The sequence below is a fragment of the Microbacterium sp. str. 'China' genome (genome assembly GCF_002993305.1).
Classification (GTDB): domain Bacteria; phylum Actinomycetota; class Actinomycetes; order Actinomycetales; family Microbacteriaceae; genus Microbacterium; species Microbacterium paraoxydans.
The window spans coordinates 509,339-622,384 of the sequence record NZ_CP027434.1; the positions used below are offsets into that span (position 1 = coordinate 509,339).

The 113,046-nt window shown below is 68.4% G+C and carries 114 protein-coding genes and 1 pseudogene (2 of these 115 only partly in view); 64 read left to right on the plus strand and 51 right to left on the minus strand.

The window, feature by feature from the left end:
• The 4 genes in view from C6C15_RS02320 to C6C15_RS02335 are tightly spaced (at most 20 nt apart) and all read left to right on the plus strand, a layout consistent with a single transcriptional unit that may run on beyond the window.
• Positions 1-214: the end of a hypothetical protein gene (locus C6C15_RS02320; RefSeq protein ID WP_105949199.1), read on the plus strand. 536 nt of this gene lie to the left of the window's left edge; 214 of the gene's 750 nt are visible here — the last part of the coding sequence; its start codon lies beyond the left edge, outside the window; it ends in the stop codon at positions 212-214.
• Position 215: 1 nt separating this feature from the next.
• Complete coding sequence (locus tag C6C15_RS02325; RefSeq protein WP_060923221.1) at positions 216-533, plus strand: hypothetical protein; 318 nt, start codon at positions 216-218, stop codon at positions 531-533.
• A 20-nt stretch (positions 534-553) separates the two neighbouring features.
• Complete coding sequence (locus tag C6C15_RS02330) at positions 554-1,249, plus strand: hypothetical protein (RefSeq protein WP_139833250.1); 696 nt, start codon at positions 554-556, stop codon at positions 1,247-1,249.
• The gene (locus C6C15_RS02335) at positions 1,249-1,662 is read left to right on the plus strand and encodes a hypothetical protein (RefSeq protein ID WP_144881419.1); all 414 of its coding nucleotides are present in this window, start codon (positions 1,249-1,251) and stop codon (positions 1,660-1,662) included. Before C6C15_RS02330 ends, C6C15_RS02335 begins: the two co-directional genes overlap by 1 nt.
• 280 nt (positions 1,663-1,942) lie before the next feature.
• Here the strand turns inward: C6C15_RS02335 and C6C15_RS02340 are convergent, their stop codons facing one another.
• From C6C15_RS02340 to eccD, 3 genes are read right to left on the minus strand one after another with little or no spacing between them, the layout of a single operon-like run.
• On the minus strand, positions 1,943-3,253 hold the full coding sequence (locus C6C15_RS02340; RefSeq protein WP_060923224.1) for a S8 family serine peptidase: 1,311 nt from the start codon (positions 3,251-3,253) through the stop codon (positions 1,943-1,945).
• Positions 3,253-4,608: a type VII secretion protein EccB gene (gene eccB / locus C6C15_RS02345; RefSeq protein WP_060923225.1), complete on the minus strand. Its 1,356-nt coding sequence runs from the start codon at positions 4,606-4,608 to the stop codon at positions 3,253-3,255. Before eccB ends, C6C15_RS02340 begins: the two co-directional genes overlap by 1 nt.
• 3 nt (positions 4,609-4,611) lie before the next feature.
• Positions 4,612-5,946: a type VII secretion integral membrane protein EccD gene (gene eccD / locus C6C15_RS02350; RefSeq protein ID WP_060923226.1), complete on the minus strand. Its 1,335-nt coding sequence runs from the start codon at positions 5,944-5,946 to the stop codon at positions 4,612-4,614.
• Positions 5,947-6,102: 156 nt separating this feature from the next.
• Here eccD and C6C15_RS02355 point away from each other — a divergent pair, with 156 nt between their 5' ends.
• The 19 genes from C6C15_RS02355 (at position 6,103) to C6C15_RS02450 (ending at position 25,366) form a co-directional block, all read left to right on the plus strand.
• Positions 6,103-7,470, plus strand: a complete 1,368-nt coding sequence (locus tag C6C15_RS02355) for a S8 family peptidase (RefSeq protein WP_231919566.1) — start codon at positions 6,103-6,105, stop codon at positions 7,468-7,470.
• Between the two features lie 219 nt (positions 7,471-7,689).
• Positions 7,690-8,004, plus strand: coding sequence for a WXG100 family type VII secretion target (locus tag C6C15_RS02360; RefSeq protein WP_025104644.1), 315 nt, complete (start codon positions 7,690-7,692; stop codon positions 8,002-8,004).
• Between the two features lie 41 nt (positions 8,005-8,045).
• Positions 8,046-8,327 (plus strand): WXG100 family type VII secretion target, encoded by a 282-nt coding sequence (locus C6C15_RS02365; RefSeq protein WP_081811619.1) that lies wholly within the window; start codon positions 8,046-8,048, stop codon positions 8,325-8,327.
• Positions 8,328-8,451: 124 nt separating this feature from the next.
• Positions 8,452-8,799: a hypothetical protein gene (locus tag C6C15_RS02370; protein ID WP_060923659.1), complete on the plus strand. Its 348-nt coding sequence runs from the start codon at positions 8,452-8,454 to the stop codon at positions 8,797-8,799.
• Positions 8,800-8,810: 11 nt separating this feature from the next.
• Positions 8,811-10,142, plus strand: a complete 1,332-nt coding sequence (locus C6C15_RS02375) for a S8 family peptidase (protein ID WP_234024205.1) — start codon at positions 8,811-8,813, stop codon at positions 10,140-10,142.
• The gene (locus C6C15_RS02380) at positions 10,132-11,532 is read left to right on the plus strand and encodes a hypothetical protein (RefSeq protein ID WP_158698508.1); all 1,401 of its coding nucleotides are present in this window, start codon (positions 10,132-10,134) and stop codon (positions 11,530-11,532) included. The genes C6C15_RS02375 and C6C15_RS02380 overlap by 11 nt, the downstream gene beginning before the upstream one ends.
• Positions 11,533-11,735: 203 nt before the next feature.
• Positions 11,736-13,022: a S8 family peptidase gene (locus C6C15_RS02385; protein WP_234024206.1), complete on the plus strand. Its 1,287-nt coding sequence runs from the start codon at positions 11,736-11,738 to the stop codon at positions 13,020-13,022.
• 48 nt (positions 13,023-13,070) lie between these two features.
• Entirely contained in the window at positions 13,071-13,475 is a 405-nt protein-coding gene (locus tag C6C15_RS02390; protein ID WP_060923473.1) for a YbaB/EbfC family nucleoid-associated protein, read from the plus strand.
• A complete protein-coding gene (locus tag C6C15_RS02395; RefSeq protein ID WP_060923472.1) occupies positions 13,475-13,765 on the plus strand; it encodes a WXG100 family type VII secretion target in 291 nt (96 codons plus the stop codon). The genes C6C15_RS02390 and C6C15_RS02395 overlap by 1 nt, the downstream gene beginning before the upstream one ends.
• A 29-nt stretch (positions 13,766-13,794) precedes the next feature.
• The gene (locus C6C15_RS02400; protein ID WP_060923471.1) at positions 13,795-14,127 is read left to right on the plus strand and encodes a hypothetical protein; all 333 of its coding nucleotides are present in this window, start codon (positions 13,795-13,797) and stop codon (positions 14,125-14,127) included.
• On the plus strand, positions 14,124-15,695 hold the full coding sequence (locus C6C15_RS02405; RefSeq protein WP_105949203.1) for a hypothetical protein: 1,572 nt from the start codon (positions 14,124-14,126) through the stop codon (positions 15,693-15,695). The genes C6C15_RS02400 and C6C15_RS02405 overlap by 4 nt, the downstream gene beginning before the upstream one ends.
• A 26-nt stretch (positions 15,696-15,721) precedes the next feature.
• Positions 15,722-16,150 (plus strand): hypothetical protein, encoded by a 429-nt coding sequence (locus tag C6C15_RS02410; RefSeq protein WP_234024207.1) that lies wholly within the window; start codon positions 15,722-15,724, stop codon positions 16,148-16,150.
• A 64-nt stretch (positions 16,151-16,214) separates the two neighbouring features.
• Positions 16,215-17,579, plus strand: a complete 1,365-nt coding sequence (locus C6C15_RS16990) for a hypothetical protein (RefSeq protein WP_158698509.1) — start codon at positions 16,215-16,217, stop codon at positions 17,577-17,579.
• A complete protein-coding gene (locus C6C15_RS02425) occupies positions 17,576-18,811 on the plus strand; it encodes an FHA domain-containing protein (protein ID WP_158698510.1) in 1,236 nt (411 codons plus the stop codon). Before C6C15_RS16990 ends, C6C15_RS02425 begins: the two co-directional genes overlap by 4 nt.
• Entirely contained in the window at positions 18,808-22,782 is a 3,975-nt protein-coding gene (eccCa, locus tag C6C15_RS02430) for a type VII secretion protein EccCa (RefSeq protein WP_105949205.1), read from the plus strand. The genes C6C15_RS02425 and eccCa overlap by 4 nt, the downstream gene beginning before the upstream one ends.
• Before the next feature lie 19 nt (positions 22,783-22,801).
• Positions 22,802-23,104, plus strand: a complete 303-nt coding sequence (locus C6C15_RS02435) for an SAV_915 family protein (RefSeq protein WP_060922239.1) — start codon at positions 22,802-22,804, stop codon at positions 23,102-23,104.
• On the plus strand, positions 23,101-23,397 hold the full coding sequence (locus C6C15_RS02440) for a hypothetical protein (RefSeq protein ID WP_105949206.1): 297 nt from the start codon (positions 23,101-23,103) through the stop codon (positions 23,395-23,397). Before C6C15_RS02435 ends, C6C15_RS02440 begins: the two co-directional genes overlap by 4 nt.
• On the plus strand, positions 23,397-24,608 hold the full coding sequence (locus C6C15_RS02445) for a hypothetical protein (protein ID WP_105949207.1): 1,212 nt from the start codon (positions 23,397-23,399) through the stop codon (positions 24,606-24,608). The genes C6C15_RS02440 and C6C15_RS02445 overlap by 1 nt, the downstream gene beginning before the upstream one ends.
• Positions 24,605-25,366, plus strand: coding sequence for a hypothetical protein (locus C6C15_RS02450; RefSeq protein WP_060922241.1), 762 nt, complete (start codon positions 24,605-24,607; stop codon positions 25,364-25,366). Before C6C15_RS02445 ends, C6C15_RS02450 begins: the two co-directional genes overlap by 4 nt.
• A gap of 62 nt (positions 25,367-25,428) precedes the next feature.
• Here C6C15_RS02450 and C6C15_RS02455 read toward each other — a convergent pair whose 3' ends face one another.
• The 6 genes from C6C15_RS02455 to C6C15_RS02475 all read right to left on the minus strand — a co-directional run bounded on the left by C6C15_RS02455 (position 25,429) and on the right by C6C15_RS02475 (position 28,930).
• Positions 25,429-25,782, minus strand: coding sequence for a hypothetical protein (locus tag C6C15_RS02455; protein WP_105949208.1), 354 nt, complete (start codon positions 25,780-25,782; stop codon positions 25,429-25,431).
• A gap of 69 nt (positions 25,783-25,851) precedes the next feature.
• Positions 25,852-26,085: a hypothetical protein gene (locus C6C15_RS16995; protein WP_158698511.1), complete on the minus strand. Its 234-nt coding sequence runs from the start codon at positions 26,083-26,085 to the stop codon at positions 25,852-25,854.
• Positions 26,066-26,908 carry a WXG100 family type VII secretion target gene (locus tag C6C15_RS17000; RefSeq protein WP_158698512.1) on the minus strand — a complete coding sequence of 281 codons (843 nt, stop codon included), beginning with the start codon at positions 26,906-26,908 and terminating at the stop codon, positions 26,066-26,068. The genes C6C15_RS16995 and C6C15_RS17000 overlap by 20 nt, the downstream gene beginning before the upstream one ends.
• Before the next feature lie 110 nt (positions 26,909-27,018).
• Complete coding sequence (locus C6C15_RS02465) at positions 27,019-27,279, minus strand: hypothetical protein (RefSeq protein WP_144880601.1); 261 nt, start codon at positions 27,277-27,279, stop codon at positions 27,019-27,021.
• A gap of 131 nt (positions 27,280-27,410) precedes the next feature.
• Positions 27,411-27,887, minus strand: a complete 477-nt coding sequence (locus C6C15_RS02470; protein WP_060922246.1) for a dehydrogenase — start codon at positions 27,885-27,887, stop codon at positions 27,411-27,413.
• Between the two features lie 53 nt (positions 27,888-27,940).
• Positions 27,941-28,930 (minus strand): malate dehydrogenase, encoded by a 990-nt coding sequence (locus C6C15_RS02475; protein ID WP_105949210.1) that lies wholly within the window; start codon positions 28,928-28,930, stop codon positions 27,941-27,943.
• Positions 28,931-28,981: 51 nt separating this feature from the next.
• On the opposite strand from C6C15_RS02475, the gene ypfJ reads away from it, so the two are divergent.
• The gene (ypfJ, locus tag C6C15_RS02480) at positions 28,982-29,863 is read left to right on the plus strand and encodes a KPN_02809 family neutral zinc metallopeptidase (RefSeq protein ID WP_105949211.1); all 882 of its coding nucleotides are present in this window, start codon (positions 28,982-28,984) and stop codon (positions 29,861-29,863) included.
• A gap of 70 nt (positions 29,864-29,933) precedes the next feature.
• Complete coding sequence (pip, locus tag C6C15_RS02485) at positions 29,934-30,905, plus strand: prolyl aminopeptidase (protein ID WP_105949212.1); 972 nt, start codon at positions 29,934-29,936, stop codon at positions 30,903-30,905.
• A gap of 10 nt (positions 30,906-30,915) precedes the next feature.
• On the opposite strand, the gene C6C15_RS02490 is transcribed toward pip, so the two are convergent.
• The 5 genes from C6C15_RS02490 to C6C15_RS02510 all read right to left on the minus strand — a co-directional run bounded on the left by C6C15_RS02490 (position 30,916) and on the right by C6C15_RS02510 (position 35,396).
• Positions 30,916-32,679 carry an aldehyde dehydrogenase family protein gene (locus tag C6C15_RS02490; protein ID WP_105949213.1) on the minus strand — a complete coding sequence of 588 codons (1,764 nt, stop codon included), beginning with the start codon at positions 32,677-32,679 and terminating at the stop codon, positions 30,916-30,918.
• Positions 32,680-32,746: 67 nt separating this feature from the next.
• Positions 32,747-33,010, minus strand: a complete 264-nt coding sequence (locus C6C15_RS02495; protein WP_025104627.1) for a glutaredoxin family protein — start codon at positions 33,008-33,010, stop codon at positions 32,747-32,749.
• Positions 33,011-33,019: 9 nt separating this feature from the next.
• Positions 33,020-33,925, minus strand: coding sequence for an alpha/beta fold hydrolase (locus C6C15_RS02500; RefSeq protein WP_105949214.1), 906 nt, complete (start codon positions 33,923-33,925; stop codon positions 33,020-33,022).
• Entirely contained in the window at positions 33,922-34,899 is a 978-nt protein-coding gene (locus C6C15_RS02505; RefSeq protein WP_060922251.1) for a cation transporter, read from the minus strand. The genes C6C15_RS02500 and C6C15_RS02505 overlap by 4 nt, the downstream gene beginning before the upstream one ends.
• Positions 34,896-35,396 carry a hypothetical protein gene (locus C6C15_RS02510; protein ID WP_231919569.1) on the minus strand — a complete coding sequence of 167 codons (501 nt, stop codon included), beginning with the start codon at positions 35,394-35,396 and terminating at the stop codon, positions 34,896-34,898. The genes C6C15_RS02505 and C6C15_RS02510 overlap by 4 nt, the downstream gene beginning before the upstream one ends.
• A 107-nt stretch (positions 35,397-35,503) precedes the next feature.
• Between C6C15_RS02510 and C6C15_RS02515 the strand changes: the two genes are divergently transcribed.
• Complete coding sequence (locus tag C6C15_RS02515) at positions 35,504-35,896, plus strand: SIP domain-containing protein (RefSeq protein ID WP_060922252.1); 393 nt, start codon at positions 35,504-35,506, stop codon at positions 35,894-35,896.
• Between the two features lie 8 nt (positions 35,897-35,904).
• Here C6C15_RS02515 and C6C15_RS02520 read toward each other — a convergent pair whose 3' ends face one another.
• A complete protein-coding gene (locus C6C15_RS02520; protein WP_060922253.1) occupies positions 35,905-36,360 on the minus strand; it encodes an adenylyltransferase/cytidyltransferase family protein in 456 nt (151 codons plus the stop codon).
• Positions 36,361-36,529: 169 nt separating this feature from the next.
• Here C6C15_RS02520 and C6C15_RS02525 point away from each other — a divergent pair, with 169 nt between their 5' ends.
• Positions 36,530-37,708 carry a glycosyltransferase gene (locus C6C15_RS02525; RefSeq protein WP_105949216.1) on the plus strand — a complete coding sequence of 393 codons (1,179 nt, stop codon included), beginning with the start codon at positions 36,530-36,532 and terminating at the stop codon, positions 37,706-37,708.
• On the opposite strand, the gene C6C15_RS02530 is transcribed toward C6C15_RS02525, so the two are convergent.
• From C6C15_RS02530 to rfbA, 3 genes are read right to left on the minus strand one after another with little or no spacing between them, the layout of a single operon-like run.
• The gene (locus C6C15_RS02530) at positions 37,705-39,120 is read right to left on the minus strand and encodes a sugar nucleotide-binding protein (protein ID WP_105949217.1); all 1,416 of its coding nucleotides are present in this window, start codon (positions 39,118-39,120) and stop codon (positions 37,705-37,707) included. The two genes, C6C15_RS02525 and C6C15_RS02530, sit on opposite strands and share 4 nt — an antisense overlap.
• Positions 39,120-40,118: a dTDP-glucose 4,6-dehydratase gene (rfbB, locus tag C6C15_RS02535; RefSeq protein WP_060922256.1), complete on the minus strand. Its 999-nt coding sequence runs from the start codon at positions 40,116-40,118 to the stop codon at positions 39,120-39,122. Before rfbB ends, C6C15_RS02530 begins: the two co-directional genes overlap by 1 nt.
• On the minus strand, positions 40,115-40,987 hold the full coding sequence (gene rfbA, locus C6C15_RS02540; RefSeq protein ID WP_060922257.1) for a glucose-1-phosphate thymidylyltransferase RfbA: 873 nt from the start codon (positions 40,985-40,987) through the stop codon (positions 40,115-40,117). The genes rfbB and rfbA overlap by 4 nt, the downstream gene beginning before the upstream one ends.
• Before the next feature lie 150 nt (positions 40,988-41,137).
• Between rfbA and C6C15_RS02545 the strand changes: the two genes are divergently transcribed.
• Positions 41,138-42,157 carry a glycosyltransferase family 4 protein gene (locus C6C15_RS02545; protein WP_060922261.1) on the plus strand — a complete coding sequence of 340 codons (1,020 nt, stop codon included), beginning with the start codon at positions 41,138-41,140 and terminating at the stop codon, positions 42,155-42,157.
• A 9-nt stretch (positions 42,158-42,166) separates the two neighbouring features.
• Here C6C15_RS02545 and C6C15_RS17290 read toward each other — a convergent pair whose 3' ends face one another.
• Positions 42,167-44,161 carry a glycosyltransferase gene (locus C6C15_RS17290; protein ID WP_234024208.1) on the minus strand — a complete coding sequence of 665 codons (1,995 nt, stop codon included), beginning with the start codon at positions 44,159-44,161 and terminating at the stop codon, positions 42,167-42,169.
• 187 nt (positions 44,162-44,348) lie between these two features.
• On the opposite strand from C6C15_RS17290, the gene C6C15_RS02560 reads away from it, so the two are divergent.
• The 9 genes from C6C15_RS02560 (at position 44,349) to C6C15_RS02600 (ending at position 59,009) form a co-directional block, all read left to right on the plus strand.
• Positions 44,349-45,302: a glycosyltransferase family 2 protein gene (locus tag C6C15_RS02560; RefSeq protein WP_231919571.1), complete on the plus strand. Its 954-nt coding sequence runs from the start codon at positions 44,349-44,351 to the stop codon at positions 45,300-45,302.
• The gene (locus tag C6C15_RS02565) at positions 45,293-46,012 is read left to right on the plus strand and encodes a CDP-alcohol phosphatidyltransferase family protein (RefSeq protein WP_105949218.1); all 720 of its coding nucleotides are present in this window, start codon (positions 45,293-45,295) and stop codon (positions 46,010-46,012) included. The genes C6C15_RS02560 and C6C15_RS02565 overlap by 10 nt, the downstream gene beginning before the upstream one ends.
• Positions 46,009-46,626, plus strand: coding sequence for an arsenate reductase/protein-tyrosine-phosphatase family protein (locus C6C15_RS02570; RefSeq protein WP_105949219.1), 618 nt, complete (start codon positions 46,009-46,011; stop codon positions 46,624-46,626). Before C6C15_RS02565 ends, C6C15_RS02570 begins: the two co-directional genes overlap by 4 nt.
• Positions 46,627-46,826: 200 nt before the next feature.
• The gene (locus tag C6C15_RS02575; RefSeq protein WP_234024209.1) at positions 46,827-47,357 is read left to right on the plus strand and encodes a DUF4352 domain-containing protein; all 531 of its coding nucleotides are present in this window, start codon (positions 46,827-46,829) and stop codon (positions 47,355-47,357) included.
• Between the two features lie 75 nt (positions 47,358-47,432).
• A complete protein-coding gene (locus tag C6C15_RS17425) occupies positions 47,433-52,148 on the plus strand; it encodes a PKD domain-containing protein (protein ID WP_324970201.1) in 4,716 nt (1,571 codons plus the stop codon).
• A gap of 11 nt (positions 52,149-52,159) precedes the next feature.
• Positions 52,160-53,464: a hypothetical protein gene (locus C6C15_RS02585; protein ID WP_105949222.1), complete on the plus strand. Its 1,305-nt coding sequence runs from the start codon at positions 52,160-52,162 to the stop codon at positions 53,462-53,464.
• Between the two features lie 55 nt (positions 53,465-53,519).
• A complete protein-coding gene (locus C6C15_RS02590; RefSeq protein WP_060921567.1) occupies positions 53,520-54,872 on the plus strand; it encodes a polysaccharide biosynthesis tyrosine autokinase in 1,353 nt (450 codons plus the stop codon).
• 254 nt (positions 54,873-55,126) lie between these two features.
• Positions 55,127-57,688 (plus strand): right-handed parallel beta-helix repeat-containing protein, encoded by a 2,562-nt coding sequence (locus tag C6C15_RS02595; protein ID WP_234024210.1) that lies wholly within the window; start codon positions 55,127-55,129, stop codon positions 57,686-57,688.
• 10 nt (positions 57,689-57,698) lie between these two features.
• Entirely contained in the window at positions 57,699-59,009 is a 1,311-nt protein-coding gene (locus tag C6C15_RS02600; RefSeq protein WP_105949223.1) for a hypothetical protein, read from the plus strand.
• 21 nt (positions 59,010-59,030) lie between these two features.
• Here C6C15_RS02600 and C6C15_RS02605 read toward each other — a convergent pair whose 3' ends face one another.
• From C6C15_RS02605 to C6C15_RS02615, 3 genes are read right to left on the minus strand one after another with little or no spacing between them, the layout of a single operon-like run.
• Positions 59,031-60,167, minus strand: a complete 1,137-nt coding sequence (locus C6C15_RS02605; RefSeq protein ID WP_060921565.1) for a glycosyltransferase — start codon at positions 60,165-60,167, stop codon at positions 59,031-59,033.
• Positions 60,164-61,357 (minus strand): DUF1972 domain-containing protein, encoded by a 1,194-nt coding sequence (locus C6C15_RS02610; RefSeq protein WP_105949224.1) that lies wholly within the window; start codon positions 61,355-61,357, stop codon positions 60,164-60,166. The genes C6C15_RS02605 and C6C15_RS02610 overlap by 4 nt, the downstream gene beginning before the upstream one ends.
• 4 nt (positions 61,358-61,361) lie before the next feature.
• A complete protein-coding gene (locus tag C6C15_RS02615; RefSeq protein WP_060921563.1) occupies positions 61,362-62,888 on the minus strand; it encodes a sugar transferase in 1,527 nt (508 codons plus the stop codon).
• A gap of 358 nt (positions 62,889-63,246) precedes the next feature.
• Here C6C15_RS02615 and C6C15_RS02620 point away from each other — a divergent pair, with 358 nt between their 5' ends.
• The gene (locus C6C15_RS02620; RefSeq protein WP_060921562.1) at positions 63,247-64,392 is read left to right on the plus strand and encodes a low temperature requirement protein A; all 1,146 of its coding nucleotides are present in this window, start codon (positions 63,247-63,249) and stop codon (positions 64,390-64,392) included.
• Positions 64,393-64,401: 9 nt separating this feature from the next.
• On the opposite strand, the gene C6C15_RS02625 is transcribed toward C6C15_RS02620, so the two are convergent.
• Entirely contained in the window at positions 64,402-65,016 is a 615-nt protein-coding gene (locus C6C15_RS02625) for a TetR/AcrR family transcriptional regulator (protein ID WP_105949225.1), read from the minus strand.
• Between the two features lie 367 nt (positions 65,017-65,383).
• Between C6C15_RS02625 and C6C15_RS02630 the strand changes: the two genes are divergently transcribed.
• The 3 genes from C6C15_RS02630 to C6C15_RS02640 all read left to right on the plus strand — a co-directional run bounded on the left by C6C15_RS02630 (position 65,384) and on the right by C6C15_RS02640 (position 68,024).
• On the plus strand, positions 65,384-66,334 hold the full coding sequence (locus C6C15_RS02630) for an intradiol ring-cleavage dioxygenase (protein WP_105949226.1): 951 nt from the start codon (positions 65,384-65,386) through the stop codon (positions 66,332-66,334).
• Positions 66,335-66,526: 192 nt separating this feature from the next.
• Positions 66,527-66,805 carry a hypothetical protein gene (locus C6C15_RS02635; RefSeq protein ID WP_157547056.1) on the plus strand — a complete coding sequence of 93 codons (279 nt, stop codon included), beginning with the start codon at positions 66,527-66,529 and terminating at the stop codon, positions 66,803-66,805.
• Positions 66,806-66,911: 106 nt separating this feature from the next.
• On the plus strand, positions 66,912-68,024 hold the full coding sequence (locus tag C6C15_RS02640) for a fatty acid desaturase family protein (protein ID WP_435873137.1): 1,113 nt from the start codon (positions 66,912-66,914) through the stop codon (positions 68,022-68,024).
• A 66-nt stretch (positions 68,025-68,090) separates the two neighbouring features.
• On the opposite strand, the gene C6C15_RS02645 is transcribed toward C6C15_RS02640, so the two are convergent.
• From C6C15_RS02645 to C6C15_RS02655, 3 genes are all read right to left on the minus strand, one after another.
• Positions 68,091-69,494, minus strand: a complete 1,404-nt coding sequence (locus C6C15_RS02645) for a cell division initiation protein (protein WP_105949228.1) — start codon at positions 69,492-69,494, stop codon at positions 68,091-68,093.
• A 197-nt stretch (positions 69,495-69,691) separates the two neighbouring features.
• Positions 69,692-70,165 (minus strand): hypothetical protein, encoded by a 474-nt coding sequence (locus C6C15_RS02650; protein ID WP_105949229.1) that lies wholly within the window; start codon positions 70,163-70,165, stop codon positions 69,692-69,694.
• A gap of 85 nt (positions 70,166-70,250) precedes the next feature.
• On the minus strand, positions 70,251-70,556 hold the full coding sequence (locus C6C15_RS02655) for a DUF7882 family protein (RefSeq protein WP_105949230.1): 306 nt from the start codon (positions 70,554-70,556) through the stop codon (positions 70,251-70,253).
• A 163-nt stretch (positions 70,557-70,719) separates the two neighbouring features.
• Here C6C15_RS02655 and C6C15_RS02660 point away from each other — a divergent pair, with 163 nt between their 5' ends.
• A complete protein-coding gene (locus C6C15_RS02660) occupies positions 70,720-72,045 on the plus strand; it encodes a VCBS repeat domain-containing M23 family metallopeptidase (RefSeq protein WP_105949231.1) in 1,326 nt (441 codons plus the stop codon).
• A 44-nt stretch (positions 72,046-72,089) separates the two neighbouring features.
• The gene (locus tag C6C15_RS02665; protein WP_105949232.1) at positions 72,090-72,935 is read left to right on the plus strand and encodes a transposase; all 846 of its coding nucleotides are present in this window, start codon (positions 72,090-72,092) and stop codon (positions 72,933-72,935) included.
• Positions 72,936-72,941: 6 nt separating this feature from the next.
• Here C6C15_RS02665 and C6C15_RS02670 read toward each other — a convergent pair whose 3' ends face one another.
• A complete protein-coding gene (locus tag C6C15_RS02670) occupies positions 72,942-73,379 on the minus strand; it encodes a hypothetical protein (RefSeq protein ID WP_105949233.1) in 438 nt (145 codons plus the stop codon).
• 107 nt (positions 73,380-73,486) lie between these two features.
• Between C6C15_RS02670 and C6C15_RS02675 the strand changes: the two genes are divergently transcribed.
• Both C6C15_RS02675 and C6C15_RS02680 read left to right on the plus strand, forming a co-directional pair.
• Complete coding sequence (locus C6C15_RS02675; RefSeq protein ID WP_105949234.1) at positions 73,487-74,230, plus strand: phosphotransferase; 744 nt, start codon at positions 73,487-73,489, stop codon at positions 74,228-74,230.
• A gap of 36 nt (positions 74,231-74,266) precedes the next feature.
• Positions 74,267-75,322: an alpha/beta fold hydrolase gene (locus C6C15_RS02680; protein WP_105949235.1), complete on the plus strand. Its 1,056-nt coding sequence runs from the start codon at positions 74,267-74,269 to the stop codon at positions 75,320-75,322.
• Between the two features lie 53 nt (positions 75,323-75,375).
• Here C6C15_RS02680 and C6C15_RS02685 read toward each other — a convergent pair whose 3' ends face one another.
• Together C6C15_RS02685 and C6C15_RS02690 are read right to left on the minus strand one after the other, a co-directional pair.
• Positions 75,376-75,960, minus strand: coding sequence for a hypothetical protein (locus tag C6C15_RS02685; RefSeq protein ID WP_105949236.1), 585 nt, complete (start codon positions 75,958-75,960; stop codon positions 75,376-75,378).
• Positions 75,960-76,535 carry a helix-turn-helix domain-containing protein gene (locus C6C15_RS02690; protein ID WP_158698513.1) on the minus strand — a complete coding sequence of 192 codons (576 nt, stop codon included), beginning with the start codon at positions 76,533-76,535 and terminating at the stop codon, positions 75,960-75,962. The genes C6C15_RS02685 and C6C15_RS02690 overlap by 1 nt, the downstream gene beginning before the upstream one ends.
• Before the next feature lie 561 nt (positions 76,536-77,096).
• Between C6C15_RS02690 and C6C15_RS02695 the strand changes: the two genes are divergently transcribed.
• The gene (locus C6C15_RS02695) at positions 77,097-77,897 is read left to right on the plus strand and encodes an abortive infection family protein (RefSeq protein WP_029266269.1); all 801 of its coding nucleotides are present in this window, start codon (positions 77,097-77,099) and stop codon (positions 77,895-77,897) included.
• Between the two features lie 33 nt (positions 77,898-77,930).
• Here C6C15_RS02695 and C6C15_RS02700 read toward each other — a convergent pair whose 3' ends face one another.
• The gene (locus C6C15_RS02700; RefSeq protein WP_029266267.1) at positions 77,931-78,155 is read right to left on the minus strand and encodes a hypothetical protein; all 225 of its coding nucleotides are present in this window, start codon (positions 78,153-78,155) and stop codon (positions 77,931-77,933) included.
• 200 nt (positions 78,156-78,355) lie between these two features.
• Between C6C15_RS02700 and C6C15_RS02705 the strand changes: the two genes are divergently transcribed.
• The 5 genes from C6C15_RS02705 to C6C15_RS02720 are packed head-to-tail and all read left to right on the plus strand — an operon-like array spanning position 78,356 to position 83,492.
• Complete coding sequence (locus C6C15_RS02705; protein WP_051667923.1) at positions 78,356-79,438, plus strand: adenine-specific methyltransferase EcoRI family protein; 1,083 nt, start codon at positions 78,356-78,358, stop codon at positions 79,436-79,438.
• The gene (locus C6C15_RS02710; protein WP_158698514.1) at positions 79,416-80,438 is read left to right on the plus strand and encodes a DNA adenine methylase; all 1,023 of its coding nucleotides are present in this window, start codon (positions 79,416-79,418) and stop codon (positions 80,436-80,438) included. Before C6C15_RS02705 ends, C6C15_RS02710 begins: the two co-directional genes overlap by 23 nt.
• A gap of 2 nt (positions 80,439-80,440) precedes the next feature.
• Positions 80,441-80,998, plus strand: coding sequence for a hypothetical protein (locus C6C15_RS17005; RefSeq protein WP_029266261.1), 558 nt, complete (start codon positions 80,441-80,443; stop codon positions 80,996-80,998).
• Positions 80,999-81,006: 8 nt separating this feature from the next.
• On the plus strand, positions 81,007-82,188 hold the full coding sequence (locus tag C6C15_RS02715) for an AAA family ATPase (protein WP_158698515.1): 1,182 nt from the start codon (positions 81,007-81,009) through the stop codon (positions 82,186-82,188).
• Positions 82,173-83,492 (plus strand): 5-methylcytosine restriction system specificity protein McrC, encoded by a 1,320-nt coding sequence (locus tag C6C15_RS02720; protein ID WP_158698516.1) that lies wholly within the window; start codon positions 82,173-82,175, stop codon positions 83,490-83,492. Before C6C15_RS02715 ends, C6C15_RS02720 begins: the two co-directional genes overlap by 16 nt.
• Positions 83,493-83,665: 173 nt before the next feature.
• Here C6C15_RS02720 and C6C15_RS17010 read toward each other — a convergent pair whose 3' ends face one another.
• The gene (locus C6C15_RS17010) at positions 83,666-84,343 is read right to left on the minus strand and encodes a hypothetical protein (protein WP_136025420.1); all 678 of its coding nucleotides are present in this window, start codon (positions 84,341-84,343) and stop codon (positions 83,666-83,668) included.
• Between the two features lie 459 nt (positions 84,344-84,802).
• Here C6C15_RS17010 and C6C15_RS02730 point away from each other — a divergent pair, with 459 nt between their 5' ends.
• The 7 genes from C6C15_RS02730 (at position 84,803) to C6C15_RS02760 (ending at position 91,468) form a co-directional block, all read left to right on the plus strand.
• Positions 84,803-85,408, plus strand: a complete 606-nt coding sequence (locus C6C15_RS02730; protein WP_029266251.1) for an HAD domain-containing protein — start codon at positions 84,803-84,805, stop codon at positions 85,406-85,408.
• Positions 85,409-86,409: 1,001 nt separating this feature from the next.
• The gene (locus tag C6C15_RS02735) at positions 86,410-87,060 is read left to right on the plus strand and encodes a TlpA family protein disulfide reductase (protein WP_029266249.1); all 651 of its coding nucleotides are present in this window, start codon (positions 86,410-86,412) and stop codon (positions 87,058-87,060) included.
• Positions 87,061-87,076: 16 nt separating this feature from the next.
• Positions 87,077-87,856 carry a cytochrome c biogenesis CcdA family protein gene (locus C6C15_RS02740; protein ID WP_029266247.1) on the plus strand — a complete coding sequence of 260 codons (780 nt, stop codon included), beginning with the start codon at positions 87,077-87,079 and terminating at the stop codon, positions 87,854-87,856.
• A gap of 267 nt (positions 87,857-88,123) precedes the next feature.
• Positions 88,124-88,483 carry a Cd(II)/Pb(II)-sensing metalloregulatory transcriptional regulator CmtR gene (gene cmtR, locus C6C15_RS02745; protein ID WP_081859720.1) on the plus strand — a complete coding sequence of 120 codons (360 nt, stop codon included), beginning with the start codon at positions 88,124-88,126 and terminating at the stop codon, positions 88,481-88,483.
• A complete protein-coding gene (locus C6C15_RS02750) occupies positions 88,480-90,396 on the plus strand; it encodes a heavy metal translocating P-type ATPase (RefSeq protein WP_062635479.1) in 1,917 nt (638 codons plus the stop codon). Before cmtR (C6C15_RS02745) ends, C6C15_RS02750 begins: the two co-directional genes overlap by 4 nt.
• On the plus strand, positions 90,396-91,004 hold the full coding sequence (locus C6C15_RS02755; protein WP_029266243.1) for a cadmium resistance transporter: 609 nt from the start codon (positions 90,396-90,398) through the stop codon (positions 91,002-91,004). Before C6C15_RS02750 ends, C6C15_RS02755 begins: the two co-directional genes overlap by 1 nt.
• On the plus strand, positions 91,001-91,468 hold the full coding sequence (locus tag C6C15_RS02760; protein WP_231868230.1) for a signal peptidase II: 468 nt from the start codon (positions 91,001-91,003) through the stop codon (positions 91,466-91,468). Before C6C15_RS02755 ends, C6C15_RS02760 begins: the two co-directional genes overlap by 4 nt.
• Before the next feature lie 501 nt (positions 91,469-91,969).
• On the opposite strand, the gene C6C15_RS02765 is transcribed toward C6C15_RS02760, so the two are convergent.
• The 12 genes from C6C15_RS02765 to C6C15_RS17015 all read right to left on the minus strand — a co-directional run bounded on the left by C6C15_RS02765 (position 91,970) and on the right by C6C15_RS17015 (position 102,104).
• Positions 91,970-92,632, minus strand: a complete 663-nt coding sequence (locus C6C15_RS02765) for a copper resistance CopC family protein (RefSeq protein ID WP_051667920.1) — start codon at positions 92,630-92,632, stop codon at positions 91,970-91,972.
• Entirely contained in the window at positions 92,629-94,533 is a 1,905-nt protein-coding gene (locus tag C6C15_RS02770; protein ID WP_062635481.1) for a cytochrome c oxidase assembly protein, read from the minus strand. Before C6C15_RS02770 ends, C6C15_RS02765 begins: the two co-directional genes overlap by 4 nt.
• Complete coding sequence (locus C6C15_RS02775) at positions 94,530-95,033, minus strand: DUF3515 family protein (RefSeq protein WP_036331304.1); 504 nt, start codon at positions 95,031-95,033, stop codon at positions 94,530-94,532. Before C6C15_RS02775 ends, C6C15_RS02770 begins: the two co-directional genes overlap by 4 nt.
• Entirely contained in the window at positions 95,030-96,553 is a 1,524-nt protein-coding gene (gene lnt, locus C6C15_RS02780) for an apolipoprotein N-acyltransferase (RefSeq protein ID WP_051667918.1), read from the minus strand. Before lnt ends, C6C15_RS02775 begins: the two co-directional genes overlap by 4 nt.
• 70 nt (positions 96,554-96,623) lie before the next feature.
• Positions 96,624-97,574: a cytochrome c oxidase assembly protein gene (locus tag C6C15_RS02785; protein WP_029266234.1), complete on the minus strand. Its 951-nt coding sequence runs from the start codon at positions 97,572-97,574 to the stop codon at positions 96,624-96,626.
• A 25-nt stretch (positions 97,575-97,599) separates the two neighbouring features.
• Positions 97,600-97,935, minus strand: coding sequence for a DUF6804 family protein (locus C6C15_RS02790; RefSeq protein WP_029266233.1), 336 nt, complete (start codon positions 97,933-97,935; stop codon positions 97,600-97,602).
• The gene (locus C6C15_RS02795; RefSeq protein ID WP_231868231.1) at positions 97,932-98,441 is read right to left on the minus strand and encodes a signal peptidase II; all 510 of its coding nucleotides are present in this window, start codon (positions 98,439-98,441) and stop codon (positions 97,932-97,934) included. The genes C6C15_RS02790 and C6C15_RS02795 overlap by 4 nt, the downstream gene beginning before the upstream one ends.
• Positions 98,442-98,460: 19 nt before the next feature.
• Entirely contained in the window at positions 98,461-99,153 is a 693-nt protein-coding gene (locus C6C15_RS02800) for a copper resistance CopC family protein (RefSeq protein ID WP_029266231.1), read from the minus strand.
• The gene (locus C6C15_RS02805; RefSeq protein ID WP_029266230.1) at positions 99,146-100,060 is read right to left on the minus strand and encodes a cation diffusion facilitator family transporter; all 915 of its coding nucleotides are present in this window, start codon (positions 100,058-100,060) and stop codon (positions 99,146-99,148) included. Before C6C15_RS02805 ends, C6C15_RS02800 begins: the two co-directional genes overlap by 8 nt.
• A gap of 10 nt (positions 100,061-100,070) precedes the next feature.
• Positions 100,071-101,060, minus strand: coding sequence for a flavin-containing monooxygenase (locus C6C15_RS02810; RefSeq protein WP_029266228.1), 990 nt, complete (start codon positions 101,058-101,060; stop codon positions 100,071-100,073).
• Positions 101,060-101,725 carry a DsbA family protein gene (locus tag C6C15_RS02815; RefSeq protein WP_029266226.1) on the minus strand — a complete coding sequence of 222 codons (666 nt, stop codon included), beginning with the start codon at positions 101,723-101,725 and terminating at the stop codon, positions 101,060-101,062. The genes C6C15_RS02810 and C6C15_RS02815 overlap by 1 nt, the downstream gene beginning before the upstream one ends.
• A 79-nt stretch (positions 101,726-101,804) precedes the next feature.
• The gene (locus tag C6C15_RS17015) at positions 101,805-102,104 is read right to left on the minus strand and encodes a hypothetical protein (protein WP_143049227.1); all 300 of its coding nucleotides are present in this window, start codon (positions 102,102-102,104) and stop codon (positions 101,805-101,807) included.
• Between the two features lie 265 nt (positions 102,105-102,369).
• On the opposite strand from C6C15_RS17015, the pseudogene C6C15_RS02820 reads away from it, so the two are divergent.
• The 6 genes and pseudogenes from C6C15_RS02820 (at position 102,370) to C6C15_RS02845 (ending at position 107,091) form a co-directional block, all read left to right on the plus strand.
• Positions 102,370-102,778, plus strand: a pseudogene (locus C6C15_RS02820) (arsenate reductase/protein-tyrosine-phosphatase family protein).
• Between the two features lie 251 nt (positions 102,779-103,029).
• Complete coding sequence (locus C6C15_RS02825) at positions 103,030-103,467, plus strand: hypothetical protein (protein ID WP_136025417.1); 438 nt, start codon at positions 103,030-103,032, stop codon at positions 103,465-103,467.
• Entirely contained in the window at positions 103,467-103,853 is a 387-nt protein-coding gene (locus C6C15_RS02830; protein WP_029266222.1) for a hypothetical protein, read from the plus strand. The genes C6C15_RS02825 and C6C15_RS02830 overlap by 1 nt, the downstream gene beginning before the upstream one ends.
• A gap of 120 nt (positions 103,854-103,973) precedes the next feature.
• A complete protein-coding gene (gene cmtR / locus C6C15_RS02835; protein WP_029266220.1) occupies positions 103,974-104,309 on the plus strand; it encodes a Cd(II)/Pb(II)-sensing metalloregulatory transcriptional regulator CmtR in 336 nt (111 codons plus the stop codon).
• Positions 104,306-106,390 (plus strand): heavy metal translocating P-type ATPase, encoded by a 2,085-nt coding sequence (locus tag C6C15_RS02840; RefSeq protein WP_231479865.1) that lies wholly within the window; start codon positions 104,306-104,308, stop codon positions 106,388-106,390. Before cmtR (C6C15_RS02835) ends, C6C15_RS02840 begins: the two co-directional genes overlap by 4 nt.
• 44 nt (positions 106,391-106,434) lie before the next feature.
• Positions 106,435-107,091, plus strand: a complete 657-nt coding sequence (locus C6C15_RS02845; protein WP_029266216.1) for a DsbA family protein — start codon at positions 106,435-106,437, stop codon at positions 107,089-107,091.
• Positions 107,092-107,137: 46 nt separating this feature from the next.
• Here C6C15_RS02845 and C6C15_RS02850 read toward each other — a convergent pair whose 3' ends face one another.
• From C6C15_RS02850 to C6C15_RS02885, 8 genes are all read right to left on the minus strand, one after another.
• Positions 107,138-107,542: an arsenate reductase ArsC gene (locus C6C15_RS02850; protein WP_029266214.1), complete on the minus strand. Its 405-nt coding sequence runs from the start codon at positions 107,540-107,542 to the stop codon at positions 107,138-107,140.
• Positions 107,543-107,563: 21 nt separating this feature from the next.
• Entirely contained in the window at positions 107,564-108,562 is a 999-nt protein-coding gene (locus tag C6C15_RS02855; RefSeq protein WP_029266212.1) for a metalloregulator ArsR/SmtB family transcription factor, read from the minus strand.
• Entirely contained in the window at positions 108,559-109,656 is a 1,098-nt protein-coding gene (gene arsB / locus C6C15_RS02860) for an ACR3 family arsenite efflux transporter (RefSeq protein WP_199787685.1), read from the minus strand. Before arsB ends, C6C15_RS02855 begins: the two co-directional genes overlap by 4 nt.
• On the minus strand, positions 109,653-109,979 hold the full coding sequence (gene trxA / locus C6C15_RS02865; protein WP_029266209.1) for a thioredoxin: 327 nt from the start codon (positions 109,977-109,979) through the stop codon (positions 109,653-109,655). Before trxA ends, arsB begins: the two co-directional genes overlap by 4 nt.
• Positions 109,976-110,953, minus strand: a complete 978-nt coding sequence (gene trxB, locus C6C15_RS02870) for a thioredoxin-disulfide reductase (RefSeq protein ID WP_029266208.1) — start codon at positions 110,951-110,953, stop codon at positions 109,976-109,978. The genes trxA and trxB overlap by 4 nt, the downstream gene beginning before the upstream one ends.
• Positions 110,954-111,257: 304 nt before the next feature.
• Entirely contained in the window at positions 111,258-111,446 is a 189-nt protein-coding gene (locus tag C6C15_RS17465; protein ID WP_442789450.1) for a hypothetical protein, read from the minus strand.
• A 531-nt stretch (positions 111,447-111,977) separates the two neighbouring features.
• Entirely contained in the window at positions 111,978-112,322 is a 345-nt protein-coding gene (locus C6C15_RS02880) for a metal-sensitive transcriptional regulator (RefSeq protein ID WP_029266204.1), read from the minus strand.
• A gap of 23 nt (positions 112,323-112,345) precedes the next feature.
• Positions 112,346-113,046, minus strand: partial view of a heavy metal translocating P-type ATPase gene (locus C6C15_RS02885; RefSeq protein ID WP_371511043.1) — the final stretch only. The gene runs 1,543 nt beyond the window's last position; only the last 701 of its 2,244 coding nucleotides appear in the window; its start codon lies off the right edge, out of view — the gene reads right to left on this strand; the stop codon is at positions 112,346-112,348.

Below are 113,046 nucleotides of genomic sequence, written 5' to 3' on the forward strand. Positions count from 1 at the left end.
GCACCTCGTCGCGGTCTCGCTCTCACCGAACTGGGCCGAGCGGTCTTCCGGCGCCCAGATCTCGCGCGAGCTGAACGACACACTCCGCGAGGCTTTCGAGAAGACCCGGGCGACCCGGGACGCGGGGGCGCTCGATGGCAGCCCGCTCGAGAAGTACGGCCGTTTCGTCGATGATCCGGACGCTTTCGTGGCGTTCGTCAGTGGGAAGGAATGAGATGGATCCGGAGATCGCGCTCAGTTTCGAAGCGCTGACGAAAGACGCCACGCTGTGGGACGAGGCGTCCGCCACCCTGCAGTCCAGCGCTGGGGAGATCGCGGGGATCGAGGTGAACCGCGGCGCTTTCTCGTTCGCGGCGATCGACCTGGCCGACCTCTATGCGGAGCTGCATTCCCGCGTGCAGCAACTGCTCACCGACGGTGCGACCAGGACGAGCGAGGGCGCGGCTGCGCTGCGCGCCGTCCGCGATCAGTTCGAGCGCTACGAAGACATCACCCAGTCCGAGCTCTATCGGATCTGGCAGCCGGCAGTCTGACCGAAGGCGAGACGACAACGATGAACCCCGTCATTGACCGAGTGCTCGAACTGCTGGAGAAGGTCAAGCAGAAGCTCGACGAGATCGTGCGCCTGATCAACGCGGCGCTCCGCACCATCCCCGCGTACCTGAGCTGGGTCGCCGACCGGGTCAAGGACGCGTGGGACACCACGCTGACCAAGATCCAGGAGATGTGGGATTGGCTGGCGGACAAGCTGAGCTATCTTGGCAACCCCTTCGTGCTCAACGGCGCGGCCGACGGCTGGAAGCGGGTAGGTGGTCAGGTGTCGCGGATCAATGACACGATCGTCGACGCGAACCTGTCGGTGGACGACCGGTGGACAGGGCGCGCCGCGGACCAGTACCAGCAGTCGCTCGAGCCGCAGCGCCGGGCCAACACATCGATCATGTCCGACTACGCGGAGAACATCGGCAACGCCATGAGCGGGCTGGCGGTGGCGATCGCCGCCTTCTGGGGTGCCATCGCCGTCGCCATCCTCACGCTCCTCGGCGCTCTTGCCGGCGCGGCCGTGGCGACGGGAACCATCATCGGCTTGCCGGCGGCTCCGGTGCTCGTCGGTCTCGGCATCGCGACCTTCCTCGTCGCTGCCGGTGCCGGCGTCACCATCCTGTACGTGTCGGCGGGGCAGGCGCGTTCGACCATGACGTCGACGTCGGCCGGCATCACCACCTGGCCGTCGATCGCGACCGCCTGATGAGCGGGGCAGTCCGGACGGCGCGCCCGCGTGTGCCCGCCATCGTCTCCGTTGTCGTCGGCGCGTTCGCGACAATCGCTGCGCTCCTGGCACTCGCCAACGCCTCGGCGGAAGGGGCTCTGCTCGGCGGTGGCCTGGTCGCAGCCGTGGTGGCCGTCCTCAGCTTTCTGCTCGCCGGATACGGCTTCCAGCTCGGACGATCGGCTGCCGCGAAGCTGCCCGCGGCGGGACCGTTGACCCTTCTCGCCCTCCTCACGGCCGTCGTCGGCGTGATCGGGAGCATGGGAGTCTTCGTGCTCAGCGCGGCGAGCGGAAGCCAGAACGGGATGGCTGTGGCGGTCATCGTCCTGGTGCTCTCGTTCATCGAGACGATCGTCGGCTTCCGACTGGTGCGGGTGTCTCGCCAGGATTAGGTTGCCCCTGCTGCCGTTGGCGGGAGATGTCATGGTCACCGGTGCGGCCCTCGTGGGCGCCGTCGTCCGGGCGCGGCAGGCGGCAGCCTCCGGGCGATGATCCGGCACCCGCGGCGGTCAGCGCCGAGAACACCATGGCGAAGACGACGAGCAGACCGGCGAGAGCGAGGAGCCGATCGGTGGCTGCGCTCCGCTCCGTCTGCCCGCCGCGTCGAGCGAGGCCGAACGAGCGTATGGCGGCCACGGCGAAGCCATGGGGGTCATCTTCTGTCTCCGGTTCTCACGCCTCGGGCTCGGGGCGGTCGAGGAGGCCGCCCTGTCGCTCGACCTCGACCGCCGCGTCGGCGGGGGTCTCCCGGCGTCGCCGGAGGACGATGAGGATGCCGAGGACTCCGAGCAGGCTCGCGCCGGCGATCGCGGCGATCAACGCCACCTCGCGGGTGAGGACGAACGGCGGCACGCCGTGGTCGGGCTCGACGCTCACCGCCGGGGGCCGCACGGCGCTCTCGGCCGTGTCGAAGAAGGGGCTGACGGGTCCGCGGGTGGTGGGGTCGGGGAGGAGCTGAATAGCGGCGGAGGGCCGGATGAAGCCCCAGCCGTTCACGTCATCGCGGTTGTCGGCATCCGCACGGAGCGCCGTGGCCGTCAGCCGATACGCCCACCCCGCCGGGGGATCGTCCGGGTGCGCCTGGGCGACCAGAGCCGCCGCCGCGCTCACATAGCCCGTCGCGTAGCTCGATGCCGGGGCATCGGAGGCGAACAGGCAGTCCCCGCCGCCCGTCGCCGCGGTGAGCACGTTCGCGCCGGGGGCCGTGACCCCGACCTGCGGACCGTGGATCGAGCTGTCGGTCGCGAGCCCCGTCGCGTCGGCCGCGCTGACGCCGAGCGCCTGTTCGTAGGCGGCGGGATACCGGGCTCCGTCCTCCGCCTCGGGGTCGGAGATCCTGTTGCCGCCGCTGGCGACGACGAGCGCTCCGACGGCGGCCGCGTGCTCCACCGCCGCGCGCAGCGCAGGCGAGTCCGTCTCCTGCGACGACGAGACGTTGATGATGTCCGCGCCGTTGTCCGCCGCCCAGTTGATGCCGTCGGCGAGGCGCTGGGCGCTCGGTCCCCACCCCTTGTCGATGTCCTGCGGCGAGTCGCTGCGGAACGCGCGCACCGACAGCAGGCGCGCATCGGGGGCGAGCCCCACCACGCCGGAGCCGGAGACGGGCTGCGCCGCGATCTGCCCGGCGATGGCGGTGCCGTGCCCGGTCAGATCGCTCAGGCCGTCGCCGCGTTCGCCGTCGCCGACGAGGTTCACGCCCCCGACGACGACGCCGGCGAGGTGCGGGTTGCCGGCGTCGATCCCGGAGTCGACGACCGCCACGACCACGCCCTTCCCGGTGGCGAGACGGTTCGCATCCTCCGCCCCGAGGGCCGCGAGTGCCGACGGCGCCTCGGGAGCGAACACCACGGTGCCGGGCTCGCAGGCGCCGGTCGCCATCGACACGATCGTCGTGGGGGCGGTCGGCGCGGCCACCGCGGCGGCCGGCGTCCCCCATACGGCAGCACCCACCACGAGGGTGGCGAGAGCGGCGCGGCGGCGCATCACTCGTCCTCGGAGCCGGGCGACTCTCTCGCGGCCTCTGTGGTCAGCGCCGGCCCGGCGGCGAAGAAGTCGATCCACGCGCTCGGCACCCGCCCGACGTCGCCGGGGGTGTAACCGAGCTGGGCGAGCGGTCCGCTGGCGGCGTCTTCCGCCGACTCGTCCGGCACGGCGCCCGGGATGGCGTACGCGGTACCGGACTCGTCGACGAGCACGGCCATGCCCACCGCCTCGTCCGACGGGCCGCTCGTCTGCACGAGGGCCCCACCGCCGACGGTGACGGCGACACGGTCGCGGTCCTCCGGCAGCTCGGTGCTCGTGGACCCGAGGACGGTGCGGGCGTCGTCGCCCAGGACCGCGCACGGGGTCTCGCCGGAGGCGAGCGGCGTCAGCGGAAGCGTGGGCCAGTCGTCGCCACCGGCGTTCGGAACGGTGGGAACGTCGGCCACCTCCGCCGGAGACACCTCTTCCTCATCCGCGCCGGCCTCCTGCGCGCTGCCGAGCAGGTAGAGCTGGTACGCGAGCGGGCTGAGGCGCGCGAGCTCCCCGGTCGCGAGCGCCACGTAGCGCTCGTCCGCGGGGCTGCCCTGCACGTGCACGATCGTGCCCGCCGTCAGGTCGGTCCCCGGCACCCGGGCGCCGACGGCGTTCAGACGGATCGGCTCGAGGTCGGCGCCGCTCTCGAAGAGGTTGAGCCAGCGTCCGTCGACCTCGATGACGTCGCTGGTGCCGAGGCCGACCGCGCGCAGCACCGCGTTGGCGTCGTCGGCGGGGACGGCGTAGCGGAGGCCGTCGGCGATCACGAAGAGCTCGTCACCGCGCTGCACCACGGCGCCGGTACCCGCCGACGGCTCCGCGATCGGCGCCCCTGACAGCGAGACGGCGGTCCCGGCGGAGTCGTCGATGCACGCGGTCCATGCCGTGTTGATGAGGGCGCTCGGGGTGGGCAGGTCGTCAGGGGCGCCGAGGATGCCGATCGAACCGCCGACCGGGATGCCGTCGAGGGCTGCCTGATCCGTGCGCACGACCTTGAACTCGCCGGCGGGGATGAGCAGGCGGGCGCTCGCGGTGTTGATGACGGGGTACAGCGTCCCCTCGACCGAGACGTAACGGGCGCCCGTGTCGGTGGCGACGATGAGGCGGTTGTTCTGCCAGTCGCCGGGGAGGCCCGGCTGCATGATGCCCCAGAACACGCCGACGAGGATCACGCCGACGGTGAGGGCGATGCCCGCGATGACGGCGCGCAGCGGCTTGGCCGGTTCGAGCTCCTTGCCGCCGGGGGCGCCGCCGGTGAAGGCGGAGAGGAGACGTCGTCGGCTGAAGCCCTGGGCCTCGATCAGGTCCTTCTTGGTCGCCATCGGTCAGACGAGCCCCGCCGTGATGACCCCGAGCGGGAGCAGGAGGGCGAGCGCGACGACCTCGACCGTGTCGCCGAGCCGCGTGAGGCGGAGGCGGGCCTTTGGCGTGAGCAGCGTGAGTCCGATGAGCACCACGGTGGCGACCACGAGGATGAGCAGCATCCAGGTGCGCACGTCGGGGAGGGCGAGCGCGACGGTCACACCGGTCGCGGCGAGGCCGATCGCCCCGATCGCCATCAGCACGAGCACCCCGAGGCGGGCGTGCATCTGCCGCGACTGGAACATCATGCCGACGAAGGCGAGCACGCACAGCACAGCGCCCGTGACGCCGCTGGCGGCGACGAGCGGGGTCGCGATGAGGGCGGCGAGGCCGAGCGCGGCACGGAGCGCGATGAGCGTGCGGGTGCCGGCGGCGGCGCGACGCTTCACCTCCTCGGCGTCGATGGGCTGCGGCGCGGAGAACATGTCCGCGTCGCTCTGCGGCGAGATCACCCGGATGCGGGTGGAGCTCAGAGCCAGCCAGGGGATGCCGTTCGCGAGCAGCGCCGTGGTCGCGAGCATCAGCGCGTAGGAGGCGAGCGGGTCGCCGAAGACCGCGGCCGCCGTGGCCGTGATCCCGATCGAGGCGCCGAGGGCGATGGGCACGAGGTGGATCTCGGGCTTGTCCTGGGTGACGGCCAGGCTGAGGCCCCCGACGACGACGAGTCCGAGCCCGAGAGCCGCGAGCGGCCAGCCCCAGATGCTCTGCGCGGGGACCGCGAGGTAGCCCGCGAGCCCGCCGTACGCTGCGGCGGTGAGTCCGAGCGCATGACCGGCCTCGGGCTGCCGCAGCCGCATCAGCACGGCGGCGGCCACGCTGAGCACGACCGCGCCCGATCCCGCGATGATCGCCGGGAGCAGAGACGTCGGCGGCGTCGCGACGAGGAGCACGGCGCAGAGGGCGAGGAAGGTGAGGCTGACGAAGAGGGCGGTGCGGGAGCTGTCCGCGGGGGTCCAGGAGTTGTGCTGCTCCGCGGTCGCGTCGATCACGGCTTCCACGACGTCGTCGTAGATGCGCGGCTCGCGCATGAGTCCGCCGCGCACCAGGGTCAGCAGCTCGCCGTCGTGCACGCCCTGGGCCGCGGCGCCACGAGCGGGGTCGAGGGGCGTGCCGTCCGCCCGCTGCAGCGCGTATCCGCCGTGCGTGAGGGTCGGGTCCAGCACGCCGAGACTGCGGGCGAAGCCGGGGATGATCTCGACCAGGGGGACCTGCGACGGCACCCCCACGTCGAGCCTGCGGTCGTCGCTGACCACGGAGATCCGCAGCACGGTTCCTGCCACGGTGCCGCTCTGGCTCATATCGGTGGTGTCCCCCCACGTGTGTGATGCTCTCCCGCCGCAGGCATTGCGGGGGTCCGGCCCGGACTCACTCTAGTTGACAGGCCAGATACTATCTGTTGCGCACGCGCGGGCAGGGGCGACGGTCTCGCGCGGCGGAGGGTAACGGAGGGGATCATGCAGGTTGGACGTGTCCGCGGCGTGCGGCGGCTGCTCGTGTGGATGGGAACGCTGGGAACGGTGATGGCATTGGTCGCGCCCGCGGCAGCTCACGCAGCGACGCTGGAGTCAGGTCTGTGGTGGTTCGATCGCGGCAAGGTGCAGGCAGCGCACGATGCGGGCTTCGACGGGACGGGTGTCACCGTCGCGGTCATCGACGGTCAGATCAATCCCGACATCGTCGGTCTCCGCGGCGCGGATCTCGAGGTGAAGGACTCCTACTGTCGCGACGCCGCGGGAGACCCGGTGCCGGCAACGTCGACCGATTATGTGGCGGCATCGCACGGGACGCACGTCGTCTCGATGATCGCGGGGACCGGAGATGCCCCGGCAGGCGGCGTTCCCGTCACCGGGGCCGCGCCTGGTGCGAAGATCCTCTACTACCCGGCGATCGTCACCGATGGGGTGTTCGACACCGCGATGGGGGAGAAGTTCGACGAGCAGTGTCTGCTCGAAGACGGCAGCACGGTCATGGCTGATGGGACGACCGGGGTGTCGCGTGCGATCGAGGATGCGGTGGAGGATGGCGCCGACATCATCTCCATCTCCCTCGGGGGCTTCGATCTGACCGACGCCCTCGCCAAGGCGGAGGCCGCCGGCGTGATCGTGGTGGCGGCTCTTCCGAACAACTCCGGGGTGGCCTCGCAGCCTGCGTCGGGCAACGGCGTCGTCGCAGTGCAGTCGTTCGGTGCCGATGGGAAGATCCAGAGCTCCACCACCATCGAGGGCGTGGGCGAGCCTTCGCCGAATCAGAGCGACGACGTGATCGTCGCTGCGCCGGGGATGGGTGTGCTCGGGCAGGGCAGCGAGAACTCCTGGGACGAGCAGGTCCTCCTCACCGGCACGTCGTATGCGACGCCGATCGCGGCGGGCTTTCTTGCCGTGGTGAAACAGAAGTACCCGGATGCCACCTCGGGTCAGCTGCTGCAGAGTCTCATCCGCAACACGGGCACCAAGGGTGAGCACGAGCCGGAGTGGAACGACAGCGTGGGTTATGGAGCGGTCTCGCTGACGGGGATGCTCGCTGTCGATCCGACGGCGTACCCGGATGTCAACCCGATCTTCGATGCAGACGATCCGGACGCCCGGCCGTCGGCGGCCGACGTCCGCGCTGCTGCCGCTGCTGCTGCTGCGCGGCCGGCGCCGACCGCCGACAGCGACGAGCCTGGCGAGGCCTCGTCCACGCAGGGCGCATTGGTGCCGCTGCTGATCGGGGGCGGGGTCCTGGTCGCTGTCCTTCTTGTGGGCGGCATCATTCTCGCGGTCGTGCTCGCGCGATCTTCACGACGACGGAACAACGAGCACCGAGGCGCGCAAGACCGGTAGGGCGCCGGGCATCAGCGGAAGTGGCGTGCCGATGCTTCAGGCCATTCATCGATCGAACGTAGAAATTTCGATACGGATCTGTCCAGGCCGTTGGAAATGGGCACCGACCTGCTTTAGCCTATGTGCGGAAACAGATTGTCGGGGGTTGTTCCGAAGTCGTCCCGTATCGGGAAGGCGCTCCCCCGCGTGTGTCCTCATGGGGACCGGAGGGAGTGAGTAATGGCTGATGTCATCTCCGCAGAAGAGGGGGCTCTGCGTCGCGGAGCCCAGGCCGTGCGGGAGACGAAGTCCGGGATCGATCAGCAGACCAAGAAGGTCCGCGGTGAGATCGAGCAGCTGCGCGGGTTCTGGACGGGTGCGGCCGCCGCATCGTTCACCACGCTGATGTCGCGGTGGGACGAGCAGGCTCGTCAGCTCAACGAGGTCCTCGTGACGCTCGAGGATGCCCTCGCCGGCACCGAGCGCGACCAGGCCGCGACCGAAGAATCCCACCAGCAGACCATCGCGGGCCTCGGCTCGATGATGGGCGCCTGAGCGCAGTCCGCAGAGATTTCAAGGAGAACATGATGCAGTCGATGTCCGTTCGCCCGGAGCAGGTCAACGCTCTCGCGGCGCAGATCCGCAGCGGGTCGCAGGGTATTCGTTCCGAGCTGGACCGCCTCGAGTCCGAGGTCAGCAAGCTTCGTGCGGCGTGGGATGGTGCCGCGCAGCAGGCCTACGACCAGGCGCAGGCCAAGTGGAACCGCTCGCTGAGCGAGATGCAGCAGCTGCTCACGCAGATCGCCGGGAAGACCGAGGAGATCTCGGGTCAGTACGTGCAGACCGACAAGTCGGCTGCGGGGCGCTTCGGCGCGTGAACCCGGGGCGCGGGTCTGGCGCAGAGATGCGTCGGGCCCGCGCCGTCTGCTGTGCTTTTCGGTGAGCCACCGGACGGTACAGCAGGCGTGACGGGATCGCCGGAGGAAAGAAGAGGGGGCGTCGATGACCATCGGAATCGACTTCGATCAGATCATGGCTGAGCTCAAGCGGCTGGCCCGTGAAGCAGCGGCTTTTCCTGCCGCGAACGAAGTCGCCGTGTCCGAGGGTGGCACGTCGAAGGCGACGGATGAGCTGCGCACCGCGGTGGCCGTCGCGGCCGAGCGCCTGGGCATGGCGACCCAGAACGCCGTCGATTCGTTGAATGCGACGCAGGAGACCATCCGCCAGGCCGTGATGATGATCGCGGAGCAGGATGCAGCCATCGCTGATGAATCGAAGCTAATCCTGTCGCTTCTCGACTCTGCCGTCGCGCAGAGCGATGGAGAAACGAATCCGGAGGCCGACTACTGATGCGACGCGGTGTGCCAGCCAGCGCATCCGGCGCGGTCGCGTCGATCGTCGCGCTGGCGCTTCTCCTCCCTGCTTCCGCTCACGCAGCGACGCTGGAGTCGGGTCTGTGGTGGTTCGATCGCGGCAAGGTGCAGGCAGCGCACGATGCGGGCTTCGACGGGACGGGTGTCACCGTCGCGGTCATCGACGGTCAGATCAATCCCGACATCGTCGGTCTCCGCGGCGCGGATCTCGAGGTGAAGGACTCCTACTGTCGCGACGCCGCGGGAGACCCGGTGCCGGCGACGTCGACCGATTATGTGGCGGCATCGCACGGGACGCACGTCGTCTCGATGATCGCAGGGACCGGAGATGCCCCGGCGGGCGGCGTTCCTGTCGCAGGGGCCGCGCCTGGTGCGAAGATCCTCTACTACCCGGCGATCGTCACTGATGGGGTGTTCGATACCGCGATGGGTGAGAGGTCCGATGAGCAGTGCCTGCTCGAGGACGGCAGCACGGTCATGGCTGATGGGACGACCGGGATGTCACGCGCGATCGAGGACGCGGTAGAGGATGGCGCCGACATCATCTCGATCTCCCTCGGCGGCACGGACGTGACCAAAGCGCTCGCCAAGGCGGAGGCTGCAGGCGTGATCGTCGTGGCGGCGCTCCCGAACGACTCCAGGTTCGCCGTGCAGCCTGCTGGGGGGAACGGCGTCGTCGCGGTGCAGTCGTTCGGGGCCGACGGCAAGATCCAGAGCTCTACGCCCATTGAAGGGGGTGAGCCTTTCCCGAACCAGAGCGACCATGTGATCGTGGCGGCGCCCGGAGTGGGTGTGCTCGGGCAGGGCAGCGAGAACTCCTGGGACGAGCAGGTCCTCCTCACCGGCACGTCGTATGCGACGCCGATCGCGGCGGGCTTTCTTGCCGTGGTGAAACAGAAGTACCCGGATGCCACCTCGGGTCAGCTGCTGCAGAGTCTCATCCGCAACACGGGCACCAAGGGTGAGCACGAGCCGGAGTGGAACGACAGCGTGGGTTATGGAGCGGTCTCGCTGACGGGGATGCTCGCTGTCGATCCGACGGCGTACCCGGATGTCAACCCGATCTTCGATGCAGACGATCCGGACGCCCGGCCGTCGGCGGCCGACGTCCGCGCTGCTGCTTCGGCGACACCGGCGCCGACCGCCGACAGCGACGAGCCTGGCGAGACTTCGTCCACGCAGGACGCCTTGGTGCCGCTGCTGATCGGGGGCGGGATCCTGGTCGCTGTCCTTCTTGTGGGCGGCATCATTCTCGCGGTCGTGCTCACACGATCTTCACGACGACGGAACAACGAGCAAGGGGGAGCCCATGGCCGGTAAGCAGGCTGGTGGCGGTTACGAAGCGGAACTCAATCGCATCCGAGCTGTTGAGGACTGGCGCATCCCGAAGGCTCCTGCGCTTCAGAACGCGCTGCGGTCGTTGGACAGTGCGCTTGCTGCTGTGCTCGCATCGTCCGCCTGGGAGGGGAGCGCTGCCGAGAGCGCCAAGACGTCGCTGAACACCCTCCGCGCGCAATTCCGCAACGTAGAAGCGCACGTTTCACACATCACGCGGGTCATCGACACGGCGAACTCGATCCGCCGGGAGACCGCAGCGGCAGAGCTTCCGAGCGCGCAGGTCGATTCCTTCTGGGCGAACGCTGCGCGCGTCGGTTCGGTGGTCGTCCACCCCGTGTTGGGGCCGCTTGCCGCCGACACCGCACTTGATGCCATCGGGAACTTCCTCGGCAACAAGCGGGAAGAAGAGGCCCGAAAGATCGTCGAGCGAGTCGAGGCGTCGCTCCAGGAGCCGGCCAAGGAACTCCTCGAGTCCTCAGAGCGGGTGGCGTCGTTCAACATGGACGTCACCGTGCCTGGCGGCACGGATGACCAGCCCGGCGGATCCGATCCCGGGGTGACGGCTCCACGGATCTCGTATCCGAGCGGCATCGGAGGCCCGTCCGGCTCCGCACCCGGTGTCGGAGGTGTCACTCCTCCCGGCGGCGGTGTCGGCGAGTATCATCCCCCGGTCCCGACGAACCCTGCGGTGCCCTCGGTCCCCGCCGGGCCGGGCGATGGAGGATGGGTTCCGGAGGGTCCCGGCGATCGTCCGGGCGATGTGGGTATCGATGATCCCTCGATCGACTCTCCCGGCGGTGGTCTCCTTCCGGGCGGGCCCGGTGGCGGTCTTCCTGGCGGTTCCGGTGGTCCCGGCGGCTCGGGCTCCGGCTCGCTTCCCGGCGGCGCCCTCCCGGGCGGCGTCTTCCCCGGCGGTGGCGGGGGTCTCGGCGGCATCGTGGGCGGTGGCGCCGGTGCGGCGGCGATCGCGGCGAGCTCGAAGATCGCCGGCTTCGGCAGCATGGGCGGACTCGGCGGTGCGGGCCTGGGCCCGGGTGCCGGTGCCGGACTCAAGGCCGGTGGCGGTCTGCTCGGTAACTCCGCCGTCGGTGGTGTTGGCGGCGTCGGTGGAGCAGGAGGTCCCGGCGGTATGGCCGGTGCCGGCGGCGTCGGCGGGGCGGGTGCCTCGGGCACCGGGTCCTCCGGAGCGGCAGGTGCCGGTGGCCGCCCGGGCATGGGCATGATGGGCGGCGCCGGTGGCGCCGACGAGGAGGAGAAAGCGAAGCGTTCGGGCCTCGGTGGTCCTATCGCGCCGAAGCTGGAGGACGACGAGGAAGCTGGCCCCCGCGCCAAGGGTGCTCGCGCCGGATCCCGCGACGAGCCTGCCAACTGAATGACGCCGCTCCGGTTCGAAGAGGCCGGGCGCGGCGACCGCGTCGGATGAGTCTGGGGAGTTCGGGGTGCCGCAAAGAAGGGGGACCAATGGGGGGTCGAGGTAGCCGTCGTCATTCGACACAGACCTCGCCGTCCGCCACAGAATCGATGCGGCGAGCGTCTCGCGGTCTAGCCGCGGTCGTCGGCGTGGCCGGCTTTGCGATGGCGGCCCTGGTGCCGTCGGCGGCGGTGGCAAAGACGGCGGAGTCGGGCTTGTGGTGGTTCGATCGTGGCCGGATCCAGGAAGCTCACGATGCGGGCTTCGATGGTTCCGGTGTCAAGGTGGCCGTGATCGACAGTCAGATCAACCCCGATGTGATCGGCCTCCGCGGGGCGGACGTGACGGTCCGGGAGCCGTCGTACTGTCTGGATGCGTCGGGGACGCCATATCCGTCGGTCTCGACAGATTATGTGACCTCGCATCATGCGACGAACGTCGCATCGATGATCGTGGGAACGGGGGAGGCACCCACTGGCGGCGCCCCGGTGAAGGGCGTCGCGCCCGGGGTGGAGATGCTGTTCTACACTGCGCCGGTGGTCGACGGTGTCCTCGACGACGAGGGCGAGGATGCTGAGTGTCTGCAGGAGGGTGGCAGCAAGTTGGCGGCGGACAACCGGACAGGGCTGGACCATGCCGTCTCGGACGCAGTGGCTGACGGGGCGGACATCATCTCCATCTCCTCCGGTGGCATGGACGTATCGAAGGGCATCGCGGAGGCTTACGCCAACGACGTGGTGGTGGTCGCCAGTATGCCGAACGAGGACGGGATCGCCTCCCCGCCGGCCAGTCTGAACGGTGTCGTGGCCGTGCAGGCTTTCGGTGAGGACGGCAAGATTCAGAACGGGCAGTACGGGAAGCCGAACGTGAGTGACGACGTCATCGCCGCCGCCCCGGGAATCGGTCTGTTGCTGCAGGGCGCGTCGGACTCGTGGGAGGCGCAGTCGCTCGGATCGGGGACGTCGTACGCGACGCCGATCGTGGCGGGGATGCTGGCGGTCGTGAAGCAGAAGTATCCGGAGGCTACAGCGGGGCAGCTGATTCAGAGTCTCATCCACAACACGGGCACGAAGGGCGAGCACGAGCCGAAATGGAACTCCGGCACGGGATACGGCGCGGCGTCTCTTGCCGGGATGCTGGCGGTGGATCCAACGAAGTATCCGGATGAGAATCCGATCTTCGACACGGAGGACCCGAACGCCTCACCGTCTCTCGCGATGGTGAATGGGATCAAGTCGGCAAACGAAGACGAGCAGGCCACAGCGACTCCACGTCCCTCTTCCGCACCGGGCGGGGCTCAGCAACCATCGGAGGTATCCGCGATGCCGTGGGTGATCGGCGGCGGGATCGTCGTCGCTGTGCTGGTTGTGGGTGGGATCATCCTCGCGATCGTCTTGACGCGAAACTCACGACGACAGACCGCCGCGCAAGGGGGAAAGCATGAACAGTAAGCACTATCGGTCACTCGACTCGTTGTGACCGAACGGAGGGGGAAGAAGATGCCGGAGGGAAATGACGTTCTCGCGTCGATGGAGGCGTTGAACGCGAAGATCGATGCGCAGATCGCGCGTTCGCGCGTGCTCGCGGAGGAAGCGGCGCGGGTGTCTGCCGAGGCGACGCAGACCACGGCGACGGTCACGTCGTCGGATGGTCGGGTCACGGTGGTGGCGCAGCCGACCGGGGCGATCGCCGAGGTGCGGCTGTCGAGCGCCATCGACGATGCGATCGCGCTCGGCGCGACGATCACCGATACGATCGCCGCGGCTCAGCGCGCGGCGGCCGACGCCGTGGTCGAGTCCCTGGCGCAGACGCTCGGCGCGGATTCCGGGCTGGTCGACGCGGTCCGGCGCGACGTCCAGGCCGCGTTTCCGGCCCCGGGCGACGACACCCTCGGGTACCGCTGATGGCCACGATCGAGGTCAACCCGTCCCGCCTGGCCGCGGCTGCGCGCTCCATCGGCGATGCGTCGGCGAACATCGATGCCGCCCTGGAGCAGCTCGTCGGGATCGCCGGCGTGCTGCGGGATTCGTGGTCGGGGGAGGCCCAGTCCGCGTTCGACTCCGCGCACGGGCGCTTCGACCTGTCGATGCGGGAGCGCAGCGCCCTCGTCGACGCCATCGCGACCACCCTGGACGATCTCGCGACGTCGTACTCCGAGACGGACCTGGCCGGCCAGCGCGCACTCGGGGGGTAGCTGAACATGACGATGTCGGGAGGATGGAAATGACCACGGGAGCGGCGAACCAGCAGATCGTCGTCGACGCGGATCTGCTGCAGGCTCATGTGCGGGCGCTCTCTGATGCCGCGGATATCCTGCGCGGCGCCGCGGCGAACGCGGCCGGCGGCGTGGGCGGAGAGGCGTTCGGGGCCCTGTGCGCCCCCCTGCTCGGCCCGGCGGTGTCGGCACTCGCAGAGGCATCCCGGTCGACGCTCGCGACGGCGAGCGCGCTCTCGGCACTGACGTCTGCGGCTCTCGCGGCCACTGTCGGACAGTTCCGCGAGGTGGAGGAGACCGCCGTGACGACCTTCCGCGCGATCGAAGGACAGGCGCTGTGACCGCGGTCGCCGCGATCAGCGGCCAGGTGCGATCCGGGTCCTGGGCAGCGGGCGCTGCGGGCTACACGTCGGCGCAGGCCGATTGTGCGAGCATCCCCGGCATCGCCGGTCTGCTGATCCAGTACATCCAGCCCCTCCGCGAGTGGTTCGACGATCTGCTCGGCGACCCGGGCACCGTCGGCGCCTTCGCGGCCCGCTGGGAGGACGCGGAGCGCGCGCTCGGAACGACGCACGCGATGCTCAGCGACGCTGATCGTCGGCTGGTCGACCTGGACGGCCGCACGGTCAGGGCGTTGCGCGAGCGCTTCTCCGATGTGCTCTCCGTGAGCGAGGACGGCGTGCAGTGGACGGGCGCGACTGCGAGCGCCGTGCGTGCGGTCTCGCACATCATCGAGTCCACTCGCGTGCTGATCTGCGACTTCCTCGGCCGTCTCAGCCGATTCGCCGAGGACCTCTTCGGATGGTCGGTGAACCCGCTGTCGAAGCTCAAGGACCTCGAGCGGTTCGCGAACTCCGCCGCGGAGTTCGTCACGGTCGGCGGCGCGCTCGTGAAGAACCTGATCAGCGCCGTCGTCTCGCTCGCGGAACTGCTGTACAAGCTCGTCCCGCTGGTCGGCGACGCGCTGCAGCGGCTCCGCGGAGTGGTCGCCGACATGATGCCGGTGCTCGGGGGACTGTTCGGCGGCCCGCTCGGGATCCCGGGCGGGAACGTGCTGGACGACTTCCTCGACACGGACGTGAACGTGCGGGAGATCGACCCGGATGACCTGAGCGGGAGGGCGCTCCTCGCGTGGATCGAGGCGCACGAAGTCACCGACCTGCGCTCCCTCTCGGATCTCGTCGCGGTGAACACGACGACGGACGCCATGGGTGGTCAGGACGCGACGGTCATCGACATCAAGCAGGTGCGGGCGGCGGACGGTTCGACCCACTGGGTGGTGTCGCTGCCCTCGACGCAGCCGTGGGAGTTCGACGGGCCGCACGGTGCGATGAACGACCGCGACAGCAACCTGGCTCTCATGATGGACAACCCGGTCTTCCGTGGCCAGTACGAGCGCGCGGTCCTGCAGGCGATGCAGGAGGCGGGGATTCCCGCCGGAGCTGATGTCGTCCTGACCGGTTTCAGCCAGGGCGGCATCATGGCGGCCAACCTCGCTGCGGACCCGACCTTCCCTTACAAGCCGCTCGCGGTGGTGACGAACGGCTCGCCCGTCGACAACTTCGCGGTGCCGCCGCACGTCCCCGTCTATGCGTTCCAGCACGCGTCGGACATCGTGCCGATGACCGATGGAAGCGCGATCGCGATGCCGGGTCTTCCCGGCATCGCACCGATCGATGTGCCGCACACGCCGATCACGGTTCTGCCGCCGAACATGCACCAGATCACGCTCCCCGACCCGCCAGGGAAACACCTCTTCGATGCGCACGACAATGATGCGTACGCGGAATCCGTCGCCGCGTGGGAGCGGCACTATCGGTCTGAGAACGATGGCGAAGACCCCTGGGATCTCGCCGGACTCGGGGGGCAGGTCATCGACCACCAGGTGTATTCGGGGGTGGAGCATTGAGGCGTCGTCGCGAGATCATCGCCGCCGTGCTTCTCGCAGGAGCGGTCTCTTCCGTTACCGGTTGCTCGCTGGTAGCTGGCGATCTGGCCGACGACGAGGTCGAGGAGATCCCCGCGGCGCTCTTGGCCTCCGATGTCGGAGTCACCGAGGCGTTTGCAGAGAAGGCGACGAGCGGACTCTCCTTCGAGCTGTCGGTCGGCGTTTATCTCGATGATGCGGAGTTCACCGAGTCGGACCTCGCGTCGGTTCTTCAGATCATCATCGATGAGAACGATCTGCCGACCGATGACATCGAGCTTGCGGTCCGTGACGTCGACGGTGAGGCCATCGACCTCGAGTCGATGATGGAGCGGTTGGTCCCGGGAGTCGTTGACACGTCTGTGTATGGGCACGTCACGCTCACGACCGACGGCGCACGCGAGATCATCGATGCCGTCGAAGCGGGGTCATCGTGACCCTCCGGACCTCCGGCGGCGGCGCCGCGCGGCGAGAGTCTCGCGCAGTGGATAGGGTGCAGGTGTGTCAGTCGAGATCGTAGAGCGGCGTCGGATCGTCCTCCAGAGCGAAGACCGCCGCATCGACCTCTCCCTGCCGCTCGACGAGACGCTGGAGGACGCCCTCACCCTGAGCGGGATCCCCGACGCAAACCGGTTCGTCACGATCGGACCCGGGGGATACGAGATCCCCGGCGACACCGAGTGCGAAGACCTCGTCGACGGCGGCCTCTATGCGCTCATCGACCGCACGGCTCTGGCTCCGCAGGCGCGCCCGGCAGAGAAGGCGACGGGCCCGACGCGCACCGACCACGGCGCACGGTGGTGGCTGCTGGCCGTGAGCGGGATGCTGCTCGTCGCGGTCTTCGCCCAGGGCGCCGTCGATCCTCTGATCCGGCTGCTCGTCGCCCTCCTCGTCGCCGCGGGTGCGGTCGGCGGCGCCGTCGCGTGGGCGCGACGCGACTCCGCGGCGGGAGTGCGCGGCATCCTCGGGGTGCTCGCGCCCGTGCTGCTGTCGTTCGCGGCCGGCGCTCTCCTCATCCCGGCCGGGCTGGAGGACGCGTCGCACCTGTCGACCGCCACCGGGTTCCTCGCGGCCGGCATCACCACCGCGATCATCGCCGTCACGGCCAGGGCCCGGCCGATGCGCGCCGCGGCGGGGACGGCGACGGTGCTGCTCGTGGGCCTGGCCGCCGTCTGGGGCCTCGCCCTGCTGCTGCGGTGGGGGGAGGCGGAGGCCGCCGCCCTCTCGCTCGGGCTCGTGCCGCTGGGCCTGCGCGCGCTCCCGAGCAGCCTCGTCAACCTCCCCGAGGGCTACTTCATCGACTACAAGCACTTCATGACCAGCCGGTGGACCGTGCGCGGAGCCATCCCCGAGTCGGTCGGGCTGCTGCATCCGGAGCGCATCACCGCGGTCGTCGACGATTCCTCCGCGCGGCTCATCGCGGGCACCGCCGTGCTGAGCATCGTGGCCGCGGTGATGGCTCCGGTCGCGTTCCTGCGGCCCTGGCCCGACGATGCGTTCGTGGTCTCCGGCGGGATCGCCCTGCTCTGCTGCCTCGCGCTCGCCCTGCTGCTCACGCCGCGGCACACCACCTCCCGCCTCCTCCGATGGTTCCCCCGCGCCGCGGCCGCCGTGGTCTGCCTCGTCGCCGGCATCCAGGTCGCGGCGGCCCTCGGGAGCGGCTTCCATTTGCTGGGAGCGGCCCTGCTGTTCCTCGTCGGGTTGGCGGCGGTCGCCGTCGTCATCCCGGTGTCCAAGGGCGCGAAGTCGCTGGTCTGGTCGCGGGTCGGAGACGCGTTCGAATGGCTCGCCGTCGCGCTCGCCCTGCCGTCGGCCCTGCTGTACGCGAATGCGCTCTCCCTGGTTCGTGGAATGATGGCCGGATGAGCGGGAACGGCCCATCACAGTCCTGGCCGAGCGGGGGTCCGATCCCGCCGATGGCGCCCGGCGGAGACCGTCCGGGGGAGATCCCTGCGCTGCCGCCCGCCCTGATCGCGGCGCCCCCCGGTGTCGACGGCACGCCGCTGCGCCAGACGCCCGCGCCGCCCACGCCGATCGCGTCGTCGCGACGTACCGTCCCTCGGCCTGCCGAGGGACTCGGCCCCGCCTTCCGCGGAGCCCCCGCCGGCACCGTCCAGCGGATCGCGGCCTTCACCCTCGACGCGGCTGCCGTGTTCCTCGCCTCCGCCGTCGTCCTCGTGCTGACCCAGAGCGTGCTGCTCGCCGGCCTCACCGTCTTCGAGCTCGCCCTGTTCCTCTGGGTGCTGGAAGCGCGCACCGGCCTCACCCTCGGCAACGCCGTGCTGCGCCTGCGCAGCGCGCGCGCCGACCGGCCGTGGTCGCCGGGGATCGGGCGCCAGTTCGTCCGCGGTATCGTCACCGGCGCCGGCTTCCTCGTGGCTGTCGGCAGCTGGGTCGTCGTCGCCTCCAGCGCCTGGGATCGCGGCGGCAGACGGCAGTCCTGGGCCGACCGCGTCGCCGGCACCGTCGTGGTCGCCGTGCCCGCCAAGGCGGCCGTCGAGGCTCCGCCGGCTCCCGCCGCGGTGGAGGCCGCTCCGCTCGCTCCGCCGCAGGTCGTGCCGCTGGTGGCGTCGCCGTCCGTCGTCGACGAGGACTCCCAGCCCACCGACGCCCGCGCCGCCTCCCGCCGCACCGAGACCCCGGAACCGGCGGCCCCCGGATCGGATCGGCCGCTCTTCACCGTCGCCCCCGCCCCGGCCCCGCAGACGAGTGCCGAGGCCCCTGCCCCCGAGACCGGGGCCCTCCTGCTCATCTTCGACACCGGCCAGCGGGTGCAGCTCGCCCTCCCCGTGGCCGCGAACCTCGGGCGCGGCCCCGTCGCCAGCGCCCACGACGACCGCCTCATCGTCGTCACCGACCCCGACGCGTCGGTCTCCAAGACCCATCTGCGCATCGAGCACTCCCGTGGCCGCACGTGGGTGACCGACTTCGGTTCCACGAACGGCTCCGACGTCCGCAGCGACGACGGCCAGACGACCGAGCTGGTCGCCGGCGAGCGCGTGCTCCTCGACGACGCCGACCGCGTCCGCATGGGCAACCGCAGCTTCACCATCAGCCTCCTGCTAGGTACAGACAGCAGCGCCGGAGAGAGAGCATGACAGGACCCCGTCTCGCCCCGCCCCGTGTCCCCTCCGGGAGGCTCCCGGTCCAGGCCCCGCCGGAGCTGCAGCCGAACGACGGCGGCATCGGGATCCTCGGGTCGCTGCTGCCCATGCTCGGCAGCGTCGGCGCGATCGTCATGGTCACCATGTCGAACCAGTCCGTCACGGGTCTGCTGACCGGCGGCATGTTCCTGCTGTCCTCGCTCGGCTTCGTCGCCGTCAACGGCTGGCGGCAGCGCTCTCAGCGGCAGGCGGCCACGCTCGGTGCCCGTCGCGAGTACCTGGCGTACCTGACCGAGCTGCGGCAGACCGTCCGCGTCGCCGCCCGGCAGCAGCGCCGCTCCGCGAACTGGCACCTGCCGGCGCCGTCGACCCTGCCGTACCTCGCGGAGGAGCGCACCCGCGTCTGGGAGCGCGGCGTCAACGACCCCGACTTCCTGTCGGTCCGCGTGGGCGTCACCGATCAGCCGCTGTGCGTCACGCTCGAAGCTCCGGAGCTCCCGCCGCTGGCGCAGCTCGACCCCGTCGCCGCCTCGGCCGCGCACCGCTTCATGCTGACGCACGAGGTCCAGAAGAACCTCCCGCTCGGCGTCACCCTCCGCGACTACGCCCGCATCGAGATCACCGGTGACGAGGACGAGACCCGGGCGCTGGCCAGGGCCATGCTGCTGCACGCGGCCACCATGCACGACCCCGACGTGCTGCAGATCGTCATCGCCGCGGACACCGGAGTGCTCCCGCAATGGGAGTGGGCGAAGTGGCTGCCGCACACGCACTCGCGCACCGTGCGGGACGGCCTCGGCGCCGCCCGGATGATCGGCTCGCAGCTGTCCGAGCTCGAGGACATGCTGCCGCCCGAGGTGCGCGAGCGCTCGCGCTTCGCCCGCGACGGCTCCGGACCGAAGACGCCGCACATCGTCATCGTCACGGACGGCGCCACGACGTCGTTCAACGACGCCCTCGTCACCGGCGACGGCGTCCAGGGTGTCACCGTGATCGACCTGCCCGCCCGGTGGGGCGACCTCGACGACCCGAACGCCCTGCGCATCGCGTTCGAGACCGGCGGTGCGAGCACACGCGCCGAGCTCGTCAGCCTGCAGGTGCCCGCACGCCCGTTCGAGGCCGACGCGATCACCATCGTCGAGGCCGAGGCGACCGCCCGCCGGCTCATCGCCCTGTACTCGGGCGGCACGGCGATCGCGAGCAAGAAGAGCGCGACCGGCCAGGCCGAGCTCGTCGAGCTCCTCGGTCTTCCCGATGTGCGCGACCTCGACCTCGACGCCGCCTGGGCACCGCGCCTGGAGCGCGACCGGCTACGCGTGCCGATCGGCCAGACCGAGGACGGCAGCCCGCTCATCCTCGACATCAAGGAGTCGGCACAGCAGGGTATGGGCCCGCACGGCCTCATCATCGGTGCCACAGGCTCGGGGAAGTCGGAGGTGCTCCGCACGCTCGTGCTCGCGCTCGCGATGACCCACTCGCCGGAGCAGCTCAACTTCGTGCTCGTCGACTTCAAGGGTGGCGCGACGTTCGCCGGCATGGCCGACATGCCGCACGTCTCGGCCATCATCACGAACCTCGGCGAGGAGATCTCCCTCGTCGACCGCATGCAGGACGCGCTCCAGGGCGAGATGGTGCGCCGACAGGAGCTGCTGCGGGCCACCGGTCCGTTCGCCAACGTGGCCGACTACGAGAAGGCGCGTCGCGGCGGCCGCACCGACCTGGCGCCGCTGCCGGCCCTGCTCATCGTCGCCGACGAGTTCTCCGAGCTCCTGTCGGCCAAGCCGGAGTTCGTCGACACGTTCGTCAACATCGGCCGGCTCGGCCGCTCGCTGCAGGTGCACCTGCTGCTGTCCTCCCAGCGGCTGGAGGAGGGCAAGCTGCGCGGCCTCGACACGCACCTCTCCTACCGCATCGGGCTTCGGACGTTCTCGGCGGCCGAGTCCCGCACGGTCCTCGGCGTGCCGGACGCCTATCACCTGCCCACGCAGCCGGGCGCCGGCATCCTGAAGTCCGACACCGAGACCATGACCCAGTTCCGCGCCGCGTACGTGTCCGGACCACCGCCGCGTCGTCGTCGTCGGGCCTCGTCCGGCTCCGGACAGAGCACGGGTTCGACCGCGGTCGAGCTGTTCACCGCCGCGCCGGTGTGGCGGGCGGAGGCACCGGTGGACGAGCCGGAGGTCGTGGTCGACGCCGAGCCGGAGGAGAAGCGCAACACCTTCGAGATCGCGGTCGAGTCCATGAAGGGACGCGGCCCCGCGGCGCACCAGGTGTGGCTGCCGCCGCTGGTGACACCGGCCACCCTCGACCAGCTCTTCGGCGACCTCGTCGAGGACCCGTCGCTCGGTCTCGTCTCCCCGCGCTGGCGGAAGGCGGGAGCGCTCACGGTCCCGCTCGGCATCGTCGACGTGCCGCTGGAGCAGCGCCGCGAGAACCTCGCGGTCTCGCTCGGCGGCGCGGCCGGACACATGGCCATCGTCGGCGCGCCCCTGAGCGGTAAGAGCACGCTCGCGCGGACGACGGTCGCCGCCCTGGCGCTCACGCACACGCCGCAGGAGGTGCAGTTCTTCGTCATCGACTTCGGCGGCGGCAGCTTCACCGGCATGCAGGACTTCACGCACATCAGTGGCGTCGCGACGCGGTCCGAGCCGGACGTCGTCCGCCGCACGGTGGCTGAGGTCACCAGCCTGCTGAACGCCCGCGAGGTGTACTTCCGGCAGCACGGCATCGACTCGATCGACGCCTACCGGCAGCGCCGCGGGCAGGGACTGGCCGACGACGGCTACGGCGACATCTTCCTCATCGTGGACGGATGGGGCACGCTGCGCGCCGAGTTCGAGATGCTCGAGCCGCAGATCCAGGCGATCGCGGCCCGCGGTCTCACATACGGCGTCCACGTCGTGATCACGGCGGCGCGCTGGATGGAGATCCGGGCCAACATCAAAGACCTCATCGGCACCCGCATCGAGCTGCGTCTCGGCGACCCGACGGATTCCGAGGTCAACCGCAAGGCGGCGGAGAACGTCACGGCCATCCCCGGCCGCGGTCTCAACGACCGCGGTCTGCAGATGCTCACGGCGCTGCCGCGTGTCGACGGCGTGGACGACGCGTCGAGCCTGCCGAACGGGATCGACGACCTCGTGGCACGGGTCGCGGCGGCGTGGCACGGTCCGGCAGGGCCCAAGCTGCGGCTGCTGCCCTCGCGCATCAGCCATGCCGACCTGCGCGCCGTCGCGGCCGCGCAGTCGCCGGACGGCACGGAGCCCCGCGAACTCCTGCTGGGCATCGACGAGGCGAACCTCGCCCCGTTCTCGATCGATCCGGTCGCCGAGCCGCTGCTGTATCTGTACGGCGACGCGGACTCCGGCAAGTCGTCGATGCTCCGCGGCGTCGTGCACGAGATCACGCGCCTGTACGGGCCGACCGAGGCGAAGATCTTCGTCGTCGACTACCGTCGTGCCCTGCTCGGCGAGATCCCGCAGGAATACCTCGGCGCCTACCTCACGTCGCACGAGATGACCGAGGGCGGGATGAACGAGCTCGCGCAGTTCTTCCGGAGCCGCATCCCCGGACCCGACGTCACGCCCGACCAGCTCCGCAGCCGGTCGTGGTGGAAGGGGGCGGAGGGTTTCGTCCTCATCGACGACTACGACCTCGTGGCGACCTCGCAGGGCAATCCGGTCGCGGTCCTCGCGCCGCTGCTCGCGCAGGCGGCCGACCTCGGCCTCCACGTGATCCTCACCCGCCGCACCGGCGGGGCGAGCCGCGCCGCGTACGATCCCATCATCCAGCGCATGACCGACCTGGGTGCGACCGGCATCCTGCTCTCGGGCAGCCCCGAGGAGGGCCAGCTCATCGGCAAGGTGAAGGCCGTTCCCGCGATCCCGGGCCGTGCGCAGATCGTCAGTCGCGATCGGGGCCTCGTCTCCGCGCAGCTGCTGTGGGTGCCGCCGAGCTACGAGTGACAACCGAGGAGAGACCGAGATGACCTTCGAACCGACGCCGGCCGCAGCGCCGATGGTCCCACCCGTGCTGTACCTGCCCCTAGGCGTGACGTCGACGCCCGAGGAGCAGCTCGTCGAGATCCGGGAGTTGAAGGACGGGCGGCGTGCACTGCTCGCCTACACCGCCCTCGACCGGCTGCTGGAGCTCGCCGGCGAGCGGCAGCCCTGGGTGCTGGTGCGCACCGAGGACCTCGGTCAGATCAAGGAGGCGCAGCCCTACGATGTCGTGATCTTCGACCTCGACGTGCCCGCGTCCTACCGCCGGAACGGAGCCATCGCATGAGCCGCATCTCGATGGACCCGGAGGTGATGGCCGTCCACGCGGACATGCACGAGGAGGCGGTCGAGCTCATCGAGACGAAGCTCTCCGGCATTCCGACGGCCGTCGACGGCGGACTCGCCTCCGACACGGTCGCCGCGATCATGCAGCGGGTGGGGGAGGGCGTCGACGCCCTCTACCGGATCAACGGCACCCTCGGAGAGATCGTCCGCGCCATCGCCGACGACGCGGAGACGAACGAGCAGGACGTGATCGACCAGCTCGACCCGGTCGCGGCCATCGTCGAGGACCTCTGATGACGATCGACACGACCACGTACGGCGACGCCGACCAGGTGCAGGCGGCCGCGGACTGGCTCGACCCCGACCTGAAGGACGCCGCAGACGCCTCCTCCAACGTCACGACCTTCATCCCGACCGGGGTGCGCGGGCACTGGTACGGCGAGTCGGCGGACGACTACGTCACGATCCTCTCGCGCACGACCGACGCCGCGAAGGAGATCAAGGACCTCGCCCGTGACGCCGCCGAGAAGCTCCGGTCGTACGCCGGGCAGCTGCGGCGCATGAAGGAGGACTTCGCGACGCACCGCGACAATGCGAGGGCGGCGGGGCTCCCGGTCAACGGCATGATCATCGGCCGGCCGGTGTCCCTGATCCCGGTGTGCCCCACCTCGCGGGACGACCCCTACTGGGACGAGTGGCAGGAACACCTCGACCGCATCGAGCTGTACAACGAGATCGCCGCCGACGTCGGCTCCTGGTGGGGCGAGCTCGAGGTCTGGATCAGCGAGAACCTCGACGGATTCCTCGGGACCATGCCGAGCCAGTCCACGGCGGACAAGATCCTGTCCGGTCTGCGGGAGGCGAGCGGCGAGGTCCCGAAGATCTACCTCGAGGGCCAGGGCCTGGCGTGGGCGGAGACGGCGGCCGAGCTCACCTCCCACGCGGAGGATCTGCGTCTCGGAGCATCGGACTTCGTTCGCGAGCTGCGCTCCGGCAATCCCGCCGTCAAGGCCGCTGCCGAGGCCGCCAACCCCACCGGCATGCGGTGGGCGGCGGACGAGGCCGAGGATATGGCCCGCGGACTCTCTCGCGCGAGTCGGGCGGTGCCGTTCATCGGCTGGGGCGTCGACGCCTGGAATCTGGGCTCGGCGATGTCGTCGGGCGACGACCCGTCGTCCACCGCGGTGGAGATCATCGGCGGTGCGGCGGGTGGCGCCGCTGCGGCTGCCGGTGTCGCCGCGCTCGCAGCGGCCGGTGTCGTCACGCTCCCCGTGTGGGGCACGGCGGTCGTCGTGGGCGGGGCCGCGGTGGCGGTCGGTGCCGGTGCGGTGTGGGCCTACGAGAACTGGGTCCCGCAGGACGTCCGGGAGTCGATCGACGCCGGCATGGCGGATGCGTGGGACGCCACGACGGACTTCGCGGAGGACGCCTGGGAGAACACGACCGACTTCGTGGGCGACGCGGGGCACAACATCGGCAAGGCGTGGAAGGGACTGTTCGGGTGACAGGGCAGCAGCAGTCGACGTCTCCGGAGACGATCTGGGTGCCAGGTCATCCGGGGTGGCAGGGGCAGCAGCGGGCGACCACGGCACTCACCGTGTTCGGCGTCGTGTTCGCCATCGTGGTCCTGCTGTTCAGCCTGATCCTGTTCGCCGATCCGGCTCCGGCGATGAAGGCTCTGGGGATCGGTGTGCTCGCGGCCGTCGCCGTGGGCGTCTGGCTGATGGTGGCGCACGCCCGCGTCTCCCGGGTCCGAGTCGTCCGGCCGGTCGTCGACGGTCCGGCGATCGCGTTCGGCGGGGCCGCGGGAATCGTCTGGCCGCTGCGCGCCCTCGCGCCCGTGGGGGCCCTGCTCCTCGCGGCGTGGGCATGGAGCATCTTCACGGTGCCCGCAGACCGACTGCCGCTCCTCACCCTGCTCCTCCTCCCGGTGGTCGCGCTGATCATGACGGTCGCCGGCATCCGGTCGTGGTTCCGGGCTCCCTCCGCCCATCGCCTGACGCTGCGCCCCGACGGGCTGCAACTCCGGATCCCGCGCAACAACGTGGCCGTGGCATGGGACGAGGTCGTCGGCGCCGGCCTGGAAGGCAACCGCGTGGTGCTGCGGACGGCGACCGCGCAGCCGTCCTCGTGGGCGGCGGCCGACCTCGCCAGCGACCCTGTGCTCCTGGCCGAGCTGGTCACCTTCTACGCGAACCGTCCCGACGCCCGTGCCGAGATCGGCGCGGGCACGCTGGCCCGTCTGCGGTCCGGGGAGTTCTAGCAAGACGTTTCCGTACACGCGAGGGTTCGACGGTGTGATCCTCGGGGATCGTCGCCAGGGCGTCAGTCCGTGAGGCGGAACTCGATGCTCGCCGTCAGCTCCGGATCCTCGAACCGGATCGAGTCGGAGGTGAAATCGACTTGTAAGTCTGCGGGGTCGACAGGGAAGCCGTCGTTCGTGGCCTCGTCGAACCGTAGAACAAGCGGGGGGTCGTCGGAGAAGGTTTCCCAGACACCGGAGCCGCGGAAGTTGTCTTGCGTGTCTCGGTACTGGAGGGGATTAAAGGAGGCGTCGCTCATCGTGAATGTGCCGTCGCGGTTGATCGTGAGGGTGCCGTTGTCGTCGCCAACCGCTTCCCACACGCCGACGGGAGAGGTGACATGTGGGGCGGGGGTGCAGCTGGCGAGGCCGAGCATGGTGGCAAGGACGAGTACGGGCGACAATACGGCATTCGGAAATGAGCCTCGGAGGTGAGCCATGAGGTGTCAGTTCGCGAGACGGAATTCGATGTTCACGGTTTGTTCCGGGTCCTCGAACCGGATCGTGCCCGACGTGAAGTCGACTTGCAGTCCCGCGGGGTCAACGGCGAAGCCGTCGTTGGTGGCTTCGTCGAATCGTAGGACAAGCGGTGGGTCGTCAGAGAACGTCTGCCAGGTTCCTCGTCCGTGGAAATCGGCCGAATCAGTGCGCCAGATGGGGTCAAAGGAGGCATCGGTCATCGTGAATGTGCCGTCGCGGTTGATTGTGAGGGTGCCGTTGTCGTCGCCGACCGCTTCCCAGACGCCGATGGGAGAGGTGACGGCGGGGGCGGGGGCACAGCTGGCGAGGGTGAGTATCGTGAGAAGGGGAAGAGCAACCGCCGCGATTGCTGAGCGGGCGCGGAGGATGAAAGTCATGGGTACACCGTTTCGGTCCTAATCTCCCACTGCGGAGCGCATCAACCACCTCGGTGCGGGCGCCGTTGATGTGGTCGCTGTGCATCAGGGTTGCAACAAACGGATCGTCTGGGCCGAGGACGACCCCGCTCGCACCGTCACGGCCACTGAGGAAGTCACTGAGCAGATCCCCTACACGTCCGTTGGCGAGCTCCCGCGGGCTTTTGCCAGACGGGCTGGCGGTGCAGTCGAGAGCTCCCCAGGCTTCCGACGCGGTTCTGGCAAGCAGGGCGGCGAGGACCTGGTCCGCCTTCTCACGGGCATCGGCGAGGCGGGCGAGTTCGTCGGCTGCATCCTGCGCATCGATCGTCGCCTGCTGCTCGGCATCGAACCGCCGCGCGAGTCCCTCGGGGTCTGTGCCGAAGAGGGTCTCGCTGTGGACACCGTTGAGGATGAGCTCGGCAGCTTCGAGTCGGTGCTTCAGAGGTGCGGCTCGGCGAGCGATCTCGGCCACCGTATCAGCGTAGGCGAGGATCCCTTTGCCGGCGATCCGCATCGCCTCCTCGGAGGCCTCCAGACGGTCGTGGAACTCGAGGATGCGGGCGCGGAACGCGTCGGCGCTCTCCCCGGCCCAGATGTCGTCGAGGTCGCGGAGAATGGCGGACACGGCCGATCTCGCGTCCGCGAGGCCCGACGCCTGCGAGTCCGTCCACTGCTTCGCCCTGTCGCACGCGGTCAGGTCGCCGGCGCCAGGGTCGAACCTCGTCCAGTTCGGCACTACCGGACTTCCAGCGCCTCGATGAAGGCCGTCACGGCATCGACGTGCGCCTGCTCCGTGGCGAGAAAATCCTGCGCCGTGTCGTCCACTCCGCTCGCCAGGCCTCGACTGGAGAGCATGAGGACACCATGCGCTTCGAACCACGTAGACACGAACATCTCCGCACCGGACGAGACCAGGTCGCTGAGCGCTTCCGTGAGGTCGAATCCGCCATCGAGACGTGCTTTGCCGTGAGAGATGTCATGGAGCGAGCGCGCCACTCCGCGCATGCCTCTGACGTCGATGTGAAGACCGTTGCGCACTGTTTCCCCCGGAGACCCCCGCCCCGGATCCAGGCTAACGAGGAGAGAGGACGACGGTGAAGAGAACGGGGACGCTGTATACCGGTGGCTCAGCGGGCGACGGCGGCGTCGGCGAGATGACGCGCCTCGTGGCCGAGGACCTTCACGATGATCCCGTGGCGCCGGAGTTCAGCAACGGTGCGCGCGCCCTCTTCGGCGTCGAGCCCCAGGGCCCGGATGTTCGCCACCACGACCACGTCTCCGGTCCGGAGCGTCGAGATGAGCCGCGCGAGGCGGTCGTTCCAGCTCTCCAGGATGTCCGGCGCCGGGTGACGGAAGCCCTCGATGGGCACGCCGAAGCGGGTGAGGTCGGCGCGCTGCTCGACGACCGACGGCATGCCCTCGCGGGCGACGACGAGGCCGACCAGGCGGGAGCCGGCGGGACGCGCGGTCCAGAAGTTGCGGTTCTGCTGCAGCTCCGTGAAGCACTTCGGGCACTTCGCTGCGTCGTGCGGGAGGTGGAGCGGGCTCGTCAGCGCATCGTCGAGAGACGGCGTCGTTCCCGCCGGGTCAATCGTGTCGCTCATCCCGCACCTCCGCCCTCTATTCTGCCCTGCCCAGGTGTCCCGCGGCGACCGGATCAGAGCAGTCCGAGGGCTCGGACCGCGTCCCGCTCCTCCACGAGCTCCGCGACCGAGGCGTCGATGCGCGCGCGGGCCCAGTCGTTGATCTCCAGGCCCTCCACGATGTGCCACTCGCCGTCGACGGACTGCACGGGGAACGACGAGACGAGGCCCTCCGGGACACCGTACTCCCCGCGCGAGACGACGGCGGCGGATGTCCAGTCCTCGGTCCCGCGGACCCAGTCGCGCACATGGTCGATCGTCGCGCTCGCCGCGGAGGCGACGGAGGACGACCCGCGGACCTCGATGATCTCCGCGCCGCGCTTGGCCACGCGGGGGATGAACGTCTGATCCAGCCACGCCGGGACGTCGCCGACGATCCGCTCCAGGGCATCCTGCACGGGCTTCCCGCCGACGGTCGCGTGCGACACGTCGGGGAACTGCGTGGCCGAGTGGTTGCCCCAGATGGGCACCCGCCGCACCGTGTGCACGGGGGCGCCGAGCGTCTGGGCGAGCTGGGCCCGTGCGCGGTTCTCGTCCAGCCGCGTGAGGGCGGTGAAGCGGTCGGCGGGCACGCCGTCGGCCGCCGCCGAGGCGATCAGGGCGTTCGTGTTGGCGGGGTTGCCCACCACGGTCACGCGGACGCCGGGGGCGGCGTTCGCGGCGATGGCGGCGCCCTGCGGCCCGAAGATACCGCCGTTCGCGGCCAGCAGGTCGCCGCGCTCCATGCCGGGACCGCGGGGGCGGGCGCCCACGAGCAGGGCGAGGTCGCAGCCGTCGAAGCCGACCGCGGCGTCATCGGTCACCTCCACGTGCTCGAGCAGGTCGAATGCGCCGTCCTGGAGCTCCAGCGCCGCGCCCTCCGCTGCGCCGAGCCCCTGCGGGATCTCCAGCAGCCGCAGCCGCACCTTCTCATCCGGACCGAGCATGTCGCCGGCGGCGATGCGGAAGAGGAGCGCGTAGCCGATCTGTCCGCCCGCGCCGGTGATGGTGATCGTGGTGGCCATGTCACGAGCCTACGTCCGTCGCGGTGTCGGCGCGCGGAGTACCCTCGACGCATGACGTTCAATCCCGACGCCGACCTCTCCCGCAACACCACGCGCCGCCGCGGACGCACGGCGGCGATCGCGGGCGGCTCCGGCGTGGGCGTGCTCGCCCTCCTCGCCCTCATCGCCGGCCCCCTGCTGGGCATCGACCTGAGCGGACTCGTCGGCGGCGCGCCCGGGGGCGGGAGCGAGCCCGCCGGCGGTTCGGCCATCGAGAACTGCGACAGCGGCTCCGACGCGAACGCGAACGTCGACTGCCGGATGGCGGGGGCGCAGGTCGCGCTCGACGCCTTCTGGGAGGACAACGTGGAGGGGTACCGGCCTCCGCAGCTCATCGTCGTCGACGGAGCCACTTCCACGCAGTGCGGTACCGCCTCCAACGCGGTCGGCCCGTTCTACTGCCCGCCGGAGGAGACCGTCTACATCGACCCCACGTTCTTCCAGCTCATGCAGCAGCAGTTCGGGGCCTCGGCCGGGAACCTCGCGCAGCTCTACATCGTCGGGCACGAGTGGGGGCACCACATCCAGAACCTCCTCGGGGCGATGGAGGAGTACCCGAACAACGGGACGGGCCCCGGCAGCAACGGCGTGCGCATGGAGCTGCAGGCCGACTGCTATGCCGGCGGCTGGCTCGGCCGCGCGACCGAGCAGACCGACGCCGACGGCGATCCGTACCTCGAGAAGCCGACGGAGGAGCAGATCCGCGACGCCCTGAACGCGGCGTCGACCGTTGGCGACGATCACATCCAGGAGCAGTCCGGGCAGGTGAACCCGGAGACCTGGACCCACGGCTCCAGCGAGCAGCGTCAGCGCTGGTTCGCGGAGGGATACCAGAACGGGCTCGATGCGTGCGGGCAGGTGTTCACCCTCCCCGCCGATCAGCTCGACCCGTAGGCCCGGTGGTCCCGCCGGTATCAGATAACGTGGACTCGGCAGGACCGCACGACCGGTTGGGGGACCGAACATGACGAACACCGAGGGGCTCTATCCGCCCATCGAGCCGCACGAGACCGGAGTGCTGCTCGTCGGCGACGGGCATCGCGTGGCCTGGGAGATCAGCGGCAACCCCGAGGGTAAACCCGTCGTGTTCCTCCATGGCGGCCCCGGCAGCGGCACCTCGCCGTGGCAGCGCCAGTTCTTCGACCCCGACGTCTACCGGATCGTCCTCCTCGATCAGCGCGGATGCGGTCGGAGCACGCCGTCCGCCGCGGAGCCGGAGGCCGATCTCCGGCACATCACCACCGCGCACCTCATCGCCGACCTCGAGCTGCTGCGCAAGAATCTCGGCATCGAGGCGTGGCAGGTGTTCGGCGGATCCTGGGGCAGCGCCCTCGCGCTCGCCTACGCCCAGGCCCACCCCGACGTGGTCTCCGAGCTGATCCTGCGCGGGATCTTCACGCTCCGTCGCGCCGAGCTCGAGTGGTTCTACGAGGGCGGGGCGGCGGCGCTCTTCCCGGACCTGTGGGAGGACTTCATCGCGCCGATCCCGGTCCTGGAGCGCTCCCGGATGATCGAGGCGTACCACCGGCGGCTGTTCGACCCGGACCCGGCGGTCCATGAACCGGCGGCCCTCGCGTGGGCGGCGTGGGAGGCGGCGACCGTCACGCTGCGCCCCGACCCGGAGCAGATCGCGGCGATGGCCGATCCCCGCCGGGCCGTCGCTTTCGCACGCATCGAGAACCACTTCTTCGTGCACCGCGGCTGGTGGGCTGAGGGGCAGTTGCTCGCGGGGATCGACGCCATCCGGCACATCCCGACGGTGATCGTGCAGGGCCGCCATGACGTGGTCACGCCGATGATGACGGCGTGGGACCTGCACCGTGCCTGGCCGGAAGCCGACTTCCAGGTGATCGACGACGCGGGGCACTCCGCCGCTGAACCCGGCATCCGTGCGGCTCTCCGCGCCGCGACCGATCGGTTCCGCCCCGAGGGCTGACGCGTTCCCGTCAGGCGCGGAGCGCGCGCAGCAGTGTCTTCACGAGGCCGACGGTGCCGCCGTCCGCGCGATGACGGGTGAGGCCCTCGCTCACGGCGGCGCCGGTGTGGGAGGAGGCGAACCACGGCGGCTTCGGGAGGATCGTCATCCTCCCGCCGCCGTTCGCGACGGGAAGCGAGCGCGGGAACGGCCGGAAGGGGCCGCGCAGCACGGAGCGCTCCACCCGATCCAGGAGCAGGGCGTTGTGGACGACGCCGATGCCGCTGCCGACGTTGTCGATCGTGCCGCCGGGGAACGCGCCCCACGTGAGCGTCGGCGTGATGAACCCGAAGGCGGTCCAGCCGTTGATCGCGATCGAGCCGTAGTGCAGGGCGGTGAGAGCGCGCTCGAACCCGCTGCCGAGCGCCTTCTCGGTCGCCGGGTCGATGAGCAGGTTGGCGCCGAGTGTGCCCTGCAGCTTCTCATTCGCGTGGGTGACCGCGGCGTCGAGGAACTCCTGGCCCGTGCCGGGCAGGCTCACCACGCCGAGGACCGGCGCGAAGTACTCGGTGTTCTCCAGGGCTGAGGGGTCGTCGTCGGCATCGACCTCGACGAGGAGCCGGTCGCCGAGCACGAGGGCGTCCGGGTAGTCGTCCGCGGCGGTCTGCATGCGGGAGGGGGCACCGGGATACCAGATGGGGCGCTCCGGAGCGGTGGCGTAGGCGCGGCGCAGTTCGGCGCGGAAGGCGTCGGCCTGGTCCCAGTCCGCGGAGAGGATGACGACCTGCCCCGCGATGCAGTTGTGGCCGCTGTTCTGCAGGCGCATGGTCGCGATGTGCTCGGCCTGATACGTGAGGTCGGCGGCCGTCCACTTCCCCGGAACGACGATGATGGGGGAGACTCCGCCGAGCTCCGCGGTGATGGGCTTCTTCAGCAGCGGCCGGTTCTCGCGGCGGCGGCGCTTCGTCGCGGAGGCCCCCTCGCCGGTCGACGGTCCCCAGACGATGGTGTCGAAGGTCGCCGCCGAGCCGGTGATGTGCACGTGGGCGAGGCCGGGGTGCTGGGTGAGGTAGGCGCCGGCGGCCGGGCCCCCGCGCACGATCCGCAGCAGTCCCGGCTCGATGAGCGGGGCGAGCGCGCGCTTGTAGACGGGGACCAGCGCATCCTGCGTGGGGTTCACCTTCAGCAGGACGGTGCGGTTGTGGGCGAGCAGTTCGTACAGCACGTCCAGCACGGGGATGGAGGTCACGTTCCCGGCGCCGAGCACGAGTCCGACGCCCCCGGACACCGTCGGCGTGCGCTGTGCCAGACCGGCGGTTGCGCGGGCGGTGTTCGGCGTGGTCCCCGGTTCGAGCCAGACCTCGCCGGTGAAGCCGGACAGCAGGAACCGGTCGATGCCGGTGAGGGGGAAGGCATGCACGCGCGCACGGCCGCCTGGTGCGCGGTCGACCCGGATGCCGTCGAGCGGATTCGCGCCGTTCGCGATGCGGGTGAGCGTGGCGATCGAGGCGTCGAGTGCTCCGAGGACGCTGTACGGGCCGCTCAGCCACTCCTCGCCGCGGAGCGGATGCCGCGCGTCCAGGCCCTTGGAGGCGGCGGCGATCGTCGCCCAGTCCTCCGCGGTCGCGGCGACGCTCGTGCGGACCTGCCGGAGCAGCGTCGCGCGCTGCGCCACGGTGAGCGCGGTCCACACCGCGGTCCCCGTCTGCAGATCGGCGACGGCGGCGTCGAGCCGTTCCGTTTCGCCCTCGCCGAGGGCGGGGGTGGCGGGCGCGGTCGTGGGCGCAGAAGTCATCGGCGTCTCCTTCGAACGGGCTTTCAGCTTAGGCGTCCGCGCGGAGATCCGCCGAGTGCGAGGACGATCAGATGATCGAGAGTTCGCGCAGCTTCGACTCCACGTCGGCATTCGACGGCTCGACGTGGTGCGAGGCGTCGGGGTAGACCACGACGGGGATGTTCGTGCGGCCGGAGATGTCCTTCGCGATGTCCGCGGCGGCGGGGTCGGCGACCAGGTCGACGTACGTGTACGCGACGCCGAGCTCGTCGAGCTGCTTCTTCGTGCGGATGCAGTCGCGGCACCAGTCGGCGCCGAACATCGTGATGGTGTCGGAAGCGGGGTTGGTCATGGCTCCAGCCTACGTCTGCGAGGGACGGGTGGCTCCGAAGAAGCCCGTGAGGGGGGCGGCGAGGGCCTCCGGCGCCTCCTCCGCCATGTGGTGCCCGCTGTCGATGCCGTGGCCGCGCACATCGTCGGCCCAGTCCCGCCAGATGCGGAGGGGGTCGCCGTAGAGCTCTTCGAGATCGTCGCGTCGGGACCACAGCACGAGCGTCGGCATTTGGAGCCGACGCCCGGCGGCGCGATCCGCCTCCTCGTGCGCGCGGTCGATCGTGAGGCCGGCGCGGTAGTCCTCGAGCATCGCCCGGACGACCGACGGCTGGCGCACCGCGCGCAGGAACTCGGCATGGTTGGCCGCGCCCATCGTCGCCGGGTCGGCCTTGGGGGCGTACCAGGCCTCGGGGTCCGCGCCGATGACGCGCTCCGGCACGTCCGGCTGGGCGAAGAAGAACCAGTGCCACCAGTGCGCGGCGAAGGTCGCGTCGCAGCGACGGAGGTGCTCCGAGATCGGCAGGCAGTCCAGCAGGGCGACCTGTTCGACGGCCTCCGGGTGATCGAGGGCGAGTCGGAGCGCGACGTAGCTGCCGCGGTCATGCCCGACCAGGCGGAAGCGCTCATGGCCGAGTCGCTCGGCGACGGTGCGGATGTCTTGGGCGACGGCGCGTTTGGAATGGGCGGAATGATCGGCGGTGGGTGCCGGGCCGCGGGAGCGTCCGTAGCCCCGCAGATCGGGGCAGATCACCGTGAAGCCGCGGTCGACGAGAAGCGGGGCCACCCGATGCCAGGTCGCCGAGGTGCGGGGGTGGCCGTGCAGCAGCACCATGGGCGGCCCCGAGCCGCCGTGGCGCACGAGGATGTCCGCCTCGGCGGTCGGGATCCGCGTGGTCGTGAAGCCGGGGAACAGTGCCGCGTCGGAGCTGCTCATCGACCGGGGTCCGCTTCGTCCGGCAGCTTCTCGACCGGGACGATCACCACGTCCTGCACCTTCCAGTCCAGGTCGGCGATCCCCTCGGACGCGGCGGTCAGGTCGGCCGTACGGACGCCACGATGATGCGGCACCACGAACGCCTCGATGTGGAACACCTGGCCCTGATCCCGCATGCGCACGGCAGCCTGATCCACCCAGGGGCGGCTGCGCAGGTACGAGACGACATCGCGGGCCAGCGGGTGCGGCTCCGCGCTGTCGAAGGTGCGGGCCCGCTGGTCCATGAGGTCGACGATCGCGGTCTTCGTGTTGCGGAAGCCGTCCCAGATGATGCCGAGCGAGATGAAGAGCGCCGCGGCACCGTCGAGCCACCAGACGCCGGCGCCCACGCCCAGCACGCCGACGATGGAGGCGACCGTCGTCTGCCAGTCCGCCTTCGCCATGTCGGCGTCGGCGTAGAGCAGCTTGTTGTGCAGGACGGGGGCGAGCTTGGCCTTGGCCGGACCGTAGAAGAACACCGGCCCGACGATCACGACGGCCATGACGGCGACCATCAGCCAGCCGAGCCAGATCGTCTGGCCGAAAACCTGCACGGTGCCGATGGTCGGATGCTCCCCGCGGATGAGCCCGGCCACGGCCTCGGCGGCGAGGTTCAGGCCGACCGCGAGGAGCGCGACACCGGCGACGAGGTGGCCGACGCCCATCGCCCGGTGCAGGCCGTAGGGGTGCTTCCGGGTCGGGCGTCGCCGCACGAACAGGAGCGCGAGGAGGAAGGCGAACTGCGGGATGAGCGACAGCATGTCCTCGATCCACGCCGTGCGCATCGCCTGGGACTCGCCCACGACGAGGGCGATCACGGTGATCGTGATCGAGGTGTAGACGATCGTGAAGATCTCCCAGCGCACGGCCTTGCGCGTGGCCCGCTGCTGTTCGTCGGGGAGCTCGGTGCGCCCGAACTGCTTCGTCCCGGTCATCGAGCGACCTCCTCGTCGAGGGAGGCCTCGAGGGCCGAGAGGAAGGCATTCTCTCCGAGGGGGACGAGCATGACGAGTTCCCGATCGCCCGCGCCCTCGATCCCCGGATAGCCGCGGGTCACGCCCGCCTTGTCGATCCACGGGGTGTCCGGCGTCAGTCCGCCGGCCACGAGGTCGAGGTCGCCCGTCTCCAGCATGCCCACCAGGCTCTCCTCGGTCGCGACCGTCCAGGTGACGTTCGCGTCGATGCTCGCGGCGAAATCGTCGACGAGATCCACGACCGGCCCGCGCGGCTCGCCGCGGTCGATCTCGACGAGGCCGGGCTCGGGCGAGGTGCCGACCCGCAGCTCCCCGCCCGTGACCCGGTCCAGGGTGCCGTCCGGGTCCGCGGGGACCGTCATCCCGCATCCGCCGAGGGCCGTGGCCACGAGGAGGCCGGCCAGGGCGCCGATCAGGCGTCGTCCGGCGGATGTCCGTCGAATCCTGTCACTGCTCACGGCCTCAGGATGGCGCACAGCCGCGACGCGGGCAACGGCGTTGACGGTGCTACGGAAGAGGACTAGCCACCCTTGAGAGTAAGGGTAGCCTTACCTATAGTGGAGGCATGAGCAGCGCGTGTGAGCACCTGGAGGATCCGGACTGGGAAGCGATGGAAGGAGCGGTGCTCATCGCCGGGGATGCGGCCGATGTCGGAGCCATCGCTCGCGTCGCGTCCCGGCTCCCGTGGGATGCACAGGGCGTCATCCTCATCGAGGCCGCCGCCCGCATCCAGTTCCGCCACATCGACGTGCCGCAGGGGGTGTCGGTCCGCTGGCTGGTTCGCGCGGAGGGCGCGCACGCTCACACGCGGGGCGAGCGGTTGGCGAACGCCGTCTATGCGTGGTGCCTGGAGTGGACGTGCAGCGAGCCCCCGGAGCACTGGACGGTGTGGCTCGGCCCGCACACTCCGCCGCACGTGGCGCGGATGGCGCGCAGCCTCCTCGGCGTCGCGAACTGAGTCCCGGCTCAGCGCGTCGCGCCGACGGCGGATGCCGTGGCGTTGGCGGTGATCGCGTCGAGCGCGCGGCGGAGCGCCGAGCTCGACGTGTGTGCGGTGTACGGGAAGTAGACGACCTCGACACCCACCTCCGCGAACTCGCTCTCCAGCCGCAGGCCCTTCTCGGTGCCGCGCCAGTCATCGCCCTTGAAGAAGTGCGTGAAGCGCACGTCGCGCCACGAGTCCATCTTCGACGGCGTCGTCTCGACGTACACGTCGTCGACGAAGGAGATGTGCCGGACGATCTCGGCACGCTCGGCGGTCGGGATGACCGGCTCGATCCCCTTGACCTGACGCAGCATCTCGTCGCTCACGACACCGGCGATCAGGATGTCGCAGTGCTGTTTGGCGTGTCGCAGCAGATTGAGGTGCCCGACGTGAAACAGGTCGAAAGCTCCGACGGCATAGCCGATACGCGTCCCCATGATCTCCCCAGATCGATCATTCCCCAGTCGAACGGATCCCCACCCGTTCGGCGCGACTCCCACAGCCGCAGACGACACTCTAGCAGGAACGTGTCCTGCAGCCCATAGGAACCCATGGAACGATGGATGTCGGAGCCGATGGGGCTGCGGAACGACGAAGGGGACCACGTTGGGGGCAGGGGTCACGGTCATCGTGCCGACCTACAACGAGCGCGACAACGTCGCCGAGCTCGTGGAGCGCACGGCCGCGGCGTTGGCGGGAAGGGACGCCGAGATCCTCTTCGTCGACGACAGCAGCGACGACACCACGGCCGAGGTGGAGCGCGTCGCGGTCGACGCCCCGATCCCGGTGCGGGTGATCCATCGCTCGGACAACGTCGGAGGCCTCGGCGGGGCGGTCGTCGTCGGCCTGGGAGCCGCGGACGCCGATGTCTGCATCGTGATGGACGGCGACCTCCAGCATCCGCCCGAGCTCCTGCCGGCCCTGCTCGACCGCTATGCGGCGGGGGACGCGGACGTCGTCGGCGCCTCCCGCTACATCGGCGGCGGCGACACCAGCGGCCTCGGCACGGCCATGCGCTTCGGGGTGTCCCGCGCCGCCACCTGGCTGACCCGCGCGATGTTCCCCCGACGGCTCGCCCGGAGCACCGATCCGATGACCGGGTTCTTCCTCGTCGACCGGCGCCAGCTCGACCTGGCCGCCCTCCGGCCGCAGGGGTTCAAGATCCTCCTGGAGATCCTCGCCCGTACCGATCTGCGGATCGCGGAGGTCCCGATGGAGTTCGCCGAGCGTCGACACGGCACCTCGAAGGCGAGCCTGCGACAGGGGGCGACGTTCATCGCCCACCTGGCGCGGCTGCGCTTCGGCAAGATGTCGTTGTTCGCCGCGATCGGCGTCCTCGGGGCCATAGCGAACCTCGCGATCATGTGGGCGCTGACCGCCGCGGGCGTGCCCTACGTGTGGGCGGCGATCATCGGCGCCGAGGTCACGATCATCGGCAACTTCCTGCTGCAGGAGCGTTTCGTCTTCGCCGACATGCGCACCGATGCCCGCAGCGCCGCCGTGCGCTTCGCGGCCTCGTTCACGTTCAACAACGTCGAGGCGGCGCTGCGCATCCCGGTGATGGCGCTCATGGTCGAGACCTGGCACATCTCCAGCGTGCTCGCGACGGCCCTCTCTCTCGTCGTGGCCTTCTTCGCCCGGTTCCTGTTCCACTCGCTCGTCGTGTACGCGCCCCGTCGGCGTCGGGAGGAGCGGCAGGCCGCGGGCGAGCCGGAGCCGGACACCGCGACCCTGCGCATCATCCGCGCCATCGACGCGGAGGCGATGAAGCCGGGCGAGCTCTAGGCGTCCGCGGACAGGTAGTCGGCGAGGGCCGCATCCGCGTCCCGCGGCGTCCAGCCGGTGGCCGTGATCCGGGCGAGGTCCAGAACGCTGTTGCGCGGACGCGGCGCGATCGGTCCGGCCTGGTCGGCGAAGTACTCCTCCGTCGTCACCGAGGTGACCGCGGCCGGGTCGTGCCCGGTCAGCCGGTAGACCGCGCGTGCGATGTCGGCCCAGGAGTGCGGTTCGCCGCCCCCGGTCACGTTGTAGAGCCCGAACGGCGCCGACACGTCGAGCAGATGCCGGATGGCCTCCGCGAGGTCGGTCGTGAAGGTGAGTCGTCCGATCTGGTCGCCCACCACACGCGGGGCGACGCCCCGCCCGGCCAGCGAGGCCATCGTGCGCACGAAGTTGTGACCGTCGCCGATCACCCAGGAGGTGCGCAGGATGTAGTGGCGGGGCACGGTCGCCACGATCGCGTCTCCAGCCGCCTTCGTCTGGCCGTACACACCCAGCGGGCGCACCCCGTCCGTCTCCGTGTACGGCTCGTCCTTCGTGCCGTCGAACACGTAGTCGCTGGACACGTGCACGAGCGTGAGGCCGTTCTCGGTCGCGACCCGGGCGAGCGCGGACACGCCGGTGACGTTCGCCGCCCAGGCTTCCGCACGGCCCCCCTCCGTCTCGGCGCGGTCGACGGCCGTGTAAGCGGCCGCATTGATGATCGCTCCGTAGTCGCGCCAGCGCCGTGCGCCGGTCAGCCCGGGGTCGCGGAGGTCCAGCGTCTCGCGGGTCGTGTACTCGACGTGCTCCGCATCGCCGAAGGACCTGCGCAGCGCCAGGCCGAGCTGACCGGATGCCCCGACGACGAGGATCTTCCGCGGGCCGATCGGGGTCACCTCGGCCAGCCGTGGATGCGCCCGGTCCTTCGGAGAGATCTCGACCCGGTCGAGGGGGATCGGCCACGCGATGGCCGCCGTCTCGTCGGCCAGGTTCAGGAAGGAGTACGCCGCGTCGGGCGACCAATGGTCGTTCACCAGGTAGGTGTAGGCGGTGTCCGCTTCGAGCGTCTGGTACGAGTTGCCGACGCCGCGCGGCACGAGGATGGCGCGCGACGGGTCGATCTCCGTCGTGAAGACGCGCCCGAAGGTCTCGCCCGCCCGCAGGTCGACCCAGGCGCCGAAGATCCGGCCGGTGGCGACGGAGACCCACTTGTCCCACGGCTCGGCGTGGATGCCGCGGGTGGTGCCGATCGCGTCGTTGAACGAGATGTTGTTCTGCACGGGGCCGAAGTCCGGAAGACCGGCGGCGACCATCTTCTCGCGCTGCCAGTTCTCCTTGAACCAGCCGCGGGTGTCGCCGTGCACGGGGAGGTCGACGAGGAGCAGGCCGGGGATCGGCGTCTCCGTGATCGTGAGCGCCTTGCCGAACGCGGTCATCACTGCCCCCTGGCGGCGTAGAACGATTCCGTGGCGTCCTTGGCCGGCGCCCACCAGTCCTCGTTCTCGCGATACCACTCGATGGTCGAGGCCAGGCCCGACTCGAAGTCGGAGAATCGCGGCGCCCAGCCGAGCTCGGTGCGCAGCTTCGTGGAGTCGATCGCGTAGCGCAGGTCGTGACCGGCGCGGTCGGTGACATGGTCGTAGGCGTCGGCGGGCTGGCCCATCTGCGTGAGGATCAGCTCGACGACCGACTTGTTGTCCTTCTCGCCGTCGGCGCCGATCAGGTACGTCTGGCCGATCTCGCCCTTCTCCAGGATCGTGAGGACGGCCGAGGAGTGGTCGTCGGCGTGGATCCAGTCGCGCACGTTCTGCCCGGCGCCGTACAGCTTGGGCCGGATCCCGCGCAGCACGTTCGTGATCTGGCGCGGGATGAACTTCTCCACGTGCTGGTAGGGGCCGTAGTTGTTCGAGCAGTTCGAGATCGTCGCCTGCACCCCGAACGAGCGCACCCAGGCGCGCACCAGCAGGTCGCTGCCGGCCTTCGTGGACGAGTACGGCGACGAGGGGTTGTACGGAGTCTGCTCCGTGAACCGTGCCGGGTCGTCCAGCTCCAGATCTCCGTAGACCTCGTCGGTGGAGATGTGGTGGAACCGGCGATCGTGTCGGCGGGCGGCCTCCAACAGCGTGTAGGTGCCGATGATGTTCGTGTCGAGGAACGGCCGCGGGTCGTGCAGCGAGTTGTCGTTGTGGGACTCGGCGGCGTAGTGGACGACGGCGTCGGTCCGGGCGAACAGGCTGTCGACGAGCGCCGCGTCGGCGATGTCCCCCTCCACGAGCTCGACCCGGTCGGCGGGCAGACCCGCGAGCGAGGCGCGGTTGCCGGCATAGGTGAGCTTGTCCAGCACCGTCACCTGTGCGTCCGTGTGCGCGACGACGTGGTGGACGAAGTTCGATCCGATGAAGCCGGCGCCGCCGGTCACGAGCAGGCGGGTCATCGAGCGCCCCTTTCGAGCAATCCGAGGAGATAGGTTCCGTAGCCCGACTTGACGAGGGCATCCGCGCGCGTGCGCAGGGCCTCGTCGTCGAGGAAGCCCTGACGCCAGGCGACCTCCTCCGGCACGCCGATCTTCATCCCCGTGCGTCGCTCCATCGTGCGCACATAGTCGGCGGCGTCGGTCATCTGGTCGAATGTCCCGGTGTCCAGCCACGCGGTCCCGCGCGGAAGCACCTCGACCTGGAGCTTGCCGCGCTCGAGGTAGGCCCGGTTCACGTCCGTGATCTCGTACTCCCCGCGGGCGCTCGGCGCGAGGTTGCGGGCGATCTCGATGACATCGTTGTCGTAGAAGTACAGGCCGGGCACCGCGTAGTTGCTCTGCGGCGCGGTGGGCTTCTCCTCCAGGGAGACGGCCTGGCCGTCGGCGTCGAACGCCACGACCCCGTACGCCTCCGGCTCCGCCACCCAGTAGGCGAAGACCGCGCCGCCGTCGATGTCGGCGAAGCGCTTGAGCTGCGTGCCCAGGCCCGGCCCGTAGAGGAGGTTGTCCCCCAGGACGAGGGCGACGCTGTCGTCCCCGATGAAGTCCGCGCCGATCGTGAAAGCCTGTGCAAGGCCGTCCGGCGACTCCTGCTGAGCGAACGAGAGGGAGACGCCGAACTGCGAGCCGTCCCCGAGCAGCCGCTCGAAGTGCGCGGCGTCGTGTGGCGTCGTGATGACCAGGATCTCGCGGATCCCGGCAAGCATCAGCGTCGACAGCGGGTAGTACACCATCGGCTTGTCGTAGACCGGGATCAGCTGCTTCGAGACCCCCAGCGTGATGGGGTGCAGCCGCGTCCCCGAGCCGCCCGCCAGAATGATGCCCTTCATGTATCCCCCTCGTGAAACATCGATGCTCGTGGCGGCGTCACTGAGAGGACGGCCATCCCCTGCCGTCCGACGACCCCCACAGTCGTACGCTCGACTCTAGCGGAGAAGTCGCCCTTTACACCGCCCGGGCCGAGGGCCATAGTGGGCCTCGTGGTATCCGAGGACAGCCCGGCGCTGTCCGTCACCTGGGCGCATCGTGCCGAGCAGTCGGCCTCCGTCTGGGCGCGCGCACACGCCAGGGGAGAGGTTCCGAGCGTGTGGCCGTATGGGCTGGACGCTCTCCGCGACCATGCCGTGGTGGAGGTGGACGAACTCCCCGATCCCGGTCGGATCGCACGGCTCCGCGCGCGCGCCGGCCTCGGCCCCCGACCCCGCGCGGGGCTCGCCATCGCCTGGGATGAGAACACCGCCTACCGCCTCCAGATCCTGCGGCCGCGGACGCGGTACGCCGCGGGGGTCATCTGGCTCACCGACATGGCGGCGGCCGGTGCCGCACCCGGTCGATTGGTGACGATGCTGCGGGCGGCCACGGCGCTCTGGGTGCTCAGCGAGGCGCAGGTGGTCCCGCTGCAGCGGCTCCTCGGGTCCGGCGGGCCGCGGGTCTTCGTCGTCCCGTTCGGGATCGACCACGAGTTCTTCTCCGCGCACCCGCCGACGGCCACCCCCCGGATCGTCAGCGCGGGCAACGACAGGGACCGGGATCCCGCGACGTTGTACGCCGCGCTCGCCCTGGTCCTCGCCGCGCGCCCGGGCGTCGACGTCGTCGTCCAGTCGCCCTCCGCGTTGCCGCCTCCGGAGGGCGTCCGGCTCGTGCGCCGACTGCCGCACACCGAACTCCGCGATCTCTACGCGACAGCGAGTGTCGTGGTGACCGCGACCCGCCCGAACCTGCACGCATCCGGGATGACGGTCGCCCTCGAAGCGCTCGCCACCGCGCGTCCCGTGGTCGTCTCGGACACCCCGGGCATGCGTGACTACGTCAGCACCCGCACCGGCGCCCTCGTCCCGCCGGGGGAGCCGGAGGCTCTGGCGGAGGCGCTGATCGGGATGCTCGACGATCCTGACCGCGCGGCCGCGCTCGGGCAGCAGGGACGGATCGAGGTCGAGCAGCGGTTCACGACGAGGACGATGGTCGACGCGCTCGTCCGGGGTCTCCGAGCCGACGTCTGAGGGGGCGGATCAGTCCCGTCCCCGGCGCTTGACGCGCACGGCGGCTCGGAAGGCGTCGCGGTGCGCGCGACCCGCATCGGCCCACTCGCGACGAGAGAGGTCGGGGGTCCCCGCGAGGGCGGACGCCGCCTGCCAGGACGAGACGAGCGTCTCGGCATCGAGGTCGTCCCCGTCGTACATGTGCACCCACTCGGCGCCCACCTCGCGGGCGAGGGCTTCGTTCGCCTGGTTCCGCGGCACCAGCACCGGGCGGCCCATCGACAGGGCGGCCAGGACGCTGCCCGAGTTGTGCATGAAGCGGTACGCGAGCACGATCAGCTCGGACGACGTCGCGAGCTCCACGAGCTCGGCGTCACTGAGGAAGTCGAGGTGCAGGTCGACTCCGGGGAGCGTGGCGGTGCGTGCGCGGAGGTCGTCGGCGAGCTCCGGCGTGGACGGACGCCCGCCGATGCGCAGGCTCAGCGCCGGCTCGATCGCGACGGCCTCGCCGTAGGCGTCGATGAACCCGTCGAGGCCCTTGTACCTTCGGATTCCGCCGAACGACCCCAGTCGTCCGTGCACGCGCTCCGCGGACGGGTAGACCGCGTACCAGTCGCGGTAGTGCCCGTGCAGGATGAGACTGTGCGGGGTCCCGGCCGGCAGCGGTGTGGTCTCGTTGATGACGATCCGGTAGTCGGTGTGCCGATCGATGAAGCGCAGCAGCCAGAGCCGCGGGGCGTTGTCGTCGGGGAGCTCCAGGTTGTGCACGGTCCGCACCACGGCGATCCGCCGCGACAACCGGTGCCGGAAGGCGAGCGCGGTCGTGAGCGCGAACTTCCCCGCGGACTTCCACCAGGTGGATCCGTGGAGCTTCGCCTCGGGCCAGTGCCAGTGGAAGGCGTCGTAGCGGCCGAAGAGCGCGGTCTTCCAGGAGAACCGGAGGTGTTCCAGGCCCTCCGTCGTCCCGAGAGCCTCGTCGAGCATCTTGTTGTACGGATTCGTCGTGGGGCGCGGCGCGCCCAGGGACTGCATCACGCGGATGCTCGACGCGGATTCGGTCATCGTGTTGTCCTCCGAGGGGCGACGGTACTCGTCGTAGCGGCGCCCGAAGGCGGCCGCGATGGTGCCGCGACCGCGATGGATCAGGCGGGTGCCGCGGGCGTGATGGGTGAGGTTCGAGGTGACGGCGCCGAGGGCCCGGCGCGCCGCACCGACGACGATCCGGGCGATGCCGCCGAGGGCGGCGCGCACGCGGAGCGCCCCGCGGCGCATCCTCCCGTGCGCGAGCTTCACCGCGATGCGGGTGCCGGCGTTCGCCGAGCTGAACGCCCGCTGCGCCGCCCACGCTCGGGTGAGTCGGGCGGCGACGACGAGGTCTTCCGTCTCGGACTCGTTGCACCAGACGATGCGGCCGCCGCGATCGACGAGCTCGCGGGTGAAGAGCGTGTCCTCGCCGCCGCCGAGCCCGAGGGACGGGTCGAATCGCACACCGAAGCGGCGCACCGCGCGGAGATCGAGAAGGAGGTTTCCCGCAGCGGCGACCGGGAGCACGGTGCCGGTCGGACGCGGTGGACGACGGAACGTTCCCGAGGCGAGCAGCCACGGATCGACGTCGTCATCGAACACGGAGATGACGCGGCCCATGACGGCATCGGCGTCGAAGGCCTGCCACGTCGTGATCAGCTCTGCGAGCCAGCCGGCGCGAGGAACCTCGTCGTCATCGATGAAGGCCAGCAGATCGCGGTCGGCGCACTCGTCGAGCAGCCGGTTCCGGGCCGCGACGATGCCCGGCGTCGGCTCGACGACGTAGCGGACAGGCAGGGCGGCGCTCGCGGCCACCTCGCGCGCGGAGCCCGCAGCGTCGTTGTCGACGACCAGCACCTCCACGTCCACGCCGAGGTCCGCACACTCCGCGATCCGGTCGGGGAGTGCGCGCAGCAGCGCCGCCAGCAGCTCCGGCCGTCGGTAGGTGGGCACGCCGATCGTCACGGCGATCGCGTCGCCCGTCCCCGGTCCCCTCTTCATCCGCCTCATCCCCATGGCAGTCGTGCGCCTGTGTCCCCGCGCCGGCTCATCGTACCGTGAACGGCGGGTGCGCCGAGCCGGCTCTGGCGTATAGTCGGTGTCCTGGGAGTCGACGCCGGTCGCGACTCTGGGGAATTCGACCGGCGACCCGAGCGGACCGTGTGGGCGGATCCGGGGGGAGGATCGCGTGTCAATCGTGCACGGACGGCTGGCCGTCGTCGTCGTGAACTACGCCTCGGCGCGGCTGCTCGAGCGCAACCTGGTGCTCGTGGAGCGCGAGGCCCGCGCCGTCGACGAGGAGACGCTGATCGTCGTCGTCGACAACTGGGCGGGTACCGCGGAGCGCGAGGCCGCCGTCGCCGCCGCACAGGCGCACGGATGGACTCTCATCACCCCTGAGACGAACAGCGGATTCGGCGGCGGCGTCAACATCGGGGTCGCCCGAGCGCTCGCCGACGGCGCGACCGACGTCCTCGTGATCAACCCGGACGCCCATATCGACCGAGCGTCGCTGGCGCGCCTGGCCGCGGTCACCGCGGCCTCGCGCACGACCCTCGCCTCGCCGGTGATCACCGACTCCGACGGACGCACCTGGTTCGCCGGCATCGACCTCCTGCTCGACGACGGCACGATGCGCGCGCGCCGAAAACGCCGGGCGGACGACGTGCGCCCCTATGAGCCGTGGCTGAGCGGCGCCTGCCTGTGGATCACCCGCGAGGTGTGGGCGCTCTCGGGAGGCTTCGACGACGAGTACTTCCTCTACTGGGAGGACGTCGACTTCTCCCGCCGCGTGGTCTCGGCCGGAGGCACCCTCGTCCTCGTCGAGGAGGCGACGGCCGTGCACGACGAGGGCGGCACGCAACGCGCCGAGCCCCAGCTCGCGAGGGCGAAGTCGGAGGGCTACTACTTCTACAACATCCGCAACCGGATGCTGTACGCGGTCCGGCACCTCGACGACGAGGCCGTGCATCGCTGGCGCCGGTCGATACCCCGTACCGCCCGCGAGGTGATCCTCCGCGGCGGCCGCCGACAGCTGCTGCACTCCGCCGCTCCGCTCCGCGCCTACGTCCGCGGGGTGCGCGAGGCCCGGCGGATCGCGCGACTCTCCGGCACGGACCCGAAGGGAACGACATGGTCGTAGACGCCTACCGACAGCTCGCACGGGCGCAGAAGGGGCACGCGCGTGGCGCACCGGCCTATTCGGTCTACGTGAACCGACGGCTCGGACGCGTGCTCGCCGCGGTGGCGTTCCGGCTCGGCCTCACGCCGAACCAGGTGTCGATCATCAGCGCCGTCCATTCGTTCGCAGCGATCGGTCTCATCGCCTTCGCCCCGGTCACCGTGCCGTTGGGGCTGCTCATTGCGCTCCTCCTCGTCCTCGGCTACGCGTGGGACTCCGCGGACGGTCAGGTCGCCCGGCTCCGCGGCGGCGGGAGCCCGCAGGGCGAGTGGCTGGACCACTTCATCGACACGCTCAAGATCGCGTCCCTGCATCTGGCCGTGCTGATCGGCCTGTACCGGGTCCTCCCGGAGACGCCGTCGCTGCTGCTGATCCCCATCGTGTTCAGCATCGTCGCCACGACCACGTTCTCGGGCATGCTCCTGAACGACCTCCTCAAGGGCAAGCATTCCGTGGCGTCCACGCACGAGCGTGGCGGAGGCACCCTCCGACGCTCGCTCGTGCTGCTGCCGACCGACTTCGGGCTGGTCTGCCTCGTCTTCGTCCTCTGGGGCTGGACGCCGGTGTTCCTCGTCGCCTACAGCGCGCTCTGTGCCGCTGCGGTGCTGTTCCTCATGCTCGCCGCGGTGAAGTGGTTCCGCGAGATCGGAAGGCTGGGTGACGCGGCATGACCGGCGGCTCGATCCTCATCGTGTGCGCGGCCAACGTCTGCCGCTCCCCCCTGGCCGAGCTGGCGCTGCGGCGCGGGCTGGGGGAGGGGTCCGCGCTCGTGGTGCGCAGCGCCGGCGTGCGCGCCCACGACGGCGACCCGATCTGCGCTGAGGTCGCCGCGCGGCACACCGACGAAGGCTGGCAGGCGCAATCGCGGGCGCATCGAGCCCAGGAGGTCACGACGGAGATGCTCGCCGAGGCGGACCTCGTGCTGACCGCCTCGCGCGATGTCCGGGGGGACCTGGTGCGGGCGGCGCCCGAGTACCGCGACCGGATGTTCACGCTGCGCGAGGCGGCGCACCTCGGGATCGGCTTCCCGCCCGGGGGGTCCGACGTGGTCGCCGACTACCTCGCGCACCTCGATCGGGCGCGGACACGCGCCGTGCCGCTCGGCGGCCCGCCGCGTCGCGGCGGTGCGCTCCGTCGTCTCCTCGACCGGCGCTCCGCCCAGGACCCGGCGTCCATCGCCGATCGGCACGGGAGTCGGGGGCACACCGACACCATCACCGAGGTCGAGCAGGCCGTCGATGCGATCGCCGGGCAGCTCGGCGGGCACCGCCGACATTCCTCCTGAGCCGAGGGTTGTGGTTTTCCACGGTCCGCACTACCATTAGCCGACGCCGTGTTCTGCACGGCTGGGGGGAAACCGGAGCCGAGGGGGCTCTGGCTGGGGAATCTGGGTTCTGGGGAGCTGCAGTGTTCACTGTTTCAGCATGCCGTTCTGGGGACGGCTCATCTCGCGCACGACGTGCGCTGTTCATCGCGCCTGTCGTGGTGCTCGCGCTCGCCTTCGCCGGCTGCACGGCGGCACCGGATACCGCGGCGTCGCCGGAGCCCGAGGGCACCAGCACGACCGACTGGACGCCGCCGGCCGATCCCGAGGCCCAAGGGCCCACCGAGGCCCCCGCGTTGACCGAGGAGAGCGGCGCGCTGGACGCGGAGATCGCCCTGTCCACCGACATGGTCGTGACCGTCGACGACATCTCGACCACCGAGATCACCCCCGAGACGCCGGGCGAGTATGCCGGCTCCGCCGTGGTGGTGACCGTGAAGGTCGCGAACGAGTCGAAGCGGGCGCAGAGCATCGACTCCGCCGTCGTCAGCCTCGTCACCGACGACGGCGACGTGGGGGTGGCCACCACCGCGGGTCCGAACGAGCCGCTCCACGGGGAGCTGGCCGCCGGCGACGACGCCACGGGCACCTACGTCTTCATGCTCGACCCCACGAAGGGTCGCGCCGTGAAGATCAGTGTGAACTATGCCGCCGGTGAGCCGGTGGCGACCTTCGCGGGCGAGCTCTCCTGAGCTGTGGACGCGACGACTTCCGCCGCGTCTCGTACGTGACACTTTCGAAGAAGAAATCTGGGGCTGGGGAGCAACATGGGTAAGACATCCACTTCGAGGCGGGCGCTGAGCGCACTCGCGTCGGTCGTGACGGCGGCGCTGCTGATCACGGGCATGACCACGCTGGGGGCGACCGGGGCGGCAGCGGCCGATACACCGCCGACGCCACCGCCGCTTCTGCAGCGGAACGACGACGTGGTGACGTCGGACCCGATCCCGACCGTGCAGATCGACAACGGGTATGTGTGGGCGCAGACGACGATCGGCTCGACCGTCTACGCGGTGGGCAAGTTCGACAACGCCCGCGCACCGCTCGCCGCGCCGGGGACGAGCCTGACCGCCCGTTCCAACGTCCTCGCGTATGACATCAACACGGGTCAGCTGCTCTCCTTCGCACCGCAGGTGAACGGCGTGATCAAGGCCGTGGCCGCTTCGCCGGACGGCAGCCGCATCTACATCGGCGGCTCCTTCAACGCCGTCAATGGTCAGACGCGCTGGAACTTCGCCGCGCTGGACGCCGTGACCGGACAGCTCGTGCCCGGCTTCTCGCCCTCGATCGGCGGCAGCGGCGTGTATGCCCTCGCCACCTCGGGCTCGAGCGTCTACGTCGGAGGTCTCTTCACGCAGGGCAACGCGACCCCGCGCAAGAACCTCGCGGCCTTCTCCTCGACGAACGGCGCGCTGCTCAGCTGGGCGCCGCAGACGGACCTTCAGGTCGACGCCATGGTGATGGACCCGGCGGGTCAGAACGTCATCGCGGCCGGTCGTTTCTCGCAGGTCAACGGCGACCTGACGATGCGCGGCACCGTCGCGCTCGACAAGACGACCGGCGCGGTGGACAGCGGATGGGCGCTGCCGCAGACGGTGAAGAACGGCTCGAACACCGGGGCGAACTCGGGCAAGGCGGGGATCTTCGGACTCGCGGCCGACGCCGGCGCCGTGTACGGCACCGGGTGGGTGTACGCGGACGCGGCCACGGGCAACCTCGAGGGTACCTTCGCGGCAGAGGCCGGAAGCGGCCAGGTCCGCTGGATCGCGGACTGCCTCGGCGACCACTACGGCGTCTACTCGACCGGCAAGACGGTCTACACGACCAGCCACACCCATGCCTGCAGCACCATGGGCATGCACCCGGAGCAGAACCCGCGTACGCACCGGTACTCGGAGGCGTACACGGCGGACGCCCGCGGTCTGCTGGGCAACCAGCCCGCGGCCGGCGGCACGTACAAGAACTGGGCCGGGACGCCGGCGCCCTCGGCCTACGCCTGGACGCCGGACTGGGCCGTGGGCGTGACCACGGGGATGGGTCAGGCCGGACTCTCGATCACCGGTGCCGGGAACATGATCTCGATCGGCGGTGAGTTCCGCTCCGTGAACAACGGCCGATTCGAGGGGCTCGTGCGCTTCTCCACCAACCCGCCCGGCGGCGCGAAGGACGGCCCTCGGCTGTCGGGTGCCAATTGGACCGGCACGGCGCAGTCGTTCATCCCCGGGCGTGCGCGGATCTCGATCCCCGCGAACTGGGATCGTGACGACCTCACGCTGACCTATGAGCTGCGTCGGACGGGGACCACCGCACCGGTGGCCACCGCCACCGCCCGCGGCACCTGGTGGGACCGCCCCTCGGTGAACCTCGAGGACAAGACCGCAGCTCCCGGGTCGACGCAGGAGTACACCGTCGTCGCGAAGGACAGCGCGGGCAACTCCGTCTCCAGCCAGGCGATGAGCGTGACCATCGCGGCCGGTGCGGTGTCGAACTACGTCAACGCCGTCACGGCGGACGGACCGCAGCTCTACTACCCGCTCGGCACCGCCGCGCAGGACTGGGCCGGGTCCAACACCCCCGTGTTCGGCACGGGAGTGACCGCATCGACGTCCGGTGTGGAGAACACCGCGACCGGCGCCTCGACCTTCACCGGGACGAACACGGGCCGTGTGGCCTCCGGAAGCAAGATCGCCGCGCCTTCCGAGTTCTCGACCGAACTGTGGTTCAAGACCAACACGACCAGCGGTGGCAAGCTGATGGGCTACGGCGCTGCGGCGTCGGGTGAGTCGACCAGCTACGACCGTCACATCTACATGACCAACAACGGCCGCCTCGTCTTCGGTACCTACAACGGCAGCACGCAGACGGTGCAGAACGGCGCGGCGCTCAACGACAACCAGTGGCACCATGCCGTCGCGACGCAGAGCGCGGACGGGATGAAGCTCTACGTCGACGGCCAGCTCGTGTCGTCGCTCGCCGGGGCCACGACCGCGGAGAACTACACGGGATATTGGCGTATCGGCGGGGACAACCTCGCCGGCTGGCCGTCCGAGCCCAGTTCCAAGTACTTCAAGGGGTCCCTGGACGAGGTCGCGGTCTATCCGTTCGCTCTCACCCCGACGCAGGTGAAGACGCACTACGGCATCGGCAAGGGCTTCCAGGCCCCCACGGCGGCCTTCTCCGCCACCCCGACCGACCTCGCCGTCGCGTTCGACGCGGAGGCCTCGGCGCCCGCGGGGTCGGCGACGATCGCCGGCTACCGGTGGGACTTCGGCGACGACTCGGCCACGGCGACCGGCAAGACGACGAGCCACACGTACGAGAAGTCCGGCACCTACACGGTGACGCTGACGGTGACGGACAGCAACGGGCTCGCCAGCACGGCGCAGAAGCAGGTCGTGGTGCAGGCACCGAACGTCCTTCCGACGGCTGCCTTCGAGACGACCGCGAACGGCCTGACGGTCTCGGCCGACGCGTCCGCCTCGGCGGACTCGGACGGCTCCCTCGCCTCCTACGCCTGGAACTGGGGGGACGGCACGACGTCGACCGGGCAGGTCGCCACGCACGTGTACGCCACCGCCGGCACCCGCACGGTGACTCTGACCGTCACCGACGATCGCGGCGGCAGCGCGTCCACCACTCGACAGGTGACGACCACGCATGCCGACCCGGTGGCGGCCTTCACGGCGACGGCCTCGGGGCTGAACGTCAACGTCTCCGCCGCGGGTTCGAGCGCGTCCGACGGCGCGACTCTGACCTACTCGTGGAACTGGGGTGACGGATCCCCTGCGGGCTCCGGAGCCTCCGCCGGCCACACGTACGCGAGCGCCGGGGCGCGCGAGATCACCCTGACGGTGACCGACAGCCTCGGGTCGACGGCGACGGCCACCAAGACGGTGACGCTGACCGCTCAGGTGTTCGCGGCATCCGATGCCTTCGGCCGTGTCGTCTCGAGCGGCTGGGGCGCCGCCGACAAGGGAGGCACCTGGGCGCCGGTGAGCGGCTCCGCCGCGGTGCTCTCCGTCGGCGACGGCGTGGGCAAGGTGAACCTGACGCCGGGTGAGACGAGGGAGATGCTGCTGCAGGGCACGTCGGTCCTCGACTCCTCCGCGCGCATCAGCTACACCCTCGCGTCCGGTCCGTCCACCGGGGTGGCATACGAAGGACTGGGCGCCCGCCGTTCCGGGTCCTCCGGCTACCGAGCGCTCGCCTGGCACCGGGCCGACGGCACGACCTGGCTCGTGATCCACCGCAACGGCACCGCGATCGCCAGCACCGCCGTCTCCGGGCTCACCTGGAGCGCGGGCAGCTCGTTCACGCTCCTGATGGAGACGACCGGGTCGTCCACGACGACCATCCGCGCCAAGCTGTGGGCGTCGGGGTCGGCGGAGCCCGCGAACTGGCAGCTCACCACGACGGATGCGACTCCGGCCCTCCAGGTCGCCGGCGCCCCGACCGTGTTCTCCTACCGCGCGGGCAGCGCCACCGGCACCAACCTCGCCAGCTTCGACGACTTCACGCTGAAGAACCTCGGCACGCCGGCCCCTGAGCCCGAGCCGCAGCCCGAACCGGAGCCCGCGAATGTCGCTCCGGTGGCTGCCTTCACCGCGACCGCGACCAACCTCACGGTCGCCGTGGACGGCAGCGCCTCGACCGACTCCGACGGCACGATCGCCTCGTACGCCTGGAACTTCGGCGACGGGACGACCGGGACGGGTGCGACGAGCAGCCGCACCTACACCGCGGCGGGGACCTACACCGTCACCCTCACGGTGAAGGACGACAAGGGTGCCACGCACACCACCACCAAGCCGGTGACCGTGACTGCGCCTCCCGTCGAGCCGGAGCCCGAGCCCGAGCCGCAGCCGGCTCCGGTGGCGGACGACGGCTTCGATCGCACTGCGGGACCCGGCTGGGGCACCGCCACGGTCGGCGGGGCGTGGACGATCGCGGGCGGTTCGCAGGCGGCGGCGACGGTGGCCGACGGTCAGGCCAAGCTGAACCTCATCGCCGGGGACACCCGCCACGCGACGCTCAACACCACGTCGGCTGCCGACACGGTGCTCGAGACGCAGTTCCGGGTCGACCAGGCCCCCGCGGCGGGTGGCGCCTACATCGGCGTGATCGCGCGGCAGTCGGCGGCCGGGAAGTACTTCGTCCGCGCCTGGCTGCGTCCTGACGGCACGGTCTGGCTCGTCGTGCACCGTGAAGGGACCGTCCTGCGCACGCAGGCCGTACCCGGGCTGGTCTGGGCGGCGGACACCTCCTACAACCTCGAGGTGTCCGTGACCGGGACGACGTCGGCGACGCTGTCCGCCAAGTTCTGGCCGACGGACACCACGAAGCCGGCAGCCTGGCAGATCACCACGACCGACGCGGCGCCCCTGGGCGCCGGCGCGGTGGGTCTGAGCGGCAACCGCTCCGGCAGCGCGACCGCGCCGTTGGGCGTGTCGTTCGATTCGTTCCGCGTCACCGCACCGCAGTAAGATCCTGACGCATGGCCACTGCTGTCCCGATCGCGCTCCTCGCCTTCGGCGGAATCGCGGCAGTGGCCATCGTCGTGTTCGCCCTCCGGCTGCTTCCGCGCGCCGCCTTCGCGGTGTGGGCCGTCGTACTGTTCTTCGTGCCGCTCTGGGTGGGTGTCAACCTCGGGTTCTACTGGGCGGGGATCACCCTGCTCACCGTCCTGCTGATCATCGTGAACTGGTCGGTCGTGCCGCTGCGCGCCGCCGACGCCTGGGTCGCGGCGTTCGTCCTCGTCGTGGTCGGCCTGTACGGGTTCGGCACTGTCGACCTCGCCTCCCTCGTCGCCTCGCTCCTGGAGTGGGTGATCCCGTACATCTGGGGGCGCGTGGTGCTCGCGCGTGTGACGACCGACTGGATCACGTCCACGATCGCGGTCGTGGCCATCGTGGCTGCGGCGCTCGCTGTGGTGGAGTTCCTCACGTCCTTCAACCCCTTCGTCCTCATCCCCGGGTCGGGTGTGGTGTACGAGACGTGGAGTCCCCTGCAGGAGCGTGGTGGGGTGCTGCGTGCGGAAGGCGCCTGGGGGCACTCGATCGCGCTCGGCGCCGCGCTCGCGATGTCCTCCGCGTTCGTCGTGGCGACGCGGTGGCGGCTGTTCCCGAAGATCACCGGCATCGTGCTCATCGCCACCGCCACGGTCTTCACTTTCAGTCGTGCCGGCCTGCTCACGCTGGTGCTCACCCTGGTCCTGTCCACCTTCCTCATCGTCGGCGTCTCGACCCGCTTCCGGGTGACGGTGGCGGTCGCCGGCGTGATCGGCGCCGCGATCGTCATCCCCGTCATCGATTCCGTGTTCGGTGCGGCGGGGGATGAGGCCGGAGGCAGCGCCGACTACCGCACCGACCTCCTGGTCCTCCTGGAGCAGGTGCAGCTGTTCGGCAACCCCGGCGACTGGCACTCCCTCGTCTCCGGCGACTACTACCTGGGGTACTTCGCGCGCTCGGTGGACAACGCCCTCGTGCTCACGCTCCTCCGGTACGGCTACGTGCCGACGCTGCTCATCATGGCGGCCGTCGTCTGCGCGGCGCTCCTGGCCGTGCGGCGGTCGACGCGGAGTCCTGCCGCCCTCGCTGTCGTCGGGCAGCTTCCGAGCCTGGTCGTCGTCGCCCTCATCACGCAGTACAGCATGTTCCTGTGGTTCTGCGTGGGGCTCGCGGTGACCTGGGCCCGAGACGCGGGGACACGATCCACCGCGGCCGACACGGCATTCCTGCGCGATCTTGACACGTCGGCGCCGCCGCCGACCCGAGCCGCTCCACAGGTGCGGCAGACGTGAGGGAGACGTGCAGATGGCTCCTCTAGAATCGAGACCTCAGGGGGAATGGGGAGTCATGGCCGAGAGCCGGGTCAGCCTGCGTGTCATCGCGGGCTCACTGCGTAAGTTCTGGTGGTTGATCGTGCTGTGCGGCGTGGTGGGCGCCGCCGGGTCATACGGATACGCGTCGCTGCAGACGCCGTTGTTCCAGGCGACCACCTCGCTCTACTTCGCGCTCAACCAGGGTACGAGTGCCTCCGATCTCAACCAGGGGTCCGTGTACACCCAGAGCCAGATGCTCTCCTTCGCCCAGCTGGCGACGAGCTCGCGGGTGCTCGACCCGGTGATCGAGGAGCTCGGTCTCGACACGACACCTCGCGCGCTCGCCAGAGACATCGAGGTCACCATCCCGCAGAGCACGGTCACGCTGCGCGTCACCGGCATCACCGACGACCCTGAGTCCGCTGCCGAGCTCGCGAACGCGGTCGCCGAGCAGCTCATCACGGTCGTGAAGGACGTCGCCCCGAAGGACCCGCAGGGCGAGTCCACGATCACGGCCGAGGTCATCGACGACGCGGTGGTCCCGGAGTTCCAGTTCACCCCGAGCAAGCCGAGGGATGCAGCGCTCGGCGGGTTCCTCGGTGGCGTGCTGGGCCTCGCGGCCGCTGTGCTCATCGGAGTGCTGGACACGCGGGTCCGCAACGAGGAGGCGCTGACGCAGGCCGGGGGAGATCCCGTGCTCGGCGTCGTCTCCAAGTCGCCGTTGCTGGAGGCGCGGGGAATCGCCGTCGCCCAGGAGCCGCTCGGCCACACGTCCGAGGAGTTCCGGCGCATCCGGTCGGCGCTCGCGTATGCGAACGTCTCGTCCCGGGTGAAGGTGCTGCTGGTGACTTCCGGCATGCCAGCCGAGGGCAAGTCGACCGTGTCGGTGAACCTCGCGATGACCCTCGCGGCGCTCCGCAACTCCGTCCTCCTGATCGACGCGGACATGCGGCGCCCGCGCGCCCACGAGCACGCCGGCATCGACGGTTCGGTCGGACTCACCAGTGTGCTGCTCGACGAGGTCGAGTTCGAGGTGGCGAAGCATCGTGTCGCGGACACCACGCTCGACATCCTCCCGGCCGGCACCATCCCGCCGAACCCTGCCGAGCTGCTCACGTCGGCCCGCATGGCGCAGCTTCTCGACTTCGCGGCCGCGGACTACGACTACGTCGTGATCGACTCGCCCCCGACGCTCAGCGTCGCGGACGCCAATCTCCTGGCCACCCAGACGGACGGCGTGATCCTCGTCGTCGACGCCACGAAGACGAGGCGCGCAGCGTTGGAGAAGAGCATCAAATCGCTGGAATCGGGCGGCGCACGCATCCTCGGCACGGTCCTCAACCGCGCACGTCCCGATCGTCACCGCAGCGAGTACTACAGCGAGTGACCGGCTCGCGGTCCGCTGTGCGCGGGCACGCAGCATATCGGCGGAGGGGCTCGAAACGTTTGCCATCGCCTGGAGAGGCGGTTATTCTTCATGGGTTGCGAGGGGGGCTCGCTCTTTGTCGCCGGGGTTGAAACTGCGGCGAAGCGTGGGTTGATCGTGCAGTCTGCCCCAGAAACGGTGACATCGTGTCCTTTCCGTTCCCTGTTCGTCCCTCGTCTTCCGTAGCGCCCGCCGCGCTGCGGCGTCGCCATCGCATGCTCGCTGGCGTCCTCGGCATCGCCGTCGCGCTCTCCGGAGCGCTGGTCGCCGCACCGGCGTCCGCGGCGGTCGCCGCCTCACCGTCCGTCCGGCCGGCAGCCACGTCTGCGGCGCCTCTGCTCTCGGACGACATGAACCGCACCGTCGCCTCCGGCTGGGGCGCGGCTCCCGTCGGCGCCTGGCGCGTGGTCGAGGGCACGTCGAGCGTCACGAACGGGCGGGGGATGCTCGCCAGCCGGAAGCCCGGGATCACGGCGCGGGCGACCGTGGCCGGGGTGTCCGCGGCGGACGTGTCCAGCCGTTACACGGTGACCGTCCCCGCCCTCCCCGTCGGTGGCCCCCTGTACCTCGCCCAAGCCGTCCGCATCGTCGGCAAGGACTCGTACGGCGTGCGGCTGCGGGTGCACCCCGACGGCTCCGCCTACGTCTCCGTCGTCCGGATGACCGATCTCACGACGGTGCAGAACTTGAGTGAGCGGCGACTCCCGTTCGCAGTGACGAAGGGCATGTCGCTGCGCGTCGCGCTTGATGTGACGGGGACCAGCCCGGTGACGCTCGCGGCCAAGGCCTGGGTGGCAGGGGCGGCCGAGCCCTCCGCGTGGCAGGTGACGCACACCGATTCCTCGGCGGCCCGGATCACCGCCGCGGGGGGTTACGGCTTCGCGCTGTACACCTCGTCCGGGGCGAAGGCAGCCGCTCCGCTGGCGCTCGACGACCTCCTGGTCACCGCGCCGTCGCCGACTCCTGTACCGACTCCTGCACCGACTCCGACGCCGACTCCGACGCCCACCCCTGCGCCCGCACCGAACCCGGCTCCGGCTCCGCCGGCGAACCCGACGAACCCGGTCACGCCCGCCCCGCCGGCGACTCCGGCCGGTGTTCGCGGAAAGCCAGGTGCTGCTGCCCCCGGCGCGCTGTCGTACCCGGCTCCCGCGACCGCGATCTACGCGGCGCCGGGCGGATCCGACAATGCTGCCGGCACGCAGAAGGCGCCGGTGCGCACGATCGCGGCGGCGCTGCGGCTCGTGCCGAACGGAGGCACCATCGTGCTCCGGGGCGGGACCTACCACGAAGAGGTCATCGTGCCGCCGCAGAAGCGGGTCACGATCCAGCCGGCTCCGAACGAGGCGGTCTGGATGGACGGGGCGAAGGCCGTCACCGGCTGGAAGGCCGCAGGGAACACCTGGACGGTGGACGGGTGGGGGACGGCGCTCGACTCGAGCCCCACCTACACGAAGGGCGCGCCCGACAACGCCCAGGCGGAGTGGCGCTTCGTCGATCCCGCGTATCCCATGGCTGCGCATCCGGATCAGGTGTGGGTCGCGGGCGTGCAGCTCCGGGAGGTCGGTTCCGCGGCACAGGTGGTCGCCGGGACGTTCTTCGTCGACGACAGGGCGAAGCGGCTCGTGATCGGCACGGATCCCACGGGCAAGTCCGTGGAGGCGAGCGTTCTGACTCAGGCGCTCTCGATCCGCTCCGCCGGATCCGAGGTGCGTGGCATCGGCGTGCGGCGATACGCCACCAGCGTGCCCCAGATGGGGACGGTCATCGCCGCGGCGAGCGACATCACCCTGGCCGACGTGACCATCCGGGACAACTCGACGACCGGCTTCTACTCCTGGGCGCCCCGGACGACGCTGACGCGGGTCTCGTTGATCGGCAACGGGCTTCTCGGCGGTGGAGCCAGCCAGGCCGACGGCTTGAAGGTGAAGCAGATGCTCTCCGTCGGCAACAACGCCGAGCGCTTCAACCACTCCCCGGTATCCGGCGCGTTCAAGGTCACCCGGACGCGGGGCGTGACCGTGTCCGACAGCGCCTTCACCGGGAACGCCGGGCGTGGTCCCTGGTTCGACGAGTCGGTGATCGACATCGTCTTCACGGGCAACGACGTGATCGGCAACACCGGCCACGGCGTCATGGTCGAACTCTCCGAGCGGGCGGTCGTCGCGGACAACATCATCGCGCGCAACGGCGATTTCGGACTGTTCGTCCTGAACTCCGGGAACGTGAAGATCTGGAACAACACCTTCGTGGGCAATGCCAACCGGAACGTCAGCATCGGTCAGGACGCTCGCCGAGCCTCCGACCCGAACGCGGCCGGCCATGATCCACGCACGCGGTACGCGCCGCTGGCGCCATGGATCGTGCGCAACACCGTGATGTCGAACAACGTCATGGCGGAGAGCGCCGGCAACTGCCTCGTCTGCGTGCAGGACTACTCGACCACCTTCACGGGTGCGCAGATGATATCGAGCGTGAACGGCAACCTGTACCACCGCACCGCCCCGGGCACACCCCGGTGGTTCTCGGCGTGGTCGAAGGGATCCGTCTCGCGGGATCCGGCGGTGGCCGACACCCTCGCGGCCTTCACGGCGGCGACGGGCCAGGACCGCCGCTCGCAGTTCGTGCAGGGAGCCTCCGTGGTGTCCGCGACATACGCACTGATCCCCGCGCAGGCGCAGCGGCAGGCCGCAGTGGCAGTGCCGGTTCCCGCGGATATCGCCTCGGTATCGCGACTCCCCGGCAACAGCGCGACGCTGGGAGCCCTGCCGCGGTGACGATCTAGGTATGGGTTCTCTTCTCGCTGTCGGCGCCCGCGCGCTGACGATGGTCATCGCGCTGGTCTGCGGCGTTCTCACGACACGGATGATCATCGGGGACGCGGGCGTCGGCAGCTTCGCCCTCTATACGCTGCTCACCACGATCCCGTCGCTGCTGACGTTCACCGATCTCGGCAGCGGCGCCGTGCTCGTGAACGCCGTGGCCACGAGCGACGACGTCCGGACAGACGAGAAGCTGCGCTACCAGCTGACCTCCGTCGGGCGTGTGCTGCTGTTGTTCGCCGCCTCCGCGATGGCGATCAACACCGTGCTCCTCGCCACCGGAGCCTGGGAGCTCATCTTCGGTGACGCCGGGCAGCAGCCCGGGGCGTCGCTGGCGGCGTTCTTCTGCGTCACGATCTTCTGCCTCGGGATCCCGCTCGGGATCTGGGCGCGGATCATGCTCGGGCAGCGAAAGAACCACATCGTGATCCTGCTGCAGGGTCTCATCTCGCCCCTCACGCTCGCCGGGGTCTGGCTGCTCCTCACGTTCGGCGGCGACGATCTCCACTCCTATGCGGCGATGGCGTCCTTCGCGGCGTCTCTCATCGTCTCGATCCTGGGCGTGCTCATCACCGCACGCACCACCTCTCCGCTGATCCCCGAGGCCGCACGCATGGTGCTGCGGCCGCGACGGTTCCCCGGCGTCCGGGTCATGGATGTCGGCTGGCCGATGCTGGCGCAGATGGTGACCTATCCCATCGCGGTGGGGTCGCAGCGCTATGTGATCGCGCAGCTCGGCGGCCCGACCGACGTCGCGGAGTACGGGGTGGCCGGCCAGGTGTTCTTCGCGCTCAACGGTCTCGTGATGGCCGGTGGACTCGCCCTCTGGCCGCACTTCGCGCGGATGCGGCACCAGGGCGACCTGCGCCGCGGGCCCTTCCTGCTCTCCGCCCTGTTCGCCACGGCGGTCGCCCTCGCGACGGTCGTGGTGTGGCTCGTCGGTCCGTGGCTGTTCGGATTCATCACCCAGGGGGAGCTTGAGGTGCGGCCGACCACGATCTTCGCGTTCGGGCTCATGATCATGCTCACGGCGGCCGTGTATCCACTGGGCATGTTCATCATGGACAAGCCCGGGATCCGTTTCCAGGTGATCCCGACGCTCAGCATGGCCGCGGTCGGGATCGTCCTCGCGTTCGTGCTCACGCCGATCCTCGGCATCGTCGGACCGCTAATCGGGGTCGCCTTCGCGCTGCTGGTCTGCCAGCTGATCCCGTTCTCGATCTACATCGTGCGCAACCGGTCGCGGCTGACCGCCGACACCCCCGCATCGGTGTGATCCGCGGGCGCTCCTCGCGGGTCAGTCCAGGACGCCTGCGGTGACGCCGGCGCGGTAGACCGCGGGAGCGTGCCGACGCAGGGCCTCGTCCCGACTCGCAGTGACGCCGGCCACATGGTCGTCCCAGCGCTCGCGGACCTCCTCGAGCGCGGTCGCGATCGCGTCGGCATCGTCCGGCGCGACCAGTTGCGCAGTGGCGTATCCACCCGCGGCCTCCCGCAGGCCGCTGCTGTCGCTCGCGATGACGGGACGGAGCCCGAGCACGCCCTCGACGGCCGTGTTCCCGAACGGCTCGTCCACCCGGGACGGTACGACCAGGACGTCGGCCTCAGCGAGGAAGGGCCAGATGTCGGGGTGGAAACCGGCGAAGGTGACAGGGACGCCGGTCTCGTCGGCGCGCGCGCGCAGATCGCGCTCGAACCACTCGTACCCCTCGAAGACCGCGCCGAGCAGCGTGACCTCGACCGGACGGCCCGCCGCCTGAAGCGCGGCGGCGGCGTCGATGACGAGGTCGGGGCCCTTCCGCGGCGAGAGCCGGCCCACGTAGAGCACACGGAGGGGACCATCGAGGCGGGAGCGCGGCGGAGCCGGGTGCTCGGGTGATGCGACGCCGTTGGCGACCACGCGGGTCCGGTCGGCGAGGGCGGGGAGCGCGCGCCGGATCGTGTCCAGGCTGAACCGACTGTTCACCAGGGTCCGGGCGGAGGCGAGGTGCGGCGCATAGAGAAGCCGGTTCACCAGCGTGTTGCCGGAGGCCTCGGCCTCATGCACGTGGCTGACCGCGCGCGTGCCGCGGAGCCGGGCGATGAGAGGCCACTGCGGAATGATGATGGTCGACACGTAGACCGCGTCGGGGCGGAGGCGTCCGATCAGCCGCCACGCGGAGCCGAGACCGCGGAACGTGTCGCGGAAGAGGCGCGGCAGTCCCCGCGGGGTGAGCAGGACCTTGCGCAGCACGAGCATCGGCAGGATGACGACCTCCGCGCCGGCCTCTCGCAGCGGCGCGACGAGGAGACCCGTGCTCGGCAGGGCGACCACGACGCGGGCGCCCGCCTCGACGAGACCGGTCGCGCTCTCGAGGAGCATGCGGTCGGACCCGAACATCTCCGCGCCGGGATGCACCAGGAGGACGGTCTTACGGTTCTCCCTCGCGGTCATCGGGCGGCGTCCGCGGGGGTGGGGGCCCAGTCCGCGCTCCGTCGGCGTGCGCGCCGGGCGGAGGAATGGACGCTGGAGCCCTCGGCGAGGCGGCGAGCGAGGTCTTCGTATTCGTCGGCCACGTCGTCCCACCGGAATCGTGTCCGGGCGATCTCCTGCACTGCTGCGGCATGCGCATCGCGCGTGGCCGCATCGCCCTCGGCGGCGGTCACATGCGCGGCGACGTCGTCCGCATCGGCGAAGAACCACCCGTTGCCGTCGAGGACCTCGCGGTTGAAGGGCACCTCGTAGCCGATCACGGCCGTGCCCGCTCCCATGGCGCGGAGGAGCGACGGGTTGGTGCCGCCGACGGAGTGACCGTGCAGGTAGGTGGCGGCGTGAGCGTAGAGCGCGTCGAGGAGCTCCTGGTCGTAGACGCCGCCGACGAGGCGGATGCGCTCGTCGCCCTCGGCGGCGTTCCGGATCTCCTGGATGTACCCGGCCGCGTACGGCGCGGACCCGACGACCACGAGCGGGAGGCGCGCGGCGCTGGCCCGGTAGCCGCGGACGATCTCGAGCACATGGTTCTCCGGCTCGAACCGCGCGACGACGAGGTGGTAGCCGCCGGGGGCGAGCTCCATCTCGGCCAGACGATGCGTCGGCGGCTCGTCGAGGATCGGCGCGCCATAGCGGATCAGCTCCGTCGGCACGTCGAACTGGTGGCGGTAGTAGTCGGAGATGCCGGGGGCATCGGCGATGAGCGCGTCTGCGGTGCGGACACCGAACTGCTCGGCCCACCGGTAGTAGGCCTTGCCGCGCGGCCCCCACTTCGAGCGACGCCACTCGAGACCGTCCATGTGCAGGGCGACGGGCGCCCGGCGCAGCCGGAGCAGCGGCAGGAACGGCGAGTTCGCGGCGTTGAAGACGAAGGTCGCGTCGGGGCGGCGGTGGAAGAGCAGGTGTAGGGCCGAGAGCCCGGTGTGGCTGAGCGTCTCGACCTGCTTCACGGGGACGGCGGGGAGGTGCACCACGCGCATGCCGAGGTACTCCTTCTCCCGGTGCTCGGAACCGCGGGTGTACACGACGACGTCGTGCCCGCGGTCGGCCAGGCGGCGGCCGACCTCCTCGATGGCCGTCTCGAACCCGCCGTACGCGGCAGGCACGCCGCGGGTCCCCACCATCGCGATCGTGAGGGGTGTCGTAGTGCTCATCCGCTCAGTATGCCCCGCTCGGCTGCGCCATGACCTTCGCGGTGCGCCACATGATCTGCAGATCGTTCATGACCGACCAGTTCTCCACGTACCGCAGGTCGAGCCGCACGCTCTCGTCCCACGAGAGGTCGCTGCGTCCGGAGACCTGCCACAGGCCCGTGATGCCGGGCTTGATGTAGAGACGGCGGAACACGGTGCCGTCGTAGGCGGTGACCTCGCTGGGCAGCGGCGGACGAGGGCCGACGACGCTCATGTCGCCGACGAGCACGTTCCAGAACTGCGGGAGCTCGTCCAGCGAAAGCTTGCGCAGCACCTTCCCGACGCGGGTCACGCGCGGGTCGTCCTTCATCTTGAACAGCAGGCCGGCGCCCTCGTTCTGCTCCTTGAGCGCCGCGAGCTGCTTCTCGGCGTCGGTGCGCATCGAGCGGAACTTCACCATCTTGAACCGGCGGCCGTCCCGTCCCACGCGCTCCTGGAAGAAGAACACCGGGCCGGGCGAGTCGAGCTTGATGAGTGCGCTGAGCACGGGGGTGAGCAGCGCGATCGGGATGAGCGCGACGGTGGCCACGACGACATCGAGGGCGCGCTTGAGAAGGTGGACCCCGCCCTCGTATGTCGGGATCTTCACCTGGATCAGCGGCAGGCCGTCGACCTGGCGCAGCGAGATGCGCGGGCCCGCGACGTCCGTCAGGCGGCTGGAGAGGACGAGCTCGGCGGCGGTGCCCTCGAGCTGCCAGCTGAGCTGCTTGACGAAGTCGGGGGACCCCTCGGGGCGGCTCGCCACGATGATGGTGTCCGCCCCGAGTTGTGCCGCCGCCGCGGCGACGGTGTCCAGATCGCCCACGACCGGGTAGATGCTCTCCCCGATCCTGAGCGCGCCGGCAGTGCGATCCAGCAGCGTCGTCCCCACGACGTGATAGCCGTTCTCCCCGCCCTTCTGCAGGGAGTCGATCACATACTCGACGTCCTCGGTGGCGCCGACCACCAGTGTCCTCGACGCGAACCGCCCGGACAGGCGCTGCCGCTGCAGCCAGCGGCGCCAGGTCCAGCGGGCGAAGAGGAGACCGAGCATGCCGACCGGGAGGGCGATGAAGAACAGCGGCTGCAGTCCTTCCCACTCCAGGAGCACGCCCGCGATGGCGGTGATGCCGAAGGCGAGTCCCGCCGCGTGCGCGACGCGACGGTACTCCGTGGCCCCGGACCCGAAGATGGCGGCGGCTCGGCTGTTGAGCGCCGACAGCATCAGGTACCAGGCGAGACCCAGCAATGCGGCGTTGCGCACGGCCTCGATCACCGAGACGCCGGAGACCAGCTGGACCGTCGCCGTCAGTGCGACCGCGATCAGGATGACAGCCGCATCCGTGATCCGCAGCCGCATCCGATAGCGACGCTCCCACTGGCGGCGTCGTTCGAGCGTCGCCGACACACGCGGCGTGCTCGCCGCAGGCGTCACCGACGCGGTCGCTCGCGGTGCCGTGATCGGCGTGAAACCCGTACGAGCGATGCTCAGAGCATCCTCGACGGAAGTCATGCCGAGGCCCCTTGAGCCGTGAATGTACGCAGATAACCCCAGTGCGCCATCGTTTCCCCAGTTTTCCCCAGACCATGAACCCCACGTTCACGGACACGTCTGCGTCCCGACCCCTCGGGTCCTGCTGGTGCTTCCCGATCCCACATCGAGAAGGTGTCCTCGTCGTCCCAAACCGACGAGGCGTGCAGCAGGCACTGCAGACGGTCATCACTGTAGCGGATTCGGCCGCCGGACGGAAGCGCATCCCGCGCCGGAGGGAGATCCGTTCCGGCATACCGCCCGGGGAGAGGGAGCCGGGAGCTAGTCTGTCGCGGTGACTGCGCACCCGACTTCGACTCCTCGCTTCCGTCTGCAGCCCATGCGGCCGCGCGACCCCGGTCAGCCGCACCGCGCCGCGAGTCCGCTGGAGCTCTTCTTCGATCTCGTCTTCGTGGTAGCGGTGAGCATCGCGTCTGCGCAGCTGCATCACGCCCTGAGCCACGGCGACTTTCTCCACGGGATCACCTCGTATGCGATGCTCTTCTTCGCGATCTGGTGGGCGTGGATGAACTTCACCTGGTTCGCCACGTCCTTCGACACCGACGACTGGCCGTACCGGATCGCCACCTTCGTCCAGATGGCGGGCGTCCTCGTCCTGGCCGCAGGGATCCCCGGGGCCTTCAACGAGGGCGACTTCACACTCCCGGTGATCGGCTACGTCGTGATGCGCGTCGCCGTGGTCGCGCAGTGGCTGCGCGCGTCCCGGACCGCGGGGCCGCTCCGTTCCGTCGCGCTGCGATACGCCGGCGGCATCGCCGCCGTGCAGGTGTTGTGGATCCTGTTCCTACTCGTCCCCTCGGGGCCGGTCCAGCTCGCGGCCTTCATTGTCTTCGCCCTCATCGAGATCGCCGTCCCGGTGGTCGCCGAGCGCCGCCACCAGACGCCGTGGCACCCGCACCACATCACCGAGCGCTACGGTCTGTTCACCCTCATCGTGCTCGGTGAGAGCCTTCTCGCCTCTGCCAACGCGATCATCGACGCGGTGGATGAGGTCGAGGCCCTGGGGCCGCTCCTGGCGATCTCGGCCCTCGCATTCGTCGTGACGGCGGCCCTGTGGTGGATCTACTTCTGGCCGCCCCACCACCGGTCCATCACCACCCTCGGCCGTTCCCTGCGCTACGGCTACACCCATTACTTCGTGTTCGCGGCGGCTGCCGCCTTCTCCGCCGGCATCGAAGTGGAGCTGGACGTGCTGACAGGGGAGAGCCACCTCGCTCCGATGGCCGCCACGTTCACGGTGTCCGTGCCGATCGCGGTGTTCCTCATCGGCATCTGGTGGGTCGCCATCCGGGACAACGCCGACAGGGTCGTCAACACCGTCATCCCGGTGGGGGCGCTGCTCGTCCTGCTCGACCCGTTCGTGCCCGTGCCGGTGGCGCTGACGGCAGCGGTGATGGTCGCGATCGTGGTCGTGCTCGTGATGCGGCCGCCGATCCCTCGCGGTGCCGGGGCGACGGATGCCTGAGCGCCTCGGTCAGACGCTCGCGGCGAAGAGGTCCAGGCATTCGGTGCGCAGGCGGGCGATCGCCTCGGTGTCGCCGCGGAGGTGACGGATGAGAGCATGCTGCATCATGCCGTCCGTGAGCGCATACGCGAAGAGCGGTGTGAAGCGGCAGGGCCGTCCTCGCAGCTCGGAGTAGCGTTCGACCACCCGCCAGATCGCCTCCTGGAGGTCGGCCTCCACCTCCGCGATGGTGTCGCCGAAGCCCGACTCGAACAAGGACTGATTGCGGAGGTCGTACCAGAGCCGGTGCAGGCGGGAGTCCTGCTCCACGCTCCGGGCGAGCTCCGCCGCGGCCCCTGCCGCGAGGTCCTCCGCGGTCTCCGCGTTCTGCAGAACGGCGAGGTAGCGGTCGCCGAGTCCGCCCTTCGAGATCCGCACCGCCTCCGCGATGAGATCGTTCTTGTCGGTGAAGTAGTAATGGAGGGAACCGTGGGAGAGCTCTGAGTGCTGGGCGATCTCGCGAAGCCCCGTCCGGGCGAACCCGCGCTCAGCGATCGCCTCCAGGGCTGCCTCGGCCAGTGCTCGTCGGCGGAGTGCGAACTTGTCCACCCCTGCGCGTTCGGCCCGCTTGGTCGCCGTCGTCATGCTGTGCCCCCGGTCTCGTCCCCGTCGGGATCGGTGCGGGTAATGCTATGGCATGTGGGCGGATCTGGACAGGTGTCCGGGGAAAACTTGACAGGTGCCAAGTCGCGTGCTGCACTGGATGCGTCACGGCCGCGCATGTCCCCTGCGTGCCGGCCGTCTTCGTGGCCGTCCGAGCGATTCCCCCATCGCCCCGGCCCTGCGTTGTCCGCCGAGTTCTTCGAGCGCCAGCGCTGCAGAGCGGAGCGATGTCCCCGCATCCTCCGCTCTGCCCTCCTCCCGAAGAGTTCTCATCGGTCACGCATAGCTCCCTGATTGATCACCCCGCGAGCATGGGCACAACGCCGCACACGCTCGAGAGGAGCACATCATGAGCCGCATCCCCGAACCGACCCCCACGCCGCAGGGCCCCATGTACGAAGGACGACTGCTGGATCGCGCGGACGAGGAGGTGGTCGACCAGGGCGTGGCCTTCGATCTCCGGACGCTGATGAGCCGCCGCGGGCTGCTGATCGGCGGCGGGCTTGGCCTCGGTGCCGTCGTCCTCGCCGCCTGCGCTCCCGGCGCCACAGGATCGTCGTCGACGACCGCCACCCCCACGCCCAGCGCCACCGGCACGGCGTCGGATGCGGTCTCGGAGATCCCCGACGAGACCGCCGGCCCCTACCCGGGCGATGGCTCGAACGGCCCGGACGTCCTCGACGAGGCCGGGATCATCCGCCAGGACATCCGTTCGTCCATCGACGGCGGGGCCACGGCCGACGGCGTCCCGCTCTCCTTCGAGCTCCAGATCCTCGACCTGGCGAACGGCGGGGTGCCGTTCGCTGGCGTGGCGGTCTACGCGTGGCACTGCAACGCGCAGGGGGAGTACTCCCTGTACTCGTCCGGGCTCGAGGACGTCTCCTATCTGCGCGGGGTGCAGGTCGCCGACGACGACGGGAAGGTGTCCTTCACCTCCGTCTTCCCCGGGTGCTACTCCGGGCGCTGGCCGCACATCCACTTCGAGGTCTATCCGGATGCGACCGCGATCACCGACGCGTCGAACGCGATCGCCACGTCCCAGCTCGCGCTGCCCGAGGACGCCTGCCGTGCGGTCTATGCGGAGACGGCGTACTCCGGATCGGCGGACAACCTGGCGCGCATCTCCCTGACCTCCGACAACGTCTTCGGCGACGACGGCGGGGCGTCGCAGCTCGCCACGACGACGGGGAGCGTCACCGGCGGATACACCGCGGCCCTCGTGGTCGGCGTCGACACGACGACCACCCCGAGCGCCGGATCCGCGCCCGGAAGCGGCGGCGGTCGTCCGCCCGGCAGCTGACGCTCTCGGCGCGTGGTTCGTGGATCTGCTAAGCTGATCGTGCAACGTGTGCGTTTCGCCCCCTCTCGGCCGCCTCGTCGCCACTGATCAGGGCCATCCACGGACCACGCACATCGACGCGCGCGGAATCCGCCCTCGGTCTCTTCACGTGCGGAGCGCGAGCGCGCCCGCCCCACAGCAATGAGCATGAACATGAGTACCACCACCGTCCCTTCCTCCATCCCTCTCACCTGGAAACAGGCCGACGTCGACGTGCACGTCGCCACCCGCAGCGGTGAGTTCGCCGGATTCGTCGAGTTCGACGGATCCGCGCACCGGCTGCGCGACGAGCGCGGCACCGACCTCGGGTCGTTCCCGTCGCTCGACGACGCCTTCCGTGCGCTCGCCGCCGCGCAGCAGCCCGCCCGGCCGGCGGCATCGCCGGCCCTCCCTCGGACGCGCGGTCGGCGGCCGCGTCGAGCGCGGGCCTGAGTCGTATGCCGCCTCGCGTATGCGAGCGCGGTTAGTGTGGCCACAGCGATCGGCAACCGCCCTTGGCTTCTTCAGCTCAAGGGCTCCCGATCGACAGGAGAGCATCATCTCCCGCACATCCTCCCCGACCGTCACCGCCACCCTCGGGCCGGTTCGTCAGACCTACGCCGGGAACGCCGAGTTCCCCCCGCTCACCCGGGCCTACCGCGATGTGCAGCAGGTCGTGAAGGAGACCGGGCTCCTGCAGCGCACTCCTGTGTTCTACACACTGATCGGCGCGGCCCTCGTCGTCGCCTTCGCCGGCTGCGTCGCGGGCTTCCTCCTCCTCGGTGACAGCTGGTTCCAGCTCCTCATCGCCGCCGCCCTCGGGATCGTCTTCACGCAGGTCGCCTTCCTCGCCCATGAGGCGGCGCACCGTCAGATCCTCTCCACGGGGCCGGCGAACTTCCGCCTGGCCCGCGTGCTCGCCGGCATCATCGGCATGAGCTATCACTGGTGGGACTCCAAGCACACCCGGCACCACGGCAACCCGAACCAGGTCGGCAAGGACCCCGACATCCAGGTCGATACCATCTCCTTCCTGGAGGAGGATGCGGCGCAGTCGCGTGGCATCGTCCGGCTCATCACGCGCAAGCAGGGGTGGCTCTTCTTCCCCCTCCTGACGCTCGAGGGGCTCAACCTGCACTACCTCGGTCTGAAGCACCTGATGACGAGGAAGAACGTGAAGGGGCGCTGGATCGAACTCGGTCTCATCGTCCTCCGGTTCGCCGTCATCCTCGTGCCGCTGTTCCTCTTGCTTCCCGTCGGCATGGTCTTCGCGTTCCTGGGTGTGCAGCTCGCGGTCTTCGGCGTCTACATGGGCGCATCCTTCGCCCCCAACCACAAGGGAATGCCGGTCATCGCTCCCGACGCGAAGCTCGACTTCTTCTCGAAGCAGGTGCGCACGTCGCGCAACATCCGCGGCGGATGGTGGGTGACGGGGCTGATGGGCGGCCTCAACCACCAGGTGGAGCACCACCTGTTCCCGAACATGTCGCGGCTGCACCTGTCGAAGGCGCGCGGCATCGTGCGCGACTACTGCGCCGCGAACAGCATCCCCTACACCGAGACAAGCCTCGGACAGTCGTACGCGATCGTCATCGCCTACCTCAACCGGGTCGGCCTGGCGGCGCGCGACCCGTTCGACTGCCCGGCGGCCGCACAGCTCCGCCGCGCCTGAAGCCTCACCGATACGACGAAGGGGCGAGCAGACAGCTGCTCGCCCCTTCGTCGTGTCCGCGCCGGATCAGCGCTTCGAGTCGTCCGACTCGATGACGTCGATCGTGATCTTCTCCAGCGGACGGTCGTCGTCGAGCTCGTCGTCGAGGACCTCGTCGCCTCGGAAGCTCTCGACGGACGCCTCGACGACGTCGTCCTCGTTCTCGTCGTCATCCTCGTCGATCGTGGCCTCCGTCAGCGCGATCTCCGTGGGGAGGTTGTCGTCGCTGAAGATGCCGTCGGGGCGGATGAGCTCGCGCACCTCGGCCATGAAGCTGGTGAGCTGCTGCTGCTGCCACCGCAGCTGACGGGCACGATCCTCGGCGTCGCGGAGGACGGTGGAGGTGTGGCCGGTCACCGCGTCGACGATCTTCTGAGACTTCACGCGGGCGCGCTCGAGGATGTCCCTGGCACGGACCTGCGCGTCGGCCTCGATCGCCTGTGCCTGCGAGCGCATGAGCTTCTCGTAGCCGTCGGCCTTCGCGGAGATGCGCTGGGCGTGCTCCAGTGAGGCGGTGACCTGCTCGTTCGCGTCGGTCGTGATGCGCTCGGCGTGTGCGACCGCCTGATTGTGCAGCACGAGGAACTCCTGCTGCGCGTCGTCCTGACGACGGGTGAGGGTCTCCTCGAACTCCAGCACGCGGGCGTTCATCTCACGCACCTCGCGCTCGGCGTCCGCCCGCAGCTGGGTGGTCTCACGCGTGACGAGGGAGCGCAGTGCGGCGGCGCCCTTCTCGGCCTCGGTGCGGATCGCCGTGGCCTCCTGGGACGCCTGGCTGACCTTCTCCGCGGCGTGGGCGGCCTCGCGCTCGATGCGCGCCTCGTGGGCCGTGTACTCGGTCTCCATCTTCAGCCGCACCTGATCGGCGTCGCGCTGAGCCTGGGAGATGATGCGCTCGGCATCCGCCTCGGCCTCGGCGCGCTGCGCGGCGACCTCTTCGCGGGCCGAGGTCATCAGGCGGTCGGCCTGCACGGCGGCGTTCTGGATGAGGACGTTCGCCTGCTCCTCGGCCACCCGCAGGATCGCCTCGAACTGCTGGCGGGAGGGCGCTTCCTCCCCATCGGCCTGCGGCATGTCGACGAGCTCGGAGGTGAGCGTCGCCACCTGCTGCTCGGCATCCGCGGCCTTGGCGTTCGCGGCGGCGAGCTCGGCTTCCAGGGCCTCGCGTGCCTCGCGCTCCTCGGCTTTGAGAGCTTCGACCGATTCGGCCTCGCGGGCCTTCGCCTCGGCGACCTCATCGGCGGCCTGCTGGAGCTGGGCGCGCATCGATGCGAGCGCGGCGTCGACCTCGCCCTTGTCGTAGCCGCGGAATCCGATGGTGAACGCCGACGTGGACGTGGACGACGTGTCGCGGGGAGCCGTCTCGATCAGCTGATCGAAGAAGTCCGGCGACCGCTCGTCGTCGCGGGGTGTGCCCGAGGAATCGCTCATGGGTTCAAGCCTTTCTGGCGTGTCCGCGACACGAAGCGGACTTCGTTTCGTGGACGGGATCGCAAGCTCGGGGGAGGAGGCCCCCGGCATGCGCCACGACCGGGTCGTCATCCGTCCCTGCGGGGCGCGGCGCGCGTCTAGCCTAATTGCGTCACCTGGGAATCGTGACCCCTAATTCCAGGCCCTGCGAGCGACGATCAGAGCCGGCGGAACCAGCGCGCGTTGCGGTCGTCGAGCTCCGGCCCGCGCTCGAACAGGGAGACGGGCCCGTCGGCCACCTCGATCCCGCGGGTCGCGGCCTCGGCGGACACCAGGGCGCGCAGCTCCCGCCAGAGGGGTGCGGTCTGCGGGAAGCCGAGGTACTCGCGGAAGGTCTCGACGCGCACGAGAGTCCCCGCGCTGCCGGGAACCAATCGCGCGACGGTGTCGTCCGGTTCGACGAAGCGGACGCCCAGCGCGCCGTCCGGGAGCAGCGAGAAGCTCCTGCCTCGCTCCTCGACGATCACGCGCAGCAGCTCCGCCGTGGCCGTCGGGGAGGCGTGGACGAGGAGAGTGGCTCCGAGGTCGGCGAAGATCTCCTCCATCCGCGCGGCGGTGTACCGGGCTCCCGCGCGCTCGCCGGCCGACGATGCGCTGCGCCGCACCCAGCCGCGCAGGAAGGCGGCTCCCACGATGAGGCTGAGGATGACCAGGAAGAGGACGAGGATCAGAGCGGTGTCCAGGGCAGCGACCTTCCGTGCTGAACGTCGGTGCGCGTCAGCGCGGGCCGGCGAGTTGGTCCAGCTGAAGATCGCCGGTGGCGTTGAGTGCCTGCATGATCTCCTGGATGCGGTGCGGGTCCACGGCCGGCGGCTCCGCCTCGTCGAAGCCGAACTGCAGGGGGATGGCGGGATGGATCCAGACGCTCGCTCGCCGGTCGAGGCCGCCCTCGGGAGGCTGCCAGGTCATCATGAAGCTTTCCTGACGACGCAGCTTGGTGGCGATGACGATCTTCAGATGCGCGAGCGTCTCGTCCTCGACGAGGATCGGATCCGAGTGCCCGTCGTACCGGAGTCTTCCCATGGTGCTGACCGTACACCCCCGTGGGGTCTCACGATCACGGCGTGAGCGCGGCGGAACGGGAGTGAATGGGGTGGCGTTCGCGGGGCGGAGCGCCTGGCCTTGGTACGGTGACCGCGGAGGACACCACGTCCCCTGGGGCCGCCGAGCAAGAGAGAACTTCGAGATGAAGCGCACGTCCCGCTTGCGTCTTGGTCGCATCGGGATCGTCGCCGTGCTCGCGATCGTGCTGGGATCGCTGACGCCGGCCCTCACCACGACCGGTTCCGCGAGCGCGGCGTCCGACGGCTACATGGTCTACCCGGCTTCGGGCAACATCCAGTCCAAGGTGGGCGACGGCTGCCTCGGCAACTATCGTGCGCACGACGGCATCGACATCTCGCGGAACGGCGGGACGCCGATCCTGGCGGCGTATGACGGCGTGATCAAGAGCCGCACGTCGAACGGCGGCTACGGCAACTACGTCGATGTGCAGCACCCGGGCGGCTATGTCACCCGATACGCCCACATGGCGGCATCCGGCTGGTACGCACCGGGGACGAAGGTTCTGCGCGGGCAGCAGATCGGCGTCGTCGGGAACACCGGCAACTCCGCCGCGTACCACCTGCATTTCGAGGTGTGGCTGAACGGCAAGGTCTACTCCCAGATCAACGACGGATTCACCTGCCTGTCGAACGTCACGCGGGGAGGGACGATCCCGCTGTTCTTCCCCGGTCTCGGGGCGAGCGACTCGGCGGGCATCGACACCGCCGACTTCACCGGTAACGGTAAGGCCGATCTTCTCGTCGTCGCGGGCAACGGGGATCTCAGACTGCGAGCGGGGGACGGCCGCAGCAGCCTCGCCGGACCGACCACCCTGTTCGGAGGCGGGTGGGGGAACTCACGACGGCACATCACGCACTCGGACTTCAACGGAGACGGCCACGCGGACATCCTCGTGGCGCGCTCCGACGGCGCCCTGGAGTACTACGCCGGGAACGGCGCCGGCGGCTTCCGTGCAGCGACCACCCCGGGAGCCGGCTGGTACGGGATGCGTCACGTCACTTCCGGTGCGGACTTCACCGGGGACGGACGGCAGGACGTCATCGGAGTGTCCCCTGCCGGGACTCTCGTGATCTTCCCCGGCAACGGGGCCGGCGGCTTCCGCACTCCGAACGTCACCGTGGGCAACGGCTGGGAGGGTTTCCACTACCTCGTCGCCGGAGACTTCGACGGCGACGGACGGGGTGACCTCATCGGGGTCGCCGGTGATGGCGTGCTGAGGCTCTACACCGGCGCGTCCGGCCTGCGCACCTGGCGTCAGGCCGGGACCGGCTGGCAGGAGTTCACCGAGGTCACCGGCGGCGCGGACTACAACGGGGACGGTCGTGCGGACCTGGTCGCCCGCACGGCGGCAGGACAGCTCTACCTCTATCCCGGCAACGGCGCCGGAGGGTTCGGCGCCAAGATCCTCATGGCCTCGGATGCGGCGGACTACCTCGCGATCGAATAGCGCGGGTCGCGTAGCGGGCACCGGCCGACGCGTATCGTGGGCGCATGGCCGCTCCGACCCTCGACGACATCGCGGCGGCGCTGTACGCCGGGCCGCCCGAGGAGTTCACGACCGCCCGGAACGCACGGGCGAAGGACCTCGACGATCGCGCGCTCGCCGCGGAGGTGAAGGCGCTGCGCAAGCCGGCAGTGGCTGCCTGGGTCGTCAACGTCTTCGCGCAGCAGGGTGCCGCGCAGCTCGGGGAGGCCCTGGCGCTGGCGGCGGAGCTGCGCGAGGCGCAGGCGGATCTGGACGCCGCGGCGTTGGCGAAGCTCGGCCGGGAGCGGCGCGCGCTGACCCGGCGGCTCGCCGAGACCGCCGCGGACCTTGCGGGCTCCCGAGGCGAACGAGTGACGGCGGCGACGCGGGATGCGGTCGAGCAGACGATCTCCGCGGCATTCTTCGACCCGGACGCGGCGGCCGCTGTGGCCTCGGGGCGTCTCGTGCGGGCATTGGAGCCTTCGGGTACGGCGGACGACATCCGCGACGCGGTGGCCGGAACGCTCCCCGCACTGCAGCCCCAACCCCCGCGTCCTCCGGACGAACTGCAGGAGCGTCGGAAACGCCGGGATGCCGAGCGTCAGCTGGCGGTTGCGGAGAAGGACCTTGCGGCGGCGGAGCGGGCCCTCGCGAAGGAGGACGAGGTGATGCAGGCGCTGAGCGATCGCGCGGAGGAGCTGGCCGACGGCATCGCCGAGCTGGAGGCGCAGATCGAGAAGCTGCATCAGGAAGCCGACCGCGTCGAGCGCGACCGTCCCGCCGCGGAGGAGCGGCGCACCGCGGCCGTGGAGAAGAAGGATGCCGCCGCCGAGGCCGTGCAAGCGGCGCGCGCGGCTCTCGCCGATCTCTGAGCGGTCTCAGCCCCGGGCGGCGGCTTTCTCCTCAGCGGAGTTCGGCGTCCATCCGAACCAGCCGTCGTCGGCCGGGATGACGCTCCAGTCGCCGCAGACGAAGACGGTCTTCGCCTCGTATGCGGACGGGCCGTCATCCAGGGTCCACGTCGGGGCGGAGGTCCGCTCCGTCTCCACGCAGTCGTCCGGCAGCGCTGTCGTGCTCGCCAGCAGGAGGACGGCGTCGTCCGCGTCCTCGATGGTCGACGTCGTCAGCGTGAGGGCGGTCGCGTCTTCCGGAACCCAGTCCGCATCGATCGGCGCGTCCGCGCGGAAGGCATCGGCGTCGTCGAACGTCCCGGTCGACTGCTTGTGCACGAGACCCTCCACGGCGGCGCATCCACCGAGCAGCAGGGTGCCGCCGAGGAGCAGGGCGGCGGCGGGGAGGAGGTGTCGTCGTGTCATATTTCCACTCTGCTGGCGCGGCTCGCGGACGGCGTCCGTCGGGGGAGGTATCCCTCGTCACCCGGAGGAGTGATCTCTGCTGCAGGCGCCTCCGATAACCTCGGGGGATGCGGGAGGAACTCCTCGAGGGCGGCAACGCGAGCGGACCCGTCGTGCGGGTCGGGGACACCGTCCGCAAGGCGTGGACAGCCGCGACCCCGCACATCGTCGCCTATGTGCGGGCGATGCGGGACGGCGGAGTGGATGCGCCCGAGCCGCTCGGCAGAGACGCGCAGGGGCGGCAGATCATCGAGTTCATCCCCGGCACGCTCGCGATGGATGCCGCACCGCTCTCCGCCGCCGAGCTCGGTCACGTGGGCGGGATGGTCCGCCGGATCCATGACGTCTCGGCGCGGTATGTCCCTGATGCCGACGCGATCTGGGAACCACCCCTCTCGGCGCCCGCGCAGGAGCTCATCTGCCACAACGACCTGGCGCCGTGGAATCTGATGCTCGGCGACCGCTGGGTCTTCATCGACTGGGACGGCGCCTCCCCGAGCACCCGGTCGTGGGACCTCGCCTTCTCCGCGCAGACGTTCGCGCTTCCCGATCCGACCAGGGACCCGCAGCGCTCCGCCGACGACCTCGCGGCCTTCGTCGATGGCTACGGCGCCGACGCGGAGCTGCGCGCGGTGCTCCCGGGCATGATGCGCCGGCGCACGCAGGCGATGCTCGACCTGCTGCGCTCGTCCGCGGAGGCGGGGCGCGAGCCGTGGGGGACCATGTACCGCGCGGGTCACGGGGCGCACTGGGCGGCGGTGCTCGACTACGTCACCGCGCATCGGGGTGTGTGGCAGCGCGCCCTGGCGTGACCGCTTCGCCGGTCCGCGTCTCCTAGGGTGATCGACATGAGTGACGACCTCGGCCGCGCAGTGATCGCGGATCTGTGCCGGATCCCGAACCCGGAGTCGATCGACCGGACGGCGTACGTCGACCTCGGCGGTGTCCCCCAGTTCGTCTCGATCCGCGGGCGCAGCACACGGAACCCCGTACTCGTCGTCTGCCACGGCGGCCCGGCCCTGCCGTCGCTGCCCTCGTCGTGGGTCTGGCAACGCGGCGTGGAGGACTACTTCACGGTCGTCAACTACGACCAGCGTGCGAGCGGCAAGTCCGCAGGGTCCGTGTCTGAGGACATGGACCTCAGCGTCGACCGGTACGTCGACGATCTCGCGGAGCTGATCGCGTGGCTCCAGGGCGAGCTGGGCGTGCAGAAGGTCGGGGTGCTCGGGCACAGCTGGGGGACGGTCCTCGGGCTCACCCTCGCCCGGCGGCGTCCCGACCTGCTCTGGGCGTACGTCGGCGTCGGCCAGGTCATCTCCGGTCCCGAGAACGAGGAGGAGAGCTTCCGCCACGCGATGCGGAGTGCCGTCGCGGATCGCAACGAGCAGGCGGTCTCCGAGTTGCAGGCGCTCGGGGAGTACCCCGGTGAGGAGCCGTTGACCGTCGAACGCATCGTGACCTGCCGGAGATGGGCGCAGTACTACGGCGGCCTCTCGGCGTATCGCTCCGATTTCGCGTACTTCACCGAGTCGCAGGAGCTGTCCCCGTATTACACGGACGCCGACCTGGGCCTCATCGGCGTCGGGCAGGGGGTGACCATGCCCGAGGTGCTGCCGGCCCTGCTCGGCTTCGACGGCCGCGACCAGACGTCGTTCGAGGTGCCGATGCTCCAGTTCCTCGGACGACACGACTGGACGACCCCCACCGGACCGGTCGCCCGCTGGTTGGAGACCGTGACGGCGCCCGCGACGCACGTCGTGTGGTTCGAGAACTCCGCACACCTGTGCATGTTCGAGGAGCCCGGGAAGTTCCTGGTGAGCCTCGTGGCCCACGCGCTGCCGCACGCGGTCGCGGCGGGGAACGCGAGGGGGGACGGCTCGACGGACTCACTTGTGCCGGCGTGAGTCTGCGGGTCGCCGCCTCCCGTTCTGCTCTCTTCACCCGCTCTGTTATCGCGTCAGAGATGGATGGGGCCGGGGGAGGGAACCGCTGTCGGCAGGCCGCCATCGAGGATCCGCTGGACGATGCCGATAGCGCGGTCGCTGAGACCGTCGCCCGGGTAGAAGTCCTCGTAGTGAGCCTCCGCCGCTTCCGACGTGGTGATGCCGCAGAGGGTGAGCAACTGACGGATGTCGTCGACGTCGCGTCCTGGCCGGTTGGCGCGGAGCTTCATGGCGAGAAGCGCGTCCTTCGAGGCGACCTGGATTATGACGCCGTCTCGGTCGTAGATCGTCTCCCACTCGACAGTTCGACGCCCGAACGTCGGTACGGAATCGGCGTGCTCCACAGCGAAGTTGAACCAGCCGACGCTCCACCCTCGTCGGTCTCCGACGCGCGAGGCCGCGGCGAGAACGGCTTCGTCACTTCCAGGGTTGATGTGAAGGGAATCGAGGTCTCCGGTGGCACGGCGGTCGAAGTACCTGATGACGAGCGCAGCGCCGCCGACGAGTCGGATGCCTGCGACTTCGCCAGCGGCATGAAGCTCGCCGACCAGGTCGCGGAGGCCGGCGATGATGTCGTCGCGGTTCAGGGCGTCAGCCATCAGACGCTCGTCAGCGTGTCTTGCCAGACAAGGACACCACGCTCGAGGAACTCCGTGGGCACGTCGTCGGGCGCCGGGATCGGATCCGCCGGATCGACGTCCAGGGTTCGGGGTACCTGGACCCTCCTGTTCGGGCCGTCGACCCACGCCGGGGTGGGGAGCCCCTCCTCGCGGAGGCGAAGATCCACGAGCGCTGCCAGGGCGGCATCCCAGACGCGGTCACCGGTCGGCTCGGGTTCCGCGAGACCGAGAACCCCGCGTACGAGGCCGTGCTCGGCGTTGAGGTTGTCGCTCAGCTGGATGAACTCGCGAAGCGCGCTGTGCTTGTCGCCCGCTCGCAGGTACCCGCGGATCGCCGCCGCGATGGTCGCCGCGTCGTCCCGTCGCGTCGGTGCGGAGTACAGGCGATAGCCGGCGCCACGGAGGAAGCGTTCGACTGTGCTGAACTCAGCCTCGCGGCCACCTTCCACTCGAGATACGCGGCCTTGATCGACGTTGGTTCGCTCGGCGAGATCCTTCTGCGTGAGCCCGCTGCTCTTCCGCGCAGCGCGCACGAGCACTGATGCGTTGGTCACGTCGCCTCCCCGTAGAAATGTCCTCTGAGCCATATTCTACGTCGGCTGGGATCAGGATGCGACGCCTCAGATCCGGGAAGCCGCGTCCTGTTCGTTCCAGGGCAAAGCAAAACCCCCGCCATGTAGAAGCTAGGCGAGGGTTTCTGGGCTGATTGTAATGATCAGCCGTGTGGCTCCGACCGGCATCGATCCGGTGACCTTTCGAGTAAGAGTTTCGCCCTATCAGGGGTTTCTGCGGACTTGCGGGTGCTTTGAACAGTCCTGATCGCGCCTGCTTTCGGTTGCCAGCGAGTGCCGCGAGCTGGCGGTGAATCTGCGGAATAGATGCGGGGTTCTGGACATTCGGTAGCGTCTGCTCCGTGTCGATGGTCGCGCTTTATTCTTTGGCCACGAACCGATCGCGGTCCTCGTCCAGGCGCGGGGTCGCCCACGGCACCGTTTCCGCGAGCGACGCGAACCGCTCGGTGGGGTCGTCCGGCGTCGTGGGCATGCCCTCACGGTACTCGTGTCTCGCCTGCGCGAGGACTCCGGTGTTGTCTCCGCGGCCGCCAAGATGGAAGCATGACGTTCCCGCTCAACGACGAGATCGCCGCCGCCTTCGCGCAGTTCTTCTTCGGCGGCGGTAGCGGGCCGAGCCACTCCACGCTGTCACGACTCTTCGCGGGCGCCGGATACGTCGACGCTGATCCCTACGACTTGAACACGCAGGCACCGAACAAGCAGCAGCGCGTCCTCGCGGTGTTCCGAGCGGCCGAGCGGCGGCCCGCGGGCGCGCTCGTTGACGGGATGCTCAACGCGCTCCGGCTCGACGGCGCGTTTGGGAAGTATGCCGACGACAAGCACGTCGCTGACCTGCACGCGGCGGTGACCCACGCCGGCTGGGCGCTCTCGGCGTACGGACGGCTCGAGTACGCGGGCGACATCCACCTCGAGACCGGCGGTCGCGCCGCGCTCGATGAACAGCTCGAGCGGCTGCGGCGGAACATCGACGACCCGGCGGCGCTGCTCGGCGGGGCGAAGGAGCTGCTCGAAGCCGTCGCGAAGTTCGTCCTCGAGGAGGGCAACCGCCTGCCGGAGCGCGCCGACTTCCCGGCGCTGGTGGCGCTCTCGTTCGAGAAGCTGGGGCTTCGCCCGGCGGTCGTCGACGACTCGGTCCCGGGCGCGAAGCAGGTCCCCTCGATCTACCAGTCGGCGAAGACCGTAGCATTCACCGTCAACGAGCTGCGGAATCTGCAGGGCACCGGCCACGGCCGGACGCTCCTCACCGGAGTGACTGCTGAGGCGGCGCGCTACGTCATCCGCGAGGTTGTACACGTCGCCGACCTGATGTTGTCGACGCACGACCGCCAGATGGGGCGGTAGGCAGGCGCGGCCGTCGGAGGCCTTCGGGCGCGGCTAAGCCACGTCGCTCAGTAACTGATTCACCCGGCTCCGGCTGACGCCGAGCGCCTCCTGGAGCTCCTTGATGGGCGTGCCAGCTGCGCGAAGCGCCTTGCACACCGCCGCTCGCTTGGCGAGCAGCTCGGCGTGCTCGGCCTCGTTCGCCTGCAGACGTGCGACGATGTCCACTGCCTCTTTCAGCAGGGTCACCCGTGTCTCGGCGCGCTCGACGGCGGTCATGCGAACACTGTATAGCCATATGCACATATCTGTACAACCTGCTGTACAGATATGTGCAATGAGCATTACACTGAGTGGATGCCCCAGCCCAGCTCGCGCCGCGCCATCAAGGCGCAGTCGGACCCCCGCCGTATCGTCGCAACTATGACGCGGTCAATCTCTTGCGCGAAATCGCACCTCGAGCTCGACGGGGCAGGCCGATGACGCTCATCACTGCCGCGAATGGCAATCTGTCAGCGGCGAGGGGGGCCAAGAAGGACGAGTTCTACACCCAGCTGGTTGACATCGAGAAGGAGCTCAGTCACTACCGGAAACACTTCGCCGGCAAGGTCGTCTACCTCAACTGCGACGACCCAAGGGTCAGCAACTTCTTCCGTTACTTCTCCGAGAACTTTGAGGCGCTGGGCCTGAAGCGACTCATCGCCACGTGCTACCAGAGCGAGGATCCGGGCCAGTTCAGCCGGGGCGACTCCTCGCGCGCTGTCTGGCTCGAGTACGACGGCGACAAGAACGGCAACCGCGTGCCGGACGCCAACGAGATCGGCGTGCGTCCTCTCAAGGGCGATGGCGACTTCCGGAGCGCCGAGAGCGTCGAGCTGCTGCGCCAAGCGGACATCGTCGTCACGAACCCGCCATTCTCGCTGTTCCGCGAGTTCGTCGCCCAGCTCGTCGAGCACGACAAGCAGTTCATCATCCTCGGGAACATGAACGCGCTCACCTACAAGGAGATATTCCCGCTCTTCCAGAACAACCAGATGTGGTACGGCCCGAGCATCCGCAGCGGCGACCGCGAGTTTCGCGTGCCAGCCGACTACCCGCTTGAGGCTGCAGGGACCCGGGTTGATGCGGAGGGAAACCGATACATTCGCGTCAAGGGCGTTCGTTGGTTCACCAACCTCGACTATGACGAGCGGCACCGAGACCTCGAACTGACTAAGCGATACCGCGAGGCCGACTATCCGCGCTACGCGAACTTCGACGCAATCGAGGTCGGCAAAACCGCGGATATTCCGTCCGACTACGCCGGCCTCATGGGCGTCCCGATCACGTTCATCGACAAGTACAACCCAGAGCAGTTCGAGATCGTCGGGTCGAGCAAGACCTTGGGCCAGCCCATGTCCCAGATCGCCGAGAAGGGCACCTACCAGCAGGGCGGCCCACGGTTCTACCTGCCGACACCGCGCGGCTATCGACGCATGTACGACCGGATCGTCGTGCGAAACCGGCGCCTTTCGGGCGGGAATCGGGGATTGGACGCGCGTGTCGTATCGCTACCTCGGTAATAAGACCAAGCTCGCTGACTGGATCGTCGGCGCGATCGCGGAAATCGTCCCTGCTGGGTCGAGCATCGCGGACCCCATGTGCGGAACGGCCTCCGTGTCGCTCGCGCTCGCTCGTGCCGGCTACGACGTCACGGCCTCGGATGCGCTCACCTTCCCGGTAATTCACGCGCGCACGCGGCTGCTCGCGAAGAAGCCTCCCGAGTTCAAGGTGTTCGGTGGCTACGCCGAGGCACTCGAGTGGATGCGCGCCGCCGAGCCTCGACGGGGGTACTTCTCCCGCGAGCTTGGAGCCGCGGGTGCCCCAGCAAACGGCCGGGCGCCGAGGCTCTACTTCTCCGCCGAGAACGCCGCGCACATCGACGGCGTGCGTGCGGGCATTCTCGAGCTCAGGGCGGCTGGTTCGCTCACTGAGCTCGAACACAGCGTCCTGCTCCAGCATCTACTGCTCGCGACGAACAAGGTAGCGAACATCAGCGGTACCTACGGGTACTTCCGCAAGACGCTATCGAGTACTGCCCTTCGCCCGCTCACCTTCGAGCCGCTCGAGTTCGAGACCACGCCGGGCGAGCACACCGTGCTGCAGGGCTCCGTCGAGGATCTGGCGTCGTCGCTCCGAACGGAGGCGGTCTATCTTGATCCGCCGTACACGAAGCGCCAGTATGCCGGGAATTACCACGTCCTCGAGACCCTCGCCCAGGAGGACGAGCCGGTGGCAGCAGGCGACGGCGGACTGCGTCCGTGGATGGACCAGGCCTCGGACTTCTGTTACCGCCGCAGCGCCGGTCGCGCTTTCCGGGCCACGATGGAGCGGCTCGATGCTCGCCACGTGTTCATCTCCTACAGTGAGGATGGACAGGTGAGTGGGGAAGAGTTGCTCTCGATCCTGGGAGACTTCGGCAAGGTCACCGTGCACGAGCAGCCGCATCTCCGCTACCGGAGCAACGACCGAGTCAAGGACGGATCCGTGCTGGAACGTCTCTATCACGTGGAGGTCTTCTGAGCATGGCGCAGAAGCTGAACATCGAGCGCATCTGGTGGCGAAACGTCCAACCCGGCGAGTTCTATAACATCGAGCGCCACTATCAGATTCGCGGCGGTGGCGGTTCGCTGTACATCGAGGTCCCGGCGTCGATCGTGCCCGAGACGCTCGACTTTCTGGGGGTGGCCGGAACGAACGTGGACGCCCTGCCTGCGATCACAATCCAGGCCGGGGTCGCTGGCGTGCCGGGGATCTCAGGACCGATTGAGTTTCAGCGTAAGGCGGGCGGACGGATGCGGATCGCGCGGCAGAACCGGCAACAACCGAACTCGCAACGCCATCCGGCGTGGACCGTCGCTCGCGGATTCCCATCGGCACCGGACGATGTGCGGAACAAAGAGGAGGCGCGTCCGTTCTTCCCCGAGGGCGGCCTGCGCATCTACATCGCGAAGACGGTTGAAGGTGACTACTACGCTGGCTTCACCAAGGGCGTCCGCCCCACTGCCATGGCGAGGAACGACCCGGCATGGGATCTGTACACGCAGGGCAAGACCGTGGGCGGAGTGATCGATGCGGGGTGAGGTGGAGCGTGGCTGACAAGATCGATGACATCTTTGCGTCGTGGGGCGCCGGACGAAACGTGTTGCTCTACGGTCCGCCGGCAACCGGCAAGACGCGGCTCATCAGCCAGCTCTTCCAGTCGCTGCAGGAGCCTCCGGAAGGCAGCCGCGGTATCCTGTTCGATCCCAGCGACGCCGCGTCGCCCTTCAGCCGACCCAAGCAGCCGATCACGATCCCGCTCCCGGCGAAGGTCGTGTGGACCACGTTCCATCAGTCGTACGGCTACGAGGATTTCGTCCTGGGGCTCAGGCCGGCCATGGACGCCGAGGGCACCCGCCTCGAGCCGTGGGCCGGCGTGTTCCTGGATGCGGCGATCGAGCTCGCGGACGACGACTCAAAGTACAACTCCGTGGTGATCTTCATCGACGAGGTGAACCGCGGAAACGCGGCACGCATCTTCGGCGAATTCATGACTTTTCTAGACTTCGACTACCGCGACGGCGGCAGCGTCCCACTCCCAGTGCCGCTCCGACAGCTGACGTTTGCCGACGGTGCAAGCGAGCAGCTCCATCGGCCGGGTGGGGCGTCAACGACGATCCCCGACGGCTTTACCTTCCCGAGGCACGTCTACGTCGTCGCCACCATGAACAGCGTGGATCGCGCTGCGGTCCCGATCGACAGCGCGCTCGCGCGCCGGTTCGACCGGATCGAGATGCGGCCGGACCTTGACGCCCTCGCCGGTCATTGGGGCCTGGACACGACGGCGATCCCGACGCCGACTGAGGACAACTTGGAGACGTTGGACCCGTTCCAGACCGCATACCTCCTGCTCGATCGGCTCAACGTGGTCATCGCCTCCGACCTCGGCTCGGAGTTCGAGCTGGGCCACGGGCTCCTGACGCCGATTCCGGCGACGGTGACGCCCGCCGACGAATCCGAGCAGCCGATCTCAGAGACCGACGCCTGGCGAAGCCTGTCGAAAACCTGGGACGACGTGCTCTTCCCACAGCTCGAGGATCGATACTCGGGACGGCCCGAGCAGCTCATGCAGCTGCTCCACGTCGACACGGCGCCCCCGACGGGCGACTACGCGTGGACCCTGCGGGCGTCGAAGAGTGGGACTGCGCAGGCCCGTGCCCTCGCGCCGGTCCGGACGAGCGAGCTCCCGCTCGACACGATCAAACGATCCTTCAGGTGGCTGGCTCGGTAGTCGCGTCGCCGCGAATCCGACTCCAGGAGTACGGTGCCCCGGCGGTGCATCGAGTTGATGAGATCGACCTCGTCGCTCTGACCGAGGCGAACAAGCGCTGGCGACGCGCGCTTGGTCTCGCGAGCGATCCCATCCGGGTGGAGGACGTCGGCGACGGTCGCATACTGCTGCGGGCAGAGGCGGTCACCGGGCTCGTCAGGGTCGGAAGCACCGACATCGAGATCGCTCCGAAGTTTCTTAGCACGGTCGATGGCAGCTGGCAGACCGTGCTTTGGCGCATCCTCTCGATCGTCGAGGGCGGGCATGTCGACGACGCGTTCACCACCGCACACGAACTGGCCGAGTTCTCGCTCCCCGACCTCCTCGCCGAGATGTTTCTGACGTCATACGCGAAGGGCGCTGCACGCGGCCTGCCTCGCGGTTATTGGACCGAAGCATCGTCCGGAACGGTGCTGCGCGGGAGCCTCGATGTGGCGCGCCTCGACCGGTGGATCTCACGCCCCTGGGAACTCCCGTACGTCGCCGACCTCCTCACCGACGACACCTCACTTGCACGGCTGCTGCGGTGGGCAGCGGACTGCCTTGCTGCGATCGTGAAGGCCCCCGGCCGGTCGCGCGCGATGAGGGAAATCGCCGCTGGGCTATCTCATGTAGACCGGAGGCCGCCTCACCTCCTCGACGCGCAGCGGATCGTGCTGGGCACACAGCACCAAGGGCTCGAGCCGGCACGAATCGTGGGGCTCCTCCTACTTGAGGGTGCGGGCGTCCATCACGCCAGCGGTGAGCACGCTCTGTCGGGCTTTCTCTGGAACTCCGATGCGATCTACGAGAACTACGTGTACTGGCTGTGCACCCGAGCCGCGAGTTCCCGCGGCGAGCGGGTGAGCAAGCACACGACGAAGTTCGGCGAGGTCATCGCAGGGCACGGCTCGCGACTTGAAACCACCCCCGATGTCGTCTTTCGAGACCATCAGAGCGCGGCGGTCGCCGTCATCGACTCCAAGTACAAGCGCGTTGGATCACGCCCGAAGGCCCCGGACACGTATCAGGTCCTCACCGCGGGCCACGTCCTGGGCTGTCGCAGGGTCTCCTTGGCGTACCCAGTGGCCGAGCGTGCTGAGCCGACCGTGTGGCGCGTGCCGTCAGCTCTGGGCAGCGAGGACATCGAGCTGACCGCGCTGCCGCTCAACCTCATGGCGTTGGCTCATCCGGACGGCCCTCAGCTGCTCATCGAGACGATTAGCGCCTGGCTCGACGGCGAGTTGATTCCTCCGCCCGAGATGAGCCCTCCTGAGGCGCCATGAGACCGGTCGTTATCCTCGACTCCACCACCGTGAACGGCCGCCGTCCGTTCACTCACGTGGATTTCTGAACGCGGAACACGCGCCAATGTCATCGAGAACGATGCTCAAACTCAGCCAGAGCGCTCGCTAGAGTCGGGATATTGGCGCTTACTGTCCGTACGCTGGTAACGGTGTTACTCGCTACTTGCGTTACCCGATTGCTGTCGCATGACAGGGTTCGCAGCCTCTACAACCGAGGCCAGTAGGTCAGCATCGCTTAGTTGCCGCAACGACGCTCGTTCCACAGCTTGCTCCATTGCAGGAACGACGGAGATGAAAGCTGCCGTGTCGATCTCAAACAGCTGTGGCTCCAACAACTCGCCGCCAACCCAGATCATGACTTCGAAGCCGCGGCGAACGACGGGACTCACGAAGACTTGCACGCGTCCTGGCTTCAGCAGGCACCAACGGTCTGAGCCGTCATGGCGCAGACTACGATCCGTGCGGGCAGACCTCCAGCCGCGCGAGCTTAGAATGACGTCGAGCTCATCGTCCACTCCGTGCTCGTACTCGTCATCCGCTGAGTCATAGTCCTCGTCATCAAATCCGCATGCCTCGGGGGCCCTTTGCGGAGAGCCACTGACCAACTCTCCGGCCTCTGGCACGATCGCCGCAAGTGCTTGACTGTGCGCGATATACACAGCAGCGACGAGGTCCGATACGTTCGTTTTCGCGTCTGGAGGAAGACTGTCCCACCGTGCGTGGTCGTCGCCTGTCAGCCGGGCCTGAGTATCGCTAAACCTCTTTGCCGTTTCATCGATGATGCGAACTTGGAAGGGATCCATTTCATCTCGCCATGCGTTCCCTGTCACGAGTGCTCCTTGATCTTTGGGGTTGCCGGCCGGATCAACGCCGCCCGACGGTCTGGATAATCTTCATAACCGTCTCGACGTCGCCTCCGTCTACGAGCCATGCATTCGAGTTTGGCGTGCGACTGCGATGAGGTTCCTCCTGCGGCGTGTGCATGAACTGTGCAGAGATGAGCCATGCAGGGTCATCCGACAAGCGGACGATGGCGTCGACGAGGGCTTGCACGTCTTCGTGTGTCGGTCGTGAACCGTCGCCGTGCCCTCCGTTGGTTCGTGCCATGAGCTGAACGATATGTCATTGCCGCGGACTAAAACCACAAGTTTCGTGGAGTGCGGGATGCATTCCGAAAGGATTTCTACTCATGTATCAATGAGTCCGCCATTTTTGCACGTCGCGACTCTGCGAATTGGCAGCTTTGCCTTTTCTGCGAGTGGTATTAACGCCATGTGAGGGATGGACAAATGGACCAGCCGAGCGTCACGTCGTTGACGCCGAGCGAGCGCACGGTGACGCTGATCGCCTTGGACATCGATGGCGTGCTCAACGGCTTTAAGAACACTCGCGGAGAGCAACTGGCCGTGGCGGAAGTCGGTAGGTGGAAGATCCGCTGGAGGCCGCTGGTGGTCGGAAGGCTTCGAGCGATCCTCGCTCGCTCGGACGTCCAGGGCGCCTGGCTGACTACCTGGCTGGAGCAGCCGTGGTTACTCGACGAGTTCGAGGCTGCGCTCGGTCTCGACGGGCTGATGCCTCATCGCGCAGATCATCCCTCGGTGGATACTCGCGAGGGTAAGACGATCATCGACCAACGCTTTGACCAGAGCATCGCATTCGACTCGAACTCCGAGTGGTGGTGGAAGCGTCGGGCCGCTGAACTGCTTCTTGACCGTGTGCAGCCGGCGCGATTCGCATGGATCGACGATGAAATCGGGAACGTGGGCATCAAGGCCGACCCATGGGGACCGCAACAGAATCATCAGCGCCTGCTCCTGCGGACAAGGTCCTTGCCGGGGCTCCTGCCGCGCGATCTGCAGCGGGTCGAAAGCTGGCTGAATGAGGACGCTCCCTAATAGCGCCTTTGCCGAGGCCAGTAGCCAGTCGTGCCGCTGAGGATGCGGGGCAAAGGTGGCGCTGTCATTCGGGCGGTCAAGGTCTGCTGACTCGCGGGACGTCAGCCGCCCCGAATGCTCGGTCCGGGAGATGTGGTTGGGTGCCGCCGTAGCGCTCGTAAACACGTGCAGCGTATGCCTAACGCTCATTGTGGCCGCGTGCATGTTCCACGCGGCGCGTAGCGACGTCGCGGCCCATCAACCAGGATTCCGCAAAGGGGTGTTGCCCAACGGCTCAGGCGACTGAGCACCGCCGCTGGAGCCTGAATTGAGCTCCGCCCCTGGAACGGTCCGTACGTTTCGCTCTCAACCCCGAAAAATGGGGCTTCGCGCCGATAGTTCGGATAACTGTGAATATCGGCGGTTAGAAACACACCCCTTGAAGTGAGATGGGGCTGAGCACGAGCTTAACTGTCGGAACCGCGTTGAAGTGGCACAACCCCGCTTTGCGTGCCACGCCTGGCATTGCTGACAGCATGTGTCACCCATGCTCGGTGGCCACGCCGTTGTGCGATTCAGCCAAAACTGTTCACTTGTCGTTTCCGTGCGTATTGGGTTCGGCAGAGGGTTGCGGTGGGTTTTCGTCAGCGTGTCGTACGCTGCAGCAGTGCGCCCAGGTGACTGCCGAAGACGATCGTTTTCGGCGGGAGATGGACCCCGGAGCCTAGACCGAGGAATACCCTGAATATTGTTCGCGATGCTGCGCGGGTACTCGCTGCGGGAGCCGCGTGGCTCGGATGGGTATCCCCGGTTCTCGGGACCGTCATGTATATGTGGGGCGGGGCGCCATTCCATACCGGCGCGGTGAGTGAGCTGCGGGCGCGCACGCCCGGGCCTGTCGTCAGGATCGTCGCCTGTGCGACGCGGTCGCAGAGCGCGGCGTCATCGGGTCCGGTCAGTGGTTGTGCCGGGCGTCCTGGGCTTCGGGGTCACGCATAGGAACGCCCCGTAAATTGAAAACTGTGCCACTCGCCCCAACGGTCAATGCAACTCGTCCCGGTGGTTCTTGCCGCAACCGTGCTTCTCTCCGTGCGGTCGGAGCCGCGCTGGCCGCGGTCTTCATCGTCGGCCTGAGCGCCTGCGCGCCCGATCCGGTCAGTGAATCGTTTCTCAGCGGAGAAAACACGGGCTTTGTCTCCGGCGACGGTGCGATCGTAGAGATCCCTGAGGCTGACCGTGGAGACCCTGTCGACTTCGGCGGCATCACAGAGACCGGCGAGAAGCTTGACAGCGCTGACCTTGCAGGCGAGGTTGTGGTCGTTAATTTCTGGTACGCCGGGTGTGCACCCTGCCGTGTCGAGGCGGCCGACTTGGAGAGCGTCTGGCAGGAATACAAAGGGAACGGCGTCTCGTTTGTCGGGATCAACACCCGTGATCAGGCCGATACCGCCGCCGCATTCGCCAACGAGTTCGGTGTCACCTATCCGAGCCTGATCGATGCCGACACGGCGGAGGCCAAGCTCGCCTTCGCCAAAGTCGTTCCGATCGCCGCCACCCCGACCACTCTGGTGCTCGACAAGCAGGGCCGTGTTGCCGCGCGCATTATCGGTCCGATCGAGGGTACCTCAATCCTGTCCACACTCGTCGAGGACGCCCTCGCGGAGTCGTCGTGACGATCTCGGCGACGCTATGAATCCCGAAGCGATCATCGGATCCGGCGCGCTCTGGCTCGCAATCCCTCTCGCCATGCTCGCCGGACTCGTGTCGTTCCTGTCCCCATGCGTGCTCCCTCTCGTCCCGGGCTACCTCGGCTTCCTCGGGGGAACGGCCGCTCCGCGAGGCGCTGCGTCTCGCGGAGCTCGCTCAACAACCGGGGATGCCGGATCGCCGTCGCGAGGACGGCTACTGTTCGGAGTGCTGCTGTTCATCTTCGGGTTCAGCATCGTCTTCGTGTTCATCACGGCACTCAGCGGCACGGTGGGCGTCTTCCTGCTGCAGTGGGGTGACCTGATCACACGGATCCTCGGTGTGATCATCATCATGATGGGGCTCGTGTTCCTCGGCTTCTTCGGCTTCGCCCAACGTGAGCTGCGCTTTCACATCGATTCCAAGTACGGCATTGTCGGTGCCCCGCTCCTGGGCATCGCGCTGGGCATTGGCTGGGCACCCTGCATGGGCCCGACCCTCGCCGCCATCGTGGCGATCTCTTTCAACGCCGGCGATCCCGTGCGTGCCAGCTTCCTCGGGCTCGCGTACTCCCTGGGCCTCGGTATCCCGTTCCTGCTCGTCGCTCTCGGATTCGGATGGGCGACGAAGACAATCGGGTTCCTCCGCCGACACATCCGCGTCGTGAACGCCATCGGCGGGGTGCTGCTCCTCGCGCTGGGCGCCTTGATGGTAAGCGGAATCTGGACCGACATCATGTCCCGGCTGACGGCGGTGATGGGCACCGTCATCCTTCCGCTCTAAGACTGGCGAGGCAGCGGACAGTGAAGCGGTGAGTTCCGAGGAGAGCCTCTCGATGGCCGCCGATGCCTGCAGCCCCGATCGGTTTGGTGCAGACGATGTCAACGGCGGGATCCTGCGGTTGCAGTCATCGGGGATCGACTGGCGACCCACAACGGTCGTGGCGCCACCGAGTAGGGAATGAGATGGAAGCTTGTTCGCGCATCGCCCGCGGGGTGGGGAGTGGGCAGCCCATTAGCGATTGGTCATCCACTGCTGTACAGTCAGTGTGTGCTGACTATTACTTCCCGTATCGACGTGATGAACCGGCTTGGCCGGGCGATGGCAGATCCCACGCGCTCACGGATCTTGATGACTCTGCTCGAAGGACCCAGTTATCCTGCAGTGCTTTCGCGGGACCTGGTCCTTACCCGTTCAAACGTTTCGAACCACCTGACATGCCTACGCGATTGTGGCATCGTGGTCGCCGAGCCTGAAGGTCGCCAGACCCGCTACGAGATCGCCGACCCGCATCTTGCAGCGGCCCTCGTCGCGCTCGTCGATGTGACGCTGGCTGTCGACGCGCATGCGCCGTGCGTGGATTCAGCGTGCATGGTGGCTGGTTGCTGCGCGACGGGAGTGGACGCGTGAGCGCGGCGTGCGGCTGCGAGCACGAGCCCTCTAGTACTGCTGACGAAGAATCCGACGCGGTCGAGCAGCCCTGGTGGCGAGACCGCGGGATCATGGTGCCTGTTTTCTCCGGCATAGCGTTCCTGGTCGGACTGATTCTCGAGTGGTCGGGTCAGGAGATCCCGGCGCTGGTACTGTTCTGGATCGGCCTACTGCTGGGTGCGTCGACGTTCACGCCCGGTGCGATTCGGAAGCTCTTCAAGGGCAAACTCGGCATCGGGCTGCTGATGACAATCAGCGCCATCGGAGCAGTCGTCCTCGGCTACGTGGAGGAGGCCGCGGCCCTGGCGTTCTTGTACTCCATCGCTGAGGCACTCGAGGACAAGGCGATGGACCGCGCCCGCGGCGGGCTGCGTGCACTGCTCAAGCTCGTACCGGAGACAGCGACCGTCTTGCAGGGCGGCACTGCCGTGCACGTCCAGGCGAGAGAGTTGATGGTCGGTCAGGTCATGGTTGTCCGACCGGGCGAGAGGATCGCGACCGACGGGATCGTCCGCTCCGGTCGCTCCAGCCTGGACACATCGGCTATCACTGGCGAATCGATCCCGGTCGAGGTCGAGCCCGGCGATGTGGTCTCGGCCGGCGCGATCAACAGTGTCGGTGCACTGGAGGTCGAGACAACTGCGGCCGGCAGCGACAACTCGCTCACCACGATCGTTGAGCTGGTGGAGAAGGCGCAGACGGAGAAGGGTGAGCGTGCTCGTCTAGCCGACAAGATCGCCCGACCGCTGGTGCCAGGCGTTCTGATCCTCGCGGCGCTCGTCGCGATCATCGGTTCGGTGCTGGGCGATCCTGAGGTGTGGATCACCCGCGCGCTTGTGGTACTCGTTGCGGCGTCTCCGTGTGCGCTCGCGATCTCGGTACCGCTGACGGTCGTCGCCGCGATCGGTGCGGCGAGCAAGTTCGGTGTAATCATCAAGTCCGGTGCTGTTTTCGAGCGCTTCGGTACGGTCCGCCACGTTGCCGTCGACAAGACCGGCACACTCACCCGCAACGAACCGGCAGTCACCGCCGTCCTCACCGCGAACGGCGTGACGGAGGCTCAGGCCCTGGCGTGGGCGGCAGCGTTAGAGCAGCACAGCACGCATCCTCTGGCTGCCGCGATCACCGCAGCGGCCCCGGGTACTCTGGCGGCTGCCGATGTGACCGAGCAGCCCGGGCACGGCATCGACGGCACCGTTGACGGATCGAGAATCACCGTCGGCAGCCCCCGCTGGCTGGACGCCGACGACCTGACGGACCGGGTGGCGGGGCTCGAGGAGCAGGGCATGACCGTCGTGATCGTGCACCGTGACGGGTCCCCGGTCGCCGCGATCGGCGTTCGCGACGAGCTGCGTCCCGAAGTCCCCGACGTGGTCCGGACGCTGACAAGACAGGGCATCGGCGTGACGATGCTCACCGGCGACAACACCCGCACCGCTCGTGCACTGGCTGCGCAGGCCGGCATCACTGACGTGCGAGCCGAGATGCGCCCCGAAGACAAGGCGGCCGCGATCGGTGAGCTGTCGAAGGCAGGGGCGGTCGCGATGATCGGCGACGGCATCAACGACGCTCCGGCCCTCGCTGGCGCGGACATCGGTATCGCGATGGGCGCGACCGGCTCCGACGCGGCGATCGAATCCGCGGACGTCGCGTTCACCGGCCATGATCTCCGCCTCATCCCACGGGCGTTCGATCACGCCCGCCGAGGGCGACGGATCATCAACCAGAACATCATCCTGTCGCTGCTGATCATCACGGCACTGCTCCCGCTCGCACTCTTCGGAGTGCTGGGGCTCGCGGCCGTCGTCCTGGTCCACGAGGTCGCGGAGGTCATCGTGATCCTCAACGGGCTGCGAGCCGCCCGCGCACACACTCCGCGGCTGGAAAGCTGATGCTCGCAACCATCGGATCAGCGATCGGCTTGTTCGCAGCGACCAACATCGACGACATCGTCGTGCTCACCGTGCTGTTCCTCGCCTCAAGCCGGGGGAAGCCCCGGCCCTGGCAGATCGTCGCTGGCCAGTACCTCGGGTTCATCGCCCTCGTCGTGATCAGCGTGATCGCCGCGCTCGGCCTCACGATCGTCCCGGACGAATGGGTCGGTTTCCTCGGCCTGATCCCGCTCGGCATCGGTATCTGGACGCTTGTCGCCGGCCTGCGCCGCAACGGCGATGACGATGACGACGACGCCAAGATCACCGCGGTTGGAATGTGGGGTGTTGCGGGGATCACGATTGCCAATGGGGCGGACAATATCTCTTTGTACACGCCGATCTTCCGCACCACCGCACCCGGCGACGTCGCCGTCATGATCGTCGTGTTCCTCGTTCTCGTCGCCGTCTGGTGCGCCGCTGGACGGCTGATCGGCACCAACAAGGCTGTCACTGAGGGGCTGGAACGCGTCGAGCACTGGCTCGTCCCGGCCGTGTTCATCGGTCTGGGTCTGTTCATCCTGATCGAATCCGGCGTCATCGTTCGTCTGATTGAGGTCCTCGCATGACGTCGCCCGAGGCAGAAGCTCGCCCGTCCGCTCCGCGGAAATTGTCGCCGGCACAGCGCTGGCAACTCACTGGCGGAGCGCTGCTGATCGCCGCGGTTGTTGTTCTGATCGATCAGGGAACGAAAATGTGGGCGGAAGCAAGCCTCACCGAACGCGAGCGCATCCCCCTGATCGGGCGGCCTGGCTGGTTGCAACTTGCTTACAACCCCGGAGCGGCATTCTCCTTCGGGGAGGGCTACACCTGGGTCTTCGCGCTACTCGCCGTCGCCGCCACCATCGCAGCGATCGTATTCGCACTCCGAGTTCAGCGCCCAGGTTGGGCGATCATCGTCGGCGCGCTCGGCGGAGCTGCAGCATCACACGCAGGCGATCGTCTCTTTCGGGGCCTGGATTCGCCCGCGGACATGTCGTGGACTTCCTCGCCTATGGGAACTGGTTCATCGGGAACATCGCCGACATCGTGATCTTCGCAGCGGCGATCGCGGCGCACTCCTAGTCTCGGCGACCTTCTGCGGCAGCGACTGGACCAGCCCTCCGACGCGCGTGACCTCCGCGGCTTTGGCCGCTTCGTTGCTTTTGACTCGTTGGAAATCGTCCCAACCGAGATAGGACGCCGCGTACGGGGCGGACACGCCGGAGGTGATGCCGAAGCTGGCGAGAGCAACGGCGCTGAGGGCGCGATGTCCGAGCGCCCCGCGCCGGCTGATGCGCAGCTTCCAGAAGGAGTCGCGTTCAGCGGGGGTGGGCGCGCACCCGCAGTCCTCGGATGATGCAGCTGCTTCGTTCGCGATGTGGGCGTTCACGCTTTCCCTTCTTTCAGTCGCATGGATAACGTGTTCGCGCGTCCATCGTCTCCTGGGGGGCTGCCGCTTCCGTGGCACCTCGCCACATGTGACTGATTCGCGCTGGGTATGGTCGGCGCGTAACTGCGTCGTCGCTGCGACCCGATGGCCGGGGTCCGTACATCAGTCATGGCGCTGATCCTTCTTTCGGCGCAACTGTCGTGCGACGAGAGCTGTGGCGATGACGCCAACTCCGACCACGCCTACGGCGATGATGAGGGGAATCGCGATGGCTGTGGTTTCGTCCTGGGGTGGGGATGTCGGTGCCGACGACGGCTCTGAGTTTTCCGTTTCACCGCTCGTTGTGGGGGTAGGCGACGGAGTCGACTTACCGGGTTGAGCGCGGGACTCTTCATTTCCGCATGCTGGTTTGTCCCACCCGAATTCGGGGTCCACGCCTGTCGGTGCGTAGGTGAACGTGTAGCTCTCGGAGATGGGGTGCCCATCGCTGGAGACCGCGTTCCAGAGGACGGTGTAGACACCAGGTTTTCCGAGTCTCACCGGAGTGGTGAGGACGTTGCGGTCGATAGTCGAGCACGCGCTCTCGTAGTACAGACCATCGGGGCCTTGGACCTGCGCGAAGCTGGCCTGGCTGAAGTCGATGAGCTCTCCGCTGAAGGTGAGGGCGACGGCGTCGAGCTGTGTCACCGTCTCTTCCGGCGCGGGTACCGCGTCGAGGAGGTTATCGTGCGCCATGGCCGCGGGTGCGGGGGCGACGATGATGCTCAAGGCAATCAGGGTCATGATGCTGCCGGCGAGCCAGGTCGGGCGTCGGGTCGAGGTCACCGCGATGCGTCCTTTCGGGAGGTGTGCGTGGGGAGGGTAACTGAGTTTGTGCGCTGGGGGCGCAGCACCGAGGCTGCGATCAGGGCCGCGAGCAAAGCCGCGATTCCGACGATGATGATTCCTCCGACGCGCTGGTCCTGGAGCGGGGTGGATCCCCAGCTCCGTCCCATGGCGCCGAACCACTCGGCGACGATGAGGTCTGTTCGGGTGATGGTGGCGATGCCGATGAACACCGTCGTCAGAGTCAGAGTGATGAGTGCGGTGAAGGTCCACCGCCGAGATCGCCCGGGAGCGGGCACGGCGCCATTGCGCCGGAAGAGCGAACTGACGAAGAGGCACCCGATAACGAGGAGGTGCGTGATCATCCATTCGCTTCCGAGTTGGTCGTAAAGCGACCATCGGAAGAGGTCCGAGTATGTGATCAGCCACATCGTGGCGGTGAACAGTATGGCGGTGATGATGGGGTTGAGCGCCAGCCGAATTGTTCGGCTGGCGGCAACCCACAGAAGCCATTCGAGAGCTCCGCGGCTGTCGTCGTCCCGAGGATGTATGACGGTGAGTGCGAGCACGAGGGGCGCAGCGGAAACGAGAAGTACCGGTATGACGAGGCCGAGAAGTGCGAAAGAGAGGAAACGCATACTGATCAGAGGTTCGTCGTACACAGCGAGCGGGCCACTGGTGGTCCACACGAGCGCGCCCATCCCGATCACCCAGCCGATGGTGCGCCGCATCGGCCAAGGCTGCCCGAGACGTCTCATGCGCTCCACCCCGGCAAGGTAGAAGAACACCGCGAAACCTCCCACAATCACCCACAGCAGATCAATGCTCCACGCCGTGAACCATCGCTCCGTCGTGAATTCTGGCGGGACTGGGGCGTCGGTGAGGATCTCCGCGGCCGTGGTCTGAGGAATCGTGATCGTGTCCGCGGGTGCGGCTGTTCGGGCAAGGGCCGCGGCGGCGCCGCTTGCGATACCCATGAATGCCAGCTCGACGCACACGAACATCCAGAAGGTGTTGCGGCCCTCGCCCGCTTTTGCGATGAGTCGACCGCGGTAGGCGGCTCCGAGGATGCCCATCACCACCAGCGCGAGGATCTTTGCGAGCAGGATCAGCCCATACGGCGTGACGAGGTCGTCCCATCGTCCGAGGGCAGTGAGCGCCCGGGCATACCCCGATACGGCGACGACGACGAAGGCGATGAGTGCCAACGTCGAGTACCGTCGGAGTATGTCCTCGAGGGTGGACGATGGAAGGCCCGGACGGATCACGATGAGCAATGTGAGCCCGCCGAGCCACACCGCCGCCGAAACGATATGCAGGGTGAGAGACATGACTGCCGCGTCGTGGTTGGCCAGTTCCCCGGAGTGCCCCTGAGTGGACATCGGAATCAGGCTGATGATCGCGAGCATCGTTGTGACGAGCACGGCACCGTAGCCGCGCACCGCGAATGCGAGCACGGTCACGACCGACGCGAAGATGGCGGTGATGAGCCAAGATCTTCCAAGCTCGGTGTCGAGGAGGAAACGGCCCAGTTGTGCGCCGAACTCTGCCTCCAGGCTCACCTTCGGGTTGAACGAGGACAGGAAGGTGAGGAAGGTGACCGTCCCGCTCGCGACGGTAAGAATTGCGGCACCCGCCGAGGCAAGATTGAGCGCGGTGAGGAAGGGCTTCGTGCCGGATGCGAGAGCGAACAGAGCGAACACGAGTGGTCCTACCATTGCAGCGCCAGAGAGGTTGACGAGTAGTTTCGCGACCGGGAGGCCCCAGCGAACCACCGCGCCGGGGTCGCTGGTCAGCCTCGGTGCAGCTCCTCCGCCGATCACCAGCCCGATGACGACGGCGACGATTGCAGAGACGACGAAAATCGTCAGCCCGGCGACGCGGAGAATAGGAGGCGTCACGGTGTCGCTCCCTCCGTCGAAGAGGTTTCTTCGTCAGGGTCTTTCGTGATCGGTTCTGTGCACGCATCGTTCTTCGGAAGCTGCTGAATCGCTCCGGCAAGTGCTTGGAGAACGGCGTCGGCCGACAACGTCGTCGTGTCCACATACACTTGCGCTGCGGGCTCCCGCCCGTAGGTCGTCAACCGTAGATTTGGTGTCTCCGCTTCGTCCACGATCCAATCGACGCCCCCCAAACTCACACATTGCAGCGTGGTGGGAGCCGGTGAGTCCAGCCCGCAGGTGAGCAGCACGCTGGTGGGACTTCCCCATGCGCCAGTGGCTTGCGCGTCCGTCCACACCCGCGCCTGATCACCGATAGAGTCGGGTAGCCGGGCCGTGACCTCCGCGCACAACGGATCGTTCGCTTTCGGAGCCGCCTCGAGATGCACGGTGGGAGCGCACCCGCTGAGCAGAAGCAGCGCGCCGAACGCCGCACCAAGCGAGAGCGATTTTGTCTTCACAGCGTGTTCCCTTCGTGAAAACGGAAATCCTCGCCCGCTCGCTGCTGACGAGTAGCGGTGGTGACGAGCAGCATCAATACGGTTCCCATGCTCAACGCCCACCCGATCCACGGCATAAGAACCACCGCTGGCGTGGTCCCGGTATAGAGGGGCACTTCGGTGACGTTTGCGCCTTGCGTGTTCACCGCGAGCTCTGCAAGTGGGGTCCCATCAGGGCGGATGACCTGGCTCGTGCCGGTCGTCGACACGTTCACGATGCTTCTTCCGGTTTCGATGGCGCGCATACGCGCAATAGCGAGCTGCTGGAGGTTCTCATCTGTGCCTCTGAAGTCGGCGTTGTTCGTCTGGAACACGTACAGTTGTGCGCCCTTCGCCGCGCTGTCCTCAATGACGTTGTCGTAGATGACGTCGAAACAGATCGCCAGACCGACGGGAACACCGCCGACGTTCACGAGGGGCGTGTTTGAGCCAGGCGTGTACTCGCGCTGAATGAGTCCGATGAGGTCAGGAGCGATGGCCTCGTAGAACCAACGGTCCGGGACGTATTCGCCGAAAGGCACGGGGTTGGCTTTGTCGTGGATCTGCTGCGGTCCGGCGCTCGTCCACAGGATCGACGTATTGAAAGTATCGTCGCCGCGCACGGTCGCCGCATTCACCAACACCGGAGCGCCGGCGTCTGCTACGAGTCGGTCAAGCCGGTCGGTGACGTCTGCATCCTGGAAAGGATCCGCGTCGACTGCGCCTTCTGGCCAGACGAGAAGATCCATCCCCCGACCGAGGAGAGGAGCTGTCGCCCCTTCCTGAGCCCGCATGATGTCGCCGGGTGCTTTGGTGTCGAAGTAGCCGCTTGGTCCGTTTCCTTGCACCCATCCGACACGTATGGCACCTGCCTGCGTAGTGGGGAACAGGGGGGCGAGCGCGGTGGCAGTGAGAGCGAGAACTGCGACTGCTCCCGGTCGCCGTCGTCGATGAGCGAGTGCGTCCAAGCTGCTCGCGCAGATGAGGACCGTCAGGAAGGAGAGCCCGGTAGTTCCCACCCAGGAGGCGGCTTCCGCGAACGGGCTTTGAGTAAGGGTGAATCCGATCCGCGCCCAGGGGAACCCCGTGTAAGGGAAAGTTCCCATCACGGTTTCGCGCAGCACCCACACGCCTGCGATGAGCGCAGGCGTGATCATGGAATATCCGCACCGCGAGCGGCTGGTCATCACCCTATATGCGAGCGCAATCAGCATCCCACCGGCACCAAAGAGCAGCGATTCCAGTCCGGCCAACGCCACCCAGGGGATGGGGCCGAGAAATCGTGAGACCCAGACGAGGTGGGTGAAATAGAACGCGGCCCCGTAGACGAGGGCAACCAAGAACGCCGCGGGTAGCGAACGCCCGCGCAGTGTCCACAGGCCGATCGTCACACTCGCAAAGGCCACGGGCCACCAGCCGAGCTCCGGGTACGCAAGATCCAGCGCGGCGCCGGCGATAGCGGACGCGACTATCGCAACGGGCAACGGTACTGCCGTCGACATGGTGCGTGGATCGAACCCGATGTGACGACTACACCTCCTGCGGGAGGCGATTGGGCGCCTCACGACTGCATCAACGTTGAGGGTCATCAGAGTTCAGTTTGCTGAGGTAGGAGTTATACGCGTCGAGCTCTGAGTTCCCATGCAGATCGACGTACCGGTCTGCAGCAGCAGCAGCGGCCGTGTCGCTGCGGAACCAGCGGTGCATCACGTACACCAGCATCAGCACCGTGGGCGCTTCGCCATACGACCAAGCCAGCGCGCCGGCAAGCTGTTGATCTTCGAGGGGGTCGACGCCCAGGGCCTCCGTGGGTGCGACGAACGAACCGACCAGGATCGTGCTGGCCATCATGAGAAACACTCCGAAAAACGCGTGGAGTGCGGCTTCGGCGAACACATCGAGTGCCCGCGCTCCGTGACCCAACCTCACCGGGAGTGGATCCGAAGACAGGATCGGAATGGTGAACAGCACGCCGGCGAGGAGGAACGCCAACTCGAGCATGACGTGGCCGGCAGGCAGGGCGAGGATGACGTCCGCCGAGCCCGCGAGGTAGAGGCCGTAGAAGGCGAACAGGTAGAGGGGAACCGTGCACCACGGGCTGAGCAACCACCTGGCGGCGCGACTCCGAAGACCGGTATGCGCTGCCGTGAGGATCATCCGGCCGGCTCCACGGTGCGGTGTCGCTCGGAGGAGAAGAGTGCCCGGCGAGCCCAGAACCAGCAACGGCGGCACCGTCATCATCAGGGTCAGCTGCTGGAACATGAACACAGAGACAAGGACTTCTCCGTACGCCTCTACCCCAAGGCCAGTGACTGCCGCCAGGAGAACACATCCGAGAAGAAAGCTGACGGTCCGCCAGACGGACCAGCGCCGACCATGCATCCATAGGCGGACCGCTCCGACGAGATAGAGGGCCGCAAGGACTCCGGCGATGACGGGCAACACAGGAATGGTCAGATCCGCCGGCGCGAGCAAGGACTGCAGCGTTGGCGGAGTGTCGGGGATCGCGCCGCTCACAAGCATGGTGTTGACGCGAGGTTCCCGCAGATCATTTCCGGATCACCTTGATCGTCGCCCCCGCCGCCAGGAAGACCACAGCGGCGACGGGCTGAGCTATCTCCCACACGACACCGGAGAAGGGGAAGGGCATCACCGGATTCCAGAGCACAGCCACCGCGACGAAGATCGGTACCCACCACCAATGACGGGCCTGCACGGCGAACCATGCGATGATCAGCCCGAAAATCGACGCAACAAACAGGACGAGTGGCGCCCAGCCCGCCTGGACGAGCAAAGGCGCGAGAAACAGGATGGCGGCAGCGACGAGGCTGGGGGCGAGAGCATTGCGCTGATAGGTGGAGGGAACACGTTGTTTGGGGCTCATGGGCGGGCCATCTCTTCGGCTGGTGCGGGATCTGTGGATTCGGGGCGAGAAGGCGAGGAGTGTCGGCGACTGGCGCGCAGACCCGCGATCACAAGGAACACGGCGCCGATACCCAGGGCGACATCGGCCAGATTTCCGATGAAGAGGTTTCCGTAGGCGAGGAAGTCGGTGACGTGTCCGATTCCGAACGACGGGGGAGAGAAGAGGCGATCGATGAGGTTGCCGATCGCGCCTCCCACGATGAAACCGAAGCCGACTGCTGACCATGCGTTTTGGGTTCGCGTAGCGGCTCCCACGAGCAGAGTGGTCGCGATGACGCCGACGACAGTGATGACCCAGGTCGCATCTTCGCCCAACGAGAAGATCGCCCCCGGGTTGAACGCCAATTGAAGACCGAGCCAATCGCCGACCAGGGGTATGCGCTGATCCTGGCTCAATGAGCTCAGAGCGAGGGCCTTGGTTCCCTGATCGACCAAAGTGACGATCGCGGCGATGATCAACACCACGGCGAACCTTCGTGCCCGGTCACGCATCGTGACCCCCCTCCCCAGCCGCCGTATCTCTAGAAGCCTGGGCACGGTCTTGCTGGTGGCGCCGGCGTCCGGCCAGAATCACTCCGACGACGCCGAACCCGAGAATCACTGCCAGGCCGCCGACGAAGAACACGGGCAGCATCTCGGACTCTGCTCCGCCTGATGGTGTGCCACCGTATGTCTGCCTGGCAGGAGCGGGCTCTGGCTCCTCCGTAGTGTTGTCGGATTCTTCCGGGCTGGGACTGGGATTGGGGCTCGGCGTTGCGGGTGGCGCGGTTTTCGTACTCGGTCCGGGCTGTCCGACGGTGTACGAGAACTGCCCGCTGATCGGATGCCCGTCCCCAGAGACTGTCTTCCAGCGCACTGTGAACAGACCATCGGCGGCTTCCGGGGAGAGATGCTGAGTGATCGATTGACCGCTCACCGTCGGCGAATCGACAGCAACGTCTTCTCCGCCTTCATCAAGGACCTCGATGATCGTCGTGCCGGCCTCGTTGTTGAGGGTTCCCGTGAACATCAGTGAGATCTCATCAGGCGAGCCGCTGATGGTCGAGTCGGCAACGGGGTACGACGAGTCGAAGTTGTCGTCAGCGACAGCGACCGTCGGGGTGGCGACGACGACTGCTCCTGACAACAGCACGGCGGATAAGACAATGGCGGTGCGTCTGGGGAGGTTCTTATGCATGGGTGTCGTGCTCTCCGGGATGCGATTCGGGTTCGATCTGGAAAGTGGAGTGCTCGATGCTGACGGCGAAGTGCTCGCTGACGCACTCCTGAAGAGTTGTCAGCAACGCCGCGGAGGTCTCCATGGTGACGGTGTCGTCGACCACGACGTGGGCACTGAGGGTGGGGAGGTCCGTTGAGACCTGAGTCGCGTGCAGATCATGCACCGCGACCACGTGCGGAAGGGCAAGGATGTGGCGGCGGACATCGTCCAGATCGAGACCCGGGGGTGTCGATTCCAACAGCACACGTCCGGATGCTCGCAACAGGATGAGCGTGCGAGGGATGATGAGCAGGGCGATCAAGATACCGGCGACGGCATCGGCCTGATACCAGCCGAAAGCGGCGATGAGGATCGCGCTGGCGATCACGCCTACGGAGCCGAGGGCGTCGTTGACGACCTCGAGGAATGCGGCGCGCATGTTGAGATTGCGTCCGCGGCCGCTGAACAGGACGAGCATGGATGCGATGTTGGCGACCAGGCCGACGATACCGAAGAACAGCAGGCTTCCTGACGCGATCTCTGGGGGTTCGAAGAGCCGCCGTATACCTTCGACGAGCGCGAAGATGCCGACCCCGAGGAGCAGCGCTGCTTGGGCGAGTGCTCCGAGAACCTCGGTCCTTTGCAGGCCAAAGGTGTACTTGGGGGTGGGAGGGCGATTCATGAGATGCGCCGCGGTGACGGCCATAGCCAACCCGGTGACATCGGTGAGCATGTGCGCCGCATCGACGAGTAGTGCGAGGCTGCCGGTGATGATCGCCCCGATCACCTCGATGACGAAGACCGAGGAGGTGATCGCGAAAGCGATGATCAGACGATTGCGGGGAGTGGCGTCACCCACTCCGTGCGAGTGCCCTGCTTCTGTCATGGTGATCCTTTCAGGGGCGGTCGATGATGTTGGGGGCGACGATGGCAGCATCACTCCATGCCCCCGGAATCGTGTCTGCGCCGGTTCGGGAGTACTTCGGGATGCCGACCGTGAACAGTCCGGGAATATGCGTGTTGGCTTGTGTCCGAGCACCGGTGGGTTCCGGGGCGGGTAGCCACTTGTCGCCGGGTTCGTAGCCGGTAGCGAGGATCATGGAGTGCGGCTGCATCGTCGACTCATCGGCAAATGTCACGACGGCTCCGTCGGCCTCCACGACGGGGGGCGCGTGGCTCACGCCGGCCAGAGCGGTGGGCGCGGGGCCGGAACGAATCGAGTGGTTGCGGCGCAGCCTCGGCCAGATGGACCATCGCGCTGACGGCCGCGGTCGTTCTGTTCGGGTGGATAGAGTGACATCTCGCGAGTGAGCGAGTTCTTCGGCGATCTGTACGCCGCTGAACCCTCCGCCGACCACCAACACGGTCCCCGAAGGGATCTGGCCCGGGTGTAGGTACTGACTGGAATGTAGAACCGTTCCGGGTGCCGACAGATTCTGGCGCCAGGTAGGGACTCGGGGCACTGCCGCAGATCCTGTGGCACAGACAACGTTTCGCGTTTGCACGTCCCCGATGGACGTCGAAAGGTGCAACGTGGATCCGTCTCCGCGGCGTTCCACCTCGAGAGCGCGAACGCCCCAGAGAGGTTTCACGCCGAGCGTCTTCTCTACAGAAGCCAGGTAGTCGCTCATCTCGCGACCGCCTGGATGACGGCGATTGTCCCCGGGAAAGGGGAACCCGGGGAGAGTGCTGTTGCGAGCATCGCTGAGAAGCCTCATCGAGTGCCAACGGGTTGCCCAGCTTCGTTGACCGGTCGGCGCGGAATCGATGATGACGAAGTCTTTCTGTGCCTCCAGCCCATAGGACGACAGCGCGGACGCCATCGCCAATCCAGATTGGCCGGCCCCGACGATAATCGCTCGGCGATGCGATAACGAACGCACCATCACTGCGTCCCGTTCACCGCAGCTTCGATGCCGTCCTCGAGGTCCGTCCACTTCTCCAATACGACCTGCTCCCCGTCGATGAAGAACGTCGGAGTGCTGCTGACGCCGAGTCGCTCGCCCTCATCAACGTCGAACTCCACTCGTTGTGCGGTCGCCGGATCCGCGACCGCTTCATCGAAAGCAGCCATATCCAACCCGAGCTCCACAGCGAAACCCCGGAACAGGTTCGCACGCGACTCCTGAGCCTCACCCCACTGGGCCTGTGTTTGGAACAAGCGGTGGTACATGTCTTCCAGCCGTCCCTGCTGGGCCGCCGCTTCTGCCGCGATCGCAGCGTTCTTCGAGTTGAAGTGGCCAGGCAACGGGAAATACCGGATGACGTAGGTGATCTCCCCATCAAACTTCTCACGAAGGTCCTCGACCAGCGGGTAGAAGGCGCCACACGCCTCGCACTCAAAATCGAGGAACTCGACCACGGTGACCGCTGCGTCGCCGCCATCGTCGAGCACATGTGAATTCTCTCGCACCACCTGAGGGCCGTCGTTGCCTTCTGTCTCGGGCGCGGAGGCCCGATTCTCACTGAGAAGGACGTACACCAGCGCGACGACAAGGAGGACAACGACGAGACCCACCGTGACGAGGATCGCCTTTTGAGACGCTTTCATTTCTCTCCAACCACAACACAGCACAACGAACGTGAACCCCACCGAATGTGAAGCGCCATCGTGAGATGGCTGATCGATGTCAGGTGCGCGACAGAGAGAGTTGCGTGAGGGAAAGAGTTCGTGCAAACGGGCGGTCGGGTGCGGCCCTCATCTCGGGCATGCGCGGAAGTCGCTCGCGATTTCCGTTCGGCACGCGATTTACGAAGGCTCGAGCGACGATGAGGATCAGGAAGGAGCAGACGAGGCCAAACACGCACCCTGTAAGGCCGATCAGTGCGTTCGCGGAGGCGCCGTCTATCAGGAGCCGTTCCGATGAGGCGCCACCAGAACCATGCGTCGACGAGCCAACCGCACCATAGCTCGTAAGCTCGGTTTCCATCGATGCAGTCGAGGTAGCAGTGAGATATGGAGAGGCGTCCGCGTCGCGATGACCACCGGACCATGCTCCGACAATCAAGAGCAGGGCCAACCCAAGGCCTGTAATGATCTTCGTTATCAGGAGCTTGTCAACAGACGCCGCCTGGTTACGAGACCGGCCAGACGTGATCATTTCACGAGGATGTTACCAGCCTCGACAATCAAACCGTACGGGTACGCACCCTCGTGGACGAGGCCTCCTGGACTAGTACCTACTAGGGCCCTCCATGACTGACACCACCACCAAGCGCTCCGTCCTCTTCGTCGGTGTCCACAACGCCGGACGCTCGCAGATGGCGGCCGGATGTCTCCGCGACATCGCAGGCGACCGCGTCGAGGTCCGCTCGGCGGGATCCATGCCCGCCGAGCGGTCCAACCCGACTGCTGACGAGGCGATGGGCGTGCTCGGAATCGACAGCACAGCCGAGCAGCCCAAAAGTGCTGACAACCGAAGCCGTGCAGGCGTCTGACGTCGTCATCAGTATGGGATGCGGCGAGGCCTGTCCGTTCTTTCTTGGCAAGCGCTACGAGGACTGGAAGCTGGACGACCCAGCGCGCCAGGGTATCGACGCCGTCCGTTCGAACTGCGACGACATCCGCGCACGCATCGAACAACTCGAGAGTGAACTCACCTGATCTCGTGGGCGGGATGGCAATCCGGTGGTGCATCGTCAGGAATGTGTCACCGCAAAGCGCGTAGAGAATCCGACGCCGTCCCCGTCCGAGTGACATCTAGCGTCATCTCACCGCGCTTCCGACATTATCGCGGCCGATGCACTCGTTCTCAGTGGGGTGTCCGACTGAACGGACATCCGGACGGGTGCAGCGGGGGGCTCCAGCGCACAAGACGCAGAACCTCTGATGTTTATCTGATGTACTCTGGTCTCATGAGCACCGCGACTTTCACCGATCTCCTCCGTAAGCCGAAGGATGTCCTTGCCCACATCGACGAGGGCCAGGTGCGTATCACTCGTCGGGATGGCGATGACCTGGTGATCCTTCGTGGCCACGACCTCGACACGCTCGAGCTTGGCGTGAAGCTCTCCAGTGAACTGCTCCGCGCTATCGGGCGGAACAGGGGCGATGTCGGCGCTGCGCTGCGGGAGCTCTTCGCGTGGACGAGTGAGTTCGATGAGGGCGAGCTGGCCACTTACGCGAGCGAAATTGAGCGGCTGGTTTACTCCGCCAGCGAGTTGGGCACGTTTGAACGCCTGCTGCGTGCTCAGCACGAGTGGCGGGAGACTGCTGCGGCTTACGCCATGGGTGCGCGGCCGGCTAAGCCGATCGATCTGACGGAGACGTCTGCGCGGGTCGAGCGCCCGTAATGGCGGGAAGGCGGGGATCGTCGGTTCCGCGACCGACAAGGGTCAGCGAGTACGAGATCGTCTTCGGCGACGTCGCGGCGGAGCGCGGGTGGCGCGACCTTCGCGCGACCGCGAAGAACGCCCTCGCGGATGCCTGGGACTACCTGACCGCTCACCCGACGCGGTTCGACAGCTCGCGCTGCTACCAGCTGAAGGGCAACCTATCTACAGCGGTGGTGGGCGGGAGGACCCTGCCCGTCTGGCAGTACAAGGTCACGGACGGCGCGAGGCTTCGCTACGCGGTCGACGCTCCCCAGCCGAAGGGCAAGAAGCCGGGACGGGTGATACTCATCGAGGCATCCCCGTCGCATCCGAACGACACGGACTCGTCGAAGAACTTCCGGTAGGCGCGATCCTGAGTGAAGCTCGGCACGTTCCAGGAGGTGGTGGACAAGGCGCCACGCCTCGATGCAGTGTCCAGTGGAGTCGCCATCGCTATAGTTCAGTGTCCCGTGTATAGTCATCGTGTGCTGACTATTGCTTCTCGTCTTGATGTGATGAACCGGCTGGGTCGGGCGATGGCCGACCCGACGCGTTCGAGGATCCTGCTGTCGCTGCTGGATGCCCCGGGTTATCCGGCCGAGCTCGCCCGTGATCTTGAACTGAGCCGCACGAACGTGTCGAACCATCTCACCTGTCTTCGGGGCTGTGGACTGGTGATCGCGACGCCGGAGGGTCGTCGCACGCGGTACGAGATCGCAGATCCGCACCTGACGGTGGGCCTGCGGCATCTTCTCGACGCGGTTGTGGCGGTCGATGAAGGCGTGCCGTGCGTTGACGAGAAGTGCGAGTGCTGCGCATGAGCGCGGAGTGCTGCGGCGACGACGAGCCGCGGAAGACAGGCACCATCCACCGCGTCGAGTTGTCGCTACCGCAGGGGGGAGACGGCTGCTGCGGCCCAGAGGTCGTGCAGGCGGCGGCGGGCGTATCTGCTCATGATGACGGCGATGCGTGCTGCGGCCCCGCCCTGCCACCAGCCGCCGGCGCCGATCACGAGTTCGAGGTGCGTCCACCGTGGTGGCGGGACATCGCTCTACTGCCGTCGGCGCTGTCCGGTGTGTTCCTACTCGCCGGGTACGCGTTCGAGTGGACGGGCCTGGAGATTGCCGCACTGGTGCTGCAGTGGGCAGCTCTGCTCGCTGGCGCGTACACGTTCGTTCCCGGTGCGATCCGGCGCGTGATCCGTGGCCGGCTCGGTGTCGGTCTGCTGATGACGATCGCTGCTGTCGGCGCCGTCCTGCTCGGGCACGTCGGTGAAGCAGCGACCCTGGCGTTCCTGTTCTCCCTCGCTGAGGCGCTGGAGGACCGAGCGATGGACCGCGCTAAGGAGGGCCTGCGCGCACTGCTGTCACTGATCCCGGAGACGGTGCGCGTCTCACGGCTCAGTGGCGACATCACGGTCCCTGCTGCCGATGTGCGCGAGCTCGACATCCTCGTCGTCGGAGCGGGCGAGCGTGTGGCGACCGACGGTGTCGTCGTCGAGGGACGCTCCAGCCTGGACACATCGGCGATCACCGGGGAGTCCATCCCGGTCGAGGTCGGGCCCGGCGACGTGGTCGCGGCAGGTTCGGTGAACGGGTCGGCGACGTTGCGGATCGAGGCGACCGCGGATGGCCGCGACAACTCCCTCACGCAGATCGTCTCGCTGGTGGAGCAGGCCCACGCCCGCAAGGGCGATCGGGCACGACTAGCGGATCGGATCGCGCGCCCGCTGGTTCCCGTCGTCCTGATCGCCGCGGCGCTCGTCGCGCTGTTCGGCTTCGTCGTCGGTGACCCCTGGACCTGGATCGAGCGGGCACTGGTGGTCCTGGTCGCGGCGTCCCCGTGCGCGCTGGCGATCGCGGTGCCGGTCACCGTGATCAGCGCCATCGGCTCCGCGTCGAAGTTCGGCGTGGTGATCAAGTCCGGGGAGGCGTTCGAGCAGCTCGGCACGATCCGCGCCGTCGCGCTGGACAAGACCGGGACGCTCACCCGCAACGAACCCGCGGTGGTCGACGTCCGACCCGCCGACGGGACCAATCGCGACGACCTGCTCGCCTGGGCTGCCGCCATCGAGGCGACCAGCACGCACCCCTTGGCCGCCGCGATCACCGCGGCATCCCCGAAGGCGCTGTCCGCCATCGATGTCGTGGAAGAAGCCGGCCACGGCATCGCCGGCCGCGTCGACGGCACACTCATCCGCGTCGGGAACGCGCGCTGGCTTGACCCGGCCGTGCTCAGCACCGCCGCCGAAGGGATGGCTGCGGAGGGCATGACCGTGGTCGTCGTCGAAGCCGACGGCGCTGTCGCCGGGCTCATCGGCATCCGTGACGAACTGCGCCCGGAGTCGGCCGAGACCGTGCGGATGCTCCACAGTCAGGGCATCGAGACCGTCATGCTCACCGGCGACAACGAACGCACCGCCCGCGCCATCGCCGCCCAGGCAGGCATCGACGATGTGCGGGCCGAGCAGCTGCCCGCCGACAAGGCCCACGCGATCGAATCCCTGACCACCGTCCGCCCGACGGCCATGGTCGGGGACGGCATCAACGACGCCCCAGCACTAGCGACCGCCACGGTCGGCATCGCCATGGGACTGAAAGGTTCGGCGGCCGCCATTGAGTCCGCCGATGTCGCGTTCACCGGCCACGACCTCCGCCTCATCCCCGGCGCGCTCGCGCACGCGCGCCGCGGGCGACGCATCATGACCGCGAACATCGCCCTGGCCCTCGCCATCATCATCGTGCTCTTCCCGCTGGCGCTGTTCGGCGTTCTCGGTCTGGCCGGTGTCGTCCTGGTACACGAGATCGCCGAGGTCGTCGTCATCCTCAACGGCGTCCGTGCAGCCCGACGCCCCGCTGCTCTCCGAGAGCTAGCGCCGGCACCCGAGCCCGCACGCGCCTGACCAACCCTGCGGTGATATCGCCGTCCGAGCTGGAGCCATCCTTCGTGAAGACCCCCGTCAAAGTCAGCCTCATCACCGGTGCCGTCGTTATCGTCCTCGTGATCGCAGCTCTGGTCGTGGTCATGCTGACCCGGCCCGCTGCTCCCGACCCTTCCGGCTCGGCGGGCGCACTGCCCGGCGCCCGGACTGACTCGCACGTCCTGGACGACGCCGGCCCGGATGCGCCGACGCTGGTGGAGTTTCTCGACTTCGAGTGCGAAGCCTGCGGAGCGTTCTACCCGGTGGTCGAACAGATCCGCGCCGACTATGAGGGCGAGATCAACTACGTCGTGCGGTACTTCCCATTGCCCGGACACTTCAACTCCATGAACGCCGCCCTCGCCGCCGAAGCGGCAGCTCAACAGGGCAAGTTCGAGGAGATGTACGCTCGCCTGTTCGAGACCCAGGCTCAGAGGGGCGAGCAGCAGACCTCTCACACCCAGTTGTTCCGGACGTTCGCCGAAGACCTAGGCCTCGACATGGACTCGTACGACGAAGCAATCGCCGACCCCGCCACCAAGGAAAGAGTCGAAGCAGACCGCAACGACGGCCAGTATCTCAACGTCAGTGGCACGCCGACCTTCTTCCTCGACGGCGAGAAGCTCGAGCTCACCCAGCTCAGGGACCTCACGGATGCCCTCGACGAGGCCGTCGCTCGCTGACACTATCGAGCGTGCGCGAGGCCCGCCTCAGCGGACAGACTTTGAATCAGAGGATTTCGTCGACCAACCTCTCGATGCGTGCCCGGATCTCGTCTCGGATCGGGCGAACAGCCTCGATGCCCTGACCGGCAGGATCGTCGAGCTTCCAATCCTCGTAGCGCTTGCCAGGGAAGAACGGGCAGGCGTCGCCGCATCCCATGGTGATCACGACGTCGGAGGCCTGCACGGCTTCGGTGGTGAGGATCTTGGGCTGCTCGGCGGTGATGTCGATGCCCAGTTCCTTCATCGCTTCCACGGCGATGGGGTTGATCTGGTCGGCCGGCATGGAGCCGGCGGAGCGGACCTCGATGCGGTCGCCGGCGATGTCGCGGAGGAACCCGGCAGCCATCTGGGAGCGGCCGGCGTTGTGCACGCAGACGAAGAGGACGGAGGGCTTGGTGGTGTCGGTCATGAGGGCTCCTGTGGGTGGTGGTCAGTGCGTGAGCTCATCGACGAGGGCGCGGACGCGGTCCTCGATGTCGTCGCGGATGGCTTCGACGCCCTCGCGGGATGCGAGGGCAGGGTCGCCGACGGCCCAGTCGTCGTAGCGGACGCCGGGGATGATCGGGCAGACGTCGCCGCAGCCCATCGTGATCACCACGTCGGCGGCACGGACGGCATCGTCGGTGAGGGGCTTGGGGAAGCGTTCGGCGGCCAGGTCGCCTTCGATCTCGGCGAGGATCGAGCGGACGTGCGGATGGATGACGTCCGCGGGAGCAGATCCTGCCGAGCGGGCGACAACCCTGCCGGCGGCGAGCTTGTTGACAAGCGCGGCAGCGAGCTGCGAACGCCCCGCATTGGCCACGCAGACGAACAACACCTGGGGTACAGCGGAGTCGCGGTCGCGCGTGAGGTCGGCGAGTCGCTGACGTGCGAAGCGTTCGGTGAGCGGGACAAGCGCTCCCGTGACTATTGCCGTGCGGGCGAGTGACGTGTACGACTCACGAACGATGCCCAGCACGGTCTCCGGGGCGAGCTCGGGGACCTCGGCGGCGAGCTCATCGGCGAGGTGGGTGATCCGCGCATCGAACTCGGGGTGGCCGGCGCGGCCTTCGGCGTCGCCGTCTTCGCCGGGCGCCGTCATGGTCGCAGGCGCGAAGGAGTCCAGCAGAGCGGTGACGGCGCCCCGGCGGCTGGGGTTGATGCGGTACCAGACCCAGGTGCCGCGCCGTTCGGAGGTGAGCACGTCGACGCCCTTGAGGACCTTCAGATGGTGCGACACGGTGGGCTGTGAGACGTGTGCGAGCTCGGCGAGATCGCACACGCAGGACTCGCCTCGCGGATCGGAAGCGATCGCGGAGAGCATGCGCAGGCGCAGCGGATCCGACAGAGCCTTTAAGGTCGCGGCGACGGTGGACGCCGCCTCGTGGCCGATGGCGTGGGTAGCGACCGGGCTGCAGCTGTCGACGGCGTCGGTGAGCGTGACGTTCATGAGGTGATCCTTTCGCCGGTGTAGGGATCGGTGTGGAACCAAGCGCGCGCCGCCCAGAGGGAGACGTAGACGAGTCCAACGAGGACGGGCACCTCGATGAGAGGGCCGACGACGCCCGCCAGAGCCTGCCCGGAGGCGGCGCCGAAGGTGCCGATGGCGACGGCGATGGCGAGTTCGAAGTTGTTCCCGGCCGCGGTGAAGGCCAGCGTGGTGGAGCGGGCGTAGTTCAGGCCCAGGCTCTTGCCGAGCAGGAGCCCTGCGAACCACATCAGCCCGAAGTAGACCAGCAGTGGCAGCGCGATCCGCGCGACGTCCAGCGGGTTGGCCAGGACCGCATCGCCCTGCAGCGCGAACAGCAGCACGATGGTGAACAGCAGCCCGTACAGCGCCCAGGGGCCGATCACGGGGAGGAACTTCTCCTCGTACCAGGCGCGGCCGCGACGCTTCTCGCCGATCCAGCGGGAAGCGAAGCCGGCGACGAGTGGCACGCCGAGGAAGACCAGCACGTTCAGGGCGATCTGCCAGACCGAGATCTCCAACCCCTGAGTGTCCAGACCCAGCCAGCCGGGCAGGACGGTGAGGTAGAACCAGCCCAGCAGTGAGAAGGCGACCACCTGGAAGACAGAGTTGATCGCGACGAGTACGGCGGTCGCTTCCCGATCGCCGCAGGCGAGGTCGTTCCAGATGACGACCATCGCGATGCAGCGGGCGAGACCGACGATGATCAGCCCCGTGCGGTACTCGGGCAGATCTGGCAGGAAGATCCAGGCGAGGGCGAACATGACCGCAGGGCCGACGAGCCAGTTCAGCACCAGCGAAGACACGAGGAGCTTCTTGTCGCCGGTGACGGCCGCGATCTTGTCGTAGCGGGCCTTCGCGAGCACCGGGTACATCATCACCAGCAGCCCGAGCCCGATGGGCACCGAGATGCCGCCGACCTCGAGGTGGCCGAGCAGGTCCGACAGAGCGGGGACGAATCGGCCGAGGAGAAGTCCTGCGACCATGGCGAGCCCGATCCACAGTGGCAGCCACTTGTCGAGGGTGGACAGACGCCGGACGGCGGCGGGAGCGGAAGCTGCGGTTGCGGTGGTCATGCGAGCAGCGCCTCGATCTTCTCGGCGATGACGGGCTTCGGGTGCGCGCCGATGAGGATGTCCGTGCCGGTGCCGTCGCGGAAGAAGCCGAGGGTGGGGATCGACGTGACGCCAGCGGCGGTCACGGTCTCGGGATTCCGATCCGCATCGACCTTGACGATCTTCACTCGTCCATCGTACTCGGCGGCGAGCTGCTCAAGAAGCGGAGCGACCTGGCGGCACGGACCGCACCAGGTGGCCCAGATGTCGACGACGACAGGGATGTCGGAGTCGAGAACTTCGTCCTCGAACGTGGCGTCGGTGACGGCGGTGAGCGTGCTCATGCGAAGACCTCCTCGGCCTCGATCGGAGCGGCCGGGTCGTTCTCGAGGTTCGAGAGGTAGTGCTGGGCGTCCTGAGCGGCGGCGCAGCCGGTGCCGGCGGCGGTGATCGCCTGCCGGTAGGTGTGATCGACCAGATCGCCGGCCGCGAACACCCCGGGGATGTTCGTGCGGGTGGAAGGATGATCCACTCGGACGAACCCGCCTGCGTCGGTGACGACCTGTCCTGTGACCAACTCCGAGCGGGGGTCGTGGCCGATCGCGACGAAGACACCGGTCGCCGCCAGCTCGCGCTCGGTGCCGGTGACGGTGTCACGGAGGGTGACGGATTCGAGCTTCTCGTCGCCGTTCAGCCGGGCGATCTCGCTGTTCCATGCCACCTCGATCTTCGGGTGGTCAAGCACGCGCTGCGCCATGATCTTCGAAGCGCGGACCTCGCCGCGACGGTGCACGACGGTCACCTTGCATGCGAAACGGGTGAGAAACAGGGCCTCCTCCATCGCGGAGTCCCCGCCGCCGACGACGACGATCTCCTGCTCGCGGAAGAAGAACCCATCGCAGGTGGCGCACCAGGACACGCCTCGGCCGGTGAGTCGCTCCTCATCCGGCAACCCGAGCTTGCGATAGGCGGAGCCCATGGTGAGGATCACCGCACGCGCACGGAACGTCTCACCCGCGCCAGTCACGATGGCCTTGATCGGTCCGTCGAGGTCGACGCTGACTGCGTCGTCGAGGAGGATGCGGGCGCCGAACCGCTCGGCCTGCTGACGCATCGACTCCATCAACTCCGGTCCGTTGACGGCGTCGACGAACCCAGGGAAGTTCTCCACCTCGGTCGTCGTCATCAGCGCACCACCGGTGGTCACCGAACCGGCGATAACGACCGGGGCGAGGTTTGCCCGGGCCGCGTAGATCGCGGCGGTGAAGCCTGCGGGGCCCGATCCGATGATGACCAGCTCAATCTGTTGATTCGACATGAATCTATATTGACATTCTTCAAAGTAAGGCGCAATCGGCGGCGAGACAGTTCACGGACACTGCACCTGGATGCCAAGAAGCGACCTCCCAATCGGGAAGTCGCCCTCTCGTGGGTCGGTCAGACTGCGCCGACGGGCCTTGCGCCGATCTGCGCAGTACGGATGGCGTGCCGCAGCAGCTGGCACCCTCGGCGTCGAAGCCGCCGGCACCGCCGCAGACCCCGGTGTCGGGAAGGACGAGCTCGTTGCGCTCCGCAGCCTCGTGATCTCCGGCAAGGTGAGCTGCGACGCTGCGGACCTGCTCCTAGCCCGTGAGCGCCAGGAAGGTGGGGGCGCGGCCATAAGACTTCGCACCGACGATGAACAGGTCCTTCTCGGGCTGCGCGAGCTGGCGTGCGCCGGTGGCTCCGACGGAGCCGCAGGAGTGGATGTTCGGGTCGATCTCCGAGGCGATGCTGGCCACGGCGTCGAGCACTGGCGAGAATACGGCCATCGCAGCCGTCCTGGTCGACCGTGTGCACAACGAATGGCTGGCCCTTGCGGCCGCTGTCTACGTCTTTGTCGCGCCCCTGCCGCGCGATTCCCGTCACCGTTGTGCCGTAGAGGACGCGGTCACCCAGCACATCGACGAGTGGGGTGAGGTACTCACTCACCCACTCCGCCCCCGTCGGGTAGCCGTTTGCCGGCGCCGTCCCGGTCGGCTCGAGCAGGCGACGCGCTGCAGTGTCGGTGAGCTCCGGCCAGCCTGAGAAGAGGCGTGCATGACCCCACTCGGACACGGCAGCACCAGCGGAGGAGCCACGCTCGACGACCACGTCATCGACGCCACGTTCGGTTAGATGGGCGGCTGCAGCCGGATGGCCAGCCCAAGCCCGTCATCGATCACGATGGCATCCTCGATCAGTTGCTCGATTCTCAGCGTCAGGACGGCGCCTTTGACTACAGGCGCGCAAAGTCCTGAGCGTCCACTCGCCCAGAGCTATCCGAGGAGCATCGAAGGCATCCGCGGGGCCGCCTCGCTGGCTTAGCGGACGAGGCGTGCGATGGCCTGGGATGCTTCAGTGATCTTGGCCTCGGCAATGTCTCCGCCTGCACGTGCGGCGTCGGTGACGCAGTGGCGGAGATGGTCTTCGAGAAGACCGACAGCAACGCCCTGGAGTGAGCTCGTCAGCGCTGAGATCTGGGTGAGGATGTCGATGCAGTACTTCTCCTCGTCGACCATGCGGTGGATGCCGCGGGCTTGTCCTTCGATCCGTTTGAGACGGGCGAGATAGCGGGCTTTGTCGGTGATGTAGCCGTGTTCGCCGTGTTCGCCGTGTTCGCAGGCGGTGTCGGACTCGACCTGGTCGGTCTCGATGGTGTCGGTCATCGTGGTCTCCGGTTCTGGATTGGTTATCGGTTGAGGATCGCGCGGGCCGTGGTTTCCGGGCGAAGGTCGAGTCGCCGCAGGAGCTGCGCGTTGAGGGCAACCACGATGGTGGACAGGGACATCAGGATCGCCCCGACCGACATCGGCAGCACGAACCCGATGGGGGCGAGGACGCCGGCGGCGAGGGGTACGGAGATCAGGTTGTAGCCGGCGGCCCACCAGAGGTTCTGCTTCATCTTCCGGTATGCGGCGCGGGACAGTTCGATGACGGAGAGCACCGAGCGGGGGTCGTCGCTGGCGAGGATGACTCCGGCAGAGGCGATGGCAACGTCCGTGCCGGCGCCGATCGCGAGCCCGACATCGGCCTGGGCGAGGGCGGGGGCGTCATTGACGCCGTCACCGACCATCGCGACCTTGCGTCCCTCGTTCTGGAGCTCCTGCACCTTCGCGGCCTTGTCCTCCGGTCGGACGCCGGCGAAGACACGGTCGATGCCGAGGTCCTCGGCCACGGTGTGCGCGACGGCTTCGGCATCGCCGGTGATCATCACGACCTGCACACCCAGCGCGTGCAGTGCATCGACGGCTTCGCGCGATTCCGACCGCACCTCATCGGCGAGCTTGAGAGCGCCGATCACACGGCCGTCCTGAACCACGTGGAGGATGATCGCACCGTCATTGCGCCACCGCTCGGCAACGGGCAGCTCCTGCGCATCTTCCTCGGTGA

Coding starts and splice junctions, on each gene's coding strand:
- C6C15_RS02800 (WP_029266231.1), bottom strand. CDS start 99,153: ATGCATAAGAACCTCCCCAGACGCACCGCCATTGTCTTATCCGCCGTG.
- C6C15_RS02810 (WP_029266228.1), bottom strand. CDS start 101,060: ATGGTGCGTTCGTTATCGCATCGCCGAGCGATTATCGTCGGGGCCGGC.
- C6C15_RS02440 (WP_105949206.1), top strand. CDS start 23,101: ATGAGCCGCATCTCGATGGACCCGGAGGTGATGGCCGTCCACGCGGAC.
- C6C15_RS02490 (WP_105949213.1), bottom strand. CDS start 32,679: ATGACTTCTGCGCCCACGACCGCGCCCGCCACCCCCGCCCTCGGCGAG.
- eccCa (WP_105949205.1), top strand. CDS start 18,808: ATGACAGGACCCCGTCTCGCCCCGCCCCGTGTCCCCTCCGGGAGGCTC.
- C6C15_RS02595 (WP_234024210.1), top strand. CDS start 55,127: ATGCTCGCTGGCGTCCTCGGCATCGCCGTCGCGCTCTCCGGAGCGCTG.
- C6C15_RS17015 (WP_143049227.1), bottom strand. CDS start 102,104: ATGGAAACCGAGCTTACGAGCTATGGTGCGGTTGGCTCGTCGACGCAT.
- C6C15_RS02730 (WP_029266251.1), top strand. CDS start 84,803: ATGGACCAGCCGAGCGTCACGTCGTTGACGCCGAGCGAGCGCACGGTG.
- C6C15_RS02435 (WP_060922239.1), top strand. CDS start 22,802: ATGACCTTCGAACCGACGCCGGCCGCAGCGCCGATGGTCCCACCCGTG.
- C6C15_RS02515 (WP_060922252.1), top strand. CDS start 35,504: ATGAGCAGCGCGTGTGAGCACCTGGAGGATCCGGACTGGGAAGCGATG.
- C6C15_RS02740 (WP_029266247.1), top strand. CDS start 87,077: ATGAATCCCGAAGCGATCATCGGATCCGGCGCGCTCTGGCTCGCAATC.
- C6C15_RS02880 (WP_029266204.1), bottom strand. CDS start 112,322: ATGACCGACACCATCGAGACCGACCAGGTCGAGTCCGACACCGCCTGC.
- rfbB (WP_060922256.1), bottom strand. CDS start 40,118: ATGACCCGCCTGCTCGTGACCGGCGGCGCCGGCTTCATCGGATCGAAC.
- C6C15_RS02530 (WP_105949217.1), bottom strand. CDS start 39,120: ATGACCGCGTTCGGCAAGGCGCTCACGATCACGGAGACGCCGATCCCC.
- ypfJ (WP_105949211.1), top strand. CDS start 28,982: ATGACGTTCAATCCCGACGCCGACCTCTCCCGCAACACCACGCGCCGC.
- C6C15_RS02520 (WP_060922253.1), bottom strand. CDS start 36,360: ATGGGGACGCGTATCGGCTATGCCGTCGGAGCTTTCGACCTGTTTCAC.
- C6C15_RS02815 (WP_029266226.1), bottom strand. CDS start 101,725: ATGAAAGCGTCTCAAAAGGCGATCCTCGTCACGGTGGGTCTCGTCGTT.
- C6C15_RS02655 (WP_105949230.1), bottom strand. CDS start 70,556: ATGGGAAGACTCCGGTACGACGGGCACTCGGATCCGATCCTCGTCGAG.
- C6C15_RS02365 (WP_081811619.1), top strand. CDS start 8,046: ATGTCCGTTCGCCCGGAGCAGGTCAACGCTCTCGCGGCGCAGATCCGC.
- C6C15_RS02380 (WP_158698508.1), top strand. CDS start 10,132: ATGGCCGGTAAGCAGGCTGGTGGCGGTTACGAAGCGGAACTCAATCGC.
- C6C15_RS02610 (WP_105949224.1), bottom strand. CDS start 61,357: ATGAGCACTACGACACCCCTCACGATCGCGATGGTGGGGACCCGCGGC.
- C6C15_RS02335 (WP_144881419.1), top strand. CDS start 1,249: ATGAGCGGGGCAGTCCGGACGGCGCGCCCGCGTGTGCCCGCCATCGTC.
- C6C15_RS17465 (WP_442789450.1), bottom strand. CDS start 111,446: ATGGCCGTATTCTCGCCAGTGCTCGACGCCGTGGCCAGCATCGCCTCG.
- C6C15_RS02760 (WP_231868230.1), top strand. CDS start 91,001: ATGACGTCGCCCGAGGCAGAAGCTCGCCCGTCCGCTCCGCGGAAATTG.
- C6C15_RS02395 (WP_060923472.1), top strand. CDS start 13,475: ATGGCCACGATCGAGGTCAACCCGTCCCGCCTGGCCGCGGCTGCGCGC.
- eccD (WP_060923226.1), bottom strand. CDS start 5,946: ATGAGCCAGAGCGGCACCGTGGCAGGAACCGTGCTGCGGATCTCCGTG.
- C6C15_RS02570 (WP_105949219.1), top strand. CDS start 46,009: ATGACCGGCGGCTCGATCCTCATCGTGTGCGCGGCCAACGTCTGCCGC.
- C6C15_RS02425 (WP_158698510.1), top strand. CDS start 17,576: ATGAGCGGGAACGGCCCATCACAGTCCTGGCCGAGCGGGGGTCCGATC.
- C6C15_RS02670 (WP_105949233.1), bottom strand. CDS start 73,379: ATGACACGACGACACCTCCTCCCCGCCGCCGCCCTGCTCCTCGGCGGC.
- C6C15_RS02330 (WP_139833250.1), top strand. CDS start 554: ATGAACCCCGTCATTGACCGAGTGCTCGAACTGCTGGAGAAGGTCAAG.
- C6C15_RS02505 (WP_060922251.1), bottom strand. CDS start 34,899: ATGACCGGGACGAAGCAGTTCGGGCGCACCGAGCTCCCCGACGAACAG.
- C6C15_RS02635 (WP_157547056.1), top strand. CDS start 66,527: ATGAGTACCACCACCGTCCCTTCCTCCATCCCTCTCACCTGGAAACAG.
- C6C15_RS02680 (WP_105949235.1), top strand. CDS start 74,267: ATGAGTGACGACCTCGGCCGCGCAGTGATCGCGGATCTGTGCCGGATC.
- C6C15_RS02825 (WP_136025417.1), top strand. CDS start 103,030: ATGAGCACCGCGACTTTCACCGATCTCCTCCGTAAGCCGAAGGATGTC.
- C6C15_RS02370 (WP_060923659.1), top strand. CDS start 8,452: ATGACCATCGGAATCGACTTCGATCAGATCATGGCTGAGCTCAAGCGG.
- C6C15_RS02475 (WP_105949210.1), bottom strand. CDS start 28,930: ATGGCCACCACGATCACCATCACCGGCGCGGGCGGACAGATCGGCTAC.
- C6C15_RS02355 (WP_231919566.1), top strand. CDS start 6,103: ATGCAGGTTGGACGTGTCCGCGGCGTGCGGCGGCTGCTCGTGTGGATG.
- C6C15_RS02705 (WP_051667923.1), top strand. CDS start 78,356: ATGACGCTCATCACTGCCGCGAATGGCAATCTGTCAGCGGCGAGGGGG.
- arsB (WP_199787685.1), bottom strand. CDS start 109,656: ATGACCACCGCAACCGCAGCTTCCGCTCCCGCCGCCGTCCGGCGTCTG.
- C6C15_RS02805 (WP_029266230.1), bottom strand. CDS start 100,060: ATGACAGAAGCAGGGCACTCGCACGGAGTGGGTGACGCCACTCCCCGC.
- C6C15_RS02495 (WP_025104627.1), bottom strand. CDS start 33,010: ATGACCAACCCCGCTTCCGACACCATCACGATGTTCGGCGCCGACTGG.
- C6C15_RS02790 (WP_029266233.1), bottom strand. CDS start 97,935: ATGAGCCCCAAACAACGTGTTCCCTCCACCTATCAGCGCAATGCTCTC.
- C6C15_RS02850 (WP_029266214.1), bottom strand. CDS start 107,542: ATGACCGACACCACCAAGCCCTCCGTCCTCTTCGTCTGCGTGCACAAC.
- C6C15_RS17005 (WP_029266261.1), top strand. CDS start 80,441: ATGGCGCAGAAGCTGAACATCGAGCGCATCTGGTGGCGAAACGTCCAA.
- C6C15_RS02755 (WP_029266243.1), top strand. CDS start 90,396: ATGCTCGCAACCATCGGATCAGCGATCGGCTTGTTCGCAGCGACCAAC.
- C6C15_RS02645 (WP_105949228.1), bottom strand. CDS start 69,494: ATGAGCGATTCCTCGGGCACACCCCGCGACGACGAGCGGTCGCCGGAC.
- trxB (WP_029266208.1), bottom strand. CDS start 110,953: ATGTCGAATCAACAGATTGAGCTGGTCATCATCGGATCGGGCCCCGCA.
- C6C15_RS02585 (WP_105949222.1), top strand. CDS start 52,160: ATGGCCACTGCTGTCCCGATCGCGCTCCTCGCCTTCGGCGGAATCGCG.
- C6C15_RS02785 (WP_029266234.1), bottom strand. CDS start 97,574: ATGCTTGTGAGCGGCGCGATCCCCGACACTCCGCCAACGCTGCAGTCC.
- trxA (WP_029266209.1), bottom strand. CDS start 109,979: ATGAGCACGCTCACCGCCGTCACCGACGCCACGTTCGAGGACGAAGTT.
- C6C15_RS02630 (WP_105949226.1), top strand. CDS start 65,384: ATGAGCCGCATCCCCGAACCGACCCCCACGCCGCAGGGCCCCATGTAC.
- C6C15_RS02590 (WP_060921567.1), top strand. CDS start 53,520: ATGGCCGAGAGCCGGGTCAGCCTGCGTGTCATCGCGGGCTCACTGCGT.
- C6C15_RS02665 (WP_105949232.1), top strand. CDS start 72,090: ATGGCCGCTCCGACCCTCGACGACATCGCGGCGGCGCTGTACGCCGGG.
- C6C15_RS02385 (WP_234024206.1), top strand. CDS start 11,736: ATGGCGGCCCTGGTGCCGTCGGCGGCGGTGGCAAAGACGGCGGAGTCG.
- C6C15_RS02470 (WP_060922246.1), bottom strand. CDS start 27,887: ATGAGCGACACGATTGACCCGGCGGGAACGACGCCGTCTCTCGACGAT.
- C6C15_RS02360 (WP_025104644.1), top strand. CDS start 7,690: ATGGCTGATGTCATCTCCGCAGAAGAGGGGGCTCTGCGTCGCGGAGCC.
- C6C15_RS02695 (WP_029266269.1), top strand. CDS start 77,097: ATGACGTTCCCGCTCAACGACGAGATCGCCGCCGCCTTCGCGCAGTTC.
- C6C15_RS02455 (WP_105949208.1), bottom strand. CDS start 25,782: ATGCTCGGCCTCGCCAGCTGCACCCCCGCCCCACATGTCACCTCTCCC.
- C6C15_RS02675 (WP_105949234.1), top strand. CDS start 73,487: ATGCGGGAGGAACTCCTCGAGGGCGGCAACGCGAGCGGACCCGTCGTG.
- C6C15_RS02325 (WP_060923221.1), top strand. CDS start 216: ATGGATCCGGAGATCGCGCTCAGTTTCGAAGCGCTGACGAAAGACGCC.
- C6C15_RS02565 (WP_105949218.1), top strand. CDS start 45,293: ATGGTCGTAGACGCCTACCGACAGCTCGCACGGGCGCAGAAGGGGCAC.
- pip (WP_105949212.1), top strand. CDS start 29,934: ATGACGAACACCGAGGGGCTCTATCCGCCCATCGAGCCGCACGAGACC.
- C6C15_RS02830 (WP_029266222.1), top strand. CDS start 103,467: ATGGCGGGAAGGCGGGGATCGTCGGTTCCGCGACCGACAAGGGTCAGC.
- C6C15_RS02685 (WP_105949236.1), bottom strand. CDS start 75,960: ATGGCTGACGCCCTGAACCGCGACGACATCATCGCCGGCCTCCGCGAC.
- C6C15_RS02605 (WP_060921565.1), bottom strand. CDS start 60,167: ATGACCGCGAGGGAGAACCGTAAGACCGTCCTCCTGGTGCATCCCGGC.
- C6C15_RS02445 (WP_105949207.1), top strand. CDS start 23,397: ATGACGATCGACACGACCACGTACGGCGACGCCGACCAGGTGCAGGCG.
- C6C15_RS02615 (WP_060921563.1), bottom strand. CDS start 62,888: ATGACTTCCGTCGAGGATGCTCTGAGCATCGCTCGTACGGGTTTCACG.
- lnt (WP_051667918.1), bottom strand. CDS start 96,553: ATGTCGACGGCAGTACCGTTGCCCGTTGCGATAGTCGCGTCCGCTATC.
- C6C15_RS02500 (WP_105949214.1), bottom strand. CDS start 33,925: ATGAGCAGCTCCGACGCGGCACTGTTCCCCGGCTTCACGACCACGCGG.
- eccB (WP_060923225.1), bottom strand. CDS start 4,608: ATGGCGACCAAGAAGGACCTGATCGAGGCCCAGGGCTTCAGCCGACGA.
- C6C15_RS02620 (WP_060921562.1), top strand. CDS start 63,247: ATGCGGCCGCGCGACCCCGGTCAGCCGCACCGCGCCGCGAGTCCGCTG.
- C6C15_RS02625 (WP_105949225.1), bottom strand. CDS start 65,016: ATGACGACGGCGACCAAGCGGGCCGAACGCGCAGGGGTGGACAAGTTC.
- C6C15_RS02390 (WP_060923473.1), top strand. CDS start 13,071: ATGCCGGAGGGAAATGACGTTCTCGCGTCGATGGAGGCGTTGAACGCG.
- rfbA (WP_060922257.1), bottom strand. CDS start 40,987: ATGAAGGGCATCATTCTGGCGGGCGGCTCGGGGACGCGGCTGCACCCC.
- C6C15_RS02600 (WP_105949223.1), top strand. CDS start 57,699: ATGGGTTCTCTTCTCGCTGTCGGCGCCCGCGCGCTGACGATGGTCATC.
- C6C15_RS02840 (WP_231479865.1), top strand. CDS start 104,306: ATGAGCGCGGAGTGCTGCGGCGACGACGAGCCGCGGAAGACAGGCACC.
- C6C15_RS16995 (WP_158698511.1), bottom strand. CDS start 26,085: ATGACCGATGCCTCCTTTGACCCCATCTGGCGCACTGATTCGGCCGAT.
- C6C15_RS02660 (WP_105949231.1), top strand. CDS start 70,720: ATGAAGCGCACGTCCCGCTTGCGTCTTGGTCGCATCGGGATCGTCGCC.
- C6C15_RS17290 (WP_234024208.1), bottom strand. CDS start 44,161: ATGAAGAGGGGACCGGGGACGGGCGACGCGATCGCCGTGACGATCGGC.
- C6C15_RS17425 (WP_324970201.1), top strand. CDS start 47,433: ATGGGTAAGACATCCACTTCGAGGCGGGCGCTGAGCGCACTCGCGTCG.
- C6C15_RS02855 (WP_029266212.1), bottom strand. CDS start 108,562: ATGAACGTCACGCTCACCGACGCCGTCGACAGCTGCAGCCCGGTCGCT.
- C6C15_RS02340 (WP_060923224.1), bottom strand. CDS start 3,253: ATGCGCCGCCGCGCCGCTCTCGCCACCCTCGTGGTGGGTGCTGCCGTA.
- C6C15_RS02700 (WP_029266267.1), bottom strand. CDS start 78,155: ATGACCGCCGTCGAGCGCGCCGAGACACGGGTGACCCTGCTGAAAGAG.
- C6C15_RS02400 (WP_060923471.1), top strand. CDS start 13,795: ATGACCACGGGAGCGGCGAACCAGCAGATCGTCGTCGACGCGGATCTG.